At 28.0% G+C, this 115,343-nt stretch carries 107 protein-coding genes and 3 tRNA genes (1 of these 110 cut by a window edge); 42 read left to right on the plus strand and 68 right to left on the minus strand.

All coding sequences use genetic code 11. The features are described from left to right. Nucleotides 1-1,139, minus strand: partial view of a two-component system response regulator gene (locus ACZ5RS_RS10900; protein ID WP_464635334.1) — the 5' portion only. It extends 583 nt beyond the left edge of the window; 1,139 of the gene's 1,722 nt are visible here — the first part of the coding sequence; it begins with the start codon at nucleotides 1,137-1,139; the stop codon falls past the left edge of the window. A gap of 188 nt (nucleotides 1,140-1,327) precedes the next feature. Further along, complete coding sequence (locus tag ACZ5RS_RS10905) at nucleotides 1,328-2,284, minus strand: LacI family DNA-binding transcriptional regulator (RefSeq protein WP_464635336.1); 957 nt, start codon at nucleotides 2,282-2,284, stop codon at nucleotides 1,328-1,330. A 79-nt stretch (nucleotides 2,285-2,363) separates the two neighbouring features. On the opposite strand from ACZ5RS_RS10905, the gene ACZ5RS_RS10910 reads away from it, so the two are divergent. The 3 genes from ACZ5RS_RS10910 to ACZ5RS_RS10920 all read left to right on the plus strand — a co-directional run bounded on the left by ACZ5RS_RS10910 (nucleotide 2,364) and on the right by ACZ5RS_RS10920 (nucleotide 5,531). Continuing rightward, the gene (locus ACZ5RS_RS10910) at nucleotides 2,364-3,416 is read left to right on the plus strand and encodes a UDP-glucose--hexose-1-phosphate uridylyltransferase (protein WP_464635338.1); all 1,053 of its coding nucleotides are present in this window, start codon (nucleotides 2,364-2,366) and stop codon (nucleotides 3,414-3,416) included. Nucleotides 3,417-3,425: 9 nt separating this feature from the next. Further along, entirely contained in the window at nucleotides 3,426-4,697 is a 1,272-nt protein-coding gene (locus ACZ5RS_RS10915) for a galactokinase (RefSeq protein WP_464635340.1), read from the plus strand. Nucleotides 4,698-5,039: 342 nt separating this feature from the next. Then, a complete protein-coding gene (locus ACZ5RS_RS10920) occupies nucleotides 5,040-5,531 on the plus strand; it encodes a helix-turn-helix transcriptional regulator (protein ID WP_464635342.1) in 492 nt (163 codons plus the stop codon). A 1-nt stretch (nucleotide 5,532) separates the two neighbouring features. On the opposite strand, the gene ACZ5RS_RS10925 is transcribed toward ACZ5RS_RS10920, so the two are convergent. From ACZ5RS_RS10925 to rpmB, 5 genes are all read right to left on the minus strand, one after another. Next, nucleotides 5,533-6,393 carry a putative bifunctional diguanylate cyclase/phosphodiesterase gene (locus tag ACZ5RS_RS10925; RefSeq protein WP_464635344.1) on the minus strand — a complete coding sequence of 287 codons (861 nt, stop codon included), beginning with the start codon at nucleotides 6,391-6,393 and terminating at the stop codon, nucleotides 5,533-5,535. A 95-nt stretch (nucleotides 6,394-6,488) separates the two neighbouring features. Further along, a complete protein-coding gene (locus ACZ5RS_RS10930) occupies nucleotides 6,489-7,613 on the minus strand; it encodes a cache domain-containing protein (RefSeq protein WP_464635345.1) in 1,125 nt (374 codons plus the stop codon). Nucleotides 7,614-7,762: 149 nt separating this feature from the next. Beyond that, entirely contained in the window at nucleotides 7,763-9,034 is a 1,272-nt protein-coding gene (gene thrC, locus ACZ5RS_RS10935; RefSeq protein ID WP_464635347.1) for a threonine synthase, read from the minus strand. Between the two features lie 10 nt (nucleotides 9,035-9,044). Further along, complete coding sequence (gene thrA / locus ACZ5RS_RS10940; RefSeq protein ID WP_464635349.1) at nucleotides 9,045-11,432, minus strand: bifunctional aspartate kinase/homoserine dehydrogenase I; 2,388 nt, start codon at nucleotides 11,430-11,432, stop codon at nucleotides 9,045-9,047. Between the two features lie 106 nt (nucleotides 11,433-11,538). Further along, the gene (gene rpmB / locus ACZ5RS_RS10945; RefSeq protein WP_464635351.1) at nucleotides 11,539-11,766 is read right to left on the minus strand and encodes a 50S ribosomal protein L28; all 228 of its coding nucleotides are present in this window, start codon (nucleotides 11,764-11,766) and stop codon (nucleotides 11,539-11,541) included. Nucleotides 11,767-12,114: 348 nt separating this feature from the next. Here rpmB and ACZ5RS_RS10950 point away from each other — a divergent pair, with 348 nt between their 5' ends. Beyond that, the gene (locus ACZ5RS_RS10950) at nucleotides 12,115-12,606 is read left to right on the plus strand and encodes a hypothetical protein (protein WP_464635353.1); all 492 of its coding nucleotides are present in this window, start codon (nucleotides 12,115-12,117) and stop codon (nucleotides 12,604-12,606) included. Here ACZ5RS_RS10950 and ACZ5RS_RS10955 read toward each other — a convergent pair. From ACZ5RS_RS10955 to ACZ5RS_RS10975, 5 genes are all read right to left on the minus strand, one after another. Beyond that, nucleotides 12,581-13,210, minus strand: coding sequence for an endonuclease III domain-containing protein (locus tag ACZ5RS_RS10955; protein ID WP_464635355.1), 630 nt, complete (start codon nucleotides 13,208-13,210; stop codon nucleotides 12,581-12,583). The genes ACZ5RS_RS10950 and ACZ5RS_RS10955 overlap by 26 nt on opposite strands. A 99-nt stretch (nucleotides 13,211-13,309) precedes the next feature. Continuing rightward, on the minus strand, nucleotides 13,310-14,263 hold the full coding sequence (locus tag ACZ5RS_RS10960) for a carbohydrate kinase family protein (protein WP_464635357.1): 954 nt from the start codon (nucleotides 14,261-14,263) through the stop codon (nucleotides 13,310-13,312). An 85-nt stretch (nucleotides 14,264-14,348) separates the two neighbouring features. Continuing rightward, a complete protein-coding gene (locus tag ACZ5RS_RS10965) occupies nucleotides 14,349-15,188 on the minus strand; it encodes a carbohydrate ABC transporter permease (protein ID WP_464635359.1) in 840 nt (279 codons plus the stop codon). Next, nucleotides 15,175-16,056 carry a carbohydrate ABC transporter permease gene (locus ACZ5RS_RS10970; protein WP_464635361.1) on the minus strand — a complete coding sequence of 294 codons (882 nt, stop codon included), beginning with the start codon at nucleotides 16,054-16,056 and terminating at the stop codon, nucleotides 15,175-15,177. The genes ACZ5RS_RS10965 and ACZ5RS_RS10970 overlap by 14 nt, the downstream gene beginning before the upstream one ends. A gap of 55 nt (nucleotides 16,057-16,111) precedes the next feature. Next, the gene (locus ACZ5RS_RS10975; RefSeq protein ID WP_464635363.1) at nucleotides 16,112-17,500 is read right to left on the minus strand and encodes an ABC transporter substrate-binding protein; all 1,389 of its coding nucleotides are present in this window, start codon (nucleotides 17,498-17,500) and stop codon (nucleotides 16,112-16,114) included. Between the two features lie 190 nt (nucleotides 17,501-17,690). Between ACZ5RS_RS10975 and ACZ5RS_RS10980 the strand changes: the two genes are divergently transcribed. After that, nucleotides 17,691-18,461, plus strand: coding sequence for a DeoR family transcriptional regulator (locus tag ACZ5RS_RS10980; protein ID WP_464635365.1), 771 nt, complete (start codon nucleotides 17,691-17,693; stop codon nucleotides 18,459-18,461). Nucleotides 18,462-18,508: 47 nt separating this feature from the next. Further along, nucleotides 18,509-19,837, plus strand: coding sequence for a glycoside hydrolase family 32 protein (locus ACZ5RS_RS10985; protein WP_464635367.1), 1,329 nt, complete (start codon nucleotides 18,509-18,511; stop codon nucleotides 19,835-19,837). A 79-nt stretch (nucleotides 19,838-19,916) separates the two neighbouring features. Here the strand turns inward: ACZ5RS_RS10985 and ACZ5RS_RS10990 are convergent, their stop codons facing one another. The 6 genes from ACZ5RS_RS10990 to ACZ5RS_RS11015 all read right to left on the minus strand — a co-directional run bounded on the left by ACZ5RS_RS10990 (nucleotide 19,917) and on the right by ACZ5RS_RS11015 (nucleotide 26,703). Further along, on the minus strand, nucleotides 19,917-20,660 hold the full coding sequence (locus ACZ5RS_RS10990) for an endonuclease/exonuclease/phosphatase family protein (RefSeq protein WP_464635369.1): 744 nt from the start codon (nucleotides 20,658-20,660) through the stop codon (nucleotides 19,917-19,919). Then, nucleotides 20,657-22,645: a hypothetical protein gene (locus tag ACZ5RS_RS10995; RefSeq protein ID WP_464635370.1), complete on the minus strand. Its 1,989-nt coding sequence runs from the start codon at nucleotides 22,643-22,645 to the stop codon at nucleotides 20,657-20,659. The genes ACZ5RS_RS10990 and ACZ5RS_RS10995 overlap by 4 nt, the downstream gene beginning before the upstream one ends. A gap of 2 nt (nucleotides 22,646-22,647) precedes the next feature. Continuing rightward, entirely contained in the window at nucleotides 22,648-23,475 is an 828-nt protein-coding gene (locus tag ACZ5RS_RS11000) for a carbohydrate ABC transporter permease (RefSeq protein WP_464635372.1), read from the minus strand. Next, nucleotides 23,465-24,259 carry a carbohydrate ABC transporter permease gene (locus ACZ5RS_RS11005; RefSeq protein ID WP_464635374.1) on the minus strand — a complete coding sequence of 265 codons (795 nt, stop codon included), beginning with the start codon at nucleotides 24,257-24,259 and terminating at the stop codon, nucleotides 23,465-23,467. The genes ACZ5RS_RS11000 and ACZ5RS_RS11005 overlap by 11 nt, the downstream gene beginning before the upstream one ends. 131 nt (nucleotides 24,260-24,390) lie before the next feature. Continuing rightward, nucleotides 24,391-25,668 (minus strand): extracellular solute-binding protein, encoded by a 1,278-nt coding sequence (locus ACZ5RS_RS11010; protein WP_464635376.1) that lies wholly within the window; start codon nucleotides 25,666-25,668, stop codon nucleotides 24,391-24,393. Nucleotides 25,669-25,677: 9 nt separating this feature from the next. Beyond that, a complete protein-coding gene (locus ACZ5RS_RS11015) occupies nucleotides 25,678-26,703 on the minus strand; it encodes a LacI family DNA-binding transcriptional regulator (RefSeq protein WP_464635378.1) in 1,026 nt (341 codons plus the stop codon). 394 nt (nucleotides 26,704-27,097) lie between these two features. On the opposite strand from ACZ5RS_RS11015, the gene ACZ5RS_RS11020 reads away from it, so the two are divergent. The 3 genes from ACZ5RS_RS11020 to ACZ5RS_RS11030 all read left to right on the plus strand — a co-directional run bounded on the left by ACZ5RS_RS11020 (nucleotide 27,098) and on the right by ACZ5RS_RS11030 (nucleotide 27,899). Then, on the plus strand, nucleotides 27,098-27,382 hold the full coding sequence (locus ACZ5RS_RS11020; protein ID WP_464635380.1) for a YciI family protein: 285 nt from the start codon (nucleotides 27,098-27,100) through the stop codon (nucleotides 27,380-27,382). 307 nt (nucleotides 27,383-27,689) lie between these two features. Next, nucleotides 27,690-27,762, plus strand: a tRNA-Pro gene (locus ACZ5RS_RS11025). 64 nt (nucleotides 27,763-27,826) lie between these two features. After that, nucleotides 27,827-27,899 (plus strand) — tRNA-Pro (locus ACZ5RS_RS11030). Between the two features lie 32 nt (nucleotides 27,900-27,931). Here ACZ5RS_RS11030 and ACZ5RS_RS11035 read toward each other — a convergent pair. Continuing rightward, nucleotides 27,932-28,456, minus strand: a complete 525-nt coding sequence (locus ACZ5RS_RS11035; protein WP_464635382.1) for a GNAT family N-acetyltransferase — start codon at nucleotides 28,454-28,456, stop codon at nucleotides 27,932-27,934. A gap of 188 nt (nucleotides 28,457-28,644) precedes the next feature. Here ACZ5RS_RS11035 and ACZ5RS_RS11040 point away from each other — a divergent pair, with 188 nt between their 5' ends. Beyond that, nucleotides 28,645-29,193, plus strand: a complete 549-nt coding sequence (locus ACZ5RS_RS11040) for a hypothetical protein (protein WP_464635384.1) — start codon at nucleotides 28,645-28,647, stop codon at nucleotides 29,191-29,193. Between the two features lie 63 nt (nucleotides 29,194-29,256). On the opposite strand, the gene ACZ5RS_RS11045 is transcribed toward ACZ5RS_RS11040, so the two are convergent. Together ACZ5RS_RS11045 and ACZ5RS_RS11050 are read right to left on the minus strand one after the other, a co-directional pair. Continuing rightward, nucleotides 29,257-30,018 (minus strand): GNAT family N-acetyltransferase, encoded by a 762-nt coding sequence (locus tag ACZ5RS_RS11045; RefSeq protein WP_464635386.1) that lies wholly within the window; start codon nucleotides 30,016-30,018, stop codon nucleotides 29,257-29,259. A 138-nt stretch (nucleotides 30,019-30,156) separates the two neighbouring features. Beyond that, the gene (locus tag ACZ5RS_RS11050; RefSeq protein ID WP_464635388.1) at nucleotides 30,157-31,152 is read right to left on the minus strand and encodes a LacI family DNA-binding transcriptional regulator; all 996 of its coding nucleotides are present in this window, start codon (nucleotides 31,150-31,152) and stop codon (nucleotides 30,157-30,159) included. Between the two features lie 205 nt (nucleotides 31,153-31,357). On the opposite strand from ACZ5RS_RS11050, the gene ACZ5RS_RS11055 reads away from it, so the two are divergent. The 5 genes from ACZ5RS_RS11055 (at nucleotide 31,358) to ACZ5RS_RS11075 (ending at nucleotide 37,092) form a co-directional block, all read left to right on the plus strand. After that, nucleotides 31,358-32,287, plus strand: coding sequence for a carbohydrate ABC transporter permease (locus ACZ5RS_RS11055; protein ID WP_464635390.1), 930 nt, complete (start codon nucleotides 31,358-31,360; stop codon nucleotides 32,285-32,287). A 12-nt stretch (nucleotides 32,288-32,299) separates the two neighbouring features. Then, nucleotides 32,300-33,193, plus strand: a complete 894-nt coding sequence (locus ACZ5RS_RS11060) for a carbohydrate ABC transporter permease (protein WP_464635392.1) — start codon at nucleotides 32,300-32,302, stop codon at nucleotides 33,191-33,193. A 57-nt stretch (nucleotides 33,194-33,250) separates the two neighbouring features. Then, entirely contained in the window at nucleotides 33,251-34,579 is a 1,329-nt protein-coding gene (locus ACZ5RS_RS11065; protein WP_464635394.1) for an ABC transporter substrate-binding protein, read from the plus strand. A gap of 88 nt (nucleotides 34,580-34,667) precedes the next feature. After that, a complete protein-coding gene (locus ACZ5RS_RS11070) occupies nucleotides 34,668-36,857 on the plus strand; it encodes an alpha-galactosidase (protein ID WP_464635396.1) in 2,190 nt (729 codons plus the stop codon). A 161-nt stretch (nucleotides 36,858-37,018) separates the two neighbouring features. Beyond that, a tRNA-Arg gene (locus ACZ5RS_RS11075) sits at nucleotides 37,019-37,092 on the plus strand. 153 nt (nucleotides 37,093-37,245) lie between these two features. On the opposite strand, the gene ACZ5RS_RS11080 is transcribed toward ACZ5RS_RS11075, so the two are convergent. The 3 genes from ACZ5RS_RS11080 to ACZ5RS_RS11090 form a co-directional block, all read right to left on the minus strand. Next, entirely contained in the window at nucleotides 37,246-37,689 is a 444-nt protein-coding gene (locus ACZ5RS_RS11080; RefSeq protein WP_464635398.1) for a hypothetical protein, read from the minus strand. Between the two features lie 107 nt (nucleotides 37,690-37,796). After that, nucleotides 37,797-38,504, minus strand: a complete 708-nt coding sequence (locus ACZ5RS_RS11085; protein WP_464635400.1) for an MTAP family purine nucleoside phosphorylase — start codon at nucleotides 38,502-38,504, stop codon at nucleotides 37,797-37,799. After that, nucleotides 38,501-39,535 carry a translation initiation factor eIF-2B alpha/beta/delta subunit family protein gene (locus ACZ5RS_RS11090; RefSeq protein WP_464635401.1) on the minus strand — a complete coding sequence of 345 codons (1,035 nt, stop codon included), beginning with the start codon at nucleotides 39,533-39,535 and terminating at the stop codon, nucleotides 38,501-38,503. The genes ACZ5RS_RS11085 and ACZ5RS_RS11090 overlap by 4 nt, the downstream gene beginning before the upstream one ends. A 300-nt stretch (nucleotides 39,536-39,835) precedes the next feature. Between ACZ5RS_RS11090 and ACZ5RS_RS11095 the strand changes: the two genes are divergently transcribed. Both ACZ5RS_RS11095 and ACZ5RS_RS11100 read left to right on the plus strand, forming a co-directional pair. Beyond that, nucleotides 39,836-41,116, plus strand: a complete 1,281-nt coding sequence (locus ACZ5RS_RS11095) for an FKBP-type peptidyl-prolyl cis-trans isomerase N-terminal domain-containing protein (RefSeq protein ID WP_464635403.1) — start codon at nucleotides 39,836-39,838, stop codon at nucleotides 41,114-41,116. A 376-nt stretch (nucleotides 41,117-41,492) separates the two neighbouring features. After that, on the plus strand, nucleotides 41,493-41,987 hold the full coding sequence (locus tag ACZ5RS_RS11100) for a hypothetical protein (RefSeq protein WP_464635405.1): 495 nt from the start codon (nucleotides 41,493-41,495) through the stop codon (nucleotides 41,985-41,987). A gap of 150 nt (nucleotides 41,988-42,137) precedes the next feature. Here ACZ5RS_RS11100 and ACZ5RS_RS11105 read toward each other — a convergent pair whose 3' ends face one another. The 4 genes from ACZ5RS_RS11105 to cysK all read right to left on the minus strand — a co-directional run bounded on the left by ACZ5RS_RS11105 (nucleotide 42,138) and on the right by cysK (nucleotide 45,639). Then, a complete protein-coding gene (locus ACZ5RS_RS11105) occupies nucleotides 42,138-43,208 on the minus strand; it encodes a GGDEF domain-containing protein (RefSeq protein WP_464635407.1) in 1,071 nt (356 codons plus the stop codon). A 31-nt stretch (nucleotides 43,209-43,239) separates the two neighbouring features. Further along, nucleotides 43,240-43,884: a cytidylate kinase-like family protein gene (locus tag ACZ5RS_RS11110; RefSeq protein WP_464635409.1), complete on the minus strand. Its 645-nt coding sequence runs from the start codon at nucleotides 43,882-43,884 to the stop codon at nucleotides 43,240-43,242. Between the two features lie 90 nt (nucleotides 43,885-43,974). Next, the gene (locus ACZ5RS_RS11115; RefSeq protein WP_464635411.1) at nucleotides 43,975-44,727 is read right to left on the minus strand and encodes a DNA-3-methyladenine glycosylase family protein; all 753 of its coding nucleotides are present in this window, start codon (nucleotides 44,725-44,727) and stop codon (nucleotides 43,975-43,977) included. Beyond that, on the minus strand, nucleotides 44,728-45,639 hold the full coding sequence (cysK, locus tag ACZ5RS_RS11120) for a cysteine synthase A (protein ID WP_464635413.1): 912 nt from the start codon (nucleotides 45,637-45,639) through the stop codon (nucleotides 44,728-44,730). It lies immediately after the preceding gene. 167 nt (nucleotides 45,640-45,806) lie between these two features. Here cysK and ACZ5RS_RS11125 point away from each other — a divergent pair, with 167 nt between their 5' ends. Further along, nucleotides 45,807-46,211 (plus strand): hypothetical protein, encoded by a 405-nt coding sequence (locus tag ACZ5RS_RS11125; RefSeq protein WP_464635415.1) that lies wholly within the window; start codon nucleotides 45,807-45,809, stop codon nucleotides 46,209-46,211. Here ACZ5RS_RS11125 and ACZ5RS_RS11130 read toward each other — a convergent pair. From ACZ5RS_RS11130 to ACZ5RS_RS11155, 6 genes are all read right to left on the minus strand, one after another. Further along, complete coding sequence (locus tag ACZ5RS_RS11130; protein WP_464635417.1) at nucleotides 46,208-46,753, minus strand: DJ-1 family glyoxalase III; 546 nt, start codon at nucleotides 46,751-46,753, stop codon at nucleotides 46,208-46,210. The two genes, ACZ5RS_RS11125 and ACZ5RS_RS11130, sit on opposite strands and share 4 nt — an antisense overlap. A 4-nt stretch (nucleotides 46,754-46,757) precedes the next feature. Then, on the minus strand, nucleotides 46,758-47,804 hold the full coding sequence (locus ACZ5RS_RS11135; protein ID WP_464635419.1) for a 3-deoxy-7-phosphoheptulonate synthase: 1,047 nt from the start codon (nucleotides 47,802-47,804) through the stop codon (nucleotides 46,758-46,760). Nucleotides 47,805-47,825: 21 nt separating this feature from the next. Then, entirely contained in the window at nucleotides 47,826-49,652 is a 1,827-nt protein-coding gene (locus ACZ5RS_RS11140) for an AMP-binding protein (RefSeq protein ID WP_464635421.1), read from the minus strand. Between the two features lie 2 nt (nucleotides 49,653-49,654). Then, nucleotides 49,655-50,440, minus strand: a complete 786-nt coding sequence (locus ACZ5RS_RS11145; protein ID WP_464635423.1) for an MBL fold metallo-hydrolase — start codon at nucleotides 50,438-50,440, stop codon at nucleotides 49,655-49,657. Then, entirely contained in the window at nucleotides 50,440-50,772 is a 333-nt protein-coding gene (locus ACZ5RS_RS11150) for an arsenate reductase family protein (RefSeq protein WP_464635425.1), read from the minus strand. The genes ACZ5RS_RS11145 and ACZ5RS_RS11150 overlap by 1 nt, the downstream gene beginning before the upstream one ends. 117 nt (nucleotides 50,773-50,889) lie before the next feature. Then, nucleotides 50,890-52,785 (minus strand): AMP-dependent synthetase/ligase, encoded by a 1,896-nt coding sequence (locus ACZ5RS_RS11155; RefSeq protein ID WP_464635427.1) that lies wholly within the window; start codon nucleotides 52,783-52,785, stop codon nucleotides 50,890-50,892. A gap of 331 nt (nucleotides 52,786-53,116) precedes the next feature. Between ACZ5RS_RS11155 and asnS the strand changes: the two genes are divergently transcribed. Both asnS and ACZ5RS_RS11165 read left to right on the plus strand, forming a co-directional pair. Then, the gene (gene asnS, locus ACZ5RS_RS11160) at nucleotides 53,117-54,502 is read left to right on the plus strand and encodes an asparagine--tRNA ligase (RefSeq protein ID WP_464635429.1); all 1,386 of its coding nucleotides are present in this window, start codon (nucleotides 53,117-53,119) and stop codon (nucleotides 54,500-54,502) included. 131 nt (nucleotides 54,503-54,633) lie between these two features. Then, nucleotides 54,634-55,629, plus strand: coding sequence for an adenosine kinase (locus tag ACZ5RS_RS11165; RefSeq protein ID WP_464635431.1), 996 nt, complete (start codon nucleotides 54,634-54,636; stop codon nucleotides 55,627-55,629). Here the strand turns inward: ACZ5RS_RS11165 and ACZ5RS_RS11170 are convergent. Further along, on the minus strand, nucleotides 55,626-56,174 hold the full coding sequence (locus ACZ5RS_RS11170; RefSeq protein ID WP_464635433.1) for a response regulator transcription factor: 549 nt from the start codon (nucleotides 56,172-56,174) through the stop codon (nucleotides 55,626-55,628). The genes ACZ5RS_RS11165 and ACZ5RS_RS11170 overlap by 4 nt on opposite strands. A gap of 22 nt (nucleotides 56,175-56,196) precedes the next feature. Beyond that, nucleotides 56,197-56,748, minus strand: a complete 552-nt coding sequence (locus ACZ5RS_RS11175) for a DUF188 domain-containing protein (RefSeq protein ID WP_464635435.1) — start codon at nucleotides 56,746-56,748, stop codon at nucleotides 56,197-56,199. Nucleotides 56,749-56,924: 176 nt separating this feature from the next. Between ACZ5RS_RS11175 and ACZ5RS_RS11180 the strand changes: the two genes are divergently transcribed. From ACZ5RS_RS11180 to ACZ5RS_RS11195, 4 genes are all read left to right on the plus strand, one after another. Then, nucleotides 56,925-58,583 (plus strand): diphosphate--fructose-6-phosphate 1-phosphotransferase, encoded by a 1,659-nt coding sequence (locus ACZ5RS_RS11180; RefSeq protein ID WP_464635437.1) that lies wholly within the window; start codon nucleotides 56,925-56,927, stop codon nucleotides 58,581-58,583. A gap of 183 nt (nucleotides 58,584-58,766) precedes the next feature. Continuing rightward, nucleotides 58,767-60,068: a TrkH family potassium uptake protein gene (locus ACZ5RS_RS11185; RefSeq protein ID WP_464635439.1), complete on the plus strand. Its 1,302-nt coding sequence runs from the start codon at nucleotides 58,767-58,769 to the stop codon at nucleotides 60,066-60,068. Nucleotides 60,069-60,078: 10 nt separating this feature from the next. Then, nucleotides 60,079-60,741 carry a potassium channel family protein gene (locus ACZ5RS_RS11190; RefSeq protein WP_464635441.1) on the plus strand — a complete coding sequence of 221 codons (663 nt, stop codon included), beginning with the start codon at nucleotides 60,079-60,081 and terminating at the stop codon, nucleotides 60,739-60,741. Nucleotides 60,742-60,747: 6 nt separating this feature from the next. Next, nucleotides 60,748-61,707 (plus strand): NAD(P)H-dependent glycerol-3-phosphate dehydrogenase, encoded by a 960-nt coding sequence (locus tag ACZ5RS_RS11195; RefSeq protein ID WP_464635443.1) that lies wholly within the window; start codon nucleotides 60,748-60,750, stop codon nucleotides 61,705-61,707. Nucleotides 61,708-61,753: 46 nt separating this feature from the next. Here the strand turns inward: ACZ5RS_RS11195 and ACZ5RS_RS11200 are convergent, their stop codons facing one another. From ACZ5RS_RS11200 to ACZ5RS_RS11235, 8 genes are all read right to left on the minus strand, one after another. After that, complete coding sequence (locus ACZ5RS_RS11200) at nucleotides 61,754-62,752, minus strand: ABC transporter substrate-binding protein (protein ID WP_464635445.1); 999 nt, start codon at nucleotides 62,750-62,752, stop codon at nucleotides 61,754-61,756. A 121-nt stretch (nucleotides 62,753-62,873) separates the two neighbouring features. Next, nucleotides 62,874-63,170, minus strand: a complete 297-nt coding sequence (locus tag ACZ5RS_RS11205; RefSeq protein ID WP_464635447.1) for a YhbY family RNA-binding protein — start codon at nucleotides 63,168-63,170, stop codon at nucleotides 62,874-62,876. Between the two features lie 66 nt (nucleotides 63,171-63,236). Next, entirely contained in the window at nucleotides 63,237-64,958 is a 1,722-nt protein-coding gene (locus ACZ5RS_RS11210) for an AMP-binding protein (protein WP_464635449.1), read from the minus strand. Nucleotides 64,959-65,251: 293 nt separating this feature from the next. Continuing rightward, nucleotides 65,252-68,131: an alpha-mannosidase gene (locus ACZ5RS_RS11215; protein ID WP_464635451.1), complete on the minus strand. Its 2,880-nt coding sequence runs from the start codon at nucleotides 68,129-68,131 to the stop codon at nucleotides 65,252-65,254. Then, nucleotides 68,131-69,297, minus strand: coding sequence for an aminotransferase class I/II-fold pyridoxal phosphate-dependent enzyme (locus ACZ5RS_RS11220; protein WP_464635453.1), 1,167 nt, complete (start codon nucleotides 69,295-69,297; stop codon nucleotides 68,131-68,133). Before ACZ5RS_RS11220 ends, ACZ5RS_RS11215 begins: the two co-directional genes overlap by 1 nt. Nucleotides 69,298-69,309: 12 nt before the next feature. Beyond that, on the minus strand, nucleotides 69,310-70,149 hold the full coding sequence (locus tag ACZ5RS_RS11225) for a carbohydrate ABC transporter permease (protein ID WP_464635455.1): 840 nt from the start codon (nucleotides 70,147-70,149) through the stop codon (nucleotides 69,310-69,312). Further along, on the minus strand, nucleotides 70,150-71,022 hold the full coding sequence (locus ACZ5RS_RS11230) for a carbohydrate ABC transporter permease (RefSeq protein ID WP_464635457.1): 873 nt from the start codon (nucleotides 71,020-71,022) through the stop codon (nucleotides 70,150-70,152). A 57-nt stretch (nucleotides 71,023-71,079) separates the two neighbouring features. Then, nucleotides 71,080-72,357, minus strand: a complete 1,278-nt coding sequence (locus ACZ5RS_RS11235; RefSeq protein ID WP_464635459.1) for an ABC transporter substrate-binding protein — start codon at nucleotides 72,355-72,357, stop codon at nucleotides 71,080-71,082. Nucleotides 72,358-72,554: 197 nt separating this feature from the next. On the opposite strand from ACZ5RS_RS11235, the gene ACZ5RS_RS11240 reads away from it, so the two are divergent. The 5 genes from ACZ5RS_RS11240 to ACZ5RS_RS11260 all read left to right on the plus strand — a co-directional run bounded on the left by ACZ5RS_RS11240 (nucleotide 72,555) and on the right by ACZ5RS_RS11260 (nucleotide 79,100). After that, nucleotides 72,555-73,577, plus strand: coding sequence for a GntR family transcriptional regulator (locus ACZ5RS_RS11240; RefSeq protein ID WP_464635461.1), 1,023 nt, complete (start codon nucleotides 72,555-72,557; stop codon nucleotides 73,575-73,577). 103 nt (nucleotides 73,578-73,680) lie between these two features. Continuing rightward, nucleotides 73,681-75,015 (plus strand): bifunctional folylpolyglutamate synthase/dihydrofolate synthase, encoded by a 1,335-nt coding sequence (locus ACZ5RS_RS11245; RefSeq protein WP_464635463.1) that lies wholly within the window; start codon nucleotides 73,681-73,683, stop codon nucleotides 75,013-75,015. A 231-nt stretch (nucleotides 75,016-75,246) separates the two neighbouring features. After that, complete coding sequence (locus tag ACZ5RS_RS11250) at nucleotides 75,247-76,680, plus strand: NFACT RNA binding domain-containing protein (protein WP_464635465.1); 1,434 nt, start codon at nucleotides 75,247-75,249, stop codon at nucleotides 76,678-76,680. A 24-nt stretch (nucleotides 76,681-76,704) separates the two neighbouring features. Beyond that, nucleotides 76,705-77,541, plus strand: coding sequence for an AmmeMemoRadiSam system protein B (amrB, locus tag ACZ5RS_RS11255; RefSeq protein ID WP_464635467.1), 837 nt, complete (start codon nucleotides 76,705-76,707; stop codon nucleotides 77,539-77,541). Between the two features lie 2 nt (nucleotides 77,542-77,543). After that, nucleotides 77,544-79,100 carry a hypothetical protein gene (locus tag ACZ5RS_RS11260; RefSeq protein ID WP_464635469.1) on the plus strand — a complete coding sequence of 519 codons (1,557 nt, stop codon included), beginning with the start codon at nucleotides 77,544-77,546 and terminating at the stop codon, nucleotides 79,098-79,100. Nucleotides 79,101-79,384: 284 nt separating this feature from the next. On the opposite strand, the gene miaA is transcribed toward ACZ5RS_RS11260, so the two are convergent. The 6 genes from miaA to ACZ5RS_RS11290 form a co-directional block, all read right to left on the minus strand. Next, a complete protein-coding gene (gene miaA / locus ACZ5RS_RS11265; protein ID WP_464635471.1) occupies nucleotides 79,385-80,356 on the minus strand; it encodes a tRNA (adenosine(37)-N6)-dimethylallyltransferase MiaA in 972 nt (323 codons plus the stop codon). Further along, nucleotides 80,307-80,525, minus strand: a complete 219-nt coding sequence (locus tag ACZ5RS_RS11270; RefSeq protein ID WP_464635473.1) for a hypothetical protein — start codon at nucleotides 80,523-80,525, stop codon at nucleotides 80,307-80,309. Before ACZ5RS_RS11270 ends, miaA begins: the two co-directional genes overlap by 50 nt. Nucleotides 80,526-80,648: 123 nt before the next feature. Beyond that, on the minus strand, nucleotides 80,649-81,173 hold the full coding sequence (gene cmk, locus ACZ5RS_RS11275) for a (d)CMP kinase (protein ID WP_464635474.1): 525 nt from the start codon (nucleotides 81,171-81,173) through the stop codon (nucleotides 80,649-80,651). Nucleotides 81,174-81,183: 10 nt separating this feature from the next. Beyond that, complete coding sequence (locus ACZ5RS_RS11280) at nucleotides 81,184-82,053, minus strand: YicC/YloC family endoribonuclease (RefSeq protein WP_464635476.1); 870 nt, start codon at nucleotides 82,051-82,053, stop codon at nucleotides 81,184-81,186. A gap of 6 nt (nucleotides 82,054-82,059) precedes the next feature. Beyond that, nucleotides 82,060-83,517, minus strand: a complete 1,458-nt coding sequence (locus ACZ5RS_RS11285; protein ID WP_464635478.1) for a Mur ligase family protein — start codon at nucleotides 83,515-83,517, stop codon at nucleotides 82,060-82,062. A gap of 64 nt (nucleotides 83,518-83,581) precedes the next feature. Further along, nucleotides 83,582-83,752, minus strand: a complete 171-nt coding sequence (locus tag ACZ5RS_RS11290) for a hypothetical protein (RefSeq protein ID WP_464635480.1) — start codon at nucleotides 83,750-83,752, stop codon at nucleotides 83,582-83,584. A 224-nt stretch (nucleotides 83,753-83,976) separates the two neighbouring features. Here ACZ5RS_RS11290 and ACZ5RS_RS11295 point away from each other — a divergent pair, with 224 nt between their 5' ends. The 4 genes from ACZ5RS_RS11295 (at nucleotide 83,977) to ACZ5RS_RS11310 (ending at nucleotide 86,921) form a co-directional block, all read left to right on the plus strand. Then, nucleotides 83,977-84,402, plus strand: a complete 426-nt coding sequence (locus ACZ5RS_RS11295) for a Fur family transcriptional regulator (protein ID WP_464635482.1) — start codon at nucleotides 83,977-83,979, stop codon at nucleotides 84,400-84,402. 86 nt (nucleotides 84,403-84,488) lie between these two features. After that, nucleotides 84,489-85,337, plus strand: a complete 849-nt coding sequence (locus ACZ5RS_RS11300; protein WP_464635484.1) for a metal ABC transporter solute-binding protein, Zn/Mn family — start codon at nucleotides 84,489-84,491, stop codon at nucleotides 85,335-85,337. Continuing rightward, nucleotides 85,337-86,098: a metal ABC transporter ATP-binding protein gene (locus tag ACZ5RS_RS11305; protein ID WP_464635486.1), complete on the plus strand. Its 762-nt coding sequence runs from the start codon at nucleotides 85,337-85,339 to the stop codon at nucleotides 86,096-86,098. Before ACZ5RS_RS11300 ends, ACZ5RS_RS11305 begins: the two co-directional genes overlap by 1 nt. Nucleotides 86,099-86,108: 10 nt before the next feature. Continuing rightward, nucleotides 86,109-86,921: a metal ABC transporter permease gene (locus ACZ5RS_RS11310; protein WP_464635488.1), complete on the plus strand. Its 813-nt coding sequence runs from the start codon at nucleotides 86,109-86,111 to the stop codon at nucleotides 86,919-86,921. Here ACZ5RS_RS11310 and ACZ5RS_RS11315 read toward each other — a convergent pair. Both ACZ5RS_RS11315 and ACZ5RS_RS11320 read right to left on the minus strand, forming a co-directional pair. Beyond that, complete coding sequence (locus ACZ5RS_RS11315; RefSeq protein WP_464635490.1) at nucleotides 86,918-87,964, minus strand: hypothetical protein; 1,047 nt, start codon at nucleotides 87,962-87,964, stop codon at nucleotides 86,918-86,920. The genes ACZ5RS_RS11310 and ACZ5RS_RS11315 overlap by 4 nt on opposite strands. Continuing rightward, a complete protein-coding gene (locus tag ACZ5RS_RS11320) occupies nucleotides 87,961-88,209 on the minus strand; it encodes a TIGR03905 family TSCPD domain-containing protein (RefSeq protein ID WP_464635492.1) in 249 nt (82 codons plus the stop codon). Before ACZ5RS_RS11320 ends, ACZ5RS_RS11315 begins: the two co-directional genes overlap by 4 nt. A 123-nt stretch (nucleotides 88,210-88,332) precedes the next feature. Here ACZ5RS_RS11320 and ACZ5RS_RS11325 point away from each other — a divergent pair, with 123 nt between their 5' ends. The 3 genes from ACZ5RS_RS11325 to dinB are packed head-to-tail and all read left to right on the plus strand — an operon-like array spanning nucleotide 88,333 to nucleotide 92,042. Next, entirely contained in the window at nucleotides 88,333-89,805 is a 1,473-nt protein-coding gene (locus tag ACZ5RS_RS11325; protein WP_464635494.1) for a Mur ligase family protein, read from the plus strand. Beyond that, nucleotides 89,798-90,865 (plus strand): D-alanine--D-alanine ligase, encoded by a 1,068-nt coding sequence (locus tag ACZ5RS_RS11330; RefSeq protein WP_464635496.1) that lies wholly within the window; start codon nucleotides 89,798-89,800, stop codon nucleotides 90,863-90,865. Before ACZ5RS_RS11325 ends, ACZ5RS_RS11330 begins: the two co-directional genes overlap by 8 nt. Then, complete coding sequence (gene dinB, locus ACZ5RS_RS11335) at nucleotides 90,855-92,042, plus strand: DNA polymerase IV (RefSeq protein ID WP_464635498.1); 1,188 nt, start codon at nucleotides 90,855-90,857, stop codon at nucleotides 92,040-92,042. The genes ACZ5RS_RS11330 and dinB overlap by 11 nt, the downstream gene beginning before the upstream one ends. Here the strand turns inward: dinB and ACZ5RS_RS11340 are convergent. Then, nucleotides 92,039-92,851: an undecaprenyl-diphosphate phosphatase gene (locus ACZ5RS_RS11340; protein WP_464635500.1), complete on the minus strand. Its 813-nt coding sequence runs from the start codon at nucleotides 92,849-92,851 to the stop codon at nucleotides 92,039-92,041. The genes dinB and ACZ5RS_RS11340 overlap by 4 nt on opposite strands. Nucleotides 92,852-93,062: 211 nt before the next feature. Between ACZ5RS_RS11340 and ACZ5RS_RS11345 the strand changes: the two genes are divergently transcribed. Continuing rightward, on the plus strand, nucleotides 93,063-94,697 hold the full coding sequence (locus tag ACZ5RS_RS11345) for an EAL domain-containing protein (RefSeq protein WP_464635502.1): 1,635 nt from the start codon (nucleotides 93,063-93,065) through the stop codon (nucleotides 94,695-94,697). A 46-nt stretch (nucleotides 94,698-94,743) separates the two neighbouring features. On the opposite strand, the gene ACZ5RS_RS11350 is transcribed toward ACZ5RS_RS11345, so the two are convergent. From ACZ5RS_RS11350 to ACZ5RS_RS11415, 14 genes are all read right to left on the minus strand, one after another. Beyond that, the gene (locus ACZ5RS_RS11350) at nucleotides 94,744-95,280 is read right to left on the minus strand and encodes a flavin reductase family protein (RefSeq protein WP_464635504.1); all 537 of its coding nucleotides are present in this window, start codon (nucleotides 95,278-95,280) and stop codon (nucleotides 94,744-94,746) included. A 78-nt stretch (nucleotides 95,281-95,358) separates the two neighbouring features. Beyond that, entirely contained in the window at nucleotides 95,359-96,273 is a 915-nt protein-coding gene (locus ACZ5RS_RS11355; protein WP_464635506.1) for a carbohydrate ABC transporter permease, read from the minus strand. Next, on the minus strand, nucleotides 96,270-97,391 hold the full coding sequence (locus ACZ5RS_RS11360) for a carbohydrate ABC transporter permease (protein ID WP_464635508.1): 1,122 nt from the start codon (nucleotides 97,389-97,391) through the stop codon (nucleotides 96,270-96,272). Before ACZ5RS_RS11360 ends, ACZ5RS_RS11355 begins: the two co-directional genes overlap by 4 nt. 56 nt (nucleotides 97,392-97,447) lie before the next feature. Further along, nucleotides 97,448-98,791 (minus strand): ABC transporter substrate-binding protein, encoded by a 1,344-nt coding sequence (locus ACZ5RS_RS11365; protein ID WP_464635510.1) that lies wholly within the window; start codon nucleotides 98,789-98,791, stop codon nucleotides 97,448-97,450. Between the two features lie 52 nt (nucleotides 98,792-98,843). Then, a complete protein-coding gene (locus tag ACZ5RS_RS11370; protein WP_464635512.1) occupies nucleotides 98,844-99,956 on the minus strand; it encodes an ROK family transcriptional regulator in 1,113 nt (370 codons plus the stop codon). 34 nt (nucleotides 99,957-99,990) lie between these two features. Further along, on the minus strand, nucleotides 99,991-101,115 hold the full coding sequence (locus ACZ5RS_RS11375) for a hypothetical protein (RefSeq protein WP_464635514.1): 1,125 nt from the start codon (nucleotides 101,113-101,115) through the stop codon (nucleotides 99,991-99,993). Between the two features lie 307 nt (nucleotides 101,116-101,422). Next, nucleotides 101,423-102,193 (minus strand): nucleoside phosphorylase, encoded by a 771-nt coding sequence (locus ACZ5RS_RS11380; RefSeq protein WP_464635516.1) that lies wholly within the window; start codon nucleotides 102,191-102,193, stop codon nucleotides 101,423-101,425. Next, nucleotides 102,168-103,124 (minus strand): ABC transporter permease, encoded by a 957-nt coding sequence (locus tag ACZ5RS_RS11385; RefSeq protein ID WP_464635518.1) that lies wholly within the window; start codon nucleotides 103,122-103,124, stop codon nucleotides 102,168-102,170. The genes ACZ5RS_RS11380 and ACZ5RS_RS11385 overlap by 26 nt, the downstream gene beginning before the upstream one ends. Next, nucleotides 103,121-104,203 carry an ABC transporter permease gene (locus ACZ5RS_RS11390; RefSeq protein ID WP_464635520.1) on the minus strand — a complete coding sequence of 361 codons (1,083 nt, stop codon included), beginning with the start codon at nucleotides 104,201-104,203 and terminating at the stop codon, nucleotides 103,121-103,123. Before ACZ5RS_RS11390 ends, ACZ5RS_RS11385 begins: the two co-directional genes overlap by 4 nt. After that, nucleotides 104,193-105,755: an ABC transporter ATP-binding protein gene (locus tag ACZ5RS_RS11395; RefSeq protein WP_464635522.1), complete on the minus strand. Its 1,563-nt coding sequence runs from the start codon at nucleotides 105,753-105,755 to the stop codon at nucleotides 104,193-104,195. The genes ACZ5RS_RS11390 and ACZ5RS_RS11395 overlap by 11 nt, the downstream gene beginning before the upstream one ends. Before the next feature lie 79 nt (nucleotides 105,756-105,834). Beyond that, nucleotides 105,835-106,941, minus strand: coding sequence for a BMP family ABC transporter substrate-binding protein (locus ACZ5RS_RS11400; RefSeq protein ID WP_464635524.1), 1,107 nt, complete (start codon nucleotides 106,939-106,941; stop codon nucleotides 105,835-105,837). A gap of 33 nt (nucleotides 106,942-106,974) precedes the next feature. Continuing rightward, a complete protein-coding gene (locus tag ACZ5RS_RS11405) occupies nucleotides 106,975-107,733 on the minus strand; it encodes a winged helix-turn-helix domain-containing protein (RefSeq protein ID WP_464635526.1) in 759 nt (252 codons plus the stop codon). Nucleotides 107,734-107,735: 2 nt separating this feature from the next. Beyond that, nucleotides 107,736-108,437 (minus strand): phosphorylase family protein, encoded by a 702-nt coding sequence (locus ACZ5RS_RS11410; RefSeq protein WP_464635528.1) that lies wholly within the window; start codon nucleotides 108,435-108,437, stop codon nucleotides 107,736-107,738. Further along, the gene (locus ACZ5RS_RS11415; protein WP_464635530.1) at nucleotides 108,427-109,191 is read right to left on the minus strand and encodes a nucleoside phosphorylase; all 765 of its coding nucleotides are present in this window, start codon (nucleotides 109,189-109,191) and stop codon (nucleotides 108,427-108,429) included. The genes ACZ5RS_RS11410 and ACZ5RS_RS11415 overlap by 11 nt, the downstream gene beginning before the upstream one ends. Before the next feature lie 144 nt (nucleotides 109,192-109,335). Between ACZ5RS_RS11415 and ACZ5RS_RS11420 the strand changes: the two genes are divergently transcribed. The 5 genes from ACZ5RS_RS11420 (at nucleotide 109,336) to ACZ5RS_RS11440 (ending at nucleotide 114,560) form a co-directional block, all read left to right on the plus strand. After that, entirely contained in the window at nucleotides 109,336-110,280 is a 945-nt protein-coding gene (locus tag ACZ5RS_RS11420) for a nucleoside hydrolase (RefSeq protein ID WP_464635532.1), read from the plus strand. Nucleotides 110,281-110,372: 92 nt separating this feature from the next. Next, a complete protein-coding gene (locus tag ACZ5RS_RS11425; protein ID WP_464635534.1) occupies nucleotides 110,373-110,879 on the plus strand; it encodes a tRNA (cytidine(34)-2'-O)-methyltransferase in 507 nt (168 codons plus the stop codon). A gap of 51 nt (nucleotides 110,880-110,930) precedes the next feature. Next, on the plus strand, nucleotides 110,931-111,743 hold the full coding sequence (proC, locus tag ACZ5RS_RS11430) for a pyrroline-5-carboxylate reductase (RefSeq protein ID WP_464635536.1): 813 nt from the start codon (nucleotides 110,931-110,933) through the stop codon (nucleotides 111,741-111,743). Between the two features lie 72 nt (nucleotides 111,744-111,815). Then, entirely contained in the window at nucleotides 111,816-113,096 is a 1,281-nt protein-coding gene (serS, locus tag ACZ5RS_RS11435; protein WP_464635538.1) for a serine--tRNA ligase, read from the plus strand. Between the two features lie 9 nt (nucleotides 113,097-113,105). Beyond that, entirely contained in the window at nucleotides 113,106-114,560 is a 1,455-nt protein-coding gene (locus ACZ5RS_RS11440) for a nicotinate phosphoribosyltransferase (protein WP_464635540.1), read from the plus strand. A 21-nt stretch (nucleotides 114,561-114,581) separates the two neighbouring features. Here the strand turns inward: ACZ5RS_RS11440 and ACZ5RS_RS11445 are convergent, their stop codons facing one another. Further along, nucleotides 114,582-115,307 carry an N-acetylmuramoyl-L-alanine amidase family protein gene (locus ACZ5RS_RS11445; RefSeq protein WP_464635542.1) on the minus strand — a complete coding sequence of 242 codons (726 nt, stop codon included), beginning with the start codon at nucleotides 115,305-115,307 and terminating at the stop codon, nucleotides 114,582-114,584. Nucleotides 115,308-115,343 lie beyond the last annotated feature (36 nt).

Raw genomic sequence — 115,343 nt, forward strand, 5'->3', positions numbered from 1 at the left:
TGATGAATAACACCATTAGCTTCTAAAATTGGAATAAAAACTCCAGGACTTAACATTCCTAAAGTTGGATGTTGCCATCTAACTAAGGCTTCCGCACCAACAATGGATCTATCATTTAAAGAATATTTTGGTTGATAATAAATAATTATTTCACCTTTTTCTATTGCATTATCAATACCTGAAACAACAGATTGTTCTATCTTTAACCATTTGTCTAATTTTTCATTATAAACAACATAAGCAGAATTAGTATCTCTAGTTTGTTTTGCTTTTGTTAGAGCATAATCTGCTCTATTACACATACTATCGATTGATAAAGATTTATCTTCAACTTTATAAACACCAAACGAAATATTTAACTTAATATCTAAAGGATAGTTTTGTAAAAACTCTTCAATTTGAATTAAATCAAATTTTAAATCTTTCCCTTGTCTTTTTATAAGGCCAACAAAATCATCATCAGTAAATCTAGCAATAATTGCATCTTTTCCCAAAATCTCTACAAGTAACATTGAGAAATCTTTAAGCAACATATCGCCTGCTTTCTTTCCATATAGCTCATTTACTAATTTGAACTTAACAAAATCTGCTCTAATTAAATAATATTGTTCATCAGGGTTTTCTTTTAAAATTTCTTCACTAATCTTAATAAAAGCATCTTTAGAAAAGAGTCCTGTTAATTTATCTATTTCACTAGCAAAAGCTAATTGTTTAGCTGACAAATTAAAATAATTTATATCTTGAGTGACTTTTAAAATCTGATATGAATGTATTATTTGATTTACCTTAGTTAATAGCTTTTTAGAATCAAATGGTTTTGGAAGAATATCATTTGCACCTAATTCTAAAGCTTTATATATGCTAGAAACATTTTCATCTGCTGTTAATACAATAATTGGGATATCATTAAATAAATAATTATTAGCTGCATTTTTCAAAAATTCAAAGCCATTCATAACAGGCATTGATAAATCTAATATTATTAAAGATATTTCTTGTGCATTTTTTACGACTATGTCAAATCCAACCGAACCATTTTCAGCTTCAATAGTTTTATATTTTTTACTTAAGATTCCTGATAGCATTCTTCTTTGAATTTTATCATCATCTACTATTAAAATTGTTTTATCAATTGGCATTTATGTCTCCAGTTGTTATTTTCATTTATACTGTATTATAACACTAAATCTATGATAATCAATACCATAGCCCCCAATATGTGGGAAAAATAACAACTTTATCATAATAATGAATCAAAATTCATTTATTTTTTTCCTAAGTTATGACATAAAAGTAACAAATGAATAAAATGTACCGTATTTTAATATCAGAGAATTATCGAAGGTAAAACTTTTTCTCCTTTTACCCTTTTGCCATTAATACTATCTATTACCTTTAATAATGCTATTTTATAAATTTCATCTATATGAAAATCAATAGATGCAACATTGTTAATAAGAGATACATAAGGCGCTCCATCATACCCAATTATAGGAAAATCTAAGTTTAATTTAACAATAGTTTGAACTAAAACTAAATCATTTACGAAAGCTAGACCATCACAATTATTATCTTTAATAATATTGGGCAACTGCTTAATCATATTTTCTAATTGTTTGTCATCTAAAAAATCAAATTCAAAAACAAATAAATTTGGATAAACTTTTTTTAGACCTTGAAGTCTCTGACTATGAGATAAAACTTGATTAATATATCCACTAATATACAAAGGCTTAGCAACTTTTTTTTCTCTTAAAAAATTACCTTGAAGTTCTCCTCCATACTCATTGTCTGTTGATACATGCAAAAAATTATTATTTGGTCTTATATGATGAGCTAATACATAAGGGATTTTTAGCCCGTAAAAAAAAGCTTCTTCTTTTTGATTATCTATATCATAACCTATAATTCCATCAGCCTTATTTTCAATTTCTCTTAAATCATTTTTTGTATCAATTGTATGAAAACTTAATTGGTAGCTTGTATTTTCAATCGCGTTCAACATTCCTTTTTGAGCTTGAGCATAAAACCAGTCAAATAATTTTAATGAACCCCAATAATAATTTCTATTTTTTTTATTAATTTTTACAACAGCAATAACACCTGTACCCTTTCTTCTTAATTGTGAAGCTGCTTTATTTGGGACATATTGTAATTTCTTTGCAGCTGATAATACATTATCTCTTAATTCTTGTGATACAGAATTTGGATTATTAAATACCCTACTAACAGTTGCACTACTTACGTTTGCTTCTTTTGCAACTTGATTTCTAGTTACTGCCATTTTCCCTCCAAAAATTATTGACATATCAAATAATATATTATATTGTACACGTGTACATATCAACATTATAGGAGAAAATATGGAAAAGTTACAAGAGTCTACACATAATAGATTTAACCCATTAACTGGTGAATGGATAAAAGTATCACCTCACAGAACAAAAAGACCTTGGCAAGGACAAGTTGAAGAGCCACAAATCCCAAGCAGTATACAATACGATCCAAATTGTTATCTCTGTCCTACAAATACAAGAAGTAACAAAGAACAAAATCCTAATTATGAGGATACTTTTGTTTTTACCAATGATTTTTCTGCTTTATTATTTGATAGTGATAGTACTGAAAATAATTTTGGTCCTAATAATTTATTAAAGTCAAAAGGAGAAAAAGGAATTTGTAAAGTAATATGTTTTTCTCCAAGGCATGATTTAACAATTGCTAGAATGGATGTAAAAAACATAGTAAACATTATTAATGTTTGGAAAGAACAGTATAATGAATTAGGTAATAAACCTTTTATAAATCATATACAAATTTTTGAGAACAAAGGTTCAATAATGGGATGTTCTAACCCTCACCCACATGGACAAATTTGGGCTGAAGAAATTATTCCAAATCTTCCTCAATTAGAATTAGATAATCAACAAAAGTACTTTGAAGACAATTCAACTAATATGTTAATTGATTATGCACAATATGAAATGAAAGAACAAACTAGAGTTGTATATAGCAATGAAGATTTTATAGTAGTTGTTCCATTTTGGGCAACTTGGCCTTATGAGACAATGATTTTACCTCTAAATACTCCTTTCAAGAGTTTAAATGACTTAAATGATTCAAATAAAGAAAATCTAGCTAAGGCTATTAGTAATTTGACAATCAAATATGACAACTTATTTAAAACAAATTTTCCTTATTCTATGGGAATACATCAAGCGCCTACAGACAATAAAGAACATAAAGGCAATGTTATGCATTTTCATTTCTTACCACCTCTATTACGGTCTGCAACTGTTAAGAAATTTATGGTAGGATATGAACTACTAGCTATGGCTCAAAGAGATATTACAGCAGAAACTGCTGCAAAACAACTAAGAGAATTAAGCTCAACTCATTATCTAAAATCACTCTAGGAGACAACAATGATTGATATAAATAAAATAAAAGAAGGCAATTTACACTCAATTTATCCATCTCTTTATGGAAGTAATTTTGATGAAAATAAATTAGATACTCGTTTCATTAACCTATTAAAAACCCATAAAGAACTATTTAATAAGGATAGTGCTGATTTATTTTCTACTGCTGGTAGAAGTGAATTAGGTGGAAATCATACTGATCATAACTTAGGTAAAGTTATTGCTGCAACTATCAATCTTGATACAATTGCTGCTGTAAATAAAACAGATGATAATGTTGCTGTAATAATTAGTGAAGGTTTTGATCCTGTAAAAGTTGATTTAACTTCATTAGACTATGTTAAAAGTGAAGAAAACACTACAGATAGCCTAGTTAGAGGAATCGCAGCTGCGTTTAAAAACAGAGGTTTAAACTTTGGTGGCTTTATAGCTAATACTACAACTAGTGTTTTAAAAGGTAGTGGATTATCTTCATCTGCTGCAATTGAAGTTCTATGTGCAACAATTTTTAATCATTTATATAATTCTGATATACTAGATCCAGTTGAATTAGCAAAAATTAGTCAATTTGCAGAAAATACATATTATGGAAAACCTAGTGGACTAATGGATCAATGTGGATGCGCTTGTGGTGGAATTATATCAATAGATTTCAAAAACAATTCTAATCCACAAATTAAAAAAATTCCTTTTAGTTTTGCAGAACATGGATATGATTTACTAATTATTGATACAAAAGGCTCTCATGATGATTTAACACATTGCTATAGTGCAATTCCATATGAAATGAAAGAAGTTGCGCACTATTTTAATAAAGAAGTATTACGAGAAGTCGATTTTAATGATTTTTTAAATAATATCGAAAATTTAAGAAAGACATTAAAAAATGATAGAGCTATCTTAAGAACATTCCATTATTTTAATGAAAATAAAAGAGTTGATAAAATGGTAAATGCTTTAGAAAATGATAAAATAGAAAACTATTTTTCACTTGTTAATGCTTCAGGCCAAAGTTCTTTTAACTATTTACAGAATGTTTATAATGATGAAAATCCTAAAGAACAAGGTTTAAGTTTAGCCTTAGCTCTTTTAGAAAGTTTCTTAGATGATATTGGAGCTAAAAGAGTTCATGGTGGAGGTTTTGCTGGAACCGTTCAAGCGTATGTCAAACATGAAAAAAGCGAACAAATCATTAATAAAGTTGAATTACTTTTTAATAAAGGTTGCGTAACAAAACTAAACATTAGAGATAAAGCAACTACTTGTTTTGCTTAATAAATTATATATATAAGTATATTTTGACCATAAGAAATTCTTTTCTTATGGTCTTTTTGCAGTACTTAATAATTAAAATAAATCCTAAGTATTAAAATTTATCAAAGTTTGATTAACAATAACTTAAAATATTGTAACCATCATTTTTTTTAAAAAACCATATAATTATAATATTTGTAAAAAAATAATAATTTATTATAACAAATCGATTCAAAAAATAATACAAGCTTTCAAGCAACTAAAAAGGCAATACCCTAATTTGCTTTTTTTTGACATATAAATGTTCATTTGGTAACATTTTTTATATAACAACATTTATTTTAATATTAGGGGGATATATTAGTGAATAAATATCATTTAAGTTACTATACCGCATTACAAACTATTTTAGATTTATCTGGCCTCACTATCGATGATTTCGCAGATAAAGCAAATATATCTTCAAGTGTAATTCGACATGCCGATGAAGATTGGAATCCAAAATTTGATACAGTCGAAAGAATTTGCTCTGTAATAAATATATCAATTTCTAGCTTTTTTTTAATTGCAGAGCACAAACTAAGTATCAAAAATTCAGTTACGTTAAAATATGTTATCAAAAACAACTATATATCGGTAAAATTCTTAAATGAAAAACTACAAGAATTGAGATTAAACTCAAATATGTCTAGATCTCAATTGTCAAAAAAAACAGGTATTAATAAAGCTAATATTTGTAATAGAGAACATTCTAAAATTACAAATAAAATTCTCTGTTCTACCTTAGAAAAATATGCCTTAAGTTTTGGCTTAACTATGAGTGAATTATGTGAAATTTTAGAAAAAGATGCTTAAATTAGGAATTCTTTTTTATATATTCTATTAAATCGTCCAATTGCAAAGGTTTACTATAATAATAGCCTTGGATTAAATCACAACCAATTGAATACAAATAATCAACTTGAACTTTATCTTCTGCACCTTCAGTAATTACTCTTAAGCCTAATTCATTTGCTATTAATATAATAACTTTTGCAATTCCACCATTATCCTTTTCAGGATAATCCTTTATAAAGCTACGATCGATTTTTAATTTATCTATATCTAAATCTTTAAGAACACCTAAGGAAGAAAAACCTGTTCCAAAATCATCTAAAGCAATACTTAATCCTAATGACTTAATTTCATTTAATTTTTTATTTAATTGGTTAGTATTTGATACAAAAACACTTTCTGTAATTTCAATTTCAAAATTATGTAAATCAACATCATTAAATTTAGATAATTCTAGTAGTTTTGATATTAAATTTTCATCATTAAATTGGATTGGTGAAATATTTATAGAGATTTTAAAACCTTCAGGTAATAAATGCTGAATCTTTTTATAATCTTTAAAAACTTTATTAATTAACCAATATCCTAATTCAATAATAAATCCTGTTTTTTCAGCAATTGGAATAAATAAATAAGGAGAAATATTACCTAATTCCATATTATTCCATCTAAGAAGAGCTTCAGCTCCTACAATTGAAGAAGAAGAAATATCAACTTGTGGTTGGTAATTTATGCTTAACTCATTTCTTTGAATTGATTTACGTAATAATAAATTCATATGCAATTCATTTTTTACGCTTTCTTCAAGCTTTACATTAGAAAAAATATAATCCTTAGTTTTTTCAAATTTTGCAGCTTCTAGTGCAATTGTTGCACTTCTCATAAGCCCTTTTGGATCTTGACTATCGATTGGGAATAAAGCAACACCACCCTTAATATCATAATAATGGCTATGTTGTAATTCATTTTGATTTTCTTTTATGTTTTGGAAGTTAATGCTAACCTTTCTTTATCTTGGTTTCTAAAGTGAACTATTGCTATAAACAAAACAATAAAAGCCATGCTTATTAATAGAATGCTTATTTCAATTAACGATAAATTAAATATAACTCGATTTTCAAATACTGCTATAGAATTTAAATCAAATGAATTGATTATATACCATAAATCCTCTTGAATTTTTGTAAAATTACTATTTTCACTTGGATTAATTTCTTTGTAAGTATATATTTTATCATTTTGAATATAATATGAATTATCACCTTTTTTAATTTTTTCCCAAAATTCTGGTAATTCATCTTTTATATTATACTGTGGTTTTGTTTCAAACATAAAAGAAAAAGTTTTATCAAAATCTTCATTATATAAATAATAACCATCATTGTTAACTAAATTAAAAGAAATAAAATCATATTCTGTATCTGAGAAGTTTTCACTTAAAACATTTAAAATATCTTGGCCTAAATAATTAATTACAAGAGAACCTTGCCTCTCTTTTTTATCGTTAAAAACTGGAGTAACAACTCTTATAATAGGTTTGTATGGAACTTCAATTTCATGATTCTCAACATTTAAATCCATTTTTGAAATAAAAAACTGATTATTATCTAAAGTTGCAGGTATTTTAAAATAATCTTTTTCAGATTTATTTTGTAGATTCTCTGAATCAACAATTTGAATACCAGATTTCGTATTATTAACTCTGATAATTTCATTACCATCATTATCTAACATACGAATCTGATCAAAATTACCTTTATTTGTAAGCATTCGATAAAACATTTGTTCTGCTTCATATCGATTTTTTACATCAGGATTATTTAAATAATTTTCCATTTCGTTAGAATTTTTTATTACGAATAAATCTTGAAGTAAATTATCATAAATATCCTTAATAATATATTCTACTGTCTGGGTATGCTGTGATTCTTCACCTATGACCAATTCTATTGCGTTGTTTAATTCAAATTGATATAGGTAATCAAATAAAGTAATATACAAGAATGTAAAAGGGATTAAAATAATTAATGAAATTTTTAAAATCGAAAAAAAATCTCTTTTCATAATACGTCTTGTATTTTTCTTATTTTTTTCTTCACTCATATAATAATAATTTAAACTATTTCAACTAAAAAAAACAGTAAAATTTATAACAAATTTTTTACATTTGTAATATTAAATGTTATTAAAACAAAAAACGCTAAAAATCTTTAATGATTTATAGCGTTTTTGATGTTTTAAAAAATTGTTATTTAAAAAATATCTTTATAATTTGTTGATACTGATGTATATTCTTCTTCCATTTCTAAAAGCTTACTTAACTCTTGAGGTACAGGAATTTTTTTATCAATTAATGGTTCTACAATAGTTTCAAATTTTGCGGGATGAGCAGTAGATACAAGAATTGAAGGTTGATTTTTATAATGATCTTCATAAACTTTTTTAGCACAAGCTGTATGAGGACATATTATATAGGAAGTATCTTCATAAGTTTTTTTAATTGTTTCTTTTATTTCTGCATCACTTACACTATATGATTTTACAAACTGTCTAAACAAATCAATATCACCATAAAGATTTAATAATCTTTCCATATTACTTGGAGAACCAACATCCATCGCATTAGCTAAAGTTTTAACACTTGCTCTTGGATTATAAACACCAGATTCTAAATAGTCAGGAATTGTTTTATTTGCATTAACGGCTAATACTATTGATTCAATTGGAACACCTGTTGTAAAAGCCCAATAAGCAGCACAACTATTTCCAACATTACCACTTGGTATAATAATATTTGGATTAACTCCATACATTGATTTAAATAAATGGCTAGCATAAACATAATAAACACTTTGAGGTAAAAGACGACCTAAATTAATAGAATTAGCACTAGTTAAACCCCATTTTTCACTTAATTCTTTATCCATAAATGCATCTTTGACCATTTTCTGACAATCATCAAAAGAACCATCTACTTCATAAGCTTGAATATTACCTTTTAATACTGTTAATTGCTTTTTTTGTCTTTCACTAACACGATCTTTAGGAAATAATACTTTAACTTTTATTCCTTCTTTATTATGGAAAGCGGATGCAACTGCACCCCCAGTATCTCCACTAGTAGCAACTAAAATTGTTAACTCTTTTTGAGTTTTTTTAATAATAGTTTCTAAAGAAGATGCTAAAAATCTTGCTCCAAAATCTTTAAATGCCGCAGTTGGTCCATGAAATAGCTCTAAAACGCTTAATTGATCAGCTAATTGCACTAAAGGCACATTAAAATTAAAAGCATTCATACAAATTTCTGCTAATTCATTAATACTTATTAATTTATCCTTTTCAAAATATGGGGCTAAAACTTCAAAGGCCATTTCTGGATATGAAGATATTTCCCCAACATTCAGATTTACAAGTGATGGGAATTTTTCAGGTACATATAACCCCCCATCTTCAGCTAACCCCTTAAGAATAGCTTCTCCAGCAGTAATTTTCTTTGAAAGACCTCTTGTTGAAACAAAATCCATTATTTACTCCTTATACCCTTGCACCTAAATATGCAGACAATCTTAATATATCTGAGAATACACCAGCAGCTGTTACTTCTCTACCAGCTCCAGGACCTTTTATAACTAAAGGTTGAGTTGAATATCTCTCAGTAGTGAAACAAATTACATTATCAGTACCACTAGCTTGAGAGAATGGATGATTCATTGGATATCCTTGTAATTTAACACTACATTTACCATTTTCATCAACACTTCCAACATAACATAATCTCATGTTTTCTTTTTTAGCATTTTCAAATTTTTCTAACATTGGTTTATCTAATTCATCAAGTTTACTCATAAATTGCTCAACAGGTAATTGGGCTAATTCACTTGGAACTAAACTTTCAATTGGAACATCACTTACTTCAACTTTATAACCTAATTCTCTTGCTAAAATAACAGTTTTTCTTGCTACATCCATTCCTGATAAATCATCTCTTGGATCAGGTTCAGTATATCCCATTTCTTTAGCGTTTTTGACTAATTCACTAAATTGAACACTTCCATCATAATTATTAAATAACCAAGCTAGTGTACCAGAGACAATACCTTCAATAGATTTTACTGTATCTCCAGTTTGAACTAAATCTTTTAATGTTTTTATAACAGGTAAGCCAGCACCTACAGTTGTTTCATAATAGAATCGTCTACCTGTTGTTAAGCAAGTTTCAAATAACTGATTATAATATTCAATATTTGCTGTTCCTGCTTTTTTATTTGGAGTTACAATATGCATTCCATTGTTCATCCAATTAATATATTGTTTTGCTAATTCAACGCTAGAAGAACAATCTACAATAGCTCTATGAGGGAAATAGGTAGCACCAACATGTCTTGCAAATTTCTCCATATCTAGAGCAACACTATTATTTTTAAAATCTTCTCTCCAGGTATTGAGATCAATTCCATCTTCATCTAAAAGCATGAAACGACTACTAGCGATACCTCTAATTCTTAAATCAATTCCAAATTTCTCATATAAAATTGTAGTTTCTTTTGCAATTTGATCTAAAAGAGTACCACCAATGTTACCTGGACCTATTAAACCGATTGATAAAGCTTGTTTTGATAAGAAGAAAGCTGCGTGTAAAGCTCTTAGAGCCCTAATACTATCACCACTTTCTATAACTGCACTAATATTTCTTTCACTTGCTCCTTGAGCAATTGCTTTAACATTAACATTAGCTTTACCTAAAGAACTAAAGAATTTACCAGCTACACCTTTTTTACCAGCCATATTATTACCTACTGCAGCAATAACAGCTAAGTTTTTAACGCAATCAATTAAGTTTACAATATCTTCTCTTAATTCTTCATTAAAGTTTATACTAATGGCTTCTATAGCCCTATCTGCTTGATTTTCTGGTACTGCAAGAGAAATTGAATATTCTGATGATGCTTGAGAATATAAAATTACAGAAACTCCAGCATTTTTTAAAGCATCAAATACTTTAGAGGAAAAGCCAACTCTTCCACTTAACCCCGCACCTTCTATGTTTATTAAAGCAACATTATGAACAATAGAAAAACCTTTTACACTGTGTCCATTTAAATTATTTTCACAATTATTAATTAAAGTGCCTGGATCATCAAAATTTTTCCAACATCTTAATTTAACATTAATACCTTTAGATATTGCATAAACTAAAGCTTTAGAATTAATTAAAGAAGAACCAAAGAAAGATAATTCAGTTGCTTCACTGTAGCAGAGATTTCTAATAACAGTAGCACTTGGAACTTCTGAAATATTTGCTGTAGTTAATAAAGATTTAGAATTCCAGAATACTAAATTCTTAGTATTTAATTTAACAGCTAATTTTGAAGCAAATATTTCACCACTAAAACTTTCTTTTATTTTATGAACAGCCGGGGTAACAATTGAAAAATCAGGTAAATCTGAAGATTGCAGATTTTCTATTTCTTTTGAAGTAAAACATACAATTTTATCATTAGATTCTTCAATAATTACTCTAGCAAAATTCGCAATCCAATTACCAACAACATAATCAAAATAGCCTAAAGTACCATAGGAAACATCTCCTACTAACCAAACACTTCTTAATATATCTTCAATATCAACAAAATCTTGATCGATTAATTTGATTAAAGATTCTTTATTTTTACCTTTTACAATTTCTAATATAACATTATTTAAATATAATTTCTTTTCTTCTAGTTTTTCCCAAAGTTTGTCATCCTTACTTCGAGCTAAATCTAGTAATAATTTTGATTCAATTATTTTTTCTTTATCACTAGAAAGAACTAAAATTAATTTATTATTTATATTATCAGAACGTAAACTTAATAACTTTTTTCGACCTTCTTGGTCCAATAACATCTTTGCTTCTAATGCATGAATATTAATACTTTTCAAAAAAAACTCCTGTTTAAAATAATAAACTTTTTAGTGAACAAAACCTCTAATATATGAAAAAGAGCCCAAAGGGGCTCTTTCAATCTAGGTTGCGTCTAAACAAAAATTAAAGTTTATCGACTGCACCACTACGTAGGCAACGTGTACAAACTTTTAAAGTACGTGGAGTACCATTTACTGTTGTCTTAACAGAAACAAGATTAGGACGGAAAACACGTTTAGTTGTAACACCAATATGCTGACCTACACCACCATTCTTCTTTGCTTGACCTTTTCTGGTAACGTTGTTGCCTGCAACTGTTCCCTTTCCGCAAATTTCACATCTACGAGCCATACTATATCCACCTTATAAAAAATATTGATTATTAAAACGTTGTTGCTATCCAGAGAGCCTTGCACAAGAAAAAAACTTGTGAGCATTACGCAAGGTATTTTGAAAAGCGCAGTTCAACTCTAAGCAAATTAACAAATATAAAGGATTGTGTAAATACCTTTTTCAATGCTTATTGTAAAGTATTTGCATTTCCTTATATTTTTAACGCCCAAAATCAAAACAACGTGCATTTATTGTATTAAATAACTAAATCTTTTTCTATACTAATTTTAGTAATATTTTAATTAAATTGTTATTTTTTGGCGAAAATACTAGTTAAAATGATGAATTTTCAATAATATTAGCCCTATGAAATATAAATTAATAACTTTAAAATTAAATGACCAAGATTTAAAATACATAAAAACTATTAAACGCAGTCTATTTTCTATCTCAAATGATCCAAGTTTTAATATATTTCAATCTTTAGTTGTTTTAGGAAAAACAGATTTAAATAATCTAAATAATGTAGATATTCCATCAATTAATAGTAAATTAGTCTTTAATAATAATATTGAATCTAACAATAAATGCTCTTTTATTAGAAGTGAAAAAAATGAAGAACTTTATGATTTAATAAATCAGATTTGTCTTAATGAAGATATTAAAATATATTCAAAATATTTTAATTTATTACAGGAGTTTAATAATTTACCGATAATTCATCTTGGAAATTCAAATAACATAGCTAAAGAAATAAAAACGATAATCATAAAAGATTATCGCTTAGAACTTATTGAAATCAATATTAATGATAATTTTATATCATATAAAATTATTGATTCTTTACACCTTTCTTAGGACAAATATTATTTAAAAAACAAGTCTCACATTCAGGTTTTCTAGCATGGCAATATAATCTACCATGTAGATTCACTGTCATAGAAAATCTATATAAATATTTATCTTCTAATAAGGATCTAACTTTCATTTCAATTTTTGTTGGGTCCTTTTCCTCTACTACCCCTAATCTGTTTAATACTCTTTTAACATGAGTATCTACAATTACAGCACCTTTATTATAGATGTCTCCAATTACACAATTTGCAGTTTTTCTACCAACACCAGGAAGTTTTACTAATTGATCAATATCATCAGGGACTTCTTTATCTATTAATGCTTTTGCACAATTTATTATATTTTTAGCTTTAACCTTATAAAAACCTGTTGGTTTTATTATTTCACAAACTCTTTGATAATCTGCCATAGCTAAAGCCTTAGAATCTGGATATTCTCTAAATAAATCTTTTGTTACTATATTTACCATTCTATCTGTAGTTTGTGCAGATAAAATTACTGATATTAAAAACTGAAAAGGGTCTCTGTTATTTAAAAAAACTATTTCTTCTTTGGAATTTTTATCTAATAAATTATAAATCTCTAAAATATACTCTTTCTCATTCATATTATTAAAATACTATAAATTAATAATAAAGCAAACCATAAAAAATACTTCTACAAATACTTTAATATTTATAGAAGTAAATACCTTTTAAAAAGATTTCTATTGATTAATCAAATTATAGATTTCATCAATTGTTGGAAGTGATTTAATAACACCTTTTTTACTAGCTACTAATGAAGCAGCAGCATTAGCAAAAATTAATGTATCTTCTAATTTTTCTTCATCCAACTTATCTAAGCCATACTCTAAAACTTTATACATAGAGCTTCCCATAAAAGAGTCTCCAGCACCTGTTGTATCAACACACTTTACATCTAAGAAGGTTGGCTTACTTACTACAATATCTTTATAATAAGCTTTACTACCATCTTTTCCTAAAGTTAAAAAGATTAAATCAATATCATATTGTTTTCTAAATTCAACTATAGCCTGATCAAGATCTTTTATGCCTGTAAACCAACTTAATTCATTATCTGCAATTTTCAATACATTACAAACTTTAAAACCTTCATCAAAAGCAGCTTTTGCAGCACTCTCGCTATCCCATAGCATTTCTCTTAAATTTGGATCAAAAGATATTAGCATTTTATTTTCTTTTGCTATAGATATTGCTTTTAGTGTAGCGGCTTTACAAACTTCATTTGTCATAGATAGAGTTCCAAAATGGAATACATTAGCATTTCTAAAATATGAAGGACTAAATTCCTCTTCATTTAAATTTGCATCAGCACCATTTTTTCTATAAAAAGAAAAACTTCTATCCCCAAATTCATCATGATGTACAAAAGCGAGAGTTGTAGGTTCTTTATCACTTTTAATTAAGCCTGTAGTTTCAATATTAACATCTAATAAGGTTTTTTCTAATTGATTTCCAAATGCATCATTACCTACTTTACCTATAAAAGAAGTTTTTACCCCTAATTTATTTAGCATCGCTAAAAAATTACAAGGTGCCCCTCCAGGATTTGCTTCATAAAATGGATTACCATTTTCTGAAACACCACTTTGAATAAAATCAATTAATAATTCACCTAAAGCTACTACTTTTTTCATATTTCCTCCATTGTTTAAAAAGCCTCTCTAGCATTTTTAGTGACTAGAGAGACCAAATCATTATGGTAATCCAAATTTGGACTAATTACTTAATTCCTGATCTAACAGCACCTTCAACAATATATTTTTGGAAAATACTATAGATAATTATAACTGGTATACTAGCAATTGTTAATGCTGCCATAGTGTGATTAGTAAATATATGTTCTCTATCACTAAATATAGCATTAAGGGCTACTTGTATTGGCATCATTTTTTGCTTTGATAAAGCCATTACTGGCCATAAAAAGTCATTCCAAGATGCTAAGAAAGTTAATACACCTACAGTAACATAAATAGAGGAACTAGTTGGAATTACAACTTGGAAGAAAAATCTAAAAGAAGAAACTCCATCTATTTTACCTGCTTCAACTAACTCTCTAGGATAAGTGATAAAAGTTTGTCTAAATAAAAATATGTTCATAACATTTGCCACAAATGGTAAAATATAACCGGGTACTGTATTTAACAAATGCAAATTATGTACAACAAGATACATAGGTAAAATAATAGCTTCAATTGGAACAATCATCATTGCAATTATAAATACAAAGAAAATATTCTTACCAGGATAGTCATACATTGCAAGTGAATAACCAGCAAAACTATTAACAATTAACCCTAATAAAACCATTGTGCTTGCATAAAATAATGAATTAACAATATTTCTAAATACGTTGTAATAATCTAATAATTGAGTATATGAGATTAAAGATAAATTATGAGGTACAAATGCCATTATGGAATCCATATCCTTATAAATATTGGCCTCTGTTTTAAAAGATGAAACTATCATCCACTCAGTTGGTATTAAAAAGATTATTGCTAATAATGTAATACCAATGTAAAAAAATACTTTTGATGTTTTAATTTTAGTCTTCTTCATTTGGTAAAATCCTTTTAATAATTAGAGATACTACAATTAAGAAAATTGTAAAAACGACAGTTACAGCACTTGCATAACCGATATATCTATGTCTAAAACCTTCTTCATAAATAAATTGTAAAATTGTCATTGTACTATAATCGGGGCCACCGCCAGTCATAACCATAGGTTGAACTATTAATTTAAAAGCTTGTATTACGATAGTTATTAATTGATAAATCATAATAGCTTTTAAGCCAGGAATAGTTATATGGAAAAATTGTTGTATTTTATTAGCACCATCAATAGTTGCTGCTTCATACATGCTTTGATCTATATTTTTTAATCCTGCTAAAAAGATTAACATCTGATATCCACAACTAGAATATGCAGATATTACTACAATTGAGTTCATCGCTTGAGTTACACTAGTTAAAAAAGGTTGTTTAGATATACCAAATTGAGATAAAAATTCGTTAATTAAACCAGAAGTTGGATTTAACAAGCTAGACCATAAAATAGATACAACAACTAAAGATAAAATTGCTGGTGAAAAATATGCTACTCTATAAAATCCATTTCCTTTAAAATGTTTATTAATAATTAAGGCTAAACCTAAAGCAATTGCTAATTGCAAAGGAACTACTTTAATAACGAATTCACAAGTATTTATAAAGCTTTTTTGTAACTGTTCATCTTGTAAAATTCTTAAATAGTTTTGAAGTCCAATAAATTTTTGTTGACCAGGTTTTAATAAAAAGTAATCGGTAAAGCTATATGATACAGCGGAACCCATAGGCCAAATTATAAATAAAAATAATAATATCATTGCAGGTAATATAAACAAATATCCTACAATTATATCGTTTCTTTTATTCTTGCTTACCATAATAATCTCCCAAAGATATGCCGAGCCAAAAATTTGGCTCGACTATTTTTAATAATTAGAAACGATTATATTCGTTTTGAATTTTGTCCATTGCCTTGTTTACAATATCTTTAATTTCAGCTGGATCATCAGTTTTTGCTTGACCAATAGCTAAAATAACATCTTTTGACCATAATTCAGATAATACTGGATATCCTTTTGTAACTGGTCTAGCATGGTTAGTATTTGCAATTTCATAAGCCATTACAGACCAAGCTTCATTAGCTCTTGCATCATCAGAATTTACATCAATAACATCTAATGCATTCTTTCTTGCAGGAACAGCACCATTCATATCGTAATATAATCTTGCTGCATCATCGTCTGTTAATTTTTGTAATACATCTCCTACTGCTTTACCATATTCAGTACTTAAATCAACTGAACTACTACATACAAATGTCCAAGAACCTGATGGAGTATATAAACCATCATATGATTTATCAACTTTTGGATATCTTACAGTTGTATAATCAATATCTGGATAGTTAGCAGTCATTTCAGGAACAAACCAGAAACCTAAGATACACATAGCTGCTTTTCCTGTATAGAATGCTTTTTCTGGTTCAATTGGTACTACTAATCCTTCTTTAAAGAATTTACCAACATAAGTTAATGCATCAATGTTTTCTTGACTATTAAAATAACCATCAAGAGTTAATCCATCAGGAGCAATTAATGAACCACCATTTGCCCATAGTAATGGAGTTAAGAAATAAGTACCTGTTTCATAAGCACCTTTTGTTATATCACTTGTTAACCAGTGACAAACTACTTCCATGTTTTCAACTTCTGGTTTATTCATTGTAGCTGGATTAGTTTTTAAATCTTGAATAGCTCTAGCTAAATCAAGCATATTTTCCCATGTCCAATCTTCGTCTTGAGCTGGAATTAATGCTTTTTTATCTTCTGGTAAATATTTAATTATGTCTTTGTTTAAAGCAATTGCTACAGCACTATCTTGATAGCCAAGAGCATAGAATTCACCATTAAAAGTACCTTGTTGAATAATACTTGGTGTAAATCCATCAATAAATGATTGTGGAACAACACTTTCAACAGGTTGGATAACACCTGAATCAGCATAAGATGCAACATCTGGTCCATCTAATGTAAAGATTTGTGGCATATTACCTGAAGTTAATGCAGCATTCAATTTATCAATATAACCTGAACCAGCACCAGCTCTTGTTATATTTTGAACTTCTACTTGATATCCATCCGGATGAGCAGCATTATATTCATCAATAACTTTTTGGAACATCTGACCTTCTCTTGAATCAGCAGAAGCTTGTGTCCATACCTCAATCACTTTTGAATCTTGACTTTCATTATTACCATTGGCAAATACTGAAAAACTTACAATAAATAACAAAACAGAAAATACAGTTATTAATTTTCTCATTGAAGACCTCCTAAAAAATCTTTTTAATTTGTAATTTTTCTAAATCCTACAACGGAAATTACAAATGCGCAAGTAAAATTTTCAAAAAATCATATTAAATAATCATAATAATCATCGTTTGATTAAATTAAATGATTTTTTGTGATTATTTTCTTGACTTTTGATAATTCATAACTTATTGTAAATAATCATGAATGATTTTGAATTAAGTTTAAGACAACAACAAATATTAGATGCAATAAAAGATAATCCAAATATAAAAGTTAATGAAATAAGTGAAATAACAAAAGCTGCTCCTGCTACAGTAAGAAGAGATTTAAATAAACTCTCTGAATTAGATTTCATTACAAAAAGCTATGGGAAATTATCTTTAGTTAATCCTGTAGATAAAAGATTGAGAGAAACTTCAGATAGATTTAATGAAGACCAAATATCTCTTATTAAATCAACTGAAAAACAAATACACTCCGGACATGTTGTATTATTAAATTACAGTGATTTTAACTGCCAACTTGTTGATGAATTACTTATAAAGCAAAAATTTGCAACTATTGTTACAAATTCTTTAGATATATTTGAAAGGACAAAAGATTCTGCAACTATTAATAATATTTTGCTTGCAGGATTATATAACAAAGAAACAAAAACTTTTTCTGGAACTACTACCTACTCTATTCTATCAACACTTAGAGCTGATTGCTTTATAATGCACCCCTCTGGAATTGATTTTGATTTAGGATTCTTAGCAGAACCCACAGAAGATTTACAATTATTACAACAAATGCTTAATGTTGCTAGAAAAGTTATACTTTATATTGATGAGTCTTGTATTAAGAAAACTTCAGGACTATTAGTTTCAGGCTTCAATTTAGTAAATACTGTTGTAGTCAATAAACAAGTTTATGAAGAATACAAAAATGAACTTAATCTTTATGATTTTAATATAATTATCGCTGAATAAAATCACAATACTTTATATATATATTTTTTATACTAGGAGTTTTTATTATGAAAACATCATACCCCCATTTTCATTACAGACCGCAAAAAAACTGGATTAACGACCCAAATGGCACAATTTATCACAATGGATTTTATCATATTTTTTATCAATATAATCCAACTTCTGATTGTTGGGGCAACCTTCATTGGGGCCACACAAGAACAAAAGATTTTATAAATTATGAAGTTTTAAATGATAATTTATACCCACAACATGAATTAAATGAAATGGATTGTTACTCTGGTTGTATTGCAATCAATAAAGACAATAAACCTGTTGCAATATATACTAGCGTTGCATTCGATGGAGAAAATGTTGCTAACATACAAAAAGCTGTTTTTCTTGATGATAAGTTAGAACATTTTGAAAAAGAGAGAATAGATGCTATCACTAAAGATATGAAAGACCTTCCACCACTAAGAAATGACTGGAGAGATCCTTATGTATTTAGTGCCGATGGTAGATACTTCTTAGTATTAGGAGCTGCTGTTGGCAATTATCAAAGTCCTGCTATTTTATTATTTGAAAGTCCTGATGGTAGCTTAACTAATTGGAAATATATTAAGGAATTAATTAGTTTTAAACCAATTATTGAATTACTTGAATGTCCAAACTTTTTTAAACTTGAAGATAAATGGGTACTCCTTGGATCTCCTTATAAGGAAGTTGAATATTATGTTGGTACATTTGATACCACTTCATTAGATTTTAAAGTAGAAAAATATGGATTGATTGATCACTGTGCACAATATTATGCTACAAATACTATTCAAGATGATAAAGATAGAACTATTATTTTTGCATTCGAAAGAGGTTTTAGTAAAGATCAAGGCTGGAACAATGTCATATCAATTCCAAGAGAACTTTCATTAAATAAAAATAATGAAATTATTCAAAAGCCAATTGATGAAATTAATAATTTAAGAAATCAAAAAATTATTGAAGATACAACCTTTAATCTTGATTCAATAAAACAATTTGAAGATGATAAACTCGTTCAAAGTGAAGTGAATTTCAAAATACAATTAGAAGATGATTTAAAAACTAATTTAATATTTAGAAGTGGTAAACATGGAGTTTGTCAAATATTATTCTCAACCACTGGCGTTAAATTTGATAATATATTTATCCCATTTAAGAAACAAAATTCAATTGATGTAAAATTATTAATAGACCATAGTGTTATAGAATTATATCTTGATAACGGTAAACACTGTGCGACTAGAATAATTGAAGCTATAAAAGATTTATGCCTTTTAGAATTTAGAGGAAATGGAAAAATTGAAAATTTAGTTGCATATGAAATGCAAGACTTAAATATTATTGAAAACTAAAAAAAGATTTTTATATAAAAAAACTTATGTATTTTAATGTTATATACATTTTTTATACATAAGTTTTTTTTGTTATTTTTTATTTTACTTCAAACATAGCATAAACAGGATAATGGTCTGAAATGCCTTTTGATAATACTAATCTTGGGCTTGTTGCCATAATTGGAGAGATAAAGCTGTTATGCATTATTTTATCTAAGCTTTCAACTAAATAATATTCCTCACTTATTGAAGAACATGGGAAAGTTAATGGAGCTTCTAAATGTAAAGTCCTAAAAACTTCTACAAAATCAGTTTTTTCACTTATTATTTTTGTAGGATGAAATGGATCATTAAAATCACCACAAACTATTGCACCTTCACCCTTTTTAACTAGAGTTAATAAATTATCACCTATCATACTAGCTTCATCTTGTCTGTAGTTTCTTGAAGTTGCAACTTCATCAGCATTACCTTGATGTGTTAAATGAGCTGTTGAAATAAATAAAGTCTTATCACTGCCTTTTATCTTTACTCTAAGATAGAATAGCCCTCTATTTACTTCTGGCATATTTAAATCAATTCTGCCATGTTCTACTTCTTCAAATAAATCATTTCTATAATAGATGTTTGATTCTTCTTGCCATCCAATAAAAGAATCCTCTACTCTACTATATTTCTCTAATTGTGAATCTAATAAATCACGTGTTTCTTTACGTATTTCTTGTATGCATAAAAAATCTGGTTTATTAATTGAAAAAAATTTAATTATGGAATCTTTTCTTTCTTCAATTTTTTCTGTATTCCATAAATTTGATGTCATTATTGAAAATCTACAATTCATTTCAATGCCTCTGGAAATTCATTTTCTATTTTATCTAAATAATCTAAAACTAATACCTGTACCCAAGCTATATTAATTGCATAGTGACCACAAATATTGTTTTCATTATTAAAATAATCCCATTTAGTATGATTTATTTGTTCCGGAAGCCAACCCAAAAAGTCTTCACCTCTTTCTAATAAATCATTTGGATTTGATATCAATTGTAAACATCCATTTATCATATACTTAGCTAAATTATAATACACTTCTTCATTACAAATTTTATGTAATTGTAAAAAATCATAAGCTATCATCATGCCATAATAATCTAAATGTTGATTTGCAATTGAAACACTAGTTAAACCTAAAGTCTTAAAATCTCTTTTTCCTAAAGGAGTTTTCTTATCAAAAATAATATTATCTAATTGAACCCATGTAATAATAAATTGGGCACATTTTTTACATAAATTTAAATAATATTCTGTATTAAATCCTTCAATTTCATATAATGATAAAAAGCTTTTTAGTAAAATCTGCCCAGCTTCTTTATCACAAGAATCAGCATCTAAGGTATCACCAAAGAAATTGTTTGATTCTATAAGAGATGAATAATAATTAGCAGCTTTTTTTATTGGATTTAATAAAGCTTTTCTCTTAGTTTGTTTATAGTAATTAATTAAAAAGAGAAAAATGTAAGCTCCATTTGTACCTTTTTTATCTAAAACTGTACCATCTTTTGTCCACCATCTTCCAAAATTACCATCTTCTAATTGGTGATTAATATAAAAAGAAATCACATTATCAATCAATTTAAAGTATTTTTGCTTATGATCAATATCACTGGTATTTGCAAGTGCTAAATATGAGAGTAGAGCCTCACCATTTGTTCTTGAGTTGATAAAATATCTAAAAGCATCATTTTCACCAATACCTAAATAACCACCCCAAATATTTTTATCTAAACTTTGGCAATCTCTAAAAATACCCTCTTGTTGCTCAGCTTGTAAAAAATAATCACCGATTTTATAAGATAAATCTTTATAACTATTATTCTCTAAAACTTTATTTTCTTCTTTTTCTAAGATCTCTTTAACTTCTTTTGATGCACTTCTTTTTATTTTTTCGACATCAATTGAACTAAAAATACTTGCACCTTCTACGCTTTTTACTAAAAAAGAAGCGCTTGTAAAATTATATACTTTTTGAAAAGGATCATTTCCTTTACCCATTTTTATAAAACAAGAATCATCTTTTTTCTCAACTAAAAATAATAAATGTCTAAGCAAAAGTGCCTTATAATCTTTTAAAGCTACTTTAGAATTTAAATTAATTTTATCAATAAATATTTTTGAAAAGTCAAAGTAATTTTCTAATTCATCACAATTTTTTGCATCTGAATAATAAATAAAATACTTTTGCTCAATCTCTTGCCCCTCATTAAGGTATAGAAATTGATTTTCATCCTTAAAAACAGTCTTATGTAAATTATTTTTACCTAAATATGAGTAAGGATATTCAACGGATGGCATGATAAATTTTATATTATCATATTCCCAAGCTGTTGATACTTTAATATTATTTGCACTATGTGATGCAATAATACATCCATTATCATTAAAGATTTCAATACACCCAGGAATTGGCATCCTTGTTTCATCAAAAGACCAATATTGATTTTCTTCAGTAATTCTCGGGAAATCCCCTTTACCTTGAATATTTTTTTTGTACATCAAAGTTGGAATAAAAATATCATAATTATTTATCGTATGATTTAGATTAAATTCTAAAAAATAATAATCAGAATCTTTTATTACAATAGATCTATTTACTACGACATATTTTTTGTTATATTCAAATTTATCTTTGATAATTAATTTTTCAAAATCTTGGATTAATTGATCTTTACTATCTTCAATAATATTTAATGTTAATTCTTTATTTTTTGTTTTAACGTTTGTTGATAATTCTATAGCTTTATTATTAATGAATAAAGAATAAGACATAACTACCCCTTTATTCCTGACATTGCAATTCCTTCAACAATCTTTTTTCTAAAGATCAAATAGAAAATAAACTGAGGAACAGAAGCTATAACAGCTCCAGATAATATGAGTGCATATTGTGTTCCATGAGTTCCTTGGAAGTTTGCAATTCCAACTGTAATTGTATATTTTTCTGTATCATTAATTGCAATTAATGGCCATAAGAAGTCATTCCAACAATTTATAAATGATAAAATTGTAACTGTTGCTAAAGCAGATGAACCTAATGGTAAAATTATGGATTTAAATATTTTAAATCTAGAAGCACCATCTATAAAAGCCGATTCTTCTAAAGCATTAGGGATTCCTTCAAAAAATTGCTTTAAGATAAAAATACCAATAGGTAAAGAAACTCTAGGCAAAACAACAGACATCAAATTATTTATTAAGTGATAACTATTGAATTGTAAATATAGAGGTATTACCAATACTTGGAAAGGAACCATCATACCTGCCATAACCATCCAGAACAATATATTTTTCCCTTTAAAATTAATCTTTGCAAAAGCATAAGCAATTGGAGCATCAACTATTAAAGTTAAAACCATAGTCATAAATGAAACAAATAAACTATTAAGTAACCATCTTAAAATATATGTTGAAGTAAAAGCCTTGTAATAGTTTATTATTGTTGGATTAGTTGGCCAAAAATGGAATTCTTTAGCTACTAATTCTTCTTCAATATGTAATGATGTAATTACCATCCAAAGGAGGGGAAAAACCCACAATGCTAAAATTAAAATTTCAATAATTCTTAAAATTATTTTTTTAGTATTTTTTTTAGTAGTCATTCTTTCCTCCAAGTTTACTTAAAGTTACAGAACAAATCATTATTACAAAGAAAAGAATATAACTCATAGCAGCTGAATATCCCATTTTAAAATATTGGAAACCTGTTTCATAGATATATTGAATTAATACTCTAGTTGATCCATAAGGACCCCCACCAGTCATAACAAATACCTGACCAAATACATTAAAAGAAGCTATAACTTGTAAAATAAGACAAAGCGCAATTGTAGGTTTAAGTAAAGGGAATGTAATACTTTTTACTTTTTGAAAATAAGTTGCTCCATCAATTTCAGCAGATTCATAAACTTCTTTTGAAATTTGTCTTATTCCAGCTGACATTAATATCATATTAAAGCCTGCAGTCCACCAGAATGTTGCAATACAAACTGACCACATAGCCCAAGATGGATCAGTTAACCAACCAATTGGCTGAATATTAAAAACACCTAATAAATGGTTAATTAAGCCATATTGTTTTTGAAATAACCATGCCCATAAAGTTGAAACAACTGTCATTGAGAAAATATATGGAATAAAAAATACATTCTCACCTAAGCTTTTAAAAGGCGATTTTGAATTAACAAACAAGGCCATAATAAAACCAATTACAAGCAAAACTGGAGTTGTAATTACTACAAACTCTAAAGTATGTCCTAATGAAGAATAAAAAGTTTTATCCTTAAATAGTTTTATATAATTTCCCAAACCTAGAAATTTCTTAGTTGATAAAATATCCCATTTAAAAAAACTAATGTAAAATCCATTTAGCAATGGGTAAATCATAAATAAAACAAAAATTATTAAAAAAGGGAGAGCAAATAATATACCATCCCGATTATCTTTATTTCCTGGTATCATAAATCACCTATTTATAAACAAGAGTGGAAGATACACTTCCACTCTATTTAATTATATTAATTATAAGTAGAAATAATATCGTTTACACGACTTTCCATTTCTGCTAATGCAGTAGCAGGATCTGAATTATTTGCTACAGCATATTCTAACAAGTCTGACATAGAAGAGTAAATTTCATTCCAAGCAGCTGTATCAGGAGGAGAAACTGCGAATGCAGCTGCACCAGCATAATCTTTTCTGTATGGTAATGATTCGAATGCTTCACTATTTTGAACAGAAATTCTTGTAGGAATATGACCAGCTTTTGCCCACATCTCACCATGACCTGTAATCCATAACATACATTCTAAGATAGCATCTACATGTTCAGGATTTTTTGCTTTTGTTGCAGGAATTGCTAAAGTATGACTACCACTCCATGCTGCTGGATGTCCAACTAAACCAGGAAGAGGAACTGCTACAAAGTCTAAATCTTGTGCACTTTCAAATGTACCTGTTGCCCAAACACCATTGAAATGGAAAGCAGCTTCACCTAATTTAAATGCATTAACAGATGTATCATAGTCTAAACCAGAAGGTGTTACACCATATTTATTAACCATATCTTCTAAAGCTTTTAATGCTACTACACCCTTTTCATTATTGAATGCTGCTGCGCTATTATCAGAAGTTAACATTGATCCATCTTGTTGATACATCATAGAGAAGAATAATCTAGTTAAAGTATATGCTTTATATACTGCTGTTGTATTATCACAAGCGATTCCCATAGCATCAGTTTTTTGTTCAACTGCTTGAGCTGCTGCAATTAATTCATCATAGTTTGTTGGAATTTTATCAACACCAGCTTGAGCTAATAAAGCTTTGTTTACATACATAATAATTGGATGTACGTCTAATGGTAGAGCATATTGATTACCATCAAAATTACATGCATCATATGGTGCTGCAACAAAATCATCTACTGGTGCATTAATTTGATCTAAATAATCATTTAAAACTAATAATTGACCACTAGGGATATAGTTTCTTAAATTAGCTTGGTGCATAACTACTAAATCAGGTGCATTACCTGCTGCTAAAGCTGCAGTTAATTTTGTATAATAGTTATCAAATTTAACTGTATCTGTTGTCATTTGAATATCTGTATGTGTTCTGTTGAATTCATCTATAATTGCATTAAAATATTCACCATCACCACCAGTAAATAATGACCAGAAACTTACTTCTACTGGACCACTTTGTTTTTCTTCTTCTTTTGTACCGTTAGCAAAAACAAAACCAACACTTAACATTACTAACAAACCTGTTAGTAAAATCTTTTTAATCTTCATGATTCCTCCTTAATTATTGCTCATGACTTCTATTTCTCTTGGAGATGATTCTCTAAAAATCAATCTCGTTTTAAGATTCTTTGTTGTATATTCTAAGTTTGCATCTTCTATATGAGCCATTAATATATGAACAGCTTCACAACCAAGTGCAAATTTAGGAACATCTACTGTACTTATGCTAGGTTGCATAAATTGTGAAATTTTCAAATTGTCAAAACCAAATACTTCTATTTCATTAGGAACATCAAAATTATTTTCTTTCAAAGATTTTAATACCCCCATTGCTACAAGATCGTTAAAACAACAAATTGCAGTAAATTTAATACCTTGATTTATAGCTGTATTTACAGCAGCATATCCATCTTCAATATGTCCTGAGGTGGGAATAATATACTGCGAATCAACATCTATATTATTTTCAATTAATGTATCTTTATAAGCATTTAACCTTTGATATGTATTACTTACATTATCAGGACCAGATAAATATAAAATTTTCTTATGTCCCTTATTAATTAAGTAATTAACAATCTCCTTTTGTGATGAATAATCACTATGTAGAATTGAATGGTTTTCAATCCCCTTTACAACTCTTCCTAAGAATAAATAAGGAATATCAATCCTTGAATAGAGTTTTTGAATACTTTCATCATCAAATACTGGAACTATTAATAAACCATCAACATGCCTTCCACAAAACAATTTCAAGTATTGCTTTTCTTCATCAGGACTTTCCCCTGTATTTACTAATAAAATATTGTAATTATAATTTTTAGCTGTAGCTTCTATTCCTCTAACTACATCAGCAAAAAAAGGGTTTGATGAATCAGCTGTGATTACACCTATAATTTTTGAATGCTTTAATCTCATACTAGATGCTAAAGAATTATTTATATAACCTAATTCATCTGCTTTATCACATATCAATTTTCTAGTTTGTTCACTTAATTTTGAATCATCTCTTAAGGCTCTAGATACTGTATTAATAGAAAATCCAGTAGCTTTTGCAATGTCTTTCATCAATATTGGTTTCATAGGTTAATATTAGCATTGAATAATCTAATTGGCAAGAAAAATAAAATATAATTTCTTACTATATAAGAATTTAAATAGATTAACGTTAATCTAAAACATAGTAATATCGTTAACAATTTATGAAAAAAAAGTCTACTTTTTTTATGTAATTCTTAACAGTGAATAAAAATAGATAAGCGACAATATTACCTAAATTAATTAACCTATTTTTTAACTAACTTTCATAGAAAATAATTAAATAATTTAAGAAATATAAAAATAAAGTATAAATTTTTAAAAAAATTATAATTTAAAGTTATTTTTTATTAAGTAATAATTCAAAAAAATATTATAATGTTTATAAAAATACTAGAATTATCAAAAAATATCGTAGAGTAAATAAAAAGGAATTAATATGAAGGAAAAAGATCAATTATATGTTAGAATCGATAATAAAGCAGTTATAGAAAAACCTTCAATAGATATTTTTAATGAACATATAGAATATCTAAATAAAATATCTCAAAGAAGTGAATTTTATGGAGGCGGATTCTCAAATAATCCCGGTGGAATGATTATTTTTAAAGCAAGTAGTTTCTTAAAGGCAAAAGAAATTTGTGATAATGATCCTATAATCAAATCCGGATTTTACAAATATACATTATATAATTGGGAAATTGTTATTAGTAATAAATGCTAAGGAAAGCTAAGGTATAAAATAATTAATTTGATTAAAAAAACTAAAACAGCCTAAAAACCTATAATAATTAAATATTATAAATCCTTATAAAGTCAGAAAAAAGATTTATATAGATTAGTAACTAAAAAAACTTATTTACTATACTAAATGAAATTATATACTTTTTAATATTTATAGTAACTAAAGATGCGTAAAAAATAATCCACAGGATTGCATTAAGTATTTCGCTTATTAAGTCCAAATATTTAATTTTTTTTTGTTTTTATATTGACCTTTATTATGGTAAATGGTAATCTCTCATTCGTTACGGGATGTCGCCTAGCGGCTATGGCGCTTGCTTTGGGAGCAAGATATCGAAGGTTCGAGTCCTTTCATCCCGATAGGCACTCAAAAAAGAGTGCTATTTTTATGAAGCATTTTTTGCTTCCTTTATATATATAATTACGGGATGTCGCCTAGCGGCTATGGCGCTTGCTTTGGGAGCAAGATATCGAAGGTTCGAGTCCTTTCATCCCGAAAAAAATTGCTACCATTTTTTGGTAGCTTTTTTTATTTTTTAATCCAATCTTCTTTCTTTATTATATAATGCTCATAATCAGCAATTTTATGATTAATCTCTTCATCTTTAACTAAATGGCTCCATTTCATTCCACATTTCATCATCACTTTACCAGAAGCTTTATTATCACTCTCATGACAACCAATAATTTGTTTTATCCCTACTTCATCAAATAAATATTCAAACATTCTATATAAAGCTTCACTCATATATCCTTTGTTCCAATATTTTTTATTTATTACATATCCAAAACTAGCAGTATCCTTATCAATTAGCCTAAGATCAATTGAACCAATTAATTTATTATTTTCTTTTAAAACTATAGCATATGCCCCATTTTTTGAAAGATAATTTATTATTCCAAATAAACTTTGATCTACACTTTTATGAGGTTCCCAAGTTAAATACTTTACAGTCTCACTATCCTTTGAATATTCAAATACACTTGGAGCATCACTTTCTCTAAAAGGTCTAAAGTACAATCTTTTAGATTCTAATTCATTTTTTAATTCCATTTAATCCGTTCCTATTCAAATTCAAAATTTTTATTATTGTAACATATTGTTAATTATTATTCATAAATTATAATATATATTCTTATAGATAAAAAAATAATTAAAAAAATACCAATAATATTATTACACCTTATTGACTACTTATATCAATAAAAATATATTAATTATGACTTTTACAGGAGAGACACATGAAGACAAGAATTATTAAAAGCCTAACTGCATTTATTATTGTTACATCAGTTATGGCTGCAACGACACTTAATCTTGCTATTGCGAATGACAATCCTATAAATACTACAAATGAAAGCACCGTAAAAATCACCCAAAACAACAAAAATGTAAAGTATTTAGGATCTTATAGTATTACCTCTAATTCTATAAATCATTTTGCACAAGAATATCTAGTAAAAAATCTAAACATTACCGCTAGCGATAAAGATTATAATGAAGAACTAGATTTACTAACAAATTCACTTAAAAAAAGTGAAATACTAAGAGAAAATTTACTTGGAGAATTAATTTATACACTAAATGATAAAAAACTAATTATCCAAGATATCGCAGGTGGAGAAAGTTTTGTAATGGATTATGAGATTAAAAATAACATACTATTTGCAAAAGTTTATAATTTCTCTGAAGAACTAGCTATTGGACAATTTGTTGATAATGGAAAGTTTTTAATTATCAATTCACCTGATAAACAAAATTCAATTTTCTTAGAACATAAATTAAGCTAAAAAACTAAAAAAATTAATTATATATTTAACTGATGTTATATATTTATAGCATCAGTTTTTTTATTAGTTAATTTTTTTTAAGCTAGAATAATATTCTTTAAACTTAAAACCTAATTTTTCATACAGTTTTGCTGCATTTGGATTATCATAAAATAAACAAACAGTTTTACCCTCTCTAATCAATTTATCACAAATTGCAGATACACATTTTTGAGCTAAGCCTTTTCTTCTATACCCCTCAACAGTAAATACACCCATTAATATTGCTAATTCTTTTGATTCTGCACTAGAGCTAACGCCACTTATAATCTTACCATTTTCTTTATAAACAAATATATGCTTAGAGTTTTTTTCTAATTCAGCTTTTGCTGATTCAAAACTTGATTGAGAATTAAAAACTTTATTAGTAATTTCCAAATATCCTTTTAATTCATCAATATTAATTTCTGAAACTCCTGAGGAATCTACTTCAATATTTAATTTATCTAAAGCTGCAAAATAAAAATTTGAAACTTTAAAATTTTCTAATTCAATTAAATTTATTAAAGATTTTTCACCACTAATACCGATAATCGAATTTTTTTCAACCATTTGTTTTATAAATTCTAAATTAATAATATTAGCATATGAAACAACACATAAATTCTTAAAGAATTTTAAATATATAGTATTTATTTCTTTATCATAATCAATAAAAATTTCAAGATTTTCATCATTAAACCCAAAATTCTGTATATCACTTATTAAAAAAACATTTAATTCTTTTCTTTGATATAAGTAATCATTTAAAAGAGTTCTATCTTTTTCTGTACATTTTCTTATCATACTATTCTCCAAAATTTTGTTACATATTATACATATATAACCAAATCATATAAATAACAATACAATTATTTCAATAAAAAAAATTGCCTTAAATAGTTTAAAGCAATTTTAGATTCTGTTCTTAGTTAATATCTTTTACTATTTAGTAGTACTTCTTAAATTTAAATCTGGAGTTATTAAAATTTTTCTTGGTTCATTATCTTCCCCAGAAATTGCATAATCAAGCAAGTCTAATGCAGCATGAGCTAAACTTGAGATTTTCAAATCAACAGAACTTATTTTAAAATTTGATCCTAAAATTGTATTATCATGGCTAAGGAGTGAAATATCTTGTGGAACTTTTAAGCCAGCATCTTCAATTGCTCTTAATGCTCCAACACCCATAATATCATTACAAGTAAAAATTGCATTAGGATGATTCTTACCTTGTAAAGCTTCAAAAACTTGATTGTAGGAAGCTTCAACTCCCATCTCTCTATCAGCTCCTTTAATAACAAGCACTTCTTGTTCCTCTGAATAAACACCTGCAGCTTTTAATTCTTCTTCCCAAACTCTTTGTTTTAAATCAAAAGAAAAGCCCGTTTCACCTCTAACAAAAAGTTGATTTTTTAAACCTTGATCCAATAAAAATCTTGTAGCCCTTCTCATTCCAAATTCTTGATCTACCATAACAGCGTTAATATCAAAAATTCTTGGATCAGAATGAACTAATACCAAAGGAATTCTTTGAGAAAGTTTTTTCAAAAATTCTGGATCATATTCACTCAATGGAGGATCATGCAAAATAATACCTTCAACGCCTCTAGATAGTAAATCACAAATACTTTTATATTGAGCATCATAAGTATCACTTCTATTTACATAAACTAAAATATCATTTTTTTCACATCTATTAATCACTGTTTCAACAAATTCCATACTAAAGTAATTTGTTACACTATGTGTTACAATTGCATAAGCTTTTTGTGCTGTTGCTAATACAGTTTTTGTAAGATCATCTGGAATATGATTCATAGATCTTATTGCTGCTTCAACTTTTTCTTTAGTTTCTTTTTTTACTGGACCATTATTTAAAACCCTAGAAACTGTTGCTGTTGAAACTCCGCTTGCATCAGCTATTTCTTTAACTGTCATATATATATCCTTTATTTTTCTTCTTATTATAACAAAAGTATCATATCTATATTATCTATTCAAGTTTACATGCTGTCAAGCATAATTTGTAACATTGTTTCATAGCTTATGTAATATATTTCAATTTTTTTTGTAATTTATTACATTTTTTGCTTTACAAATTTCAAAAACCATTTTAGGATTAGAAATATAAAAGGGAGGTTCAATGAAAATGAATACGCCAACGTTACAAAAAACTACAACAATTGTTTCAAACAAAAAGCGTTCAAAAAAACAAAATATCGAACTCGCAGCTTTTTTATTTTTACTACCAAGCCTAATAGGTTTCTTAGTTTTTTATATTATTCCTGCATTTCGTGGTGTTTATTTAAGCCTTACAGATTGGGACTTATTAGGAGACCCTAATTTTATAGGATTACAAAATTATAAAGACTTACTTAGTGATAAAGCATTTTGGAATTCATTACTTGTAACTATTAAATATGTATTGTGGAATATACCATTTCAAACAATATTAGCTTTAGGTATTGCACTAGTTATGGATAGAGTTATAAGTTCAAGTGTTTTTAGAGGAATGCTCCTTATTCCTTGGTTATTACCAAATGTTGTTGTTGCTCTTCTTTGGTTATGGCTTTTAGATCCTGCTGTTGGTGTTATTAACAGCACAATAGATGCTTTAGGCGGCACACCTTTAAACTTTCTTACTTCAATTGAACTTGCTCTTCCATCTATTGCTGGTATTAATATTTGGAGACATATGGGTTATACAGCTTTAATCGTTTTTGCAGGATTACAAGGTATTCCAAAAGAAGTTGAGGAAGCTGCATTAATTGATGGTGCTAGTCCTTGGATAAGATTTACAAAAATAATTATTCCATATTTAAGACCTGTTCTTGCTTTTGTAATTATTACATCTGTTATTGGATCTTTCCAAGTTTTCGATACTGTTGCAATTACTACTAAAGGTGGTCCAGTTACTGCAACATATGTAATTTACCTCTTTATATATAAGAATGGTTTTGAAAATTATTTAATGGGCTATGCAACTGCGGCTTCCATGATTCTATTCTTAATTCTTTTAGGTATAAGTTTTATCCAAATGAGAGTTATGAGAGCTAATGAAAGTGATTTTTAGGAGATACAAATTATGAATAATACAAAAACATTAAAAGAAAAGTTACCAAAAATTTTATTATGGTTTGTAATAATATTAGTTCTATTTGTTACTCTTTTCCCATTCTTTTGGGTATTTAGAACTTCAATTACTCCCAAAGAATTAGTTTTTTCTGAACCTACTAGATTAATACCTTCAAGAATAACTTGGACAAATTATGGTCGTGTTTTAGGACTAGTTAGCAAAGAAAGATCTGTTGAATTAGGTGGATCTGGGCAATCAGTAAACTTTGGACTTAACCTTTTAAACTCATTTATTGTTTCGATCGGTGTAACAGTAGTTCAAGTTTTATGTTCAGCTATGGCAGCATATGCTTTTTCAAGACTCAAATTTAAACTTAGAGATACATTATTTGCTCTATTTTTATCAACACTTATGATTCCTGGAATTGTTATGATGCTTCCAAACTTTATATTAGTTAAAGATTTACATCTATTAAATACTTATCTTGGTATTATGGCTCCAACATTATTAATGACTCCATTTGCTGTTTTCTTCTTAAGGCAATTTATGTTGGGTATTAATAAAGAACTTGAAGAAGCGGCCTTCTTAGATGGCGCAGGATTGGGATTAACATTCTGGAAAATAATTATTCCATTATGTGCGAACATAATGATGACTTTAGCAGTTATTACTTTTATTAATACTTGGAATGACTATATGTGGCCATTAATTGTAGGTAAAAAAGAATCAATAAGAACTCTCACTGTAGCTTTAGGTATTTTCAGACTTCAAACTCCACAAGGTCAACCTGACTGGGGAGGCATGATGGCTGGTGCTGCATTAGCTACAATCCCTACCTTAGGAATATTATTAGCCTTTGGTAAAAAAATTATAAATTCAATCGGATTTTCTGGATTTAGGTAAAAAAAATATTCCATTAATAATGGAAGACAAAATACAAATCAAAAAAAGGAGAAAAATATGAAAAAATTATTTTTAATTCTATCTATCGTTTTATTTGCCACAACTGGTATTTGGGCAAATGGTCAAGATGAAAAAGCTGGAGATGGTCCTGTAACAATTAAGTATATTCTTTGGGATGCAAACCAATTACCTGCTTATGAAAAATGTGCACAAGATTTTATGGCTAAAAACCCTAATATTAAAGTTGAAATAAATCAACTTGGTTGGGGAGATTACTGGACAGGATTACAGACAGATATGGTTGCAGGAATTGCTCCAGATGTATTTACCGACCACTTAGCAATGTATCCTGATTTTGCAAGTAAAGGACAACTTGTTGATTTATCAGAATATGTAAAAAGAGATAATGTAGATACTTCAAAATATATGAATAACCTAGACAAATTATGGCAAACAGAAGATGGAAAAGCTTATGGTCTTCCAAAAGACTGGGACACTATTGCTATAGTATATAACCAAGATAAATTAGATGCAGCAGGTATTACTAAAGAAGAAATTAATAATTTAACTTGGAACCCAACTGATGGTGGAACTTTTGAAAAAGCTATTGCAGCTCTATCAATTGATGAAAATGGTAGAAATGGCTTAGATCCTAATTTTGATTCAGAAAATGTTGCATGCTATGGAATGTCATTTAACCACTTTGATGATAGAGGTCAAGGTCAATTTAGCCCATTCGCTGTAAGTACAGGTTGGATGTATACTGACGGTCTATATAGCAATAACTATCATTTTGATGATCCTCGCTTTATTGCAACTATTGAATGGATGGTAAAAATGACTGAAAAGGGTTATTTTGCACCATATGAATTAACTGGTAATGGAGCAAATTCACTATTCACATCTGGTCAAGCAGCAACATTGTTAGATGGTTCTTGGATGATTAGCTACTATTCTACAAGTTCAACCTTCCCTGTTGGCTTTGCATCTCTTCCAGCTGGTCCTCAAGGTAAAAAAAGTATGACAAATGGTCTTGCTGATTCAATTTGGACAGGTTCTGAACACAAAGAAGAAGCTTGGCAATGGGTCAAATACTTAGCATCTGAAGAAGCTCAAAAAATAGTTGGTACATTTGGTGTTGTATTCCCTGCATATGAATCAGGTGTTAATAATGCATTAGCCGCTTATGAAAATAAAGGTATTGATGTATCAGCATTTACTGAAATTGCAACAACTCCTGGTGAAACATTTGTATATCCAATAGTAAAAAATGGTGTAAAAATTAATGAAATTATGACTCAATCATTTGATAGCATATTCTTAGGCTTAACAGAAGCTGCACCTACACTAAAAGAAGCAAATCAAAAAATATTAAATTTATTCTAAAAAAATAAAACAAAAAAAACTCAACCGAACTGAAATACACCTCAGTTCGGTTAATAATAAAAAAACTGATAATTAAAAGGAAATTCTAATGAGTATAGAGTACAACAAAGCTGAACAACTTTTTCATCTCAAAACTGCAAACACTAGTTATTTAATCAAAATTGCTAACGAAAAATATTTAACTCACCTAGGTTGGTTTGGTAAAATTAAAAACTGGAGAAATTGTTATAATACACAATTTTTTGATAGATCTTTTTCACCTAACCCAGCAACATTCGATAGGACTTTCTCACTTGATTCTATTAAACTCGAATATTCAGCTTGGGGAAGAAGTGATTTAAGACCAACTGCCTTAAAAACCATAAGCTCTGACGGTAGCTCATGTTTTGATTTGTTCTATAAAGAGCATAAAATAATCAAAGGAAAACCACATTTTGACAACCTCCCTGCAGTTTATGTTGAAGAAGAAAATGAGGCTGAGACACTAATTATCACATTAGAAGATCCTTTAACAGGTGTGCTTTGTGATTTAAATTATACTGTCTTCAATAATACAGATGTTATTATTAGAAGTACAAAAATCATTAATAAAGGCACTAAAAGCATTAACCTGGACACTATTATGAGCATGTGCTTAGATTTTGATTCATCTGATTATACTATGCTCCAACTCTCTGGTGCTCATACTAAAGAAAGACATATTTATAATAGAAAATTATATCCTGGCACACAATCTATAGATAGCAGAAGAGGTGCAAGTAGTCACCAAGAAAATCCATTTATAGCACTATTATCCTCAGGTGCCACTGAGGATAATGGTGTTGTTTATGGTTTTAATCTAGTATACAGTGGTAATTTTTTAGCATCTGTAAATGTTGATCAATTTGATTCTACTAGAGTATTAATGGGAATTAACCCCTATGATTTTAATTGGATATTAGATGTAAATACAGAATTCCAGACCCCTGAAGTTGTAATGGTTAGATCAAATGAAGGTCTTGGTGGAATGTCTAGAATATATCATGATATATATAGAAACAATTTAATTAGAGGAAAACATAAACTACAAGAACGCCCTATTTTAATAAATAACTGGGAAGCAACATATTTTGATTTTGATTCTAAAACAATTTTAGAATTAGCAGAAGAAGCTGCAAAATTAGGTATTGAATTATTTGTCCTAGATGATGGCTGGTTTGGTAATAGAGACGATGATAATTCCTCATTAGGAGATTGGTTTCCGCATAAAAAGAAATTACCAAATGGCCTTAAAACTTTAGCAGATAAAATAATTGCAAAAGGCTTAAAATTTGGTATTTGGGTAGAACCTGAAATGGTTAATGAAAAAAGTCAACTATTTAAACAACATCCATCTTGGTGTCTTCAAGTAAAAGATAGAAACCTATCTACTGGTAGAGGACAATTAGTATTAGATTACAGTAGAGATGATGTTAGAAAATATATTATTGAAACTATTTCTAAATTATTGAATGAAAATCCAATTTCCTATGTAAAATGGGATATGAATAGGAATATGACTGAAGTAGGTTCTCTATTACTATCCGCAGAAAAACAAAGAGAAACAGCCCATAGATATATGTTAGGGCTTTATCAAGTTTTAGAAACATTAACATCACGTTTCCCTGATATTCTCTTTGAAAGTTGCTCAGGTGGTGGTGGTAGATATGATGCAGGTATGCTTTATTATATGCCACAGACTTGGACAAGTGATAATACAGATCCATTATCTCGTTTATTAATTCAAGAAGGGACATCAGTTGTTTATCCTCCTATTACTATGGGTTCTCACGTATCTGCCTCCCCTAACCACCAAACAGGAAGAGAAACATCTCTCAATACTAGAGGTGCAGTAGCAATGGGTGGGAACTTTGGTTATGAACTTAATTTACTAAAATTAAGTAATGAAGAAAAAGAAATTATAAAAGAACAAGTTATAGATTATAAGAAAAAAAGACATTTATTAGTAAATGGGGATTATTATAGATTAACCTCAGCCTTAAAAAATGAAGATAACAAGGCTTGGGAATTTGTATCTAAGGATAAAACAGAAGCTTGGGCAACCTATGTTTCTACAAGAACAGAATCAAATAATCCTTATGTTGTTTTAAAATTTAAAGGATTAGATCCTAACAAACTATATAGTATTAATAATAAAAATACATTTGGTGGAGATGAACTTATGGAAGCTGGAATCAACTTACCATATCCACTAAAAGAAAATGAAGCTTATGAATATTATTTAAAATGTATTGAATAAAATATTGTTTTATAAAAATATTATATTTTTTAGAAAAAGATACCATTTATAGTGATTTTTATGCTAAATATTAAGTTTTTTTATTTTTTTTTAAAATGTACTTGAAAATAATTTAATTATGTCGTATAAACATACTCGCGAGTTAAAACAACTTACAAATTGCGCCAGTAGCTCAGCTGGATAGAGCAACTGCCTTCTAAGCAGTAGGTCATAGGTTCGACTCCTATCTGGCGTATTCTTTAAACTTGGTTCCTAGTTTATAGGAATCTTTTTTTTGGAATCTTTTTCATTTTTTTTCTCCTTTTTTTTTAAAAAAAAGGTATCTCTTAATTATAAAAAAACCGCTCAAGAGTTTCTTAAGCGGTTTTTTTTATTCTTCAAAGAACAATTACTTATTATCTTCATCTGAATCTTCTTCACTAAGTTCTTCAGCATCATCTACCTTTTCAATTTGCTCTTCAATTATCTCCTTCTTAGGAGCTTCTTCTTTTTTCTTCTTTTTAGGTTTTTCAGTAATAACTTTTGCTTCTTTAGTTGTTACCCTATTCACACTATGCATTAATTTAGTAGAAGAAACATGTAAATAACAAGATAACATTAATAATAAAATACTACTAATAACTAAACTGCTACCTAAAACTAAAAACATTAGTGAAATAGATGAAATTGCTAAATTTAAATTGTTAATACTCAATCTCATTGTAAATCCTTCAGCATAATGCTGAATGCTGACTGGAGTTAGTGCTTGTCGAAAACTTGCAAGAACTAATGAAACTCCTAAAACAAAGAATAAACAACTAAATACTAAACTTACAATTGATCCTTTCTTCATATCATTTCACCTTCTTATTTATTAATAATTTATTTACTTTAATAATACTATATTACAGATTAATTACCATAAATATTAGGTGTAGAATTATGTAGATTTTCTGAAGATTATGCCATTTGTGAGTAGCATTTCATGCAAAATGCAATTATTGCTTGAGATATTTTTGAGCAGGATTGGTCATCTAAAAAAGTTACTTTTTGTGCATTGACACCACTTGCCCAATTTATACTATATGCTAATGAAACAAATTTAATTCCAGCTTCATTGAGCAGGGCAAATTCTGGGCAACCTGTCATTCCTACAAAGTCAGCACCAAAATGATCAAACATTCTAATTTCAGCAGGAGTTTCCAATCTTGGGCCATTTGTACAAATATATACTCCTCCATCTCCTAGAGGAAATTCACATAAAGCAGCTTCTCTTTTTATTTTAACTTTAAAATCAAGATCAAATAAGTTTGTCATTTGAGTGTGAAAAACATTATTTTCACATGCAAAGGTTGATTGTCTTGTACATCCTGTAAAATCGATAAAGTCATCAATTAATGTAACAGAGCCAGGTAACAATTTATTGCTAATTGATCCAACAGAATAAACCCCAATGCAATGAGTTACTTCTAATTGTCTTAAAGCCTCTATATTGGCCTTATAATTGATTAAATGAGGTGGAATAGAATGTTTTACACCATGTCTTAAAATGATTATCACATCATCCTTTTTTAAATAATAAGCTTTCCCATATTTTGTATCAATTTCATAAACTTTTGAATTTGGAAATAACTCATCAATTCCTGTTCCGCCGATTATTGCTTTCATACAAAAACTCCTTTAATCTCATTTGGCTTAAAAATACCTTTGTTAGTTACAATATTAGTAACTAAATTCGATTTAATTATATCAAAAGCAGGATATAAAGCTGATATAGCTTCATCTCCGATATAATTATCATTAATAACTAATAATTCTTTTCCATCTCTATATTCCATCTGAATATCTTTATAATCTTTTTTAGTAGGATCTGGGGACATAGCAAAAGCTGTATAAGGTATATTGTAATAGGATGCGCAAATTGCATTTTGATTTGTCCCAATTTTATTCACTACAGTTCCATCCATGCAAACTAAATCAGCTGCAGTCATATAATGCTTAATAAGCCCTTTTTGCATGAAAAAAGATCCCATTGCATCTGAAATAATTTTTGTATCAATATTTAATTCTTTAAGACTTGGAGCTGTTAATCTTGTCCCTTGAAAATAAGGTCGCGTTTCATTAACTAAAACTTCAATTGATTTACCCTCTTTTTTTGCATAATAAACTGATAATAAAAAAGTATGTTCAGCAAAACAAGTAGTTAAAATTGTATCTCCATCATTGATTAAGGAAGCTCCTAGCTTCCCCATATTATCATATACTTTGTCAAAATCATTTTCATACTTTTCAACTAACTCATTTAATTCAATTATTAAATCAGTTGTATTAAAAATGGGATCAATAAATCTTGGTTTAATTTTAAACAATATATCTTCTACAATGCGTTTCATGGTGGTATTAGTTACTCTTGCTCTAACTATATACATTATTTGGCTTTCTAAAGTACTATAATTAAACGGTAGTACCTTTCTATCCATTTCATTAGCAATATAGCGAAAAGCTGTTAATGCTACCTGTAAGGAGCCTCCACCTTGCGTAATCATTATTTTTAAGGCATTTCCAATTTGTTGACAATTCTGACATTCTACAAATCCAATTTTTGTTGGATATTCTTTCCTATTTCCAATATAAAAGGACGAATCAGTAAAATGACAAATATTATACGGTTGCAATAAATATGGTAAATGTAAATTCATATAATCTCTTTAATCCTTTATATAATAAAAACATTAATAATTTATTATATATTTATATTTTAGCATAAAAAATTTTGAAATGATATCTTTTAAAGTTAACATTTATTTTCTACTAGCTATCTAATATAATAAACCACAATTCTACACAAACCATTTAAAAGCTTTTGCAATAATAAATTATGTCTGATAATCAATTATATAGAATATTTTTTTAAATATTTACATTTGACTATTTTCATTCCATACCCTAAAGTTAGACAATATAATGTCAAAAAATACTATAAGGAAGAATACAGACTTATGAAAATTAAAAAACTATCTTTAATTATTACACTTTGTGTAATGACTTTATTTGCAAGTGCAAACGCATTCGCTGCAGGAACAAATGAAGTTAAATCTAGTGAAACTATTGCAATGATTCAAAACATTGAAAAAGCTAACGATATTTATACATTTGATGTATTAACTGAAGATCAAGAACTATCAGTTCTAATTAATAAAGAAAATATTAATACAATTTATGATTTAGATGATTATGCTATTGGCGATTATGTTAGTTTCAATAATTTAAATGCAACTGACGGAATTGCTACTACAGATAATATTAGATATATCACACCATTAGTAACTTCTGGTTCAATTGTTTTTGTTCCAACTCAACCAGTGATTGAAGAACCTGAAGCAGATTATGGATTTGATAATGATTTAGAACATGGATTTGAATATACTTATGGATATTCCCTATTACAAAGCTTCAATTCACAAGGATTATATGTTAATGCAAATTATTTTGTTAGAGGTATTTTAGATATCGTATCAATTGATACAGAAGATTTATTTACAACTGCTGAATTACAAAATTTTGTAACAGAATATCAACAACAATACCAAAATCCAGACATTGAAAAGAAATCTGATAATGGAGATGTTACTTCATTAGATCAAATCAATGACTTAGAAAAACCAGAAGATTTAGATAATGAATTTGCATATGCTTATGGATATTTAATTGCTGCTCAATTCTTAACAGCAGGAATTCCTGTTGATGATTTCTATTTCCCACAAGGTGTTTTAGATGCCGCTTATGGAAATGAAAGTCAATTAACTCAATATCAAATGGATAATGCAATGAGAGATTTTGAACAAGTATTTACAGAAAGACAAAACGAAGCATTAAATCAAATCAAAGAAAAGAATTTAAATGATGCTAATGCTTTCTTAACTGCTAATAAAGATCAAAACGGTGTTATCACACTTGATTCAGGCGTACAATACAGAGTAACCACTGATGGTGATTCTACTGAAACAGCAACAGCTGATGATGAAGTAACACTTAATTATGAATTAACTCTTCTAGATGGAACAGTAATAGATAGCTCATACGAAAGAGGAACACCTGCTACATTTAAGTTATCTCAAGTTATTCCAGGTTTCAGTGAAGCTGTTATGCAAATGAACCCAGGAGATTCAATCATTGCTTGGATTCCTGCAGATCAAGGTTATGGTGAAGATGGAAATCAAAACGTTGAACCTAATGCCTTATTAACTTTTAGAATTGATTTAATTTCAATTAATAAATAATAAAAACATAAATAAAAAATTTAAGAGTTGTTGCAAAAGTCTATATAATTGACTTAGTAGCAACTCTTTTTTTATCTCTATTAAGACCTTCTTTTTTTAACTTTCTTGTAAATATTTCTTTAATCACTTAATTCTATTCTAAAAAAAACAATACGATTCTATTATTTTTTTTATATAAAATCAAACTTATTGCATATGTTAGATACTTACTACATGTTTTATTGCTATTTAATTCGTTATATTATAAGCATTTATATATTTTTTGTATTTTTTTGTAATATTTTTTATAATAATTGTTGACATAAGTTACAAGATATTATATAGTAAAACCATAAAGAAACTAAATAACAAAATTAATTAAAAGGAAAACAAAATTATGAAAAAATTATTAACTATCTTAGCAGCAGCTTTAATCGTATCAGCTCCAGTATTCGCAACTGTATCAGGTAAATCAGCAGACGTTCAATTAAAAACAAATATTGAAGAAACTCCTGTTTCTTATGAATTAGCTTATGACGGTGATGTTATTGAAGATCAAACTACTAATTATGAAATTGGTGTTTTAACTTTAACTAAAGACGGTTCTACTAAAGACTTTACTGTTATAGCTACAAGTAACCTAAACAACGACTTAAGCGTATTTGTTGATGTAGTTCCTTCTACATTCCAAACAACTTTAAATAATGGTGATGATAATTATGATTCAGGTATTAAACCAAGTGTTAATACATCTAAAGAAGTAGCAACTCTAACTGCTGGTAAACACGTTGACTTATTAGTAAATAAATTTAACTTAAGCTGGAGTGGTGATGAAGATCTTCCTGCTGGTGATTATGTAAGTAACGTAAAGATTATGTACTCCATTAACTAGAACATATATATAAAAAAAATAGGAAATCATTAAGAGAGTGGCAGCTTTAATAAGCTGCCATATTTTTTTGCCAATAGTATTAAATAAAAAAAAGAACCTAACAGCTTTGAAGCATTTTATTTAGGTTCTAGTTTTTATTAAATTTAATTATTATATTATATCACCAGTATTTAAAATTTGATTTTTACCTTTTTGCTTTGATCTATATAACGCAAGGTCTAATTCTTTAAACAGTTCATCAAAATCATTTACTGATTTAAATACTCTATAAGTATATCCTGTGCTAGTAGTCATCCTTAAATCAGAATTTTTAACAAAATCAATACTTCTAACTTCTCTTCTAGAAATATCAAATTTTTTCAAACAAACATCCAAAGTATCAATATTACTAATTATAAAAAATTCATCTCCACCGATTCTAAAAACTCTATCAAGGCCAAAATTATTTTGTAAAATTTTTGCAAAATTAACTATAAATAAATCCCCAATATCATGACCATAGGTATCATTTATTTCTTTAAAATTATCAATATCAGTTAAAAGTGCAAAGACAACTTGCTTTTCATATTTTTCTAACTCATATTCTAAACCTCGTCTATTTTTACATCCACTTAAAGGATCAATAGTCGATAAAATTGATAATTCTTTATTTGCAGCTTTTAATTCTTCTCGATCAGTTAGTATTGCAATATTAGTGTTATATTTATCAATTGAAATGATAAATAAAACCAAATGGAAAAATGTAATATTCACAAGCACTGAACCAGAGAAAAAGCCAAAAATAAATAAGGAAACATAAAATACAACCAAATTAATGATATTATATAAAAGATTCTCTTTAGGTTTTGCGATATAAAAACTCACTACAAAGCTAATATTAATTAAATATACAAAGGGATAATAGCCATTGGATAAATCAAATAAAGTAATTAAGATTCCCCAAAAAGAAAAAATATAAATAGAAAGTGAAGTTAAGTATTTCTCAAATACTTTATATTTTCTAAATTTAGAAGATGTAAAATAATTAAAAATTAAAACTAACCCTAATAAAATATAATAAGAATATCTATAATAACTATTTAAATCAAAAATAAAAGAAGTAATAATCATTATTACTTCTAAAATTATTATTACAAACGACATATTATGTAATCGGGTTAAATTAATATCAGTTATTGCATCTTGAACTTCTTTATCAGAACTTTTTTTTAAAAGTTGCATTATCTCTTCCTCAAAAACATTTTTTTAATATTTACAAATTTCTACGCAACTTATCAAATTCAATAATAAAATCAGCTGTTTTAGATACTCCTAAAATTGATGAATCAACTGATAAGTCATAATTACTAGCTTTACCCCATTTCCTATCAGTAAAATAGTTATAATAATGAGCTCTAGTCCTATCATTTTTTTGACATTCACTTTGAGCCTTCTTTGAAGGTATTTTATAAATATTTGTTGCTCTTTCACATCTTATATCTAAAGGGGCATGAATGAAAACAGATAATAATCTATTTTTTTCTTCTCGTAATACATAATCGGCACATCTTCCAACAATAACACAAGAACCTTTTTTTGCTATTTCTCTAATAGCATCACATTGAATTAAAAATATTCGATCATTTATTGGTAAATCAGGCAATCCCAAATTACTTGTTGCCATAGGAAAAGCTCCAAATGGATTTGAACCAGCCATCAATGATTGGAAAAATGAACTAGCAGCTTTTTCATCTACATTTTCTATAAGAGCTTCATTTAAACCACTATCTTTAGCTACTAAAGAAATAAGTTCTTTGTCATAAAAAGGTATATTTAACTTTTTAGCAAGTTCACTACCTACCCGTCTTCCAGCACTACCAAATTGTCTTCCAATAGTAAAAATTGTTCCGTTATCCATATATCCTCCTATAAATTTCATGCTTTATTATACCATATCAACAAAATTCGTACAATTTTAATTTTTTAACAAATTTTTTAATTATCCAAATTATAGGTTATTAAAATAGCCAAGTCTCGCATAATGGAACATATATTGCTGTGCTAATCCAGCTAAAGGAGAGAAATCAGCTTCACTTTTATCACTAAATTCATTTTTCATTACTTTTTTTATCCAAACATCTTTAGGAAAAGCATCAAGATTATGTAAAGAAAACAATCTAACACAGGCACTTACTTTTGGGCCAATTCCCTTAACAGATTGCAAAATAGTATCACACTTTTCATCATCTACTTCTTTATCAAGTTCTAAAAGAATATCAGATTTTTGTATTGCATCTAAAATATATGGAGCTCTAAAGCCCACTCGTAAATCCCTCAATTCAGCTTCAGTAGCATTCTTCATATCTTCAGGTCTTGGAAAACTATAATACCCTTTTTCTATTTCAGTTCCGTAAGTTCTACATAATGTATCATACAACCCTTCAATTCTTTTTATATTATTATTCTGGCTCAATATAAAACCAATAATAGTTTCCCATAAATCTTGATTTAAAATATGGATTTCATTGCATTTATCAATGATATCAACAAACTTATCATCCATAGTTTTAATTGTTGCTAAAGCTTTAGGATAATCAAAGTTCATATCTAAATAATGTTTTAAATAAGGATCATTTATATCACTATTTTCATTTATTCGATAAACTTTCTTATTTAAAACACTAACATAATTATCCCCTTCAACTCTCCAGCAAAATGATTGTCCACAGAATAGAGTATTTTTTAAGTCAAAGTTTATCATTTAATCCTCGAATAATTCAGTTGAAAGATATCTCTCTCCACTATCAGGTAAAATAACTACTATATTTTTATTTTCTACAGTTTTTGCTACCTCTAAAGCTCCAGCAAAAGCTGCTCCTGATGATATACCTACTAATAATGCTTCTTCTCTCGAAAGGCGCTTACTATATTTTATAGCATCTTCATCTTTGACTTTTACTACTTCATCAACTAATGATTCATCATAAATACTAGGAATAAAACCTGCTCCAATGCCTTGAATTTTATGACTTCCTGCTTTCTCTTTAGATAATACAGCTGAAGAATAAGGTTCAACTGCAACTATTTTTATTTCATTATTTTGTTCTTTAAAATATTTAGCACAACCCATTATAGTACCTGCTGATCCAACAGCTGAAACAAAAATATCAACTTTTGAATCTAAATCTTTATATATTTCTCTAGCAGTTGTTTCATAATGAGATAGAGCATTATCAGGATTATCAAATTGTCCTGGAATAAAACTATTTTCAATAGTTTTAGCTAATTCGTTAGCTTTTGATATTGCACCAGCCATTCCTTTTTTAGCGTCAGTCAATACAATTTCAGCGCCTAAAGCTTTAAGAAGTTTTCTTCTTTCTATGCTCATTGACTCAGGCATAACTAATTTACATTTATAGCCTTTTACTACAGAAATATAAGCAAGACCAATTCCTGTGTTACCACTAGTTGGCTCAATTATAACACTATTAGGTTTTAAAATTCCTTTCTTCTCAGCCTCTTCAATCATATATAAAGCGGCTCTATCTTTTATACTTGAGAGAGGATTCATTGATTCAAATTTTACATAAATATTATTATTAGTATTATTTAATTTATTGATTTTTATTAATGGAGTATCCCCAATAGCCTTTGTAATGTTTTCAATCAACATTTTGTTCACCTCGAATTTTAATATAATGAACTCAAAAAGATAATAAATTCATTATTTTTTTTAATATTCAAATACTAACCCTTTTCAAAAATTCCATATATGTATATTATGAAATCGGATTAAATCTTACTTGAATAAGATTTTACCACAAAGGGATAATAATGAAAATGAATAACGACTCAAAAGAAATAATTGAATTTTATTCAGTTGTTAAAAAAGAGCTAGGTGATATTTGTTTCGAGAATTTTATTAAACATTTAAATACCCACAAATATTTCTTAGGTCAGAAACTTGGTAGAAATCCAAATTTCGAAGAAACAATAGATTCATATAAAAATGAAATTTTTATACCAGTTTGTAAATTAATTAAAAATTGGGAATTTGATATTGCTTTTAAAAAAGAGCAAAAAGAATGTTTATATTTCTCATTTTTAGAACATTTATATCTAAAAAGAGAAAAGCAACCATCTCTAGAAATAGAAACAGTTGCTCATGATTTTTGTTTAAAATATGGAGATAACAAAAGAGGTAGACTCTTAGTCAATCTTCTATATAAATGTCAAGCTTGTTAACGAGCAATAAAAGCTTTTTTCACTTCTTCCATCTTCTCATTACCTAGGACTTCTTTTACTATTGTTAGAGCAAATTCTTCTGCTACTCCTGGGCCTTGGGCTGTTATAATCTTTGAATCTACAACACATCTCTTATCATGGATAAAATTAATAGATGGAGCAACTTTTTCCATTGAAGGATAACATGTTGCAATTTTACCATCTAATAGACCTGTATTTGCTAAAACTACAGCTGGAGCTGCACATAGAGCACATACAAAGCCCTTTTGAGAGGTATTAATTATTCTACTTATAACTTCAAAACTATTTGCTAAGTTAGTACTACCAGGCATTCCTCCAGGTAAAACAATTACATCGTAAGTATCTTTTGCTTCACTAATTTCTAAATCACAAATTACTTTAAGATTATGGGCACTAGTAATTTCAGTACTATCAACACCAGCGACTTCAACATTCATTCCACTACGTCTTAAAATATCTATTGGTACAATAGCTTCAGATTCTTCAAAACCCTCAGCTAAACAAACTAAAGCATTAATCATAATATTAACTCCTTATAAGTTTTTCATATGCTAATAATAAAAGTTTCTCAGTCTCATCAATAGAGATACACTCATCTGTAATACTAACACCATATTTTAATGATGACAAATCGTTTGTAATACTTTGAGAACCATGTTCTAGATTACTCTCTAACATGAAACCTCTAATACTAGATTCATTATAATTAACTTGATCAATTACACTTCTTAAAACTCTTTCTTGGCGATAAGCTTTTTTACCACTATTAGCATGTGAACAGTCAACAATTATTGAAGGATTTAAGTCATTTTTAATTAATCTCTCTCTAGCTTCTTCAACTTTTTCATCATAGTAGTTTGGACCATTATTGCCCCCTCTTAAAATTAGGTGGCCTAATTCATTACCATTAGTTCTAATTACAGAAGTATTGCCTAATCTATCTACACCGATAAAAGCTGAAGGTAGAGCTGCACTTTTTATAGCATTAATTGCATTATCAATATTACCATTAGTACTATTTTTAAATCCTACAGCTACTGATAATCCACTTGATAGATTCCTATGTGTTTGACTTTCAGTGGTTCTAGCACCAATTGCAGACCAACTCATTAATTCATCTATATATTGAGGAACAACAGGGTCTAAAACTTCACAACCAACAGGCAATCCTAATTTAATTATATCAATTAAAAGACTTCTAGCAATAATTAAACCTTTTTCAATGTTATAAGAGCCATCAATATCTGGATCAATAATTAACCCTTTCCATCCCCCAACTGTCCTTGGTTTCTCAAAATAAGTTCTCATTACAACAAAAATTTTATCACTGATTTTATCAGAGATTTTCTTTAATTTCTTTGCATAGTCGATAGCTGCTTTAGGATCATGAATTGAACATGGACCTACTATGGCTAAAATTTTATCACTTTTATGTAAAAGAATATCATTTACAATTTGTCGGCTTTGGTCTATGTTTTGCTGAATTTCATCAGTAACTGGAATTTTTTCTTGTAATTCTTTTGAAGAAATAAGAGGTTCGTAACTCTTAATTCTTATATCACTTTTTTGCATTTTATCCTCAATCAATTATGGTTATTTTTTTTCTTCGCTATTCTTCTCGTCATTATTCTTTTTTTTACGATCTAAATATAAGAATCTTTTAATTTTCTGTGTCGGTGTTCTTTGAAATGGTTCTTCTTGTAAAGAAACTTCATGAATTTTACTGAACGAATTTAATTCTTTATTAATATCTCTTTTTAGCTTATTAATATAATCAAATGCAGCTTTTTTATTATCCTCAAAAGATAATTTAGTTATCTTTGCTAAAGCTTCATAATCGATTTTTATTAATGCTACCAAGCTTGTACCTTCTGGTACTACTAAAGATTCTTCAACAAACTCTTGGTTATTAAAAATACTTTCAATTGCTTCAGGATAAATATTTTCACCACCTGAGCCTAAAATCATAGTCTTAGATCTACCTCTTAGAGCTAATCGTCTCTTATCAAGTAATCCTAAATCACCAGTTTTAAAATAGCCATCTTCAGTAAATACTTGTTTATCTAGTTCTTCATTCTTATAATAACCTTTCATAACACCAGGACCTTTAACGGCAATTTCACCTACTCCAGTCTTAGGGTCTTTATCAAGAATTTTACAATCTACATTTTCAACAAGTTTACCTAGATAGCCTCTCTTATGATCTCTTTTTTTAGCCCCACAAGCTGCAACTAATGGACTAGTCTCAGTTAATCCATAACCAATTGCATATGGGAATCTTGATTTATATAAGAATTGCTCAACATCTTTATCCAATGGAGCACCACCTAAGCCAAAGAATTTTATCCTTCCACCAAATTTTACTTTTAACTTATTGCCAATAAATTTATAGACTGAATTTCTTGTAATTGGATTTTTCAAAAGTTTTTGCAAAGTTTTGTTACCATTAATTGTAGGTAAAACTGCACTTCTATAAACTTTTTCCATTAATAAAGGAACTGATAACATTATTTGTGGTTTAATTTGGTTCATTGCAGGCATTAAAACACTTGGAGCTGGAGTTCTTCCTAAGAATATTATTTGAGCTCCATTCATCATCATTAACAATTGACCTTCTGTAAATTCATAAACATGTGCAACTGGCAAGATTGATAAGAACTTGTATCTTGGTTTAATTTTTACATAAGCATCGGAAGAAATATCCGCATTCCAAACTAGATTCTTATGAGATAACATAACTGCTTTACTTGCCCCAGTTGTACCACTGGTATAAATAATTGATGCTATATCTTCTTCCTCAACTTTAATTTCGCTTAATGCTTGATTTTCTTTACTTCTTCTCTTAAAGCCTTTTATATCAATACCAGCTGCTTCTTCAAAATCATTTTTACTATTTACATCAACTAATATTTTTTGTGGGATAAAGAATAAATCATCCAATCTGATAATTAATTCAGGCTTTTCTTTTACGAAATCAAGAGCTTTAACAATTTGCTTTGAATTTACACATAAAGCTTTTGTTTCACTATGTTCAAAAATCTTATTTATTTCTTTTTTTGAGAATTCAGGTAAAATTGGAACAGCTATTGCTCCTAATGTAGTAATTGCAAAATAAGCAATCATCCAATTGGGTGCGGATTCTCCTAAAATTGCAACTTTGTCACCTTTTTTTATACCTTTCTTTACAAAAAAAGCCCTAATATTTTGAACTGTATAATTAAACTTTCCATAAGTAATTACTTCATCATCACCGTAAATACTCATAAAAGGTCTTTTAAAATTTCTACTTACCGTACATCTTAACAATGAGTTCATTGTAAATTCATCTACACAACGCATCCTAAGCTTATCAGCGCGTTTAATAGATAAACACTTTTTATAGCTCATTACTTCCATATGTTTTTGTTTTTTATTTGTCACTTCTATTCGTTCTCCATAACATTAACTACTTTTCCTCGCGGACAAACTATAATATTAGTATCAAGAGAACTTAAACTATCTTTAAACAGATTTTGAACGAAATCAACATCATTATTCTTATCAGATAGATGAATTAAATATAAATAATCACCATTAAATCCACTATCTTTAACAAAATCTATTGATTGAGTATTTGATAAATGTCCCCATTTACCTCTAACTCTCTTTTTTAACTTATAAGAATAAGATCCATTTAAAAGCATATCATCATCATAATTTGCTTCTAAAAATAATATACTACTCTCTCTTGCATAACTTTCCATAATATCATCAGTATGTCCAGTGTCAGAAATTAAAGTTATTTTCTCTCCTTCATTCTCAATAAAATAACCTACACTACCACCACTATCATGATGAGTAGCAAAAGCTTTAATTATAAACTTCCCAATTTTTATTTCTTTATCTAGTTCTACTTCTTTTATTTTTTTTTCAGGTAATCTCAACCTTTCTAATACTACTGGTTCTTTTTCCATAGCATTTTTAGGAATATACATTGGAATATTTAACTTGGTTGAAGTTGTTTTTATTCCATGACAATGATCAGGATGGAAATGAGTAATAAAAATTGCTTCTATACTTTTCATTGGAATATCCAATGATAAAAATTTCTTTTTGAATTGTACAAAAGAATAACCTTGATCGATAATTATTGATGTTTCACCATCATAAAAAACATAACTATTACCACAAGAACCTGAGCCTAAAACGGCATGAAACAATTTTTTCATTATTTTCCCCAATCAATTATAGTCTGTAAATCAAAACCTTTCTTTACTTTATTTTTACATCTAATTATTGGAGTTATTAAAAGTTCATTGTTTTCAATTAATTCTTCTTTTGCATCAAAAACCATATAAGAAAATCCCTTATTTTTATACACTTTTGATTGCTCATTAATTAATTCATCTGGAGCATAACTGTTGAAAATGTTATCCCATTCTCTCTTTGATAATTCTCTCTCTTTAAGATCTACAAATTGATACTCTATATTACGCTCTTTTGCTGCACGAATTGCTTTTTGTGTCTCTTTACACTTCTTTGTTCCAATAATTTGAATCATAATTCCCTCTAAATTTTATACCATTTTAATAAATGAATACACAATTTTCAAGCAAATAAACTCAAAATTATATTAGCACAAAAAACCCTCAAAGCAAAACACTTTAAGGGTTTTTTATTATGCATAAAGATCATCAATCTCTTTTTTATAATATTCTTCTATTTTATTTCTCTTTAATTCTTGTTTTGCACTTAATTCTCTACCTACTTCAAAAGGTTTTTCTAAAAGTGCAAACTTATTAATTAATTCATAAGATTTGAAACCTAATTTACAATTAATCTTTTCATCAATTTTTTCTTTAATTAAATTATGTAATGCTTCTTTATCATCTTTATATTTATCACTTAATTGACTAGCATACTCTTTAATTGCATCCCAATTTGGTACAATCAGAGCAGATAAATATTTTCTATCTTGGCCAATGACTATTACATTATCAATAAAATCAAGTTCACTTAATTTTCCTTCAATTGGAACAGGTTCCAAGTTTTCACCACCAGCAAGTACGATTGTATCTTTAGCTCTACCAACAATGGAAATATCATTATTCATGGATTTAATTACTAAATCACCAGTATTTAAATAACCATCTTCATCAATAATAGCTTTAGTTGCAACTTCATTATTATAGTAGCCTTTCATTACTTGAGGTCCTTTAACTTTTAAAACACCTTTTTGGCCAACACCTACTTCATTATTGTTTTCATCAACTACTTTAAAACTACAACCGCCAATTACTTCCATTGTACCAATAATAGGTTTCTTTAAATTTCTAAGAGAAATTAGAGGTGCTGTTTCTGTCATTCCATAACCATCTAAAAGTGTTATGCCAATAGCATTAAAGAAACTATCAACACCCTTAGGCATAGAGCCCCCTCCACAAACACCAGCAATTAAATTTACACCAAATAAACTTTTTACCTTTTTAAACATTATCTTATTACCTAATAAGAATAATGGGTAAAAAGCTACCATTGGAACAATACCTGTTAATACTTCTAAAACTCTTGATTTTCTCTTTGAATATTTAGGTATTAATCCATGTACTTTATTATATCCAGCTTTCCAATTCTTAGCACTTTTAATTAAAGAGAGACTTATAATTTTAGAAGCACCTTTTGCCTTTCTTAATTTTGTTTCTATAGTTTTATTAACTGCTTGCCAAATTCTTGGAACAGATGAGAACCAGTGTGGATTTACTTTTTGGAAATCGCTTAGCATTATTTTGCTAATTGGTTTACTATAATACATTGATTGATTGTAATTAATACAAACATAAGTAACTATTCTCTCTAATGAGTGCCAAATAGGTAAAACTGTCATCCATTTTTGGCCAGGTTTAAATCTGTAATTAACAAGTTTTGCAATATTTTCAACTTGATAAATAAAATTACTGTGCATTAGCATAACACCCTTACAAGCTCCAGTTGTTCCACTTGTAAATATAATTGTTGCTAAGTCGTCTGTTTTACCTTTTTCAATTTCAGAAAATAAATCTAATTTCAACTTTGGATTTTCTTCTAAAGCTTTAAATCCAGTTCGCATGATTTCATACAATGAAGCTAAATTAAACTCACTTACAAAATCAATATCATTTTTTTCCATTAATATTAATGTCTTTAAATAAGGGAGCTGAGCTTTAAGAGTATCAAATCTTTTAATTGTTTTTACATTTTCTACAAAACAAGTTTCTGCTTTGGTTTCATTTAAGATTTGAACTAATTCAATGTCTGTTGCATCAAGGCCTCTAGGAACATCAACACAATTTAAAAATTGAATAGCTAAGTTTGTATATAACCATTCTTTTCTATTATCACTTATTACTGCAATTAATTCTTGCTTTTTATAATTAAATGTTTTAGCTAATCCTAGTGCTAAATTAACTACTTTATCTTCTACTTCTTTATATGTTTCTTCAACAAAATTACCTTTTTTATTTTTTGATCCTAAGAGTGTTAAATTAGGATATTTAGTAACGCTTTGATGAAACATTTGTGCTACTGTTTTTACCATAGGTTTCTCCTATTCTTGCAAATTCTAATATTTTTTACATTTACAAGGCTATATGTCAATATTAACAAATATAATAATTTTGTCAATAAAAAAACAACTATAATATGGCAGTTTATAAGGATAATTATGGCAAATAATTAACAAAGGCAACTTTTTAATATAATTAATTCATTATAAATCGATAAGAAAATAAATTTCTTAAACATATACCAAATTTAATCACGTTTATTTATATACTTTTTTGTTATGATATTGTATTACTTTTATTAAATGCCTTGACTCAGAGGCTTAATACGTTTGATAATAAATGAAATTTCAAGGAGCAACTATTATGAATTACAGAATTAAAGATTTATTAGCTAAAAATCCAAGTGAAGAGATTATTATAGCTGAAGGTTGGGTTCGCACAAAACGTGATAGCAAAAATGTTTGCTTCCTTGAGCTTAACGATGGTTCATGTCTCAAGGGTTTGCAAATTGTTATCGACAAGGCTGCCCTAAATAATAATGAGATACTAAATAGAATATCTACAGGTGCATCAATTATTGCTAAAGGTCCAATAGTAAAAAGTGCTGGTGGAAACCAAAGTGTTGAAATGCTAAGTACAGACATTACAGTAATTGGTGAAGCTGGTACAGATTACCCATTACAAAAGAAAAGACATAGCATTGAATATTTAAGAGATATTGCACATTTAAGAGCAAGAACAAATCTAATTGGTGCAGTTATGAGAGTTAGAAATACTCTAGCTTATGGTATTCATGAATTCTTCCAACAAAATGGATTTGTATATGTTAATACACCTCTTATAAGTACTAGTGACTGTGAAGGTGCTGGAGAAATGTTCCAAGTTACTACTCTAGATTTAAACAATGTACCAAAAGATGAAGAAGGAAATGTTGATTATTCAAAAGACTTCTTTAATAAAATGGCTAACTTAACTGTAAGTGGTCAATTAGAGGGTGAAACCTATGCTATGGCATTAAAAAATATTTATACTTTTGGACCAACATTTAGAGCTGAAAATTCAAATACTAAAAAACACTTAGCAGAATTCTGGATGGTTGAACCTGAAATGGCTTTCTGTGATTTATCTCTCGATATGGAAGTTGCTGAAGATTTCTTAAAGTTCTTATTTAAAAAAGTATTAAAAGAATGCGATGAAGATATGACTTTCTTCTCTAAATTTGTTGAAAAGGGTGTTAAAGAAACTTTAGAACATGTAATTAACTCACCTTTTGCACATATGACTTATACTGAAGCTATTGAAGTATTATCAAAGAATAATGACAATTTTGAATTCCCTGTTGAATGGGGTTCTGATTTACAAACTGAACATGAAAGATATTTAACAGAAGTTCATTGTAAATCTCCTGTTATTGTTACAGATTATCCAAAAGAAATAAAAGCTTTCTATATGAAGCTCAATGATGATAATAAAACTGTTAGGGGTATGGATGTATTAGTTCCACGTCTAGGAGAAATTATCGGTGGTAGTGAAAGAGAAGCTGATCTAGAAACACTAAAAACTAGAATGAAAGAATTAGATCTTAGTGAAAAAGATTACTGGTGGTACTTAGACTTAAGAAAATATGGAACAGTACCTCATGCTGGTTTTGGTCTTGGATTTGAAAGAATTGTTCAATATGTTACTGGTGTACAAAATATCAGAGACGTTATTCCTTATCCAAGAACAGTTGGAAATGCTGAATTCTAAACTATTAAGCCACTTCATTTTTGAAGTGGTTTTTTTATTACTTACTTAAATAAATAATTTTTTATTAAGTTATTCTTATTTCTTAATAAAAAATCTTGAATAATAGAGCCATTTGTAATATTTTAAGCCTTATGGGAAATGATAGCACAATAGTTTATGGTATTGGTAATACATTAATTGATATTATCACAAGTGTAGAGTATGAAGATTTAAAAAATCTTGGACTAACTAAAGGCATAATGCAACTTATAGATTCCGATTTTCGTGAAAAATTGGTTGATTTTATGAAAGGAAAAGAAATAACTTGTTCCTGTGGTGGCTCTGCTCCAAATACTATAATCACTTTATCTATGTTAAATGTTAAAACAATATTAGCTGGAAAAGTTGGTAATGATGACTTTGGTAAAAAATATCATGACAATCTAAAAAAATATAATACTATTGATGAATTAAAAGACTGTAATCAAAAAACAGGCTCTTCTATCATTTTTGACACCCCTGATAGTGAAAGAACTATGAACACTTATCTTTGTGCAAATAAATTTTTTAATGAAGATGATGTAAATGAAGAAAGTGTAAGAAAAGCTTCATATTTTTATTTTACTGGATATATGTGGGATACAGAAAATCAAAAAAAAGCAATAAAAAAAGCTTTAAAAATATCAAAAGAATCATCAACAAATGTTGTTTTTGATATTGCTGATCCATTTGCAGTAAAAAGATATAAAGAAATTTTCTTAGATTTAATAAAAAATGACATTGATGTAGTTTTTGCAAACAGAGAAGAAGCAAAGATTTTATTTGGAAACGAAGATCCAAGAGAAAACTGTAAACTTCTTGGTTCCATTTGTAAAACAGCAATAGTTAAAAATGGCATAAAAGGCTCTATAATCTCTCATCATGGTAAAATATATGATATTCCTGTTCATGGCTCTGTTAATCCTGTTGATACAACAGGAGCTGGCGATACTTATGCTGCTGGATTTATATATGGACTATGTAAAAATAAAGACATTATAGAATGTGGTAAAATTGCATCTATATTAGCTGGTGAAATTATTTCACAAGTTGGTGCTCAATTTACTGAGGGAAATTTACAAAAAGCCTTAAAAATGATTAATGACTAATACATTTTATTATTTATAGCCCAAAGTGTTAATTGAGATAAGGAATGAACACCTAGTTTTTGATAAATGTTTCTTCTATGAGCTTCAATTGTCCTTTCACTAATTCCTAATTGACTTGCTATATGATTATTATTTTGACCATTTAATATAAGAAGTAAAATTTGTTTTTCTCTTTTTGTTATATTTATATTTAAAGAAATTTGCTGATTTAAATAACAAATATTTTCTCGAAATTCAGTAACCCTACAATTTGGTGCAATAATTATGAAATTATCTTCTGCTAAAGTACTTAAAATTGTTATATTTTCTCCATCTGCTAAAATTAAAAATTTAACATCAGATACTTTTTGATATAATGCTTTAATTTTAACTAGAGAAACTAAATCATGAGTTATAAAAACACAAACTCGATAATTTTTCAAATCATTAACATTATAATTTTTTATAAAATCACATTGTTGATATATAGATGAATAAAGTGCTAGCTTTCTTAAAATATGTAAATCTTTTTTAGTTTGATAATTAATAAAATATGTTTCCTTCATATTCTATATTATTCAATTTAATTTAGTTTTGCTTTAATTCTTCTCTATATTTGTCTAAAGTTCTTGAGAAAGCATCACTGAACGCTTTAATTTCTTTTACGCCCATTTTTTTTGTTTTTTCTACATTAATCCCATAACTTCTTAATTCAGTCATGGCATTTCTTATTGATAATCTTTCTTTAATATTTTTATCTGTAAAAATATTTCCCCTATCATCAAGAACTAATACGCCCTTCTCTGTTAATCTATCTATTAATGGAATATCATGAGTAATTGCTAAATCTCCAGAATTTGCTAATTCTACAATTTTGTCATCTGCGCTATCACTATCACTTTGAACAATTATCATATCAATTTTACTTTTTATAGTTTTTAGAGATTCTGCATCAATATCACTATTTTCAACTAATGCTTGTTTTCTAAGTTGTGCTGTATGTTTTTCTTTAGCTAAAAGAACATCTTTTAAATTTCTATCAGCAACAAAGGTAATATCAAGATTTCTTTTTTGTGCAGCTCTTAGCACAACTTCTCTCATTTGTTTTAAAAATGAATCAGCATCAACATAAACTTTCATATAAGAATTAAACTCCAAGTAATTTTTGCTATTAGAATAATATATAATTTAAGTAAGTACTAGAGGTACAATATTAATTAAAGTCTTGAAATAAATTATGTATTTTTATATCTTTTTAGTACAAGACTTCTTGTACAAAAAAAACAAAACCAAAAATATCGGAGATTAGAAAAATTATGAATCTATCACCTCTACAAAAAGCTCGTTATGAGTATCAACCAAAACTTCCTTCTATTTTAAGAGAAGCTATCGACCAAGTTGTTCCAGTTAAAGGAGCTCCTACTTCTTCAAATTCTGACCAAGAACAAATTAAAGCTTTATTTCCAAACACTTATGGCTTGAATAAAATTTCTTTTGAAAAAGGCAAAAACGATGACATTAAAAAACAAATCAATGTTGGTGTTATTTTATCAGGTGGACAAGCTCCTGGTGGACACAATGTTATAAGTGGTCTTTTTGATGCAATTAAAAAAGCTAATCCAGAAAGTAAACTATATGGCTTTAAAGGTGGTCCAAGTGGAATTATTGAAGATGATACAATGGAATTAACCAGTGATTATCTAGATGATTTTAGAAATACTGGTGGATTTGATATTATTGGATCAGGTAGAACAAAATTAGAAACAGAAGAACAATTTGAGAAAGCTAGAGTTACTTGTGAAAAATATGGTATCAGTGCTGTAGTAATTATCGGTGGTGATGATTCAAATACAAATGCTGCTGTTTTAGCTGAATATTTCTTAGCAAAAAAAGCTAACATTCAAGTTATTGGTTGTCCAAAAACAATTGATGGGGATTTAAAGAATGATGAAATCGAAATATCTTTCGGTTTTGATACAGCAACTAAAACATATAGTGAATTAATTGGTAACATTGAAAGAGATGCTAATTCTGCAAAGAAATATTGGCACTTTATTAAAGTTATGGGTAGAAGTGCATCTCATATTGCTCTTGAATGTGCACTTGAAACACAACCTAATGTATGTCTAGTTAGTGAAGAAATTGAAAAAAATGAAACTTCTTTAGCTGGTGTTGTAGATTATATTAGCAATATTATTGCAGCTAGAGGTAATAAAGGCTTAAACTTTGGTGTTATTATTATTCCTGAAGGTTTAGTAGAATTTATTCCTGAAGTAAAAGCATTAATTAATGAATTAAATGATTTACTAGCAAAAAAAGCTGATGAATATGCTAAATTTGAAACAAGCGAAGATCAAATTAAATTTATCTTAGCTAATGTTAGTGAAGCTTCTGCACAAGTATTCTCAATTCTACCTCCTAGTATCCAATTACAATTATTAATGGACAGAGACCCACACGGTAATGTTCAAGTATCAAGAATTGAAACTGATAAATTATTAATCGAGATGGTTGCTAAACAATTATCACAAATGAAAGCTGAAGGTAAATATACTGGTAAATTCAGTGCACAAAACCACTTCTTTGGTTATGAAGGCAGATGTGCATTCCCATCAAACTTTGATGCTGACTACTGTTATAGCTTAGGCTTCAATGCATTTATGCTTATTGCAAGTGGCTTATCAGGATATCTTTCAAGTGTTAAAAACTTAAGTGCTCCTGCATCTCAATGGATTGCTGGTGGTATTCCAATAACTATGATGATGAATATGGAACAAAGACACGGTGAACAAAAACCTGTTATTAAAAAAGCTTTAGTTGAACTTGATGGTGCTCCTTTCAAATATTTTGAAAAGAACAGAGAAACATGGGCAATTGATACATGTTTCACATTCCCAGGAGCAATTCAATACTATGGTCCAGAAAGTGTATGTGATATTACTACTAGAACCTTAGCTTTAGAACAAGAAAAATAATAATAAATTGTTTATAATAATTACTAATAGTTTGGTCAATTAACCAGACTATTAGTTTTTTTTGAATATTATGATTTATAAACAAAAGACTAATTACATTACTTATATGAAATTATTTACCAAGACTTTTAAAAAAACTTACTATCTTGTTTTTATTATTGTAAACATTTATAATCCATATTTATGAAATCAAAGCATAGAAAACTTCTTACCCCTGGTATAAGATTAATTATTGGGTTTGCTTCTATTATTATTGTTGGTGGACTTTTATTATTATTACCAATAAGTCATCAGGATGGTAAATCAATTAGCGTTGTTAATTCTTTTTTCATTTCTGCTAGCGCAGTTTGTGTAACTGGATTATCAACAATTGATGTGGGAAATACTTTATCAGTTTTTGGATCTATTGTTTTAGCTACTTTAATTCAATTAGGTGGTTTAGGTTTCGCTTCATTTGCTGTTTTCTTTTTAATGATTATTGGAAACAGTTTATCATATTCAAATTTATCTTTAGTAAGAGAATCTTTAAATACAATTCCTGGCTTCGATATTAGAGCTTTAGTAAAAACAGTTATTACAACTTCTTTAATTTGTGAAATAACTGGTTCATTATTATTTTATCAAGTCTTTAAAGTCGATTACCCTACTCTAAAAGCTATTGGAATTTCTATTTTCCATTCAATTTCTTCATTTAATAATGCAGGGTTTGATATCTTAGGTAATTTTACAAGTATTTCTAATTATTCAAATAATGTATTACTAAATTTAACTACTGCAATATTAATTATTATTGGTGGTTTAGGATTTTTTGTTATATATGATATTTTTTCTTTTAAGAAAAATAAAAGATTAAAAACACATACAAAGATTGTTTTAACAATGAGTGGTTCATTATTACTCTTTGGAACAGTATTCTTTTATTTTAGTGAAAGAGGAATTACTCTTCTACAGGCATTTTTTCAAAGCACAACAGCAAGAACCGCTGGATTCAATACAATAGATATCGGGGGCTTAAGTAACGCTGGTGTTGTTGTAATGTTATTCTTAATGTTTGTTGGTGCATCTCCTGGATCTACAGGTGGTGGTATTAAAACAACCACTATGTTTACTATCATCCTTTCTATTATAAGAATACCTACTCATAACAATGTTAAAGCTTTTTATAGAAAAATAGCTGATTCTTCAATAATTAAAGCTTTTTTTGTTGCAACATTAGCGATGTTTGCAATAATTATTACTGGTGGAATTATTTTTTCTATTGAAGGTACTGCCTTTAGTTTTGAAGAAGTGATATTTGAATGTGTAAGTGCTTTTGCAACAGTTGGGCTATCAATGGGAATTACAACCCATTTAGCAGCTAGTAGCAAAATCCTTTTAATTATATTAATGTTTATTGGAAGACTTGGTCCTTTAACTATTGCATTTAGTTGGAGAACTTCCCAGAAGAGATTCCATTATATTGAAGAAAACATTTTAATCGGATAAGGAGTTTATTATGGCAGATAATAATTTATACGGAATTATTGGAGTTGGACGTTTTGGTTTATCTTTAGCAGAAAACTTACTAGAAAATAGAAAAACAATTATTGCAATTGATAAAGATCAAAGTAAACTTTATCCTTTAAAAACTAGTGTTAATCAATTAATACATCTTGGAGAATTAACAAAAGATTCTCTTAAAGAAGCTGGTATTGGAGATTGTGGCACTGTAGTTGTTTGTATTGGTAAAGATATTGAAGCTAATATTTTAGCTACTCTTAATGCAATTGAATTAGGAGTCCCTAGAGTATATGCAAAAGCTATAAGTAACGATCATGGCCGAGTTTTAGAAAAAATTGGAGCAATAGTTGTTAACCCTGAAGTTGATATGGGTGCAAAACTTGCAAAAACATTAAGTGCAAGATTAACTCTTGATGTTTTACCTATTGGTGAAGATTTCTCAATTATTGAAATTGAAATTAACGAAAAATTTGCAAATAAAGCTATTAATGAATTAAATTTCAGAGCTAAATTCGGTATTAACATTGTTGCTATTGTAAGAGATAACAAAGCTAATGGATATATTTTACCTGATACAGTATTACAAGAAAAAGATATTTTAGTAATCAGCGGTAATAACCATGATATAAGCGCTTTTGAACAACAGAACTCGAAATAAAAATTTATGAATAAAAGAAAGATTATTATAGCTGGTAGCGGGGTTTTTGGTACTGCTATAGCTGAAAGACTAGCCTGGAATAATGATAACGATGTTTATATTTATTCTAGGCATCAAAGTATTGTTGATGAAATTAATTCAATTCATAAAAACTCTAAAAGCTTTTCAACAAGATATTTAAACAAAAACATAAAAGCGTTTAGTAATCTAGAAAATTTTAAAGATGCTGATTGTATTTTTTTAGCTATTCCTTCAAAGGCTATTTTATCCTTTTGCAAGCGAATAAAAAAATATGTATCAAAAGATTCTCTTATAATAAATCTAGCAAAAGGAATGAGTGATGAAGGAGCTTTCATTACTGAAAAATTGCCCTTTGAAAAAAAAGCAAGCATGAAAGGTCCAACTTTTGCAATTGAATTATTAAATGGATTCCCATCTGCCTTTACTTTTGGTGGAGAAGAAGTTGATTATCATTATATAAAAAATAATGTATTAGAAAATACAGGCTTAACATTAGACTATACTGATGATATTAGAGCTGTTGAACTATTAAGTATTTTAAAAAACATGTATGCGATTGCTATCGGCCTTGTATCTGGTAGATACAACTCCCCTAATGTTGATTTTTTAATTTATACCAAAAGTGTAAATGAAATGAGAAAGTTTCTAATCCTTTTTGATTGTGATAGTTCTACAATATTTAAATATTGTGGTATGGGAGATTTAGGACTTACAAGTCTAAATGATTTATCTAGAAATAGAACCCTTGGCTTATTAGTTGGTAAAGGATTTTTGCAAGATAATAAAAGTACCACAGTAATTGAAGGTTATAGAACAATCAAATTAATGTACGATAAGACCAAAGAACGCAATATAACAGACGAGTATCCTATTGTTACAGCTTTATACAAATTAATGTATAAAGAAGAGGATTTAACAGATTATATAAGTTCAGTATTTAAATAATAAAAGGAAGCCCAAAAGGCTTCCTTCTCTATTTAAAAAAATATGATTATCGTTTTATCATTTCACCATTTTCAACTACATAACTTGCACTATTTAAAAGATCATCACTAATATTAATATTCAAATCCTTTGCTCTATCAAGATTTAAGATAAAGTTAAATTGTGAAATATCATCTAAGAAAATAGCACCAATTTCTTTTGGAGTAGCACCATTAATAACATCTAGAGCTTTTTCTCCACAAATTCTACCAACTTTATAGTAATCAAGACCAAAACTCATTAAGAAGTTTGTATCTTCACTACTAGTTGTATCACTATTAAATAATGGTAAATCATATTCAGTACAAACTTGGTCTACACTGGCAAGAGCTGAAACAACTGTATTATCATTACCAATAAATACACCTTCAATTCTATCTGCAATTGATAACATTGCCATCTTAACTTCAGCAGAAGATGCAATACTTACTGCAACAAGCTTAATATTATTTGCTTCACAGTATTCTTTTGCTCTCTCATATATTGCAACCCCATTAGATTCATTTCCACTATAAATCATACCTAATGTTTTAATATTTGCTAACTCTGTAAATGTTTTTAATTGTAATTCAATAGGATTCTTATCACTAATACCAAAAACATTACTAAGATTTTCATCCATCAAACCTGCACTTAAAGGATCTGTAATTGCTGCAAATTCTACAGGAGTTGTATCATTTTTGTAAACTTGAGCTAAAGCTTGAGCTGGAGGAGTTGCAATACCTATTACCATATCCTTTTTGCCATCTTTAAAAACTTTTGCAATTGATACAGCAGTTGCAATTTCAGCATTACAGTTTTGTAAATCAAAATCAGCATTAACACCTTCTTCGTTAAACACATCCATTATCCCTTGTTCAATTGCATCAAGAGCAGGATGAGTTACAAACTTTGAAATACCAATTTTATAAACTTTCTCTGCATTTGCATCTTCTTTAGTACCATTAGCAAATACCACCATAGTTGCCATCAACATTAATAATAAAACACTTGTAAATTTCTTCATATTTTTAATCTCCATCTAATTATTTGTTACTATAAATAGAAACAAAAATAATGTCAATGTACTTTTTAATAGAAACATGGAAAAATTAAAAAAAGAAGGTACATTTTGTACCTTCCTCATATTATCTTAATAAACTTTTAGGAATTTCGATTAAGTTTTCATCACTTTTTCGATAGAATATAGCAATAAAACCAATGATATAAATTAAATCACTATTTGTCTTTGAAGCTAATTCATTGCTTAATTCTTTTATAAAGTCTTTCTTAGCTTGAAATTTTACTTTAACTAATTCATGGTGCAATAATGCTTGATCTAATGCATCAACAACATTATCACTAACCCCTTCTTTTCCAACCATTACAATGGGATCAATATCATGCGCTTGAGAACGCAAATAATTTCTTAAATTACTTTTCATAAAGATGACTTTATCAACCTTTCCTTAATTTAGCAAGTATAAAATAGTCATTTTCTTATATAATGACTATTTATAAAGTTTCATTACCTCGAATCTCTTAATTTTCTTAGTACTTGTTGTTGGTAATGCTTCTTTAGTTATTAAAATCTTTTCAATTCTCTTATAAGGTTGAGAATCTTTATTTACTTCAGAGATAATTTGATTAATTCTCTTTTCAGCAGCTGAATCACCAACTTCCTTCAACCAATCTTGATTTGGGAATATTAAAGCTTTAATACCTTCACTCTTCTTAGCTGAATCTTTAATAAATGGAACAATACAAATTTGGTCAATTTCATTATACAATTGGAAATGATCTTCAATTTCTTCAGGGAATACATTCTTACCACCTTCAGTAACAATAATATTCTTTGCTCTACCTGTTAGATATAAATAACCATTACTATCTACATGACCAACATCACCTGTATTTAACCAACCATCTGCATCAAGAACTTCGTCAGTAGCTTCTTGGTTTTTATAATAACCTTTCATTACTACTGAACCTTTAATATAAATTATACCATTTCCATCTTTATCAGGAGAAACAATCTTTTGTTCTAAGGTTGGAATAATCTTACCAACTGATGATTCAATATATGCATATGTTGGATTTAGGTGAGTAATAGGACTAGTTTCAGTTAAACCATAACCTTGTACAAAGTCAATTCCTAATTCATTGAACATCTTAAATGTTGAATCTGGAAGAGGACCACCACCACAAATACAAATTCTATTTGTATCTAAAGAGATTTGTTTCAATAAGAATCCGAACATTTTATGACCAACATTCTTTTTAGTAATCTTTTTAATTAAACCAGAGACGCCCATTAAGAATCTTATAATGCCATAAAGAATAATACTTTTCTTTTTAAGTCCACTTAACAGACCTGCTAATAACTTATTAAATAACATTGGAACGCCTAAGAACATAGTAACTTTTCCAACTTTTAATTCTTTTAATAATTGACTTACAATTAGACGTTTACCAAATACTACTGAAGCACCAACACTAATTGCTTCAATAAATACAGCAAGCATAGTATAAGCATGATGGATTGGAAGAATTGCATAGAATACATCACTTGGATATAGTTGCATATGGGATTGTGCTAAATAACAATCGCTTACTAAGTTTTTATGAGTTAACATAACACCTTTTGGAGTTCCTATTGTACCACTGGTAAATAAAATTGCTGCAAGATCTTCACAAACAGGTTTATAAGCTTTTGGATTTAAATCACCTTTTATTCCATTATTTAAAACATATCTTTCTTTATCACTTTCTTCTAAAGAATATCTTTTTACTAAATTAATTTCAGGATCTTTTCCTAATTCATCAATTTTTCCAGCATCAGCATATAGTGCTTTAACTCCAGCAAACTTAATTAAAATATCTGTTTCACTATCTTTTAGATTTGCATCAAGAGGAACAACAATACATCCAGCATATAATACAGCTAGATATGTAATAGCCCATTCAACACTATTTTTACCACATACAGCTATTTTATCTTTTGGTTCTGCATATGTTAAAATATTATTTGCAACTTCTATTACCTTTTCTCTAACCTGAGAATAATTAAATTGTAAATCATTTGGAACAAACTGTCTAAAACAAGGTCTATCCTTGAATCTTTTTACAGTGATATCAAACATTTCAACAACTGTTGGCCACTCTCCTTTAAAATCTTTTCCTTTAAATTCATCAAGGAAAGCTATAGGATTATACATCTCTTTTTTAGCCATAAAACTTCCTCCATCGACATAACCAATTTATATTATTGTAAAATAGCAATTACAATATATCAAGTCTTATTAATTACAATTTGTCACTATCTGTAATAATGTCAATTTAATTATAGTTTATCTAGCAACAATTTCAATACATAATTTTACAATTTTTTATTTTTATATTACAAATTATTACTAAATGAAACTTATTACACAAGTATAACAAAAAAATTAAGAAATTTCACAAAATTAATTATGAAACTTCTTAAAATAAATTAATAAAATCTAGTAATATATCGAAATAAGTCTTAATTCTTTTTAAATATTTTTATTGTCTTAATCTCAAAAGAATTAAAATCATAATCATCAGATATTTCTTTTTCAATTAAATTAACAAATTTTAAAGAGGCAAGATCAAATTTATCTTTATTAAAGTTAATTTGACAGTTAGTTTTAATACCTAAAATTTCTCTAAATCTAAAAATCAAAGCACCATCATCTTCCGCAACTTTTAAAGTTTCTAAAATGATATTATCCACATTAATTTCAAACAAATTATTCTCAATTTTTTTATTACAACTTAGTAGAGGATTATTAACATTTTCCGCTTCACTGATTGTATCAATTAAATTGTTTTTATCAGCAACAAAAATAGAATAAGTAAAGCTATGATTACCAATATCAGCCATTTCATCTGGAGCTTTTGGACTTCTTAAAAGGGAAACTGATAATTGATTTTTATCAAAGGAATATCCATATTTACTATCAGTAATTAATGAAATAGAGTTCTTATTATCACTTTGAGAAATATACTCATGAGATGGAACTTCAAATTTAGCTCTTTCACTTCTTAAGTTCTTTGAGTTTGATCTTTTAAAGATGCCAAAAGGAATATCACAATCTGTATAAACTGATGAAATATTATGATTAAATTTAGCCCTTAATATTTTATGATTTTCCATCCAATTTACTTTAGTTACAAAATCAATTCTAGCAATATCCTCAAAAATAATAATTTCTTGCTCTAATGTTGATCCATTGTCAAATTTATACTTAATAACCCCGCTCTCAAAACGAGTATCTACTACTTTCAAGTTTGATAAACTATCTATTTCTATATCCCAAGCATCCCAATTATTTGGGAAATCTTCACCAAATTCTAAAACATTAAATTTATCTTTAGCAATTTCTCTATTATCTACTATAAAACTTATAATATCTCCAGTATCAGATATTTCTACACTTCCCCAACTAAATAACTGCTTACCTACTTTTGCTAATCTTGTTGCCCTATTTTTCTTAATTTCACTTTCATATGGGTTAATCCCATTTTGCATATACGGTGATAAATTTAATAAATAATCACCTTTATCTATTAAATTATCGAGAATTTCATCTAAAATAGATTTAATTTCTTCATAAGATTTATGAGCTTCTTCATTAACAATTCTTACAGTTGAACCAGGTAATATATCATGGAATTGATTTATACAAAAAATTCTCCAACAATAATCTAAATGTTCTTTATACATTTTTATTTGTTCATAGCTTATTTGATTATTTATATAAAATAGAGAAACTAAATACTCAACATTATGTAGCTTTTTATCAAGTTGTCTATGATATTTTTTAGTTTTAGCTTGAGTTGTATAAGTACCTCGATGTAATTCTAAATATAATTCTCCATCATATTCTGGTACTGGATTTTCAAATATTTTTTCTAAAGATCTAGACATAGTTTTCCAAGAATTTTTTGGAAGTCCCTGTAAATTCTTCTGTCTTTTTATTAACTCTAAATCATCTAAAGTAGTTCCACCACCACCGTCTCCCTCTCCTATTGGTCTAAGTAGAGAATCTTGCACATCTTTATTTATTATCTGATTCCACATATCATAATTTTCTTTAGGTTCTTGAGTACCTTCATAAGCACCTTGAATCATATGAGCTTTTACAATAGAACCATCAAGCCCTTTCCAATCAAATAAATCATATGGATGCTTAGTTGTATCATTCCAACCTAATTTACTTGTTACAATATATTTAATCCCTGATTTAACTAAAATTTGAGGCAATGTTGGCATATAACCAAAAGAATCTGGTACGTAAAAAGTATCCCCAAAATAGTTTTCAAATAATTTATTAGTAATTTTTCTGCCATATATAATATTTCTAATTAAACCTTCACCTGTAGATAACATACAATCAGGTTCAACAAGTCCAACACCATTTGGTTCAAATTGACCTTTTTTATAATTAATTAATAAATCGTCAAAAATTTCTGGATATATTTCTTTTACTTGTTCAATTATTATTGGCTGAGAAAACATGAATTTAAAAGTTGAATCAGCATCCATTAAATAATTCATTTCACTTAAAGTTCTAGCTGCCTTTCTAATTGTTTCTTTTATTGGCCAAAGCCAAGCATAATCTAAGTGTGCACTACCAATACTATATATAGTTGGAGCACAATCAGCATTTTTATAGTCTAATAATGGTTTAATTTGTTCACTTACTATTTTTGCATCATTTTCATTTTTTTTAAAATCATCACAAACAAAACTTATTTGCATTAAAGTTTTATGAAGAGTTGAAAGAATCTTTTGATACAATAGGCCATTTGGATCTAAGGTTTTAGTTAATTGATATAAAACATAAACATCATAATATAAATTATAATTATAATAATTCTTTTTTACTATTTCTGCATTCTTAAATACCAATGGATAATCTTTAACCCTTTTTGCAACAGTTACAAGAACTCTATCACTTTCTTTTGGATGATAACCTGGGAATTTATAACCACTCCATATACAAATGCTTATAGTTATTCTTTTCCCTCTATAATCTTCTAAAGGAACTAAATTATGAAAAGGATTTATTGCAAAAAACTTTTCATTATTGTTAATAATTATTAAAGAATCTGTTTGTAATTCTAAATGAAAATAAACATCTTTTTCATTTGGAACATCTACAGATGTTTGATACCAAACATCTGTATTATCTTCTCCATAAGAATCTGGTGTATTTATCTCTTGCCAATCTAACTTATCTTTCTCTAAACGATAGAATTCAAAATTATTACATACTGATTTTTTTAATTTATTAATTTCAAAAAGGCGTGTAAATTTTCTCTCTTTTAAAAGATCTAAATAAGTTTCAATTCTTGCAGAAGCTTTTAAATCATACATCAATTAATCCCCTTAAGTGCATTATTTAAATCGTCAATTAATATAGAAGCATCTTCAATACCAACATGGATTCTAATCAAAGAAATTCTATCCTCAGGTATTGGGCCCTCATCTTGATATTTTACTGCTGCTGGGAAAACTAAGGATTCATAACCTCCCCAACTTACAGCTTTCTTAAAATATTTAAGAGAATTAGTGAATTTTTTTACATCTTCAAGATTTCTTGTTTTTAATCTAAAGGAAAACAATCCACTACCACCACTCATTTGAGTCCTGGCTAAATCATATTGATCAAAAGATTCTAAAAATGGATATAAAACACTTTCAACTTTATCATTTTCTTCTAAAAATTTAGCTACTTTTAATGCATTATTAAAATGATATGGCATTCTTATATGTAATGTCCTCATATTCCTCATAATTAACCAAGCTTGCATTGCTGTAGGTGCTGGGCCTAAAGGTTGGAATTCAGTTTCAAATATTTTATCAATATCTTTTTTTGAACCCATAATAACACCTGCTACTATATCAGAATTGCCACCAATATATTTTGATGCAGAATGTACTACTAAATCTATTCCATAGCTAATAGGATTCTGGAAAAAAGGAGTTGCCCAAGTATTATCTATAATAGTTTTAATATTATGTTTTTTTGCTAAGGTTGCGACTTCTTTTAAATTCTGAAGTTTAAATGTGAATGTAGTAGGACTTTCAAGATATATTAACCTTGTATTATCCTGTATAGCATTTTCAAAATCAGAAATGTTACAACCTTCTACATAAGTTACTGTTACTCCAAATCTTTTTAGATATGTATGGAAAAAATATTTAGTCCAAGAATATGAATCCTTGACAGCAACAACATGATCATTACCTTTCAAACATGAAAGAATTGAAAGTGTAATAGCACTCATACCGCTAGTTACTAATTTTGCCTTTTGGGCACCCTCTAAAGCAGCTAGCTTTTCTTCACATAAATTTACTGTAGGATTGTTTCCTCTACTATATAAATAATGTGTAGTTTCATCAGCTAATGCGTCTCTAAAATCTTCATAGGATTTAAAGCAAAAGATTGATGTATTTACAATGGGAGGACTTACCGCATTAAATGGTAAATCTAATTCTCCTTGATGTAATAAAATTTCTGAAATGTTTTTTTTAGCCATAAATTTACCTCTTTATTCTTTAACACTACCTTCAGTTAATCCTGCAACTATATATTTCTGTCCAAACCCAAAAACAATCATAGTTGGTAATAAGGCAATTATAATACCAGCACTCATTACATCCCAAGAAATTCCTGCTTTAGATATAAAAGAATTTAAAGCAACAGGAACTGTCATTTTTGAATTTGTCATTAATAACATAACTGCTAAGAATAATTCATTCCAAATATTAATAAATGCAAAACAAAAGATTGCAGCCATTCCTGGCAAAGTAATAGGTAAAATAACTTTATAAAGAGATTGAATTTGTGTACAACCATCAATCATACAAGCCTCTTCGATGCTTGTGGGAACTTTATCAAAGAAACTTTTGCTCATTATTGTTGAAAAAGCTACAACAGTTGCTACATAAACAAAACTTAAGGATACTAAACTATCAGTTAGTTTTAACTGAGAAAACATTGTAAAAATAGGTACCATGATTATAAATGGAGGAATTGTTTGAGAAAAATATAACAAAAGTTCCATTCTTTTTTTCATTTTCCTATTCTTGTATCTTGAAAGCGCAAATCCACTTAATACAGATATAATCATTGCAACTAGAGAGGAAAAAACAGCAACTAAAAGTGAATTTCTAAAATAAATTCCAAAATTACTAAATGAAAATAGTTTCCTATATCCATCAAAATTCCAATCTTTTGGGAAATATACTAAAGGAAAATCATAAATATGCTTCGCACCTTTAATACTAGTTACAAAAATCCAATATAGTGGGATAATTGCCAACAACAAATATATAATTAATAATACAGCTCTAATTACAGATCTAAGGATTGGGTGTCTTTCTCTCATTTAATCATCCTTTCTACTTGTTAATCGTAGATAAAAAATTGAGTATATAAATAAAAGAAACATAATGATTAAACCAATAGCTGAACCTTGGCCATAATCATATTCTTTAAATACTTTATTAATCATCTGAGTTGCTAATATATTAGTTTTATTTACTGGGCCACCATTAGTCATTGCATAAATAATATCTGGCATATTTACAATCCACATAGTTCTAAGTAGCAAAGTACTAACAATAGTTGGTTTGATATAAGGAATTGTTACTTTAAATAATCTCTTAACTGCTCCAGCCCCATCTATAACTGCAGCTTCATGCAATTCTTTAGGTACTGATTGAAGTGCTGCTAAAATCATAATTCCAAAAAAAGGTATTCCATACCAAACATTAGCTGCAATTACTGAAACCATTGCAAATTTTGGGTTTGATAAAAATCCAATTGGGGAATCTATTAAATTAATCTTCATTAATAGATCATTAATTAATCCTGTTTGGCCATTGAACAACCAAGCCCAAGTTAATCCAATTGCAAAACCAGACAATGCCCAAGTATAAAATACTAATCCTGAATAAATACCTCTTCCTAAAAAAGGTTTTTCTAATAACATTGCTAAAATAAAACCTAAAATAAATTGTAAGGCTAATGAGAAAACAACCCATATAATTGTATTAAGTAGTATTACAAAAAAACTAATATTCTTATCAGTAATAACATCGATGAAATTCTTAAATCCAATAAAATGAACATTTGTTAAATCAAACATATTATAATTTTGGAATGCCATTACTGCCCCTCTAATTACAGGCAAATATATAAATAATGACAAAAAAAGAAATGCCGGGATTAACATAATTTTTTGTGTTCTTTTATCCACTGTCTCCTCCAATATTAATAGTATGGGGAAAAGAAACTTTTCCCCAGAAATTATTGATTATTCACTCCAATATTCAGTCCATTGACTAATTAAATCATCACTTGAGATTTGATCTAATAGTAATGCTTGCATTGATTGTTCTTCTACTTGAGCCCAACCAGGATATTTAGGAGAATCTAAAGGATATTTTACAAATACATATTTATCAGTATCTGACATTTCTGTTTGCCATGATTTATATGCACCTTGTGAGAAATATTCATCATTTTCATATGTTGATGTGTTAATTGGTAATGGACCATAAGCTTTACAGAATTTAGCATTGGTTTCAGCACTTAGCATATAGGATATAAAATCCCAAGCTTCTTGAGGATGTTCACTAGTTGTTGGAATACCTAAGCCTGCAAATCCATAATCTAAATAACATTTACCACTTTTACCTACTGGCATTGGAACTACTGTATATTGATCAGAATCTAAAGCTGAAGCTACCATAGAAATTGTATCTGGATCTTGAACTAAGAAAGGAGTTGTTCCTGCAATAAATGCATTAACTTGTTCATTAAATCCCCAGTTAATACCATCTGATGGAACTGAATCTTTAAACATTTGAACATATGCTTCTAAGCTTTCTTTTCCTTGAGCTGTATTATAAGCGAATGTACCATCAGTTGTTTTATAAATATTTTCTGTATCTATATTATCTAAATCAGATAACATTAGGATATCAGAAATTTTAAAAGGAGATCCTTTACCTCTAAATCCAAAACCATATTGAGTAGCACTCTTTTGTGAAATTTCTTTTGAAGCACTGTATAGTTCTTCCATTGTTGTTGGAATTTCTACTCCATACTTTGCTAAGATATCTGTTCTTACAAATAAACCTTTAACAAAGAAGAATTGAGGAATTAAATATGGAGTATTATCAACAGTTTTAGCAGCTGTTAATGTTAATGGTAATAAATCTTTTGTTCCTTCCCATTTATCCATATAAGAAGTTAAATCAGTTAGCTTACTGTTGTTAACATATTGTTTAACTGTATGGTCTCTAACTTCAATAATATCTAAAGCTTGATTACTATTTAACATCATTGTTAATTTGTTATCCGCTTGTTCATAAGGTGGTGAAATTAATTCAATTTCAATATTTGGATTTGCTGCAACATATTCATCTATTAATGATTGGATTTCAGCTGTCCTAGTTGGACTTGTCATGGTTTCAACAAATGTTAATTTTACTTTAGCATCTGAAGCTTTCTCTCCTGAGCCTTGTGCAAACATTGGAGTTAATACAAGTCCAATGATAAAAACAAAACTTAAAACTTTCTTTTTCATTTTTTACTCCTTAATTGGTTATATAATTGGTATTAAAAAATAATACCAACTTTAAGCATAATTAAACCATTACATCATACCATTGTCAACTTATTTTTTCTTTTATCAGTTAAAATACATAAAAAGAAATAATAAAACATTGCCAATAACACATTTTGGTATTATAATTATACCAAAAAAGTCAACAGGACAAATGGATGAATAAAACAGATACCGCATATAAAGAAATAAAAAACAGACTAATTGAACAATATTGGAAACCAGGGGAGAGAATAACTAGTGAAAGAAATTTAGCTACACTGTTTCATGTAAGTAGAGTTACAATTAAGGCAGCAATTGATAAGTTAATTGATGAAGGTTATCTAGGATATATTGAAGGGAAAAAAGGCACATTTGTAACAAATGTTAATAATTTAAAAAATGGAAGTAAAACCATTTGTGTAGCAATTGATAATAAGACTCCTGCATTCTCTTCTTTTTTATTAGAGGGGATACATAATACACTCTTAAATAAAGGCTATCATACTTTATATTTTAATACTCTTTTTAACAAAGATAATATATTTGAACAAATAAGTAATTTAATAAATGATGATATTTCTGGTTTTATTTTTGCTCCTCTTATGGGTAATTATAATATAGAAAATAATTTCAAAATAATTAACTTAATCAAATCCAATAATATTCCTCTAGTTCAAGTTGATAGATATATCACCTTAGATTATGGTAGCTATGTTGGAACAAATAATAACAAAGCATTTTATAATTTAACCAAAAGGTTAATAGATAAAGGATATAAATCAATCTTAGTAGCTAGTGGGTATACTACAAGTAGTTCTGATGAAAAAAAAGCTGGTATTAAAGCTGCCCTAAAAAATAACAATATCCCATACAATGAAATAGTTATAAATGAAACAGATTTTGTAGTTTCAAACAAACTTGAAATAGATGAAAAAACAAAAAATGAAATTAACAATTGTGATGCAATTATTGGTATGAACCAAAATATCTGTAGAGCTATAAAAAAAATAAATAATACAAAATTTATGGCCTCTATTTCTGCAAGTAAAGAAGAATGTGAAAATGATATGTCTGCTATCCATCAAATGTATGAAATAGGTAAAGAAAGTGGTAGAATAATGATTGAAGCTATTGAAGAAAATAATGACACTCAAAAAACAATTTTTATCAATGCTCCAATTATTGAAAGACAAGTATAAAAAAAATTAAATTCTATCAATTTAGTATTTATGTTTTTTTAATAATTTGTAATTATAATATCAAATTAATTAATAAAGTATTGAATAAATACAAGGATTGAACATGACTACAACTTTTATTGATGTTATTAGGGCAATGGAAAGTTTTACTAATTTAGAAAAAAATATAAATCACTTTACCACAAGATATTATAGATTAGATAGGATGGAAAAACTCCTTCAATTTTTTAATAACCCAGAAAAGGATTATAAAACTATACATGTAGCCGGCAGTAAAGGCAAAGGCTCAACAAGTAAATTTATTGCTTCCGCCCTTAAAGCGCTTAATTATAAAGTTGGACTTTATGCATCCCCACACCTATTAGACTACAAAGAAAGATTTACTCTTTGTGGTGATTTTTTTGAAGATTCATTTTTAGTTGAAGTTGGAACCTATATCTTAGAAAAATTAAAAGATTTTAAATTTATTGATCAATGGGGAGAAACTAATCCAACAACATTTGAGTTATTTACTCTATATGGTTATATGTTATTTTCAAAAAGCAATTGCGACTATGCTGTTATTGAAACAGGCTTAGGTGGAAGATTAGATGCTACAAACACCCTAACCCCTGTTTTAAGTGTTATTTGTCCAATTGAATTAGAACATACAAATATCTTAGGTGATACTATTGCCAAAATTGCAACAGAAAAATCAAAAATTATAAAACCTAGTATTCCAGTAGTAGCAGCAACACTAAAAGATGAAGCAAAAACTGTTATGATTAATGAAGCAAAAACTAATAATTCTTACATTGCTTTTTTAGAAGATAGAGTTGACAAAATTATTAGTAAAACTACTAAAGATTTTGAAGATGTAAAAATTTTTTGGAAAGACAATACCTCAACAAAATTAAATTTGAATCTTAAAGGTTCTGTTATGGCTCAAAATGCTGCTCTAGCAATACTCGCTTTAAAAACTTTAAATTTATTTGATGAGAAAATGATTAATTTTATTAACAAAGCAACATTATTAGGACGATTTCAATTACTAGATACTAATCCTGATTTATATATTGATGGGGCTCATACAAAAGTTTCCATTTCATCTTTAGTTTCATCAATTGAACAGATAGAAAATCAAGAAAAATGCACTGTAATTTTTGGCTCTCTAATTGATAAAGATCATAAAGCTATTGCACCAATACTATTAAATAATTTTAAAAATATAATTATAAGTAAACCTGGAACCTTTAAAAAAAGTGATACACCTTCTTTATATAACCTTTTTTGTAAATTAAATGATAATAATTGTAATATTGAAATGATAATGGATTCAAAAGCTGCATTAAATAAAGCTTTAGAAATTACTCCAAAAGATGGTTGTATTTTAGTCTGTGGTTCTTTTTATTTGGCTAGTGAAATAGCTTTAGCTCATAAAGAGATTAAAAATATTTAAAAATTTTTATTATTCACTCATCTATATTATTTATATAATAACTATATAATTTAAATATATTAATAACAATTTATCATATTATAAAACTACAATTATTATATGATAATTATATGTGTATTTTATTTAATTTTTAGTTTATTGTTTAAATTAAACAGTGTAATATTATTAGGCATTTAAAAAAGATTTTATTATATTTAAATAATATAAGAGAATAAACTAGGAGAATATATAATGTCATTAAACTGGAAAGAACTTGAATTAATTGTTGATGAATTACCTTTAGTTAATTCAAGAATTCAAAAAGTCATTCAACATGATTTTCATAGTTTATCTTGGATTATGCATAGTAGTAAGACAAAGCAATGGACTCTTTATACAGAAATAAACACTCCTTATGCTAGAATTCATCATTCAAGTAAATTAAGTACCCCTCCCCAATTAGGAAAAACTAAAAAACTACAAAGATTTGTACAATTTTGTAGAGCTAATGTTGAAGGATCTCTAATTATTGCTAGTGAATGTATTAAAGGGGATAGAATACTAAAACTAACTCTTAGAAAAAAGGACGAGATTTTTTATTTATATTTCAGATTATATAGTGGTCCTGCTGCTAATATTATAGTAACTGATGAAAATAATATAATTCTTGATTTATTATATAGAAGACCTAATAGAAACGAAGTAACTAATAAAGAATTAAAACTTGATGAAGTAAAAAAAATTAATGATAATTTTAAAATCAGAGATAGAGATTTATCAATCACCTTTAACCAACAGATTGAAAGAGAATATGGACAAATAAGTACTGATTTCACTCTTGAACAATTGGTAAGTAAAGTTGAAGCAATCAGAAATTCGAAATTAAAAAAATTAGAAGGTCAAGTTACTTCCTTACTTAAGAGAGTTGAAAACACAAAAAATTATGAAAAAATAAAAGAAGAAGCTGATTTATTATCTGCATATCTTTATAAAGTAGAATCTCATGCAACAAGCGTTACTTTAACATCTTGGAATGATAATAGTGAGATTGTACTTACCTTAAATCCAAAATTATCTAAAGAAGAAAATTTAAACAGCTATTATGATAAATATCATAAAGCTAAAGGCTCATATAATAATGCTCTTGAGCAATATGAAATTGCTAAAGAAGAATATGATAAGACAAAAGAATATTTTAATAAATTATTACAATTAAGTGATAACGAACAAAAAGATATTAGAAAATTAAAAAAAGCTTTAGAATCTCAAACACCAACTCAACAAAAAGAAAAAGATGAAATCGGCCTTACTTTTACTAGTGCAAATTTCACAATACTGGTAGGCAGGAATGCTAAAGAAAATGATCAACTTCTTAGAAAAAAAGTAAAAGGTAATGATTATTGGTTGCATGCAAGAGATTATAGTGGTGGTTATGTATTCATTAAATTCATAAGAAATAAAAGTGTACCTTTAGAAGTTATTTTAGATGCTGCAAATTTAGCAGCCTTCTTCTCAAAAGCCAAAGGTCATAAAACTTGTGATTTATATTATACTCAAGTTAAATATTTAAGAAGAGCGAAAAATGGACCATTAGGTCTCGTTTTACCTACTCAAGAAAAAAATCTACATATAAATTATGATGAAAAGAGATTAAATAGACTTTTAAAAGGTAAAGATTCCCTTTAAAATTCATATTTATTGGAGCATTAAATGAAAAATAAAAAAATAATAGAAAAAACAATCCACCAGGATATTTTCTATCCTTCTAACCAAGAAAAAATATATGAATTAATTAATGAAAATGAAATAAAATATAAATCTGAAATTAAATCTGATAAGAAAGTATTTTTACTTCCTCACGCTAGTTATGAATTCATTTTACCTCTCCTTATTAACACTTTCACATCAATAAATGATAGTTTTGATAAAATAGTAATTATTGCACCATCTCATTTAAATAAAATTTATACTGATTTAGATGTTAATCTATTTACCCCTGAATATGATGCAATAGAAACACCTTTAGGTTTAATCGATTTTGATAAAGAAATCATAGATAAATATTTTAAAGATGAAATGAAATGTAATACTTACTTTGAAGAAGAATCTTCATTTGAACAATTATATTTACTAATTAGACATTATTTTTCTGAAAAAAAAGTAATTCCTATATGTGCAATTGTTGAAAATTCTAACCAAAGCAAAAACTTTAGTTCGCTCTTAAATAACATTATTGATGAAAAAACGCTACTTCTTGTTAGTGCCAATGCTTGTGCTTATCAAAAACCAGATTCTGCTTATAAAAAAACTAATAACTTTATAAAAGCTCTAAATAGTGGAGAAAGACTATTACAACTTCAGAAAAAAAACATAATTGATAGTTGTGCTTGTGGTATAATTGACTCCATTGCAAAAACTAAAATTTATAAAAATTTATGCTGGGATATTAATTTAGTTGAGATTGAAAAAGAAATTTCCAAAGAAGTAATAGAATTTGATTCAACAAATAAATGTGTATACCATGTTTCAGCAAGTATAAAGGACTAATAATGTTTGTACAAAAAGACATCATTGATATTGAGATCGATAATATAAAATATAGTGCTATTGCCTTTAATGATAAAAATTGTGAATTACCTTCTTTTTTATTACAAGGTGAAAAAAAACCTGGATTTATTTATAAAAATGGAGAATTAACTCCTTGGTACTGGGAAGGCTTTACAAATTATGAAGGAAAAAAATGTTTATATTTTGCTCCAATAAAACTTTATCCACTATCTCAAATTTCATCAACATTAAGAGGTGAAGCACCAAAATTAATTATAAATTTAGCAACAGCTTTATCACTTTTAGATAGTAAATTTTTAGATTTGCAAAATGGAATATTAAGTGCCTGGAGAATATTTTTCACAGAAGATGATGGAGTGTTGATTTTACCTAGAACTTTAAGTGATATTTTCTCCTCCACCGCTGATCAAGATAAAAGATTTGATAATGCAAATAGTTTTATTCATGCTAATTTATTAAATTCTTTTACCTTAATAGATCAAATGACTCAACTTCTTTACTATTCAATTACGTCTATTAAACCTTTTGAATATTCAATTATTAGAACCAACCATTACAATGCCCTAAGTTTACAGCTTTTAACTCAAGCATTAGATATAAAACTTGATTCCGATTTGATTGAAAAAATTGATAAGATTTTACACTTAAGTTTAAGTAAAATGAGAGATATTTCTTCAAACTATCAACCTCAAGTTGCTCTAAAATGGTTTATTGAAAGATTTAAAGATTTATCATGGGATTTAGAAAATACTGAAGATAAAAAAATTAATGTTGATGATTTAGAAGCAAATGAAGTCACTAAAAACACTATTCAAAAAATTCAGAAGAAATGTAATAGAATTATATTTTGGAGAAAAAGAGGCGCTTTGATTGCTGTAATAACAGTAATTTCAGTCTTTGTTATAAGCTTTGTGGGATCAAGAATTCATGAGGCATTACAACCTCCATACACTTATGAAATGAATCAAGAACAAATCATTGAAGCCTATTATGATGCTCAAAATGATTTAGATGTATCAAAACTTGAAGCTAGTTTAAAGAGAGGAACTAAATCTCCAATCACCAATGAAATTACTACATTATTTGTTACCAGACAAACTAGAATGGCATATGAACAAGTTGATTCAGTATTAAATCCTGAAACTTGGGTTAAAGATAATATGCCACCAATTGATAACAAAAAAATGATATATGGAATTGATAATGTATCTATTACTCAAATTGGAGAAAATCAATATTTAGCAACTAGTACTTATTATTCACCTTATCCACTTCAAGATAGCTCAGATACTAATGAAGATGAACCTTTTAGTGATAATACTCAAATATTTAAATGCTATCGCTTTGAACAAAAAGAAATCTTTACATTTGATTACAATGATAGAGGTTGGTATGAAATTAGCCAAATCACACCTACAGAAATGAAATACATTGATACTTTACTAGTTCCAACTTATAACCCTTCAGACATAAGCTATGATATAGATAACGATACAAGAACAACAGAGAGTATTGTTGAACAGCAATATATAAACTAAAAAAAACCACCTAGAGGAGAATCTAGGTGGAAATTTAAAAGGAGGTTTATATATATATATTTCGTTTCTTAGGAGAAAATGTATAATGGGGGATATTTATTATTAACGTTTTTCCTAATTACTCTTGTAATATAATAAATGTTGCAACTTATGTCAATAGCTTGTAGCAAATATTTTTCATATTCATTGGCATAAAAAAAATTTCTTTATTTATTTTCTTACTAAATAAAGAAATATCTTAATATAAAATATAGCAACTTATTACAATAGATATCTATAATAAATTAGTCTTCTTTAATATAATTCTCAATTAGCTCAACAATCTCTTTTTCTTTAGCTGCATGAATCCAATTAACATCTTCAAAAGATTTGAAAAAAGTATATTGCCTTTTTGCATATTTTTTAGAATTATGAACTATCATATCACCTATTTGAGAAATACTATATTCACCAGTTTTCATTGCAATAAAGAATTCCTTATATCCAATTCCTTGCATACCCGGCCATTCTTCCTTTGCTCCATTACTGTTTAAATCTCTAATCTCATCTAATAAACCAGCATCCATCATTAAATCAAATCTTAATTTTAATCTTTGGATCATTTCATCTTTATCTCTATACAATCCTATAATTAATGGATCCATATTATTTCTATATTTTGATGGAAGATCAAAAGACGACAAAGGTTTACCAGAAGCATAAAAGACTTCTAAGGCTCTACCTATTCGATATTTATCATTTTTATTGATTCTATTATAAGAAATTGGATCTACTTCTTTTAAAATATTATATGCATATTCTAAAGATTTTGAATTAATCAAATTTTCAACATGTTCTCTAATTTGTGGATTAGAAGCTGGGGCATTTGAAAGTCCATAAAGAAAATGCTTAAAATAAAAAGCAGTACCACCACTTATTACTGGTATTTTATTTTCTTTATTGATTTCAACAACTGCTTTATCAGCTTCTTCAATAAATTTAGCAACAGTAAATTGTTCTTGAGGTTCAAGAATATCAATTAAATAATGATTAATTTTTTCTGTAACGTCTTTAGTAACTTTAGCCGACCCTATATCAAGACCTTTATAGACTTGAATCGAATCGGCATTAATTACAGAAAATTTATCACTATCTAATTTTGATAAAAGATTAGTTTTACCAACACTAGTAGGTCCAAATAAGAAAATTATTTTCTCAAAGGGATTATTATTCTTCTTCTGATTCTTCTTCTGTTTTAGAATATTTGATTTCACCATTTAGAGCTCTGTATAGAACTTCGCTAACAATTTTACCATTATTTTCTTCGATTTCTTTACCACCACAACCAGGATTACTTAAAATATCTGCTTCCTTAATTGCAACACATGTTATTTCATAAATATTATCTTTAAAATCGATTAATGCATCTAATGGAACTTTATTCACCGCAAGGCTCCTTTAACTTATATTTTAGATATTTCTCAATATCTTTGTTCGAACTTAATTATAATAAAGAATTTTTTGTAAAATGTATAGTCCTATTAAAAAAAACTCTTAACTATAAAATTTTTAATTATTTTGTAATTCTAATACCTTATTTACAATAATTTGTGCAACTTCTTCAGGTTGTTTCTTCTCTGTATTGATAACTAAATCAACAAAATCAAACTCATTATTGTCTATAGAATAAATTCTCTTATATCTATTGGTATCATTTGTATCACGCATTCTAGTTTGTTCAAGGCGTTTTGTAAAGTCTCCGCCTTCTCTTTTAAAAACTCTAGAAGCTCTTTCATCAGCACTTGCTGATAAATAAACTTTTAAATCCGCTTCTTTTAACATCCAAACTGCTAATCTAGAGCCTAGAACACAATTCTCTTCTGCTAATGCCATTTTTACTTGTCTATCATCTAATTCTCTATCAATAGAATCATCTGCTTCAGCCATTTTACAAAAGTCCCAAAATTCAATTCCTTTTTCTTTGGCCAAATTTCTAAAAGTAAAATTGATTAACTTATAATTTAATTTTTCAGCGACCAATGTTGAAACAGTTGTATTACCACAGCCACTTTTTCCACTAATTGCAATTCTCATAACTTTTTTCCTATTCAATATTTCTAGCTTGTTCTCTAATATTTTCAAGATTATCTTTCATTCTAACTACTTCTAAATTTAATTCAGCAATCTGACTCTTTGATCCAATAGTATTAATTTCTCTATTAATTTCTTGGCATAAGAAATCTATTCTTTTACCTACTGGTTCGTCAATTTCTAACAACTTATCAAAAGCATCCAAATGGACAGATAATCTATTAATTTCTTCATTTACAGATAATTTTACAAGCATAAGAGCTACTTCTTGTAAAATTCTATTTTCATCATAACTTTGATCTTCAAGCATATCTTGTACTCTTTGAGTCAAATTAGTTTTAATCAAATCTTCAATTTCATCAGCTCTAGATTTAATAATTTCTAAACTATTCGCAATCTTTAACTTTGAATTTTGTAAATCAGCTTTAGTTGAAATGCCTTCTCTCTCTTTACTTTCCTTAAATTGAATCAAAGCTTCATCTAGTAATCTAAAAAGAGGTTCTTCGAATTTTTTGGTATCTGTATCCTTAACACTAGTTAGGGCTCCATCAACATTTAAAAAATCACTCAATTGAGGAGTATTTTTAATATCTGTAATTTCATTGATTTTATCATAAGCAATCATATATTGCTTAATAACATCTTCATCAACTACAACTTTAATGTCGTTTTTTAATAATCGAATTCTAACAGAGACTTCAATCCGACCTCTATTTGCAACTTCTTTAATTTTATTATCTATATCAATTTCATATGCAGATAAGTAATGAGGAGTATTGTGAATAATATCTAAATATCTATTATTAACACTTTTAACTTCCACTTGCATTTGCATTTCATTATCTGATGTTTCAGCACATCCATAGCCTGTCATACTTGTCATAATATATCACCTTTTATCTAATTCTTTTATAATATTCTTATATAAATCATCATTGTTAGAAGCGCCTAAAGAGATAACAATATCACCATCTTCAATCATTGCTGCACTTATAGGTGCAACTTCCTCAATATCTTCAATATATTGAACTGCTGCGAGTCTAACTTTAAAACTTTTTAATAACTTTTTATTTAAATCTTTAACAAATTTTAAATCTAAATTGTCACTATCAACATCCATTCTAGCACTTGCAAAAGTTTTTGTAATTATCAATTTATCAAAAAGTAAAAAAACATTTAAAAAATCTTTATATAAGGCCTTTGTTCTACTAGCAGTATGAAAAGAGAAAATAGCAAACACTTTCCTATTTGGATATCGACTTTTCACCTCTTGAAGTAAAGTATAAATTTCCTTTGGATGATGAGCATAATCATCAATAAAAACAATATTTTTATAATTTGCTTTTAATTCAAGGCGCCCTCTTACACCATTAAAATATTCTAAAGAATTTAAAGAGCTTTTAAATAATGTTGTAAAAACTTCATCACAAATTATATCATTCTCATCTAAATATAATTCGACTTTTTCTCTATCTAATAAAATACAAGTTGCTAATATTGAAGCACCAACCATATCATTTACTAAAGCTCTATCAGTACAATTTAATTTATAATCATCACCATAAGTTAATCCGACATTATAAGAATGCATTAAATTATTTTCTTGAATTCTAAAAATTGAATTATCCATAAAACCATAGCTAATAATATTTAAATCTTCTCTAGCATTTTCAATTACAGATTTTAATTCCCTGACATTTTTATCATCAACATTTAAAATTAAAAAACCATTCTTACTAATATTAAGAGCTAATTGTATAAAACTATCTAAAACAGCAGTTTCATCTTTAAAATAATCAGGATGATCAAAATCGATGGAGGTAATTATAGCACCTCTAAGATTATACTTTAAAAAATGATCTTGATACTCACAAGCTTCAATTACTAAGGATTCATCTCCTTGATAAACAAAAGGTTTATCAATTAATGATGATCCAAAAATTGAATAAAAAGGAAAAGTTTTCCTATTTTTATAACTTAATGCGAAAGTAGTAGCTGCAGAAGTTGTTGTTTTCCCATGAGTTCCACAAATACCATATGCTTTTGATTCTCTAGTTAGTTTTGATAAATAATCTATATATGAATAAGATATATATTTATCATTTAACTGATTAACAATTTTTGAATTTTCATAAGCTGTAGAATAAATAATACAATCAATTTTTTCAACAATGTTATCTAAATTAAAATCTTCATAAATCTTTATATCAGCATCAATTAACTTATTTTGTGATGAAAAAAAATCACTTTTATCGATACCAAAAACAATATCTCCCTTTGCCTTTAAAATTAAGGCAAGTGAAGACATTCCTGTTCCTTTAATTCCAATTAATAAATAATTACTCAAATTTTAATACCTTAAAATAGAAAAAGACTGTCTTAAGACAGTCTCTCTTCTAAAAAAGAAAGAATTATTTTGTATTCTTTTTGTGAGCATTACAAGCTTTACAAATCATTACTTTTTCTTCATCAATAGTGGTTTCGTATAGTACTTTAATGTTTGTTCTTTTACAAACTGGGCATGTACCTTTACCTTGATTTTGTTCTTGACGTATACCTGTTCCTCTATGTGCTTTGGACATAATAAACTCCTTGATTTTTCAATAACTAATGCAGATAATAGTACTTTGCAAGCTATCCTGTCAAGATACAAATAATTTCAACTATGGCATAAATGCTCATTTCAGCTAAGAAAAATGATAAAAAGCTAAAAAATTCATTAGATTTAGAGGATAAAAATAAATTATATTGATTTGTTTTAAGATAATAGTATAATTAAATTAAGATTAAATTTAAGAGGCAAGTTTTGAGATCGAACGGTTATAAGACAAAAAACAAAGAATATATTATCGAAGCACTATCCTCTCATATTGATACTTCTTTAAGTGCTGAAGATATTTATGAATATTTAAAAAACAATAATAAAAACATGAATATCACAACCATATATAGAAATCTAGAAAAACTTGCTGATAAAAACGTTGTTTTAAAATTCCCATCATCTGATGGTAGTAAAAATAATTATCAATTAAAAAAACATGATGTAGTTCATGAAGATCATTTACATCTTCAATGCACTGAATGTGGAAAAATTATCCATCTTGATTGCAATTTCATGCAAAACTTTGTGGATCATTTAAAAGATGATCATCAATTTGACGTTACATGTGCAAATTCTATTCTTTTTGGATTATGTGATAATTGTAAAAAAAAGTTAAATAAGACTAATTAATTGTAATTTATAAATTTAATATATTGACAGGTAAGTAATATTTTATTATCTTTAATTTGCAAATTAGTTGCAAATTCGAGGTATTTATGAAAAAAATTATATTTATATTGTTATTTACAGTAATTACAATTGTACCTGCTTATTCAAATGGACAAGCAGAAATTAGTGAAAAACCAGTTGTGGCAGTATCAATCGTCCCTGAAGCAACTTTTGTAGAAAAAATTGCTCAAGACAAAGTTGATATTGTTACTATGATACCAAAGGGCTCTTCTCCTGAAAATTATGAACCTACCCCTCAACAAAGAATAGAATTTGAGGATGCATCTTTATATTTTTCAATTGGAGTTCCAAGTGAAGAATTCTCAATCCTTCCAATGGTAGGAAAAAATACTAAAGTTATTGCGTTAGCTGATGAAGTTGCTAAAACTTATCCTTCTATATATATAGGAGAATCAAGAGATCCTCATATTTGGCTAAGTCCTAAAAGAGTTTTAATCATGATTGATGTTATCAGTGATGAATTATCTAAAATTGATGCAGCAAATGCTACATTTTATAAAGAAAATGCTGCTTCCTACAAAGCTGAAATAGAACAAGCTATAGAAGATATAGAAAAAAGTTTAGTTGATGTTAAAGGAAATAGTTTCTTAGTATATCATCCAGCTTTCAACTATTTTGCTGAAGATTTTAATTTGAATATGATATCAATTGAAGAGGAAGGAAAAGAAATCACTCCTAAAACTTTAATCAGTATTATTGACAAAGCCAAAGAAGAAGGTATAAAGAATATATATTACCAAGCAGAAATAGCTGCAGAACAAAGTATTGCCTTTAGTAAGGAATTAGGAGGCCAAGCTATTTTATTAGACCCTCTTAGCCCAAATTATGTTGATAATTTAAAAATCATGGCAAATACTTTGAAGGATAATTTTTAATGGGAAAAGCGATTGAAGTAAAAAATCTTTCAGTAAAATATGGTAATCACTACGCTTTAAAAAATATCACAATGGATATTGAATGTGGTGATTACCTAGGAATTATAGGCCCAAATGGAGGGGGTAAAACCACCCTCCTAAAGGCTTTATTAAATTTAATTGATCATGAATGTGATCAAATTTTATTTTTTAATCAACCTTTAGCTAAAATAAAAAAAGAAATAAGTTATGTTCCACAAATTTCTAAAGTAGATAGAACATACCCTATAAGTGTTCTTGAAGTTGTTTTAGGATCAAAACTTAAAAAATCACTTAATCCATTTTATAAATATGATAAAAAAGATATGGATAGTGCTTATGAAGCCCTAAAAAAAGTGAATATAGAAAAACTAGCAAATAGACAAATTCAAAAATTATCTGGTGGAGAATTCCAGCGTCTATTAATAGCTAGAGCAATAGCAAGTTCTCCAAAATTATTATTATTAGATGAACCAACTGCTAATGTTGATCCTAATTCAAGAAATATAATTTATAACTTGCTTGATCATTTAAATTCTATTGGTGTTACAATATTAATGGTAAGTCATGATACAATGGCAATATCTTCTAAAGTAAAAAACATCGCTTGTATAAGTGAAAATTTAATCTACCATGGTGGACCACATTTAACTCAAAATGTTATTGATAAAATGTATGGTTGCCCTATCGATTTAATTGCTCACGGAGTTCCTCATAGAGTACTCGCAGAACACAACCATTAAGGAAAACATTATGCTAAATATTTTAAGTTACCATTTTATACAAAATGCACTAATATCTATTGTCCTATCGAGCATCGTTTGCGGAATAATAGGTACTATAATAATCGAAAAAAAACTTATTCTAATGAGTGGTGGGGTTGCTCATACAGCCTATGGTGGTGTTGGCCTTGGCTATTTACTAAATATAAATCCTTTAATTGGAGCTTTAGTATTTTCACTTACTGCAGCATTAGGCATTGGAAAAGTTAGAAAATCTAGCTTTAAACATAGTGAAGTTGTTATAGCATTATTTTGGTCGGTAGGCATGGCATTAGGTATAATTTTCATATCTTTTATGAATGGATATCCACCTGATATGAGCTCTTATCTTTTTGGTAATATTTTAAGTGTTAGCGATTTTGATTTAATTAATATGGTTATTTTAACTTTATTAGTTTTAGCTATATTAACTATATTTTTCCAAGATTGGAAAATTTACTTATTTGATGAAGAAATGGCTAAAATTAATGGACTTAACACAACCTTTTTAGAATATACCCTACTAATTTTAATTGCATTCTCTGTTGTTATTTTAATTCGTGTGTCAGGTATTATAATGTTAATCACACTTCTGTGTGCTCCAAGTGCAACAGCAGCATTAATAAGTGAAAGATTAAATACTAGAATGGTAATTGCAACTTCAATATCAATATTCAATTCTTTGATTGGATTATTAATATCTTATACTTTTGATATAGCATCAGGTGCATCAATTGTTATTTTCTCAAGTATTATTTATTTATTAATTTATTTAATCAAAAAGAAAATAATTAAGAATGCTTAAAATTTAAATGTGGAATTAACACCTAGTGTTAATCCATTATTTATATCAGTAAAAGAAATCATAGGTAATGATAAAACCATAGCAATACCAAAGTCTTTACTATCATAAACCAAAGCATAAGTAGATGTGCCTTCTTCTAAATCAAGCATGAAAATGTCACCTATTGTTGCTTTAGGTTCATAGTAACCAGCTCTAAGTGCAAGAGAATTATTATTACCCAATTGCAATTTCATCTCAGCTCCAAAGCGAAGCTCTCTTTTATCAACATCACCAAGTTCAACTAAGTCTAATGAAAACTTATACACAAAAGGATTTAATTGATTATTTCTTGAATACTTATTTGTGAAATAAGTAAATCCTAAACTACTAGCTTTTAAATAAGAGATAACATTATTATCAGACGTTGAAGATAAATCAACATCTGATTCACTATAAAATGCCATACTAAAATTGTTAAGAATATTTAATCTAATTGAAAACCCTAAATTAAAGAATTCAGAATCAGCGACTGTCTCATATTCTGAAAAAAATGTATTTACTATGTAATCTGATAAAAAGAAAATATTATCTCGTAATTCAAAATTTCTTCTCTCTGCAGCTGATCCACCTTTAACTCTCATTCCAAAATCAAAATTACTTAATCTATAGCCCCAATCCAATTGGATAGTAAATTGATTATACCCTGTATAATTTAAAATATCGTTATGATAGACTCTATGGTCCAAATAACTGTCAATATTTAATGTTAATCCAAGATTTGTACCATATGCGATAACGCCCATGCTCATATATGGATACTGAAAATAGCCTAAAGGAGTAGATAATTCATCAGGACTTAAATTCTGCATAATTGAAAAATAAGTAATTAATAAAGGATCTGTATCTACACGGCTACCTAAATTAGCGGGATTACTTACACCACTAACATCCGCGAGATCTGCTTTACCCATGCCTAAAGTATTTAAAGATTCAATATTTACTTCAGCAGCATAGATAGAAGTAGAAAATAGTATTAGAGATAAAAATATAAATACTTTTTTCACAATATTTCCTTTAATGCTTTTGCTAATTGATCTGGACAACTTGTCTTTTTAAAGCCACAAGTAATCCCTTCAAATTTATCAATTATATCTTCAGCTTTTTGATCTATACATAAAGCAGAAATTCCTTTTAAATTCCCATCACAACCTCTTACAAAACCCAACTCTTTAATAATATTATTCTCATCAATTGTGATATTAATTGCTTTTGAACAGGTTCCACTTGTTTTGTATGTATATTTCTTCATAATTACCTTCTATATATTAACTCATTAAATATTATAATTAAATAATAAAATAATAAAATTTAAATAATTATACAATATAACAAATATTGCAGTATCCAATTCATATGTGATATTCTTAAATATATGAAAAGCTTTGATTTAGATGAATATTTATCAGATAGTTATTACTTACAATATCCAATTGATATTGAAGTAACTTCTATTTTCTTCAACTCTAAATTAGTCAAAAAAAATAGTATTTTTGTTGCAATAAAAGGATTTAAAGTTGATGGCAATAATTATATTGAAGATGCAATAAAAAATGGAGCTTCATTAATAGTTAGTGATATGTTGCCAACTAAAAACTATGATAATGTAGGTTTTTTAATTGTAAAAAATGCGAGAATTGCTTTAGCAAAATTATCTCAAAAAATATATAATTTTCCTGATAAAAAGCTGAAAATAATAGGAATAACTGGGACTGATGGAAAAACTTCTACATCTTTTTATACTTATAGCCTGCTTAAAGAATTAAATTATAATGTTGGATTAATTTGCACCACAAATATAGATACAAAAAATGCAATTGAACCTTCTCCCTTTAGACAAAGTACACCTGATGCAAATATTCTATTTGAATTATTAGATCAATGTGTGAAAAACAATAAAGAATATGTTGTACTTGAAGCAACATCCCATGCCCTATCTTCGTTTTTTTTAAGGCTTGCTGATATAGAGTTAGAAGCTTCTATTATTACAACAATAACTCATGAACACATTGATTTTCATAAAACAGAAGAAGAATATATTAATGCAAAACTTAGCATCATAGACAGATTAAAAGAAAATGGCTTTTTAATTACAACCAAAAATAATAAGCAATTTGATAAATGCATTAATAAAACAAAAGAAGCTAATAAAAAATATTATGTAGTTGAAGATTTAATAAAATATGAAATTTTAAATAACAATACTCTAGATAAAAAAATTATAAAATTTGAAGATAAAACATATCCTACAAATATAAACTTAGAAGTTTTTATCTCAAACGCACTATTAGCTGTTCTCTGTATCAACAAATTAACAAGTATTAGTTTTGATAAAATTTTAAACAAATTAATTAAAGTTAATCAAATTAATGGAAGATTTAACTTTATTCAAAATAACATTAATAGAACAATAATCGTTGATTTTGCTCATACTAGCGATGCTTTTAATAATCTTTTTTCTCAAATTAAAAAGACAAATAAAAGAATTATAGCCTTATTTGGTTGTGGTGGAGAAAGAGATTTAGAAAAACGATATGAGATGGGTAAAATAGCAGGGCTTTTTTGTGATATTATAGTATTAAGTGAAGAAGATCCAAGATTTGAAGATAATAATAAAATAATGGCTGATATTGAAAAAGGCATTATTAACTCTAATAAAGAAATTGAACTATATAAAATAAACAATAGATATAAAGCTATTGAAAAAGTATTTGAAATCAGTAAAAAAAATGATATTTTATTATTCTTAGGGAAAGGCCATGAAACCTCAATTGAAAGAGAAGGCATAAAATACCCATATAATGAAATTCAATTAATTAATGAGGTAATAAAAAAATTATATGAATGATAACTTTAAGAACAATTCTATTGCTTTATTCTTTGGAGGAAGATCCCCTGAACATGAAGTATCAATTAATAGTGCAAAAACAATATATCCAATTTTAACAAACTTATTTAAAGATATTTATTTAATTTATGTTGATAAACAAGGTAATTTTCTATTAGTTAATACTGATGATAATTTATTAATTAATAAAAACTATATAATTGAAAATAATATTATTAGTGATAATGAAATATATTTTATAGCAAATAAAGGGCTTTTCATTAATTCAAAAAAAATTAATATAGATTTAGCCTTTATATTAATTCATGGAAACGAAGGCGAAGATGGAAAGCTTCAAGGCTTACTAGAAATAATGAACATAAAATATACAGGTGTAAATGCTACAAGCAGTGGTATTTGTATGTATAAAGATTTAACAAATCAAATTTTAATTTCAAATAATATAAAAACTGTACCTACCCTTGTATTAAATAAAAAATCAAAAATTCCTAATCTTGAATCAGTCCAAAACCAATTTGGAAAATCTCTTTTCATTAAAAGTGAAACAACCGGTAGCTCAATTGGAATAACTGCTTTAAAAAATCCTAATCAAACAAGCTTAATAAAGGCTATAAAATATAGTTTCAGTTTTAGTGAAAGAGTATTAATTCAACCCTTATTAGAAGATATTAAAGAAATTGAAATTGCTATGCTTGAAACAGATACTGATTTAATTGCAGCAGGCCCAGGACTTGTTGTTAAAACAAACATGCAGGATGTACTCTCTTATGATAAAAAATATGGAGATATTGATACTGCAACAATTAATCCAGCTGCAATTACAGATGAAAACCTAAAATTAGAAATCAAAAAACAAGCTAAAATCATTTTTAATAGTTTAAATTTATCTGGATTTAGTAGAATAGACTTCTTCTTATATAAGAATATAATTTATTTAAATGAAGTAAATACAATCCCAGGCTTAACAGATAAAAGCCATTATCCAATATTAATAGAAAGTGAAAATATCTCTTTAGAGTCGGCAATTTATCAAATTTGTAGAACTGCCTATGAGAAATAAAGTTTTCTTTCATGTTGATTTAGATGCTTTTTTTGCATCTGTAGAAATTCTTGATAATCCTGAATTAAAAGATAAACCTGTAATTATTGGAAGAAAAGGTCAAAGAGGTGTTGCTTCTACTTGTAACTATATTGCAAGACAATATGGTGTTCATTCAGCTATGCCAATGCAAAAAGCACTACAACTATGCCCTAATGCAGTTGTAATAGCTGGAAGCCATTCTAGATACTCTGAGAAAAGTAAAGAAGTAATGAATATATTCAAACAATATTCTCCTGATGTTCAACAAGTATCAATCGATGAAGCTTTTTTAGATATGAGTGGTACAGAAAAACTTTTTGGTCATCCCTATAAAGTTGCTCAAAAACTTAAAGATAATATAAAAGATGTAACGGGTTTAACTATAAGTGTTGGAATAGGTCCTTCCAAATTAATTGCAAAAATGGCTAGTGACTTTAATAAGCCAGATGGGCTTTGTATTGTAGATGAAGATAGAAAAATTGAATTTATTGACGCTGTTGGTATAAAAAAACTTTGGGGCGTTGGAAAAGTAACACAAAAATTATTAGAAAAGAAAAACATAAAAACAACTCAAGATTTAAGATCTTATAGCATAGATTATTTAAAAAAGACTTTTAACGATGCTATGGGAGAATATTTATATAAAGTATCTAGAGGAGAGGATCCAGGTATATATACTGCAAAAACAAAATCACACTCTATATCAACTGAAAGAACTTTTTCCTGTGATATTGCAGATATAAACATCTTAGATACATATATTTTAGACATGAGTCATGAAGTATTATTTAGATCAATTGAAGAAAAGCAAATGGCAAGAACTATTGGTATAAAAATTCGTTATAGCGACTTTACCACTATAAATGCTCAAATCACCCCTAGTGAACCAATCTATTGTGCTGAACAAGTTTATGAATATTCAAAAAACTTATTTATAAGTAAATGGAAAAATCTTCCAATCAGACTTTTAGGAGTTGGATTATATCAAACCTATAAAGGCGATAGTCCATTTCAAGAAGAACTTTTTGCTGAAGATAACAAAAAGAAACGTGAATTAGAAAAAATCGCCCTTGAACTAAAGAAAAATGGCCAAATTTTAACAAAAGCTACCCTTTTAAATAAATCTTACAGAAATAAAAATCAGGAAATAGATTAAAAGATAAATACTAAAGTAACTATTATAGATATGATAATTCTATACCAACCAAATACTGAGAAGTCATGCTTTTTAACATAATTAATTAATGCTTTAATTATTAATAATGAAACAATAAATGAAACTAAAGTTCCAACAAATAAAACTAAATATTCAAGTGAAGAATAATGATATCCTAGTTTTAATAATTTAAAAAAGGAAGCTCCAAACATTGCAGGTATTGCCATAAAGAAAGAAAACTGTGCTGCAACTGTTCTTTTTACTCCAATAATTAAGCCTCCAAGGATTGTTGAACCTGATCTACTAGTTCCAGGAATCAATGCTAAAGTTTGAAAACATCCCATTTTAAAAGCATCTAAATATGTTAATTCATCAATTTCATTTACTCTAGTTTCTCTATTTTTGTTAAATCTTTCTAAAATTACATAAATAACACCATAGAAAAAAAGCATTAAGGCAATAACCTGCCAAGTAGATAAGACTTCACTTACAATATCATCGAATAGAACACCAATAATACCAGTTGGAATTGATGCAACAATCACTTTTAACCAGATATTATAAGTTTTTCTTTTCTCATCTTTATCTTTTTTCTTGGTAAATGGATTTAGTGTATTAAAATAAAGCACTAGTACAGCTAATATTGAACCTAGTTGAATAACTACCATGAATAATTCTTTAAACCCATCGCTTAAATTTAAAGTAATGAATTTATCTAACAATAATAAATGCCCTGTGCTACTAATTGGTAACCATTCAGTAATTCCTTGAATGATACCAAAAATAATTGATTTTAATACTTCTATCATAATAAAACAATATAAAGGCAAATTACTATTAAATCAATAATTATTTACATATTGTATATATTTTGATACTGTCTGCTAACATACTAAATTTTTGATTACCAGTTAACAAACATTTACATTTAAAATTCATTATGATAGTTTATAACATGAATACTATCAAATTTGTATAATTAATATTTTTTTTATTAAAAATATTATTAGGGAGTCAATTTTGGAATCCTACAAAAATAAACAAATTTTAAATAATTTTTTTAAACTAGCAATTATAATTTTGCTTTGTATCATTATAAGCTTTTTAGTATATAAAAGTGGTGGAACATCCGGCTCTTGGGCACAACTAAACTTCATACCAATAATTTTAGCTGCTTTTTTCTGGAAAGAAATTGGTGGAATATCATTTGCTGTTATTTTAGGACTAATAAATGGGCCTTTAATGCCATTAAATAGATTCACGGGAGAATATCAATCATTAAGTAATTGGCTTTTTAGAATATTAATTTATATAATAATAGCTACAATCACCGCTTCAATAATTAGAAAGAATGAAAAATATGATAAAATAATTAAAGATAATTATTTAAAAAGCCATATAAATGGATTATATAACGCGAATAAATTATTCATTGATCTTGATAAGTTTACAGAACAAGATATTAAATTCCATTTAATTTATATTAACATTACGAATTTAAATGATATAAGCAAATATGTTGATTTTAAAATTGTTGATGAAATTAATTCTTATATTGTTAAAACAATTTCTACTACATTTAATAATAAAACCATCTACTCCGTTTCTGCTAATGAATATATGCTAATAATTCAAGAACCAAATGAACAAATTTTATTTAATCAAATGCAAAGTTATATAAACGACTTCATTCAATCAATAAAAGTTAATGATTATTGTTTTAAACTAATTGTTAAGATGGGCATATTAAAAAATGATAAAGAAAATTTTTCATCTATTGATTTATTCAATAAAGTAAGGATTGCTGCCGATCAAGGACATCAACTAAAATCTGGAGTTTTTTACTTTGATAAGAAATTTGAAGAGGAAAGAAAACTATATAATGAAATTTCAGGATCCCTTTATCAAGCTATAAAAAACAATGAATTATTTTTAGTTTACCAACCTGTAATAGATATAATAAATAATAAAATCTATAAAACTGAAGTATTAGTTAGATGGGATAGAGGGAAAAGAAAATACATAGGTCCTAATATCTTTGTAAAAATTGCTGAAGAAATTGGTTTAATAAACTTATTAACAAAATGGGTCGAGGAACATGCAGTTAAAACATACTTAACTTGGAAAGAAGAAGGTGTTGATATTAAACAATCTGTTAATGTTTCTTCATCTGAGTTGTTAGATGAAGCTTATAGAAATTGGACAAATAATCTTTTTGCTCAAAATAATTTAGAATGTGAAGGATTTGGAATAGAGATTACTGAAAGAGTCTTATCAGAAGATAATGTTAAATTGAAAAAAATCTTAACAGACTTACAGGATGAAGGTTATTTAATTGAAATAGATGATTTTGGCACAGGATACAATTCCTTAATGTTCTTAGGAGAAATTCCATCTGATATAATAAAAATTGATAAATACTTTATTGATAGAATTAATATAAAAGATGTTAGAATTATAATTAGCAATATTATTGATGCAGTCCATAAAACTGGAGCTACTGTTATTGCTGAAGGCGTTGAAACAAAAGAACAATATATGACCTTAAAAGATATGGGATGTGATATGATTCAAGGATACTATTTTAGCAAACCTCTTTTATCAAAAGATTTTATTGAATACTACAAAACTTTCGATATTAATAAATACTTATAAAAATATCCTAGAATCAAAAAAGTATCTCAATTCTAGGATATGTTTCTTATTCAACAATATATGCTTTTACAATTTCACCATAATAAACATAATGATAATCTTTATTAGATCCATTATTAAAACTATCAACATCTTGTGGATAGAATGTTTTATTATTGTATTCACTAATAGCATTTTTATCTTGTTTCTTAGAATAAATAACTTTACATTCCAAAGTTAAAGGAATCTCTTTAATAGCTGGAACATCAACTAAATCTCCATCAATTAAAGTTAAATCCAAATCTTTAATTTTATCACAATCTCTACCAGATTTTCTTCCGCAATATCCTAGGATTTTTTTATTAAAGTCTCCTAAAGGAACATTGATAGTAAATTCAGGGTTTTTATCTAACAATTCTTTTGTAAATCTATGTTCTCTAACATAAGCACAAAATATTGGTTTATTCCATTCAATACCTAAAGTCCCCCAACCTATTGTCATTGAATTAACTTTATCTCCACTTTTGGTAGTTAATAAAATTCCACCGGGTAAAGCACTCATAATTTGATTAGCATAATCAAAAGCATTAATTTCTTTTTTCATTTTTTACCTCGAAAAGTATTTTATCAAATAATAACTATAAATAAAACAAACAACAAGTAATTTGTACAATACTAACAATTAACCCTTTAAGGCTCCTTCTCCAATACTTTCAGTAATTTGACGTCTAAATATCATATAGAATAATAACATTGGTAATAAACCAATAACTAAAGCAGCAAATTGTTTACCATAATCAGTCGCAAAAGTTCCTGAGAATTTATAAATACCTAAAGGAAGGGATTGCAAATTCAATTTTGACACAAGAATATTTATCAAAGCAAATTCATTCCATATTTGTGGTATTTTCAATAAGAAAATTGTAATCATAATCGGTTTTGTCATTGGAAGAATTATTGTAAAGAATATTCTTTTATAGGATGCCCCATCTATTCTACTAGCTTCAACCATTTCTGTTGGGATTCCCTTAATATATTCATAGCTTAAATATATTCCTATTGGTAAAATTGAACCAATATAAACAAGAACTACACCAAACCTTGAATTATAAAATAAATGAAAATCGCTCGCTTTACAAATTCTTAAAGTTTCAAAAAGTTGACCTAGGGCCATATCAATTTGGGATGCTTGAATAAAAATTGGAACCATTAAGGTTTGCATAGACAAGAGTATTCCAAGAAGCAATATAGAATAAATTGGTTTTGTGGCTTTTGATTTTATTTTTGCAAATCCAAATCCAGTCATTAAAGATAGGATTGTAGCTATCCCAACTGAAAAACAAGTATAAATAACTGAGTTAACAAAAAGTATACTAAAATGCCCTATTTCCCAAGCTCCCTTGTAGTTGGTTGTTATCCATTTATTGGGTAGTCCTACCATATCAGTTTGAAATTCTATAGTTGATTTAAAAGAGTTTATAATTAACCATACTAGAGGAGCAATAGCCATAAAAGCAAATAAGAACATAATAAAATATGCAAAAAACTTTCCTAATTTACCCCAAAAACCAGTAACATTATTTGTTTTTACACTCATCTTCTTTCCTCCACTTTCTTTTGAACTGACTTAGTAATTTGAATTAAAATAAGACTAAAAACTACCATCATAATAGAAATAGCATTTGATAGTGGATAATTTGGTGTTCCGGTAAAAGCTTTTTCATACATATAAATTGATAATACTTGTGTAATCCTAGCAGGGCCACCACCGGTCATAGCATAAATCAAATCAAAAGTGCTAAGAGAGCCAGAAATACATAATATTGCAGAGTTTATTATAACACCAGATAATTCTGGTAAAATTATATGTCTTAATATTGTACTTTCTTTTGCACCATCAATTTGAGCTGACTCTAAAGTTTGAGGATCTATTTTTTGCATGTTTGCCAAAAATAGAATCAAATACATACCTGTCCAACACCACAAAGTAACAAATAATATTGGCAACATTGAAACACCTTTTTCATTCAAAAAAGAAGCTGACCATTTAGGACATAATAGATTACATAACAAAGTGCTTAGCTCATCTATATTGTTAGTACCAGGAGCATTAAAAAATGTTGTTAAAACACTTGTAGGATCTCCCAATAAAGCAGCAGCTTGTGGATTTATATTTATCAAATCTTTAATTAATGAAGAATTTACAATTAATACTCCATTTGTATCTAAATGATTATTTAATATTGCTATTATTTCTTTAGTAAATCCAGAAGAATTAATATTATTAATTATTTGTGAAACAGGACCATAAGGGGAAAATATAAGATTCCACATTATACCTATTACAATTACGGATATAACTGATGGAACATATAAAACACCTTGCCAAAACTCACCACCTTTAACAGTTTTTCTATATATTAAATATGCTAATACCATACCTAATGGTAACTGCCCAAAAACAGAAATTAAAACAAGATAAATATTATTTAATAAGGCATTCCAAAAATAAGAATCAGCAAATAAATATTTATAATTTTGAAATCCAGTTATTTTCCAACCACTTCCACCAAACATTTTTCCACCTGAAAAATTGCTTAATGATAAAATTAAAGACAATAAAATTGGAAAAGCCATAACAAAGATGAAAATTACAAAGGAAGGTATTACAAAGTATCTATATGCTTTTTTCTCTTCTTTTTCTTTATTTAACATTTTTTTCTCCTAGCAAAATAAACCCGACGCAAAGGCACCGGGTTTATTTTTAAGCTTTATTTTGCAGCAATAAAGCTATCCATTGCTTCTTGAATTTCACTAGCAGCTTCATAAGGGGTCTTGGAACCCATTCCAATTTCTTGAAGTACTTTATTCAATACAGTATAAACTGATGGATCTAATGCTGAATCTAATACATAGCAAGTGCTATCTGATTGAGCATAATAAGCCATCATTTTCTTAATAATTGGTTCAACATTATCAGATGAAACATCTTTTCTAGTTGGAACATATCTTCCAATATCTAGATATTGTTGTTGAACTTCTGAAGAATAAAGGTATTTTACTAATTTAACTGCAGCAGCTTCTTGTTCACTACCTTCTGGAATTGAAGAAGATATTCCAAAACCACAACCTAATGTTGATGAAACTGTGCCAGGATAGTTTTCACCAGGTAATGCTGGGAATGGAATTAAAATAAGATCTGTTTTTTGTTTTTCAGGTGATATTAAAGATTCTCCAGTAGTTGGATTTGTTAAGAAAGCAGATTGTTTCCAATCCCCATCAACAAAGAATGCAGCTTTGCCACTTGCAAAAATACCAGGAGCCTCTCCATATGCTATCTGGATTGTATTCTTTGAAATAACACCATCATCATACATAGTTTTAACCATATTTAATGCTTCAATAAATTCAGGGTCTGTAAATTTAACTTTGCCAGCAATAGCATCATCAAACCATTGTGTACCTAAATAACGTCCAGCAATTGTTGAGAATAAACAAGATTGCATTACCCAATCATCCTTATTAGCCATTAATACAGTTTGAATACCATGGGCTTTTAAGATAGGAACCATTGCTTTTAATTCTTCATAAGTTGTTGGTACATCTAGTCCTAAACTATCTAATAAACCTTTATTTGTGTAAACAACAGTAGAATAACAGATAGATTGTGGAAGTTCAGCAAGATATCCACCACCTTGGGTTTTTACATTCAAAGCTGTAGGTACAAAATTTGATAAAAATTCTTCACCAAGAAGTGGTTCTAAATCTTTAACTAACTTATTTTGATGTAAAGCTGCTGATCTTCCTGAAGGATACATATACATAACATCAGGTAAATTACCACTTGCTATATATGCAGAAACTTTTTGGTGAAATGCTTCATTACATAGATCTTCAGTAATAAGTTCAATATCTGGATTTTGATCTCTAAAATTTTGCCAGATTTGTCTTTCTTTCTCATAACCAGGTTCAGTAGTATCATAATAATTTAATACCTTTAATGTAATCTGATCATCTGAAACAGTTGATTTCTCTTCTACGCCTTGTGCAAAACAAGTAGCGACAACTAATTCTAGAGCAACTAGTGAGAAAAGAATACGTTTTATCTTTTTCATTTTAAGCCTCCTCAAAAATGATTCACTATTTTAAAAGGAGAGAGAATTAAAATTAGAGTGGTAATTTCTTATCTAAAAATAAGTCATTCACTAATTTTCCAGCTGCACCACAGGCAACTGTTTTAGGACCATGAGAAGAATATCTTACGTTTATTGGGCGTTCTATTGGAAATTGCCAATTATCCTTAATAGCTTTTTCAACTTCAAAGCAAATATCTGAACCTGTACCCTCAATATCACCACCAATTACTATTTCATTAATATCTAAGACATTTACAAAGAAACCAATATTTTTTGAAATTTCTTCAACAACCTGTTTCATTAATTTAGGATTTTTTAATAAATTATCCAAATTAAATTCTTCTTGGGATAGTTGTTTAAAATAATCTTTTTTATTACAAAAAATACTCTTAAATTCACCAGCAAAAGAATTGCTACCATAATGAATTTTGCCATCAATGACAATTCCAAGACCTATACCAATTCTTCCATGATTGGAATCTGAATAAAGTGAATGTTTAAATTCTATAAATAAAAATATTAAATTTTCTGGACTATTTTTTAAATATTCTCTAAAAACTAATTCTGTTATAGCACAACAATTTGAGTTGTTTTCAATAGAAACTGGAACAGGTATGCTATTTCTTATTTTTTCAATAATTCTATTTGGTTTTTCAATTTCCAATGGAACTGAATAAATTATTGTTCCATCAGTATGATCAATAAGACCACCAACACCAATTCCTATTCCTAAAAAAGAACCTGGAAATTTCTTTAATTTTTCCAAATATTTCCAATAAAGCATTTCAATTATAGGTTTTATATTTTCTTGAGTAATAACTTCATTTTTTTCTTCTGATAAAAGTATCTTGCCAGCAAAATCTACAACAACAACTTTATAAGAATGGTGTTGTAGTGCTACACCCATTATATAGCCAAAGCTTCCATCTACCTCAAGCATTATAGGTCGTCTTCCAACTCCTTGTGGAGAACCATCATAATTACTCTTTTCAATTACTATATTATTTTCTAGCATTTTATTGGTTATAACTGAAACTGTAGATTTATCAATATTTAGCTTCTTAGCAATTTGAGCCCTACTTTGCCCAGAATTTAACCAAATTTCATATAGTATTTTGTAATTTGAAGGTAGATTATTATCCATATTATAAAATTAAAACACTTTTAACTGTAATTTGTCAATTAAAATAATTCATGGTTTTTTGCCACACATCAATTAGAGATTTAAATGTCTCGATTTTCCCCTCAATAATTTCTTTTCTCTCTTCTACAGCCTCCTTAGCATTATCCAAAAAACCTAGAAACTCTTGGCGATTATTATCTTCAAAAACTAGTGCTGCATCTATACTAGAGTTTACAGCTTTCTTTTCTAAATCATCACCAGTAAAATATCCAAAGAAACTTCCAAGTTCTTTTTTGTCTATGTTAAAAATTCTTGCCTTCTCTCTTACATAACGAAATCTAATTATATCTTGTCTTTGACGACTCCAATATTTTTGATTTCTTTCTGGAGGGAGATGGATTAATACAAAATCAGGATCAAAAAACATTTTATAACCGCAGTATTTACAATTAAGTACATAATCATCATCTTCACCACGGGTACCAAAAGGATCAAAGGGAACAGTAGAAAAAACTTCTCTATCAAGAACCATATTACCACCAAAAGCAATTGGTGTGGAATATAGCATTTGTGATGAGTTTAACATTGAATTTACTTCTTCATTAAATAATTTATCTTTAGGCCAAGATAATAAACTATCGTGAGCTTGGCCTTCATAAATCTTTCTTCCAAGTGAATCCTCAACACAACCTGTTTTAGCTAAAATTTTTTCTCCATTATACTCATTTCCTACATGTTTTAATGCTTTTTCAATATAATCTGAATATAAAACTTCATCATCATCAATCATGATTGCTCTTTGATACCCATTGATTTGAGCGTAAGCAAGACCTAAATTTCTTACTCCTCCATAGCAATATGTATCAACAAGACAAAGTGATTTATCATCCATACCTGCTTTCTTCAATTTTTTTAGCATATCATTATATGTGGGAACATCAATAACACTAATATTTAAATTAGAGACCTTATTAACAATACCCCAAACTTTATCAGAGATTTCTTTTGAACATGGAACTGGAATAATTACTACTTCTTCTTTTATTCCAATTTCACTTAAGTTTTCTAAAGTTCTTAAAAGTGTTCCTTCTTCTTCGATTGGAAAAGGATGATCAAACACTTTCCAGCTTTCAATAGTATTTGTGCTCCAATAAGTTGGAATAATCAAGCAACTAGACATATTAAACTCCCAATAATTAATTGAAATTATCAACAAATTAATTATCCAACAGATTTTATATTTTGTCAATATATTATTTATTTCCTTATATATTCAAGAATTATTGAATTTAATACAATTTTTACCATTTTCAATTATTTAAATAATGGGAAAAATAATTAGTTTAATATTTCAACTAAAAAGACAAAAAATAAAAAATCTCACACCTTAACAAACATTAAAAGTAATGAATGTTAAAGAATGAGAGTAAATAAAAAAGTTGTTGCAATAACTATTTTATAAGTTAAAACAACAACTTAAATTTGTATTATTTAGAAGTATTTTTACCTTTTTCAAAATTATAAATTGCCTCAAGTACTACTTGAATTTCATCTTCCCAACCTTGAGCTAATTTAGTATTAGCATTTTCATAAATAACATTATCTTCAACTAAATTGCCACTAACAGCACAAATCATAGCACCTCTTACTTTTCTTTTATGGCAAATTGTAAAAAGTGCTGAACTTTCCATTTCAACATTTAAACAACCTAATTTATGAAGTGATTCAATCCATTCTGGAGTCTCCCCATAAAAAGCATCATCACTTGCATTTATTCCATAATGATATTTAAAGCCACTAGCTTTGCAAGAATCAATCAATTCTCTCGTAAATTCAAAGTCAGGAACTGCAGGAAAACAATCTGGAACATAAAACCTTGAAGTTCCTTCATTTTTCATAGAACCTGTTGATACAATTAAATCTCCAATATCTATCTTTGGTTGTAATGCAGCAGTACTACCAATTCTGATCAAACAGTTTGCACCAATATTTATTAATTCTTCAGCGGCAATTGCTGCAGAAGGACAGCCCATTCCAGTAGAAGTTACTGAGACTTTTACACCTTTATAATAACCAGTATAAGATTTATGCTCTCGATTATTTCCAACTAATTTTGGCTGATCGAGATATTTTGAAACAATATCACTTCTAGCAGGATCTCCTGGTAATAATACATATTCACCAACATCTCCTGGGGATAATCTAATATGATATTGTTTTTTACCAATAGTTTTAGATGTTTTCTCTAATATTTGCATTTGCAACTCCTTTTATTTTTTTAGTTTTAATATGATTTATGTTTATTGCATAAATCACGAGCCCTAAAATTGTAGCTAAATATGGCAACATTTGAACAAATTCTGATGGAATTCTTAATATTTGCATTATGTTTGATAATCCATCAAAGAACGCAAATAATAATGAAGATAACAAGGCACCTAAAGGAGTACATCTACCCATGGCATTAGCAGCTAATGCTATAAAACCACGTCCAGCAACCATGTTTTTAACAAACATATCTAAATATCCCATGGAAAGATACATTCCACCGAAGCTTGCTAAAACCCCGCAAAGCATTATAGATATAAATCTTAATTTATTAACATTTGCACCAACAGATTTAATAGCATTTTCATTTTCTCCTACAGCCCTAATTCTCAAACCTAAAGGAGTTTTATTTAAAAAGACATAAACTACAAATACCATTAATATTGCTATATATGATAAAACGTTATGGCCAGATAATAGGCGCCCTATAACTGGGATTTTATCAATTATTGGTATATTTAGTACTGGGAAAGTTTTGCTTAAAAGTGATGAGGTTGTTCCTTTTTCTCCTGTTAATTGTTCCATAACAAAAACAGTAAATCCACTTGAAAATAGATTAATTGCAGTACCACAAAGCACAGGATTGGCCTTCAAATATAAATGAAAAAATCCAAACAGTGCACTTAAAATTAATCCCATAAGCACACCACTTAGCATACCTATAAACAAACTATTAGAATAAGCAGATCCTATAACACCCATGAGTCCAGCACTTAACATTATGCCCTCTAATCCAAGATTTACGACTCCTGATTTTTCACAGATAACAGCACCTAATGATGTAAAAATTATTGGAGTTGCTACTCGAATCCACATTGCAACAAATTCTAAACTAAAAATACTTGAAAGTAGATCAATCATGCTTTTGCCTCCAATAAACTCTTATTTTCACTAGTTGCATTTTTAACTACTAATGATTGTCTCCATCTTGAGAACAAAGCATTTGCTGCAATCAACAACATCATAACACCTTGTATTACCATAACTATTTCATTGCTAACATCACTACTTCTTGCCATAATTGCAGCACCAACATCTAAATATGCAATAAATAAAGCTGCAATTGGTACCATAATTGGATTTGAATGAGCTAAAAGTGCTACAGCAATACCTGTCCAACCATATCCAGGGGAAGTTGTCCATTTAAATCTGGTATACATTCCAAGCATTTCAACTCCACCACCAGCACCTGCTATGGCTCCAGCTATAATTTGTGCAATAACCATTGAAACGCCAGTTTTAATACCTACATATTTTGCAAAATTACTATTTGAACCAATTACTCTAATTTTAAAACCGAGTCTTGATCTATATAGAATAACCCAAACAAGAGTACAAAATAATAAAGCAATAATTAAACCAAAGTGAACTTTTGTTCCTTTTATTAATAAAGCTAGTTGTGAATTCTCATTGATTTTTAATGAAGCTAAGGAAGAAGCTAAAGGCTCTCTATAATGATAACTAATCATATATATTACAAAAAATTGTATTATATAGTTAAGCATAATTGATGATACAACCTCACTAACATCCCATTTAAATTTTAATAAAGCTGGTATTGAAGAGGCTATGCTTCCTAATACTGCTGCAAATACTATTGCAACAAAAGGTGTTGCAATTGCACCAAAATCAAATGTAGTCCCAATAATAGTTGCACCTAATAAACCAATAAAGAAAGAACCTTCAGAAATCATGGAAAACAATCCACATCTAAAAATTATTATTACGGCTAATGCTGTAAAAATTAAAGGTATTGCTCCTTCTATAATATTTCCAATTCTTCTTAAACTAGTAAAAGGTCCAATAAAAAAATAATAAATAGCATTAAGAGGATCATCACTAGCGAATAATATGATTACAGAAATCATCGCTATTGAGAACAAAATAATTAAAAAGAGCTTTACTGAATCTACTAAAATATTTATTTGCTTAAGCGTCATAACAATTCCTCTCAATCTCTTGTGGGCTCATTTTTTCTATACCTAGCATATACTTACCCAAATCTTCATCACTAGTATTTTTAATATCTTTAATACAAGCTCTTAATGTGCCATCAGCAATAACTAAAATCTTATCTGATATTGATAATAATTCATTTAAATCTGATGAAATTAATAAAATGCCACAATTGTTGGTCGATAGATTTACTAGTTGCTTTCTAATAAACTCTGAGGCTCCTAAATCAACACCTCTTGTTGGTTGATCAGCAATTACTAAATGTGGAGCATTATCAAGTTCTCTAGCTAAAACAACTTTTTGGATATTACCACCAGATAAACTATCTACTGAAACTTCAGGGTTTTTACAAAGAATCTCATATTTTTCTACTAAAGTTTTTCCATATTCATTTATTTCTTTAAGCTTTAATAGCCCAGCCTTGTTTACAAACTTATTATCATCAATCTTATCAGCTATAATATTTTCAGTTATTGATAAACTTCCCGCCATTCCAATAGTCATTCTATCTTCAGGGATATAACTTATTTTATTATTTCTAGCTTGTTTTATATTTTTAAAAGAAACTTCTTGATTATTAATTTTTATAAGGCCACTACTTATTGGTATTTGACCAACAATAGTTTCTACAAGTTGAGATTGTCCATTACCTTCAACACCAGCAATTCCAATTATCTCATTACTATTTAATATAAAACTAATATCATCTACTTTCTTAACGTTTTCTTCATTTATAACTACTAGATTTTTTACTTCTAGTATTGGTGAACCTTTAGATTTTTTACCCTTTTCAATTACAGTAGAAACATTTCTGCCCACCATCAATTTTGATATTTCATCATCATCAATATCACTAAGGTTAAAAGTCCCTTTGTATTCACCTCTTCTTATTACAGAAATTCTTGAGCAAAGCTCTCTTACTTCATTTAACTTATGTGAAATGAATACAACAGTATAACCTTCATCTCTTAATAATTTTAATTCTAAAAATAATTCTTTTGTTTCTTGTGGAGTTAATACTGCAGTAGGTTCATCTAAAATCAATATTTTAGCGCCCCTTAATAAAATTTTTAATATTTCAAGTTTTTGTTTTTGTCCAACAGATAAATCTTTTACTTTTGCAAAAGGATCCATTTCCATATTATATTTTTCCATCAAAGCTCTTACTTGCTTTTCTGCTGATTTATAATCTGTAAAAATACCACCTTTACTTGGTTCTTCACCTAAAATAATATTATCTAAAACAGTTAAAGAGGGAACCAACATAAAATGTTGATGAACCATCCCAATTCCTAACTTAAGGGCATCGGATGGAGAATTTAATTTAACTTTTTGTCCATCAATATAAATCTTACCTTCAGTCGGAATTTCTTCACCAAACAAGATTTTCATTAAAGTTGATTTTCCAGCTCCATTTTCACCAGATAAAGCATGAATTTCTCCATAATTAACTTCGAATTTAATGTTATGATTAGCAACAACTCCATTGGGATATACTTTAGTAATATTATCCATTTTTAATGCTATGTTTGACACAAAAATCTCCTTGGTTAATATATATATGTCACCAGCAAATATATTTCACTGGTGACAAGTTATAAATCTTAACTCTTGGTTAAGGCTTCATTGCATCACGCATTTGTGCAACTTCTTCAGTAGGTCTACCTACAGCTTTTGTTACCTCAATTTCACCACTCGCTACTTTTGCTGCAATATCTTCTAACTGACTTCTAACAGCAGAAGGTACTATAGCATTATAATTATCATTTTTAGCCAAACCAACAGCACCGGATTCAATCCCTAAATTATAAGTTGTACCAAAATCCATAGTTTTATCTCTAATACCTAACATTGCTACTTCTAAAGATTCACCAACGTTCTTTAATGAAGAACTAATTACATTACGTACTTTTTCTGGATCAGAATCTTTAACAGCCAACCAAATGTCTGTATCACAACCAATAAAATATTTATCAACATTGTCTGAAGCTGATACAGCACCTAAAATACTTTGTGAAGCTGGAGCATAAACAATTTGAGCACCTTGGTTGTATAATTGTGTTGTCATTTCCATACATTTTGAAACATCTTCAAAAGAACCAACATAAGATGTTAATAATTTAATTGATGGATCAATGTATTTAATACCTTGAATATAACCAACTAAGAAGTCGTTAATATTTGGAGTATCCATTGAACCTACAAATCCTAATAATTTTTCTGAATTATCAATTTTAGGGTCATCAACACTAAGCATTGAAGCTGCTAAAGCACCAGCCATAAAACCAGTTTGTTCAGACTTATAAGTAATACTCATAACATTAGGTTCATCAATTGAACCATCAAAGAATAAATATTGCTTATCAGGGAATGCTTGTGCTGTTTCTTGAGTTAATTCTAGAACAGACCAAGTACCAGCTGTAATTACATCCCAATCTTGTTCTGAAACATCTAAGAAATAGCTTTCATAACTAGCTTCATTTCTACCCATTTCAACAATTTTAGTATTTGCACCATGTTTTTCTTTCATAGCTGTAAAACCACTAGCTGCAGAATCATAGAAACCTTTATCTCCTAAACTACCATTTACTAGATAAATTGCACTAAATTGATCTGAAGCTGCTTCGTCAGTTGCCTTAGCTTCGCTTTCTTTACTTCCGCTTGCGAATAATAAAGAGCTACATAAAACAAGTGTAAAAAATAAAACAATTTTTCTTTTCATATCGTCCTCCTCAATAGACAAATATTCATAATCTTATTTTCTTAGGATTTTTATCCTAGTCTTCTCATGGGTAAGGTATGTTCTTGCAAAGCAAAAACATTTTTCTTTTTCAAATAAAAATTCTTCTGACAATAATACAGGGGTTTCAATGTAAGTTAATTCACTGTCATTTATTTCATCTGTAATAATGCACAAAGAAGTTTCACTTAAATTTGCTTTCTCATATATATCTTTCGTAACAAAGGCTGTCCAAACTGAATCATTGTCCCAAGCTAATCCCATTTCTTCTACTAAAGAAAAAGGAAATAAAAACATTGATGTTGCAACCCTTTCTTCTTTTAAGAAATAATCAACAATACAGTTTACTATTGGCACTCCGGGTTTTAGTGAAAAAATTCCAGCAAGCCAATTACTTGTGCTAGTTAGATTTCTCTTAACACTTACTTTATCAATATCGAAAGTTTTATAAACAGGATTTGTTAAATCTTGAAAATCATATTGTTTATATTGTGTAGTTTTAGAAATAACAGTTCTTCTACCTTGAACTTTTGAAATAATTCCATCTTCTAATAAGTGATACATAGCTTCACGAATAGTTCCCCTACTTACATTCCAATAAGTTGCAAACTCTTCTTCTGTAGGAATTTTTGTTCCTTCCGGAATATTATCACCTTGGTTATCAATACCTTCATAAATTGCATCATAAACTTTTAAATACAATTTCTGTCTAGTTCCAGAATTTTCTGGTAACTCTTTTGGAAAATCTTCAATAGTCAATGTATCTAAACTCATTATTAATCCTCCTTAATAACCTTAGTTAATGTATCTAAAGCTATCTTAATAATCTTTTCTTCTACCTCTTGGTTTTCACCATATATATCTATTGCATTATCTATATTATTTACACCTAAAATAACGGCTGACTTAATACCTAAATTTGCTGAAACATCAAATAAGGAACCAGCTTCCAAATCAAGACATAAATCTAAATCATTGATGTTTTTATCTGAATTATGAAAATTAATAGGGGTTAATGCAGATCCAACAGAATATTTAACATTTGATTCTTTGCATTGGTCTTCTAAAGCCATTAATAATTCAACATCACAAATTGATGGATATTCTACTAAATTATATTGAAGACTAACTCCATCATAATTTGTAGCATTTTGTACTAAAATAACATCTCCATCTCTAATATCATCTTTTAAAGAATTAGTAGTTCCTACCCTTATTAATACTCTAGCCCCACATTGATATAACTCTTCAACAGCAATAGCATTTGATTCTCCACCATTACCAGTTGAGCAAATACTAATATCTTTAGAATTATATTTTCCGTTTACAGTTTTAAATTCTCTAAAATGAGATAAAACTTTTGCATCATCAAGATATGAAGCAATTTTATCAACCCATTCATAGCTACTTGGTACAATTACGTATTTGTTAATACTATTTTCCTCAATTGCGAGATGCATCATCTTTTTATTTTTCATCTCTATCTTCTCCAATTAACGTACTCATAGCATTTATTCCTACTTCAATAGCTCGCTTTTCCCATCCAAAAGGATAATCTTCAACTACATTTGAATATTCATTAAAATTTGTTGCACAAACGGCAACAGATGCAACTCTAACCTTTTTCTTTGCTCCAATTGCAAAAATTGCAGCTTCTTCCATACTTGTTGTAGTTGCTCCGGCTTTTAAATAACTTTCCCATTTATCTAATATATAAGATGAAACGGCTTTTGCTTTTGGAGATACTTCTGTATAAAAGGAAGCTTTTGTTACAGTTACTCCTGTATCATATTTATATAAAGTCTTTTTTGCTTCATTTACTAGAGTTTTAAAGAAATGAAAATTAGGGACAGTTGAATAATTTATTGGAACATAAGCATTTGATACTGTTTCCATTCGAACTGCACCACTAGCTATTATTACATCACCAATACCACATTTTAATGAAGTTGAAGCACAAGAGCCAATTCTTAAGAAAGTATGAGATCCCTCTGCTATCATTTCTTCTAAAGCGATAGATGCAGAATTCTCTCCAATACCTGTAGAAACAACAGAAACTTTTTCTCCATTTAAAATACCATTGTAGATAGAAAATTCTCTGTGTTTTGCTACACAATGTGAGTCTTTTAATTCATTTGCTATTAACTCAGCTCTTTCAATACTACCAGGAATAAATACATATTTACCTATAGAATTTTCTGCCAAGCATAAAAATGTTGCAGTTTTATCCACTTTTCTCCCCTTATGTCGGTTATTAAAGCATAAAAAATGAACAAGTGCAACAAAAATGTTTAACTTTTTTAAAATTTGTATAGACAAATTTAAAAAATACATACAATAATATAGTAGAACATAACTTATTATAATGGGGATTCTATGAAAAATATAATTTTAGACTTAGATACAGGAATTGATGACAGTTTAGCGCTCGCTTTAGCAGTCGCTGATGAAAATATAAATCTTTTAGCTGTTTGCACAACTTATGGCAATGTTACAACTTATAACAGTTGTTTAAACTCAAGATACATTTTAGATTTGCTTAAGCAAAAAGATATACCTGTATTAAAGGGGTTATCTCATGCTATTGATAAAGATGAATTTATTAGGAACAAAGTAAGTGCTAGAATTCATGGGGAAAATGGACTTGGAAACTTAGAAGTTGATTTAAGCATTTATAAGGATATTGATTTTCCTTTTTTTGAAGAACCATTATTAGATTTAATAAAAAAGTTTGATAATGATTTAACTATAATCACCACTGGGCCTTTAACTAATATGGCTTACATGATTCAAAAACATCCAGATGAAATAAGAAAAGTAAAAGAAATTATAACAATGGGTGGAGCCCTATTATTTAAAGGTAATGTAACATTTGATGCTGAAGCTAATATCCATCAAGACCCAGTAGCAGCTAAAATAGTTTTTGAAAGCAATATTGAAAAAGCTATTGTACCTCTAGATGTAACTCAGAAATCAAGAATCAGTGTTAGTGACATTAATAAATGGGAAGCCCTAAATAAAAAAGAAAGCAATTTCTTTAGTAAAATGTTATATTATTATATTAATGAGAATCCGTGTGAAAATGAATGTTTTGTTCATGATCCATCAGCTGTAATGTTTGCTATTAACCCTTCTCTATTTACTATAGTTAGAAAAGAGATAACAGTTTTATGTAATAAAGAAAATTATGGCAGAATTGTCGGAAATGATAATTTGATTCAAAAGAATAACTCAAGCTCGAAGCTTTGTCTTGATGTTAATGATAAAGTTATTAATCAATACATAAGCAATACAATGCTTAATTTCTTCAAATCTTTATAAAAATCATACACTTAATTGATTAATTTAATTAGCTTGCTTGATATCTCCTAATAATAATGATATTTTTTTATTATATTTTTAGGAGATTTTTTATGGCATTACATTTAGTTCTTTTTGAACCTAGAATACCTCAAAATACAGGAAACATTATTAGAACTTGTGCCGTTATTGGTGCAAAATTAGATTTAGTTTATCCACTCGGGTTTAGTATGGATGAAAAACAAGTAAAAAGAGCTGGTTTAGATTATTTTGATAAAGCTAATATTACAGAATGGAAAAACACAAAAGAGTTTTTGGACGCTAAAAAAGGTGAAAAATTATTCTTTTTCACAACAAAAGCTAGATTATCATATCATCAAGCCTCTTATTCAAATGAGGGAGATACTTATTTGATCTTTGGGCGTGAAGATAAAGGAATTGAAGAGCAAATTCTTGTTGAACACAAAGATGAGTGCGTAAGAATTCCTATGAAAAAAGAATTAAGAAGTTTAAATCTTTCAAACTCTGTTGCAATTGCTGCTTATGAATATTTAAGACAAATTGACTTTGAAGGACTTGAAGAGCAAGGTAATTTACACCGTCTTAGTTGGGATAACTAGAAAATACTTAATTATTAATATACTATTTAAATAATAGTAAGGAGAGTTTCTATGATAGAAATAGGATTTATTGGCCTTGGAAATATGGGTTCATCAATTTTTAGAGCTGTTGCAAAATCTAACAAATTTACATCCATCGGTATCTTTGATACTGATAATTACAAAACTAAATTAATTGAAGATGAATTTAAATCCTCAAAAGTTGAAATAAAAATTTTTACCACACTTGAAGATTTAGTTAAAAACACTAATATAGTCATGCTTTGTGTAAAACCACAAATATTAAGCAAACTATATTCAAATATTCAAAGCTCAAACATAAACGATGTTTTATTTATATCTATTGCTGCAGGAATTAACACTACTACTTTAACTGAAGAATTAAAATCTAATAGAATTGTTAGGGTTATGCCAAATTTAGCAGCAAAATGTAATAAAGCTGTTACTGCTATTTGTAAATCTGCTTCCACAAAAGATGAAGATAAAGAAGTAGCCTTTGAAATAGCAAAGACTTTTGGTAGTGCATTCTTTTTAGATGAAGATAAGTTTAGTGCTTTTATTGGAATTAGTGGCTCTGCTATAGCTTTTGTTTTTGAATTTGCTCATGCTATTGCTTTAGGGGGAACTCATCAAGGAATAAACTACGATACTTCTTTAGAAATTGCCTTTGATACAATGGAAAGTGCAAAAGCTCTTTATGAAGTTGATAAGGAAAATCCTATTAGCTTAATGAGTAAAGTATGCTCTGCTGGTGGAACTACTATTGAAGGTATAAAAACACTAAGTGATAACAAATTCACCAGTGCTGTTATAAATAGTGTAATAAAAACTTCAGAAAGATCTAAAGAATTAGAGAAAAAATAAAAATTTATCTAGTACATTTTTTTCAAACCCATTATTATATATACAAATTAAAAAATCACAAGGAAAAAAGCCATGATTGATTTAAAAGAGCTTAAAAGTCGCAGAGATGAAATTTCATTAAACATTAAAAATAGGTTTATGAAAGTTGATTTAGATAGCATTATTGCTTTACAAGATGAAAGAGCTGAGCTTCTTCACAAAAGTGAAGATCTAAGAAGCCAAAGAAATGCAAATGCTTCCAAAATGAAAGGAAAATTAGATCCAAGTGTTAGAGCAGAACTTATTGAACAAGGTAAAGCTCTAAAAGCAGAAATATCTGAAGTTGAAGAAAAATTAAAAGAAACTTTAGATAAATATAATGCATTAAGTAGAACTATTCCTAACTATGCTCATCCAAGTGCTCCAATCGGGAAAGAAGACAAAGATAATACTGCTATAAAATTCTATGGTGAACCTACAAAATTTGACTTCAAAGCATTAGATCATGTTCAACTAGGTGAAAAACTTGATATTTTAGATTTTGAAAAAGGCACAAAAGTATCTGGACCAAAATTCTATTATGTAAAAAATGAAGGAGTTATTCTTCAAATGGCTCTTGAAAGATTTGCAATAGATATTTTAGTTAAAAAAGGTTTTACACCTTTTATTACTCCAGATATTGCAAAAGAAGAAATTTTAAATGGTATTGGTTTTAATCCAAGAGGAGCTGAAAGCAATATCTACACTATTGAAAATACAGATACCTGCTTAGTTGGTACAGCAGAAATCACTTTAGGTGGTTATTACAGCAATGAAATTTTAAGCAAAGAAGATTTACCTATAAAAATGACTGGTTTATCTCATTGTTTTAGAAGAGAAGCAGGCGGTGCTGGTCAATATTCAAAAGGTTTATATAGAGTACACCAATTCTCAAAATTAGAAATGTTTATTTTATGTTTACCTGAAGATAGTGATAGATTCCATGATGAATTATTATCAATAGAAGAAGAAATCTTCTCAAGCCTTGAAATCCCATATAGAGTTGTTGATACTTGTACTGGGGATTTAGGTGCTCCAGCTTATAGAAAGTTTGATATTGAAGCTTGGATGCCTGGTAGAGGGGATGATGGAGAATATGGAGAAGTAACTTCTACTAGTAACTGTACTGATTATCAATCAAGGTCACTTCAAATTAGATATAAAGATGAAAACAATAACACTCAATATGTTCATATGTTAAATGGAACTGCTGTTGCATTATCAAGAGCTATTGTTGCTGTTATGGAAAATTATCAAAATGAAGATGGTTCAATTTCTATTCCAAAAGCATTAATTCCTTACACTCATTTTGATGTTATTAAACCAAGAAAGTAGGATATTAATATGGAAATAAGTGCTTTAACAACAGATTTTTATGAATTAACTATGATGCAAGGTTTCTTTAAAAACAATTTTAATCCAAAAGTTGTTTTTGATATGTTTTATAGAACAAATCCCTTTAATGGTGGATATGCCCTATTTGCTGGCCTTGACCAATTATTAGAGAAATTAGAAAACTTTAAATTTAGTAATGATGATATTGAATATTTAAAATCATTAAACTCTTTTGAAGATGATTTCTTAGAATATTTAAGAAATTATAAATTTGAAGGTACTCTATATTCAATGGATGAAGGACAAGTAGTATTTGCAGGGGAACCTTTAATTAGAATTCATACAAACTTAATTGATGCTCAATTAATCGAAGGGATGTTATTAAACACAATCAACTTCCAAACTCTTATTGCAACTAAAGCTTCAAGAATGGTATTTGCAAGTAAAGGTTCTAGCATCATGGAATTCGGTCTTAGAAGAGCTCAAGGTGATGATGGGGCTTTAAGTGCATCAAGAGCATCCTTTATTGGTGGTACTAAAGTTACAAGTAATACTCTAGCTGGTAAATTATTTAATATTCCAGTAAGTGGTACTATGGCTCACTCTTGGGTAATGAGTTTTGATAGTGAAGAAGAATCTTTTAGAAAGTTCGCTGAAATTTATCCTGATAATTGTATCTTACTTATTGATACCTATGATACTTTAGGTTCTGGAATTGATAATGCTATTAAAATTGGTCTTGAACAAAAAGCAAAAGGCAAAAAAATGGGCGTTAGGATCGATTCTGGAGACATGAGTTATTTACCTAGAGTTATTAGAGATCGTTTGGATGAAGCCGGATTAGAAGATGCTATTATTGTTGTATCAAACGATATTACTGAAGAAATAATTCAAGCTTTAGTTTCTGAAGAAGTTCCAATTGATATGTGGGGCATTGGTACTCACTTAGTCACAGGTGGTTTCCAATCTTCATTAAATGGAGTTTATAAACTTTGTGCTAAACAAGGTAGTGATGGTAAATATATTCCAACTATGAAAATCTCAAACTCCTTTAGCAAAACTACTAATCCAGCTATTAAACAAGTTTGGAGATTCTACGATGAAAAAATGGGTGCTATTGCTGATTTAATTTCTCTAGATTCTGAAAAAATTGAAAATGGTAAAGATTATACTTTCTATCATCCATTTAGTGAAACAGATTTCTTTAAATTAAAAGGTACTAAATACACAAAAGCAGTTCCCCTATTAAGTAAAAAAATGGAGAATGGTGCAAGATTAGCTCCTATCAAAGATTTAAAAGAATTACAACAATTTGCTCAATCAAATTTAGATATGTTCCACAAATCTTATAAGAGACAAATTAATCCACATATTTATAAAGTAAGTTTATCTAAGAAATTAAAAACATTAAAACGCGATTTAGTTTCTCAAGAAAGAATGAAACTTGATAAAGAAAATAATTAATATTCAAAACGGAGGTAATTTTTATCTCCGTTTTTTTATATATTCAACAATTCCATCAGAAATAGTTTTTGAAATATTATTTAAATAAGCTGAATCTGTTAACAATTTTGCTTCATCTTCATTTGATAAAAAACCTATTTCTATCAAACAGCCTGTAGTTCTACAGACATTTAATACATATAAATCATCACTTTTTATTCCCCTATCTCTTAACTGAGGAAAATCATTTTTAAATGCATTTTCAATTTGTTGTGCTAATTGATAACTAGTTTGATATTGTTGTTCACTTAAAACTTCAAATCTCTCGTTAACGAACAAATCAATATTTTCCACAGGGGTTTCTTCATCAAACAAATCTACTTGCTTTTTTTCAAGCTTAGTAAAGATTTCAAACCCCTTTGCTGAATTACTTGAGGCAGAGTTAGCATGGATAGAGACAAAAATAGATGAAGACTTATCCTTTAGTGGATATTTATATGCAAATTCACTTCTTTCTTGCAAAGTATAATATGTATCATCGTCTCTAATTTGGACTACATCTATATCACTTAATGCTTTATTTAGGTATTTTTCTACACCCAATGCAACTTCAAGAACAATATCTTTTTCTTCTATTAAAGGATTGAAATCATAAGATGCTACAGCCCCACTATCCATTCCTCCATGCCCAGCATCTATAAATACTGTAGAAATAGGATAATCAAAAAAAGCCTTAGCACTAATTATTTGCATGAAAAAAACATTCATAAAAACTAGCAAAAATAATATTTTTACTTTTTTAAA

It is taken from the genome of Pleomorphochaeta caudata, assembly GCF_055395745.1.

Bases quoted from the DNA above. Each gene is read 5' to 3' on its own strand.
- ACZ5RS_RS11110 (WP_464635409.1), bottom strand. From the start codon at position 43,884: ATGGATAACGGAACAATTTTTACTATTGGAAGACAATTTGGTAGTGCT.
- ACZ5RS_RS10960 (WP_464635357.1), bottom strand. From the start codon at position 14,263: ATGAAAAAAGTAGTAGCTTTAGGTGAATTATTAATTGATTTTATTCAA.
- ACZ5RS_RS11370 (WP_464635512.1), bottom strand. From the start codon at position 99,956: ATGGATAATAATCTACCTTCAAATTACAAAATACTATATGAAATTTGG.
- ACZ5RS_RS11115 (WP_464635411.1), bottom strand. From the start codon at position 44,727: ATGATAAACTTTGACTTAAAAAATACTCTATTCTGTGGACAATCATTT.
- serS (WP_464635538.1), top strand. From the start codon at position 111,816: ATGATTGATTTAAAAGAGCTTAAAAGTCGCAGAGATGAAATTTCATTA.
- ACZ5RS_RS11010 (WP_464635376.1), bottom strand. From the start codon at position 25,668: ATGAAGATTAAAAAGATTTTACTAACAGGTTTGTTAGTAATGTTAAGT.
- ACZ5RS_RS11190 (WP_464635441.1), top strand. From the start codon at position 60,079: ATGGCAGATAATAATTTATACGGAATTATTGGAGTTGGACGTTTTGGT.
- ACZ5RS_RS11060 (WP_464635392.1), top strand. From the start codon at position 32,300: ATGAATAATACAAAAACATTAAAAGAAAAGTTACCAAAAATTTTATTA.
- ACZ5RS_RS11195 (WP_464635443.1), top strand. From the start codon at position 60,748: ATGAATAAAAGAAAGATTATTATAGCTGGTAGCGGGGTTTTTGGTACT.
- ACZ5RS_RS11170 (WP_464635433.1), bottom strand. From the start codon at position 56,174: ATGAAGGAAACATATTTTATTAATTATCAAACTAAAAAAGATTTACAT.
- ACZ5RS_RS11330 (WP_464635496.1), top strand. From the start codon at position 89,798: ATGAATGATAACTTTAAGAACAATTCTATTGCTTTATTCTTTGGAGGA.
- ACZ5RS_RS11310 (WP_464635488.1), top strand. From the start codon at position 86,109: ATGCTAAATATTTTAAGTTACCATTTTATACAAAATGCACTAATATCT.
- ACZ5RS_RS10925 (WP_464635344.1), bottom strand. From the start codon at position 6,393: ATGAGAAGTGCAACAATTGCACTAGAAGCTGCAAAATTTGAAAAAACT.
- ACZ5RS_RS11445 (WP_464635542.1), bottom strand. From the start codon at position 115,307: ATGAATGTTTTTTTCATGCAAATAATTAGTGCTAAGGCTTTTTTTGAT.
- ACZ5RS_RS10995 (WP_464635370.1), bottom strand. From the start codon at position 22,645: ATGTCTTATTCTTTATTCATTAATAATAAAGCTATAGAATTATCAACA.
- ACZ5RS_RS11405 (WP_464635526.1), bottom strand. From the start codon at position 107,733: ATGAGTTTAGATACATTGACTATTGAAGATTTTCCAAAAGAGTTACCA.
- ACZ5RS_RS11135 (WP_464635419.1), bottom strand. From the start codon at position 47,804: ATGCAAAAAAGTGATATAAGAATTAAGAGTTACGAACCTCTTATTTCT.
- ACZ5RS_RS11065 (WP_464635394.1), top strand. From the start codon at position 33,251: ATGAAAAAATTATTTTTAATTCTATCTATCGTTTTATTTGCCACAACT.
- ACZ5RS_RS11250 (WP_464635465.1), top strand. From the start codon at position 75,247: ATGTCATTAAACTGGAAAGAACTTGAATTAATTGTTGATGAATTACCT.
- ACZ5RS_RS11005 (WP_464635374.1), bottom strand. From the start codon at position 24,259: ATGATTTACCCATTGCTAAATGGATTTTACATTAGTTTTTTTAAATGG.
- ACZ5RS_RS11210 (WP_464635449.1), bottom strand. From the start codon at position 64,958: ATGGCTAAAAAAGAGATGTATAATCCTATAGCTTTCCTTGATGAATTT.
- amrB (WP_464635467.1), top strand. From the start codon at position 76,705: ATGAAAAATAAAAAAATAATAGAAAAAACAATCCACCAGGATATTTTC.
- ACZ5RS_RS11320 (WP_464635492.1), bottom strand. From the start codon at position 88,209: ATGAAGAAATATACATACAAAACAAGTGGAACCTGTTCAAAAGCAATT.
- ACZ5RS_RS11000 (WP_464635372.1), bottom strand. From the start codon at position 23,475: ATGACTACTAAAAAAAATACTAAAAAAATAATTTTAAGAATTATTGAA.
- ACZ5RS_RS11225 (WP_464635455.1), bottom strand. From the start codon at position 70,149: ATGAGAGAAAGACACCCAATCCTTAGATCTGTAATTAGAGCTGTATTA.
- ACZ5RS_RS11240 (WP_464635461.1), top strand. From the start codon at position 72,555: ATGAATAAAACAGATACCGCATATAAAGAAATAAAAAACAGACTAATT.
- ACZ5RS_RS11220 (WP_464635453.1), bottom strand. From the start codon at position 69,297: ATGGCTAAAAAAAACATTTCAGAAATTTTATTACATCAAGGAGAATTA.
- ACZ5RS_RS11420 (WP_464635532.1), top strand. From the start codon at position 109,336: ATGAAAAATATAATTTTAGACTTAGATACAGGAATTGATGACAGTTTA.
- ACZ5RS_RS10985 (WP_464635367.1), top strand. From the start codon at position 18,509: ATGAAAACATCATACCCCCATTTTCATTACAGACCGCAAAAAAACTGG.
- ACZ5RS_RS11380 (WP_464635516.1), bottom strand. From the start codon at position 102,193: ATGCAAATATTAGAGAAAACATCTAAAACTATTGGTAAAAAACAATAT.
- ACZ5RS_RS11150 (WP_464635425.1), bottom strand. From the start codon at position 50,772: ATGATTCAAATTATTGGAACAAAGAAGTGTAAAGAGACACAAAAAGCA.
- ACZ5RS_RS11325 (WP_464635494.1), top strand. From the start codon at position 88,333: ATGAAAAGCTTTGATTTAGATGAATATTTATCAGATAGTTATTACTTA.
- ACZ5RS_RS10955 (WP_464635355.1), bottom strand. From the start codon at position 13,210: ATGAATGAGAAAGAGTATATTTTAGAGATTTATAATTTATTAGATAAA.
- ACZ5RS_RS11425 (WP_464635534.1), top strand. From the start codon at position 110,373: ATGGCATTACATTTAGTTCTTTTTGAACCTAGAATACCTCAAAATACA.
- cmk (WP_464635474.1), bottom strand. From the start codon at position 81,173: ATGAGAATTGCAATTAGTGGAAAAAGTGGCTGTGGTAATACAACTGTT.
- ACZ5RS_RS11280 (WP_464635476.1), bottom strand. From the start codon at position 82,053: ATGACAAGTATGACAGGCTATGGATGTGCTGAAACATCAGATAATGAA.
- ACZ5RS_RS11340 (WP_464635500.1), bottom strand. From the start codon at position 92,851: ATGATAGAAGTATTAAAATCAATTATTTTTGGTATCATTCAAGGAATT.
- ACZ5RS_RS10930 (WP_464635345.1), bottom strand. From the start codon at position 7,613: ATGAGTGAAGAAAAAAATAAGAAAAATACAAGACGTATTATGAAAAGA.
- ACZ5RS_RS11055 (WP_464635390.1), top strand. From the start codon at position 31,358: ATGAAAATGAATACGCCAACGTTACAAAAAACTACAACAATTGTTTCA.
- ACZ5RS_RS11410 (WP_464635528.1), bottom strand. From the start codon at position 108,437: ATGAAAAATAAAAAGATGATGCATCTCGCAATTGAGGAAAATAGTATT.
- ACZ5RS_RS10915 (WP_464635340.1), top strand. From the start codon at position 3,426: ATGATTGATATAAATAAAATAAAAGAAGGCAATTTACACTCAATTTAT.
- miaA (WP_464635471.1), bottom strand. From the start codon at position 80,356: ATGGTGAAATCAAATATTCTAAAACAGAAGAAGAATCAGAAGAAGAAT.
- ACZ5RS_RS11105 (WP_464635407.1), bottom strand. From the start codon at position 43,208: ATGCAACTTTTAAAAAAAAGTTCTGATAAAGAAGTTCAAGATGCAATA.
- ACZ5RS_RS11400 (WP_464635524.1), bottom strand. From the start codon at position 106,941: ATGAAAAGAAAAATTGTTTTATTTTTTACACTTGTTTTATGTAGCTCT.
- ACZ5RS_RS10980 (WP_464635365.1), top strand. From the start codon at position 17,691: ATGAATGATTTTGAATTAAGTTTAAGACAACAACAAATATTAGATGCA.
- ACZ5RS_RS11020 (WP_464635380.1), top strand. From the start codon at position 27,098: ATGAAGGAAAAAGATCAATTATATGTTAGAATCGATAATAAAGCAGTT.
- ACZ5RS_RS11175 (WP_464635435.1), bottom strand. From the start codon at position 56,748: ATGAAAGTTTATGTTGATGCTGATTCATTTTTAAAACAAATGAGAGAA.
- rpmB (WP_464635351.1), bottom strand. From the start codon at position 11,766: ATGGCTCGTAGATGTGAAATTTGCGGAAAGGGAACAGTTGCAGGCAAC.
- ACZ5RS_RS10950 (WP_464635353.1), top strand. From the start codon at position 12,115: ATGAAATATAAATTAATAACTTTAAAATTAAATGACCAAGATTTAAAA.
- ACZ5RS_RS11145 (WP_464635423.1), bottom strand. From the start codon at position 50,440: ATGAAAAAATTGTTTCATGCCGTTTTAGGCTCAGGTTCTTGTGGTAAT.
- ACZ5RS_RS11125 (WP_464635415.1), top strand. From the start codon at position 45,807: ATGAATAACGACTCAAAAGAAATAATTGAATTTTATTCAGTTGTTAAA.
- ACZ5RS_RS11080 (WP_464635398.1), bottom strand. From the start codon at position 37,689: ATGAAGAAAGGATCAATTGTAAGTTTAGTATTTAGTTGTTTATTCTTT.
- ACZ5RS_RS10910 (WP_464635338.1), top strand. From the start codon at position 2,364: ATGGAAAAGTTACAAGAGTCTACACATAATAGATTTAACCCATTAACT.
- dinB (WP_464635498.1), top strand. From the start codon at position 90,855: ATGAGAAATAAAGTTTTCTTTCATGTTGATTTAGATGCTTTTTTTGCA.
- ACZ5RS_RS11350 (WP_464635504.1), bottom strand. From the start codon at position 95,280: ATGAAAAAAGAAATTAATGCTTTTGATTATGCTAATCAAATTATGAGT.
- ACZ5RS_RS11300 (WP_464635484.1), top strand. From the start codon at position 84,489: ATGAAAAAAATTATATTTATATTGTTATTTACAGTAATTACAATTGTA.
- ACZ5RS_RS11040 (WP_464635384.1), top strand. From the start codon at position 28,645: ATGAAGACAAGAATTATTAAAAGCCTAACTGCATTTATTATTGTTACA.
- ACZ5RS_RS10975 (WP_464635363.1), bottom strand. From the start codon at position 17,500: ATGAGAAAATTAATAACTGTATTTTCTGTTTTGTTATTTATTGTAAGT.
- cysK (WP_464635413.1), bottom strand. From the start codon at position 45,639: ATGTTGATTGAAAACATTACAAAGGCTATTGGGGATACTCCATTAATA.
- ACZ5RS_RS11360 (WP_464635508.1), bottom strand. From the start codon at position 97,391: ATGTTAAATAAAGAAAAAGAAGAGAAAAAAGCATATAGATACTTTGTA.
- ACZ5RS_RS11095 (WP_464635403.1), top strand. From the start codon at position 39,836: ATGAAAATTAAAAAACTATCTTTAATTATTACACTTTGTGTAATGACT.
- ACZ5RS_RS11090 (WP_464635401.1), bottom strand. From the start codon at position 39,535: ATGAATTTACATTTACCATATTTATTGCAACCGTATAATATTTGTCAT.
- ACZ5RS_RS11070 (WP_464635396.1), top strand. From the start codon at position 34,668: ATGAGTATAGAGTACAACAAAGCTGAACAACTTTTTCATCTCAAAACT.
- ACZ5RS_RS11085 (WP_464635400.1), bottom strand. From the start codon at position 38,504: ATGAAAGCAATAATCGGCGGAACAGGAATTGATGAGTTATTTCCAAAT.
- ACZ5RS_RS11260 (WP_464635469.1), top strand. From the start codon at position 77,544: ATGTTTGTACAAAAAGACATCATTGATATTGAGATCGATAATATAAAA.
- ACZ5RS_RS11185 (WP_464635439.1), top strand. From the start codon at position 58,767: ATGAAATCAAAGCATAGAAAACTTCTTACCCCTGGTATAAGATTAATT.
- ACZ5RS_RS10905 (WP_464635336.1), bottom strand. From the start codon at position 2,284: ATGGCAGTAACTAGAAATCAAGTTGCAAAAGAAGCAAACGTAAGTAGT.
- ACZ5RS_RS11205 (WP_464635447.1), bottom strand. From the start codon at position 63,170: ATGAAAAGTAATTTAAGAAATTATTTGCGTTCTCAAGCGCATGATATT.
- ACZ5RS_RS11200 (WP_464635445.1), bottom strand. From the start codon at position 62,752: ATGAAGAAATTTACAAGTGTTTTATTATTAATGTTGATGGCAACTATG.
- ACZ5RS_RS11215 (WP_464635451.1), bottom strand. From the start codon at position 68,131: ATGTATGATTTAAAAGCTTCTGCAAGAATTGAAACTTATTTAGATCTT.
- ACZ5RS_RS11100 (WP_464635405.1), top strand. From the start codon at position 41,493: ATGAAAAAATTATTAACTATCTTAGCAGCAGCTTTAATCGTATCAGCT.
- asnS (WP_464635429.1), top strand. From the start codon at position 53,117: ATGAATTACAGAATTAAAGATTTATTAGCTAAAAATCCAAGTGAAGAG.
- ACZ5RS_RS11015 (WP_464635378.1), bottom strand. From the start codon at position 26,703: ATGAAACCAATATTGATGAAAGACATTGCAAAAGCTACTGGATTTTCT.
- ACZ5RS_RS11390 (WP_464635520.1), bottom strand. From the start codon at position 104,203: ATGACGCTTAAGCAAATAAATATTTTAGTAGATTCAGTAAAGCTCTTT.
- ACZ5RS_RS11180 (WP_464635437.1), top strand. From the start codon at position 56,925: ATGAATCTATCACCTCTACAAAAAGCTCGTTATGAGTATCAACCAAAA.
- ACZ5RS_RS11305 (WP_464635486.1), top strand. From the start codon at position 85,337: ATGGGAAAAGCGATTGAAGTAAAAAATCTTTCAGTAAAATATGGTAAT.
- ACZ5RS_RS11035 (WP_464635382.1), bottom strand. From the start codon at position 28,456: ATGGAATTAAAAAATGAATTAGAATCTAAAAGATTGTACTTTAGACCT.
- ACZ5RS_RS11385 (WP_464635518.1), bottom strand. From the start codon at position 103,124: ATGATTGATCTACTTTCAAGTATTTTTAGTTTAGAATTTGTTGCAATG.
- proC (WP_464635536.1), top strand. From the start codon at position 110,931: ATGATAGAAATAGGATTTATTGGCCTTGGAAATATGGGTTCATCAATT.
- ACZ5RS_RS11165 (WP_464635431.1), top strand. From the start codon at position 54,634: ATGGGAAATGATAGCACAATAGTTTATGGTATTGGTAATACATTAATT.
- ACZ5RS_RS11130 (WP_464635417.1), bottom strand. From the start codon at position 46,753: ATGATTAATGCTTTAGTTTGTTTAGCTGAGGGTTTTGAAGAATCTGAA.
- ACZ5RS_RS11155 (WP_464635427.1), bottom strand. From the start codon at position 52,785: ATGGTAAAAACAGTAGCACAAATGTTTCATCAAAGCGTTACTAAATAT.
- ACZ5RS_RS11355 (WP_464635506.1), bottom strand. From the start codon at position 96,273: ATGAGTGTAAAAACAAATAATGTTACTGGTTTTTGGGGTAAATTAGGA.
- ACZ5RS_RS11245 (WP_464635463.1), top strand. From the start codon at position 73,681: ATGACTACAACTTTTATTGATGTTATTAGGGCAATGGAAAGTTTTACT.
- ACZ5RS_RS11045 (WP_464635386.1), bottom strand. From the start codon at position 30,018: ATGATAAGAAAATGTACAGAAAAAGATAGAACTCTTTTAAATGATTAC.
- ACZ5RS_RS11365 (WP_464635510.1), bottom strand. From the start codon at position 98,791: ATGAAAAAGATAAAACGTATTCTTTTCTCACTAGTTGCTCTAGAATTA.
- ACZ5RS_RS10970 (WP_464635361.1), bottom strand. From the start codon at position 16,056: ATGGTAAGCAAGAATAAAAGAAACGATATAATTGTAGGATATTTGTTT.
- ACZ5RS_RS11290 (WP_464635480.1), bottom strand. From the start codon at position 83,752: ATGTCCAAAGCACATAGAGGAACAGGTATACGTCAAGAACAAAATCAA.
- ACZ5RS_RS11375 (WP_464635514.1), bottom strand. From the start codon at position 101,115: ATGTCTAGTTGCTTGATTATTCCAACTTATTGGAGCACAAATACTATT.
- ACZ5RS_RS11050 (WP_464635388.1), bottom strand. From the start codon at position 31,152: ATGACAGTTAAAGAAATAGCTGATGCAAGCGGAGTTTCAACAGCAACA.
- thrC (WP_464635347.1), bottom strand. From the start codon at position 9,034: ATGGATTTTGTTTCAACAAGAGGTCTTTCAAAGAAAATTACTGCTGGA.
- ACZ5RS_RS11440 (WP_464635540.1), top strand. From the start codon at position 113,106: ATGGAAATAAGTGCTTTAACAACAGATTTTTATGAATTAACTATGATG.
- ACZ5RS_RS10965 (WP_464635359.1), bottom strand. From the start codon at position 15,188: ATGAAGAAGACTAAAATTAAAACATCAAAAGTATTTTTTTACATTGGT.
- ACZ5RS_RS11235 (WP_464635459.1), bottom strand. From the start codon at position 72,357: ATGAAAAAGAAAGTTTTAAGTTTTGTTTTTATCATTGGACTTGTATTA.
- ACZ5RS_RS10990 (WP_464635369.1), bottom strand. From the start codon at position 20,660: ATGAATTGTAGATTTTCAATAATGACATCAAATTTATGGAATACAGAA.